Below are 112,497 nucleotides of genomic sequence, written 5' to 3' on the forward strand. Positions count from 1 at the left end.
GTCTCAACACCAACCACTGGTTGGCAACAAAGACACTTGCTGCGAAGATGATCTGCGTCCACTATACGGTTCCCGAAATACGGTCAACCCCCAGCAACACCCACCCCACGAGGGGTGGGAAGTGGCTTGGTGTGTGGTTGGTTGATATTTCTATAGAGTTACGGTGACCATAGCGTCGGGGAAACACCCAGTCTCCATTCCGAACCTGGAAGTTAAGCCTGACAGCGCCGATGGTACTGCGACCGGTAGGTCGTGGGAGAGTAGGACGTCGCCGGACATTCACACTGTTAAGGGCCACCCCGCAAGGGGTGGCCCTTAATGTGTTTACCCCAGAAACATTTTAGTGGCTGAGGCGCCTGGTCAACGCGTCCGCGGCCTGCCGAGTCCGCCGCGCCAACATGAACCGCTCACCGGCCGGGATCGCATCAGTCCGGAAACTGATACTGATCGCTGCCACCGGATGCCCCGCATAATCCACAGCCGCACTTGCCACCGAGGCAACGCCTGGCGTGATGTGCGAGTCCTCGACCGCGTAGCCCTGCCGTTTCTCGTCAGCGAGGATCCGCCGGAGCTGGCTGAGAGTCTGCGGACCGTGATCAGTACGCCGTACGAAGCTCTCCGGAGTGGGAAACAACGCGCGGACCTGGGCCGGCGGCAGCGCTGCCAGCAGGGCACGCCCGGAAGCAGTCAAGGTCGCGGGGAGCCGGACACCGATGTCGGTGACCAGAGTGACCGGCCGTGGCGGCTGTTCCTTCAGCAGATAGACGAGCTCACGCCCATGCAGTACGCCGAGATGCGCGGTCTGGCCGACCTCGGCGACCAGTTGGGCCAGCAACGGCCGGGCCAGCCGCTCGAGCGGATCGTGGCGCAGGTACGCAGAGCCGATCTCGAACGCGGCGACCCCGAGCCCGTACCGCTTCTCCTCCGGCAGGTGCACCACGAAGCCTTCGCTGATCATTGCCTTCAGCAAGTGGTACGTCGACGAGCGCGGCAGTCCGACCGCGGAGGCGATGCGCTCCATCGGTACCGCTCCGGGCTGAGTCGCCAGGAACGTCAGCACTCGCAGCGTCCGGGTCGACGCGGGAACGTTGCCGCTCACAACAGTGAGACTAGCTGCCCTGTCTCAGATTTCGGACGATTGACGACTCCCGGCGCGGCCGCGCCGAATCCAGAGTCGTAGCCCCTCGCCGGCCAGGGCGAGCGCGAACAGGCCGAGCGCCATCCCCCAGTCGAAGGAATCATTGCCTGACATCAGGAAGCCGACGCCCACCGACAAGGCGGCGAAGAACCCCACCGAGAGGAAGAACCGGGTCACAGTTCCTTCTCCGCGGTCCAGGCAGCCGCCGATACCCGGTAGCCGAGCCAATCGTTGACCGCGAGCATCGGTGCGTTGCCTGCGTCGTTCCCGGTGAACGCCTGCTCGAAGCCGGCATCACGACTCCGCGTGAGCGCCGCCGACTTCACCACCTTGGCGAGTCCCCGCCCCCGGTACGCCGGAACGGTCCCGGTCAGGTTGGACCAGATCACCCGCCGCTCCGGATCAGCCGTGGTGGTCACGAACGAGACGACCTGGTCCCCGTCAAGCAGCGCGACACTCAGGTCGAGCCGCATGTCCGGGTGGTCGAAGTCGTGCTTCAGCCAATCGTCGTACGCCGAGATGTGCGACAACCCGCTCGGATCATCCCCGGCCACCGCCACATGGGCCTCCCACAGCCGCCGCGGCTCGATCCCGGTGAAGTCGACCAGTTGCAGATCAGCCGGCACAGCCACAGGCTCCGGTACTGCGCTGAGCTCGGCGCGCGAGTGACTCATCTGCCGCCCGATCTCGAACCCACGCCGCGCGGCGAACCCCTTGAACGCATCCTCGTCCGCGACAACAATCAGCAGACTGTGAGCCCCCGCCTCAACCGCCACCGCGGTAACTCGCTCAGCGAGCGCGCTGCCGATCCCCCGCCCGCGATGCGCAGGCGGCACCTGCACGGTGATCCGCACCCGGGGCTCCACTGCACTCGGCGGCGGCTGATAGATGTTCCCGTAGCCCACGACCGCGTCATCCTCAACGGCGATCAGCACCACCCGGGTAGTGCTCTTCCGAAGCTCCGCCTCAACCCCACGAGCGGTCTTCACCAAATGTGGCATCGCCGCAGCCCACACCGCCGCAATCCCCACCGCATCAGCCGGCGTGGCCACCCGAATCCCGAACCCCATCCCCCAACCCTATTTCCACCCAGGTTCAGCACTGCACTGACCTGCAGATGTCTCGCATCTGAGACGGCTGATGGGTGGCGGTGCTATCGCCGGGACAGGTGGCAGGGTGCAATGGGCGAGTGAACAGCCAAACATCCCAGGCAGTGACAGCCGACGCCGTGATCGTCGGCGTCGGACCGCTCAGTCCGGCGGACGTCGTCGCGGTGGCGCGCTACAACGCGCCGGTGCGGATCGACGACCAGGCGCTCGAGGAGATCGCGAAGTCGCGGGCGGCCATCGAGGCGCTGGCGCATGCGGATACACCGCACTACGGCGTCTCCACCGGATTCGGAGCACTCGCGACACGGCACATCGCGCCGGAGCTCCGAGCCCAGCTGCAGCGCAGCCTGGTCAGGTCACATGCGGCCGGCTCCGGCCCTGAGGTCGAGACCGAGGTTGTCCGCGCGCTCGCCCTGCTCCGACTGTCCACGCTCGCGACCGGCCGGACCGGGGTGAAGGTCGAGACCGCTCAGGCGTACGCCGGGCTGCTGAACGCCCAGCTCACCCCCGTGGTGCACGAGTACGGCAGCCTCGGTTGCTCCGGCGACCTGGCCCCGCTGTCGCACGTCGCGCTGGCCGTGATGGGTGAAGGCAAGGTTCGCGATGCCGACGGCAATCTCCTGGACACCGCCGACGCGCTCGCCCAGCACGGACTCAAGCCGGTCGTCCTGGCCGAGAAGGAAGGTCTGGCGCTGATCAACGGCACCGACGGCATGCTCGGCATGCTGGTGCTCGCGCTGGCCGACCTGGACCGGTTGCTGAAGACCGCCGACATCGCCGCCGCGATGAGCGTCGAGGGCCAGCTCGCCACCGATCGCGTGTTCGCCGCGGACCTGCAGGCCCTCCGCCCGCACCCCGGGCAGGGCGCGGCCGCCGGCAACCTGCGCGCAGTACTGGCTGACAGTGGGATTGTCGCGAGCCATCGCGGGCCGGACTGCAACCGCGTACAGGATGCCTATTCGCTGCGGTGTTCGCCGCAGGTTCATGGAGCCGCGCGCGACACGGTGAGCCATGCCGCCGCTGTCGCCGGCCGGGAACTGGCCGCCGCGATCGACAACCCGGTCGTCCTCCCCGACGGTCGGGTCGAGTCGAACGGCAACTTCCACGGAGCGCCCGTCGGCTACGTGCTGGACTTCCTGGCGATCGCCGTCGCGGACGTCGCCAGCATCAGCGAACGGCGTACCGACCGGTTCCTCGACGTCGCCCGCAACCACGGGCTGAACGCCTTCCTGGCCGACGATCCCGGGGTCGACTCCGGCCACATGATCGCGCAGTACACCCAGGCCGCGATCGTCTCCGAGCTCAAGCGGCTCGCGGTCCCGGCGAGCGTCGACTCGATCCCGAGCAGCGCGATGCAGGAGGACCACGTCTCGATGGGCTGGTCCGCCGCCCGCAAGCTGCGCAAGAGCATCGACGGTCTGCAAAGGGTGCTGGCGGTGGAGATCCTCACCGCCGCGCGAGCACTCGACATGCGTGCGCCGCTGGAGCCCTCGCCCGCCACTGCCGCAGTACGGGGCAAGTTGCGCGAGCACGTGGAAGGGCCGGGCACCGATCGGCACCTCGCCCCAGAGATCGAACACTCCGTCCAGCTCGTTGCTGACGGCACCTACTTGTCCGCTGTCCAGGCCGTCACCGGCCCACTGAACTGAGAGGCTGGATCACACATGTCCGGACCCCGTCCCGTTCGCGCCGCCCGCGGCACCACCCTCACCGCGCAGGGCTGGCCGCAGGAGGCCGCCCTGCGGATGCTGCAGAACAACCTCGACCCGGAGGTGGCCGAGCACCCCGACGAGCTGGTCGTCTACGGCGGCTCCGGGAAGGCCGCACGGAACTGGAACTCGTTCGACGCGATGGTCAGAACGCTGACCACGTTGAAGAACGACGAGACGATGCTGGTGCAGTCGGGTAAGCCGGTCGGCGTGATGCAGACCCACGAGTGGGCGCCGCGGGTGCTGATCGCGAACTCCAACCTGGTCGGCGACTGGGCCAACTGGGAGGAGTTCCGCAAGCTCGAGGCGATGGGCCTGACCATGTACGGCCAGATGACGGCCGGCTCGTGGATCTACATCGGCACCCAGGGCATCCTGCAGGGCACCTACGAGACGTTCGCCGCGGTCGCCGCGAAGAAGTTCGGCGGCACGCTGGCCGGCACCATCACGGTTACTGCCGGGCTCGGCGGGATGGGTGGCGCGCAGCCGCTGGCCGTCACGATGAACGACGGCGTGGCGATCTGCATCGACGTCGACTCCACCCGGATCGACCGGCGGATCGAGCACCGGTACCTCGACGTCCGGGCGACGTCGCTCGACGACGCCCTGCGGCTCGCCGAGGAGGCCAAGGCGGCGCGCCGGCCGCTGTCCATCGGCGTACTGGGCAATGCGGCGCTGATGGTGCCTGAGCTGCTCGCCAAGGGCGCGCCGATCGACATCGTCACCGACCAGACCTCGGCGCACGACCCGCTGATGTACCTGCCGGCGAGTATCGACTTCGAGGACTGGACCACCGCGCGGGAGAAGGACCCGGCCGGGTTCACCAATCTCGCGCAGGAGTCGATGGCCCGGCACGTCGAGGCGATGGTCGGCTTCCAGGACGCCGGCGCCGAGGTGTTCGACTACGGCAACTCGATCCGCGACGAGGCGCGCAAGGCGGGGTACGGCCGGGCGTTCGAGTTCCCGGGCTTCGTACCGGCGTACATCCGGCCGCTGTTCTGCGAGGGCAAGGGCCCGTTCCGGTGGGCCGCGCTGTCCGGCAACCCGCGGGACATCCACCGCACCGACCAGGCGATCCTCGACCTGTTCCCGGACAACGAGCACCTGACCCGCTGGATCAAGATGGCGCAGGAGCGGGTCGCGTTCCAGGGGCTGCCGGCCCGGATCTGCTGGCTCGGCCAGGGCGAGCGGGACAAGGCGGGCCTGCGATTCAACGACATGGTGGCCTCGGGTGAGCTGGACGCGCCGATCGTGATCGGGCGCGACCACCTCGACACCGGCAGCGTCGCCTCGCCGTACCGGGAGACCGAGGGGATGCTGGACGGCTCGGACGCGATCGCGGACTGGCCGCTGCTGAACGCGATGGTGAACGTCTCCAGCGGCGCCTCCTGGGTCTCGATCCACCATGGCGGCGGCGTCGGGATGGGCCGCTCGATCCACGCCGGCCAGGTCTCGGTTGCCGACGGCACCGACCTTGCCCGGCAGAAGCTGGAGCGGGTGCTGACCAACGATCCGGCGATGGGTGTGATTCGGCATGTCGATGCCGGGTACGAACGAGCAGAAGAAGTAGCCACCGAGCGAGGCGTCAGGGTCCCGATGCGGGAGAACTGATTGCTGCACTGTGCGACCGGAGCAATCCATAGCGCTAAGGTGCACTTTCTTAAGGGTCGAGACGCCCGCTAATAGCGTGTTAGCGGGCTCTCGGTCCCCTAGGATCGTTCGGGCGATCTCCGACGAGCGCGAAGGGGCGCCATGATCGAGTTCGAAGATGTCACCAAGCAGTACCCCGACGGCACGGTCGCCGTCGATCAGCTGAGCCTGCGGATCCCGAGCAACGAGATCACCGTGTTCGTCGGACCTTCGGGCTGCGGCAAGACCACCTCGCTGCGGATGATCAACCGGACCATCGAGCGCAGCAGCGGGCGGATCTCGATCGACGGCGAGGACATCAACGACGGCGATCCGGTCACCCTGCGGCGGGGCATCGGCTACGTGATCCAGCACGCCGGGCTGTTCCCGCACAAGACCGTGGTCGACAACGTCGCGACGGTGCCGAAGCTGCTGGGCTGGGACAAGAAGAAGACCCGGGACACGGCGATGGAGCTGCTGGAGCGGGTCGGCCTCGACCTGAAGCTGGCCGAGCGGTATCCGGCCCAGCTGTCCGGCGGCCAGCAGCAACGCGTCGGCGTCGCCCGGGCGCTGGCGGCCGACCCGAAGATCATGCTGATGGACGAGCCGTTCAGCGCGGTCGACCCGATCGTGCGGCACCAGCTCCAGGAGGAGCTGCTCCGGCTGCAACGCGATATCGGTAAGACGATCGTCTTCGTCACGCACGACATCGACGAGGCGATCAAGCTCGGCGACAACGTCGCGGTACTGCGGGTCGGCGGCAAGCTGGCCCAGTTCGCGCCGCCGGCCGAGCTGCTGGCCAACCCGGCCGACGAGTTCGTCGAGAGCTTCATCGGCCAGGACCGTGGCTATCGCAAACTGACCTTCCTGAAGGCAGAGGACCTGCCGCTGGCGCCGCTGCCCGACGATCTTCAGCTGAGCCCCGAGGGCAAGCCGCTCAGCTGGCAGCGCGGTGGCGAGACGCTGCCGATCGGCGCCACCTTCCAGCTCGGCGACTCGCTGCGGGCGGCGCTGGACTCCGTACTGACCTCGACCGCGGGCCAAGGCGTCTGCGTCGACGACGCGGGCAAGGCGGTCGGCGTGATCGACTACACCGCGCTCGCCGGGGTGCTGCGGCCATGACCTGGGTCGGTGACAACACCACGCTGATCTGGGAGCAACTGCGCGAGCACCTGTACCTGGCGCTGGTGCCGATGATTCTCGGGCTGCTGATCGCCATCCCGCTCGGGTACGTCGCAACGCGGTACAGCTGGCTGGCGAACCCGCTGGTCGCCCTGGGTGGCGTGCTGTACTCGCTGCCCTCGATCGCGCTGTTCATCGTGCTGCCGGCGATCCTGGGCACCAAGGTGCTCTCCTCGATCAACATCATCGTGGCGCTGACCATCTACGCGGTCTCGCTGCTGATCCGCAACGTGATCGACGGTCTGCGATCGGTCCCCGAGGACGTGCTGCAGGCCGCAGTGTCGATGGGCTATGGAACCCTGCGAAGGGTGCTGACCATCGACCTGCCGATCGCCGTCCCGGTCATCTTCGCCGGTCTGCGGGTCGTCACGGTCGCGAACATCTCGATGGTCAGTGTCGGCGCCATCATCGGCATCGGCGGCCTGGGCGAGCTGTTCACCTCCGGCTTCCAGCAGGACTTCCTCACCCCGATCGTGGTCGGCGTGGTGCTCTCGCTCGCGCTGGCCCTGGTCGCCGACGTCCTGCTGGTCACGCTCCAACGGGGTCTGACGCCGTGGGCCCGGGTCAACAGCCCGGTGAAGGAGGCCTGACATGTTGCAGGGCATGTTCGACTTCATCAGCGACTCGGCCAACTGGGCCGGCGCCGAAGGCATCGGCAACCGGATTCTGCAGCACCTCGGCTACACCTTCCTGTCGCTGGCGATCGCGACCCTGATCGCGTTGCCGATCGGGTTGCTGATCGGCCACACCCGCAAGGGCGCGTTCATCGCGATCAACACCGGCAACGCCGCCCGCGCGCTGCCGACGCTGGGGCTGCTGACCCTGGTGGTGCTGCTGATCGGGATCGGCAAGGTGCCGGTGATCATCGCCCTGGTCGTGCTCGGCATCCCGCCGATCATGGCCTCCACCTTCGCCGGCGTCTCCGGGGTCGACCGGGCCACCATCGACGCCGCCCGCGGGATGGGCATGACCGGCCGGGAGATCCTCACCAAGGTGGAGATCCCGATCGCGCTGCCGCTGATCATCTCGGGGCTGCGCAGTGCCACTCTGCAGATCGTCTCCACCGCCACCGTCGCGGCGTACGTCGCGCTCGGCGGCCTGGGGCGTTACGTGATCGACGGGCTCAGCCTGCGGGACTTCCCGCAGATGCTGACCGGCGCGGTGCTGGTCGCCGTACTGGCGATCCTGCTCGATCTCTTCTTCGCCGCCCTCGGCCGGTACGCCGTGTCGGCCGGGCTGACCGGCCGGCGGCGGCGCGCCGTCGACACCAAGACATCAACTGCTCCGGCACCGGCCGGAGTGTAGTCAGGACCCTGGAGGACCCGTGTTCAGAAGAACCTTCATCGGCGCCATCGCCGCCACCGCCGTGCTCGCGCTGTCGGCGTGCGGTGGCGGGAACGACGACCCGCTGGGTGGCGGTGGCGACGCGGGCGGCGGTTCGGCGCCCGACAAGGTCGACTCGCTGACGGTCGGTTCGGCCAACTTCCCGGAGAGCCAGCTGCTGGCCGAGATCTACGCCCAGGCGCTGGAGGCCAAGGGCATCAAGGTCAGCAAGAAGCTCAACATCGGCGCGCGTGAGCTCTACATGGCCGCGATCCAGGACAAGTCGGTCGACCTGCTGCCGGAGTACACCGGCGCCACCCTGGTCTACTTCAAGAAGGACGCCACCGAGAACGAGGAAGAGGCCGTCTACAAGGCGATCCCCGGCGTGCTGCCGAAGGGCCTCGAGGTGCTGGACAAGTCCAAGGCCACCGACGAGGACGCCATCGTGGTGACCAAGGAGACGGCCGACAAGTACTCGCTGAAGTCGATCGCCGACCTGAAGGCGGTCAGCAAGACGCTGGTGGCCGGCGGTGGACCCGAGTTCAAGACCCGGACCGCGGGCCTGGCCGGTATGAAGGACAAGTACGGCGTCGAGTTCAAGGAGTTCAAGACCCTCGACCCGGGCGGCCCGCTGAGCCTGAAGGCGCTGAAGGACAACACCATCCAGGTGACCCAGTTCTTCACCACCCAGTCGGCGATCAAGGACAACAACCTGGTCATCCTCGAGGACCCGGAGCACATCCACCTGCCGAACAACATCGTTCCGCTGATCCGGACCGACCACAAGAGCCCCGATGTGGCGTCCACGCTGAACGCGGTGCAGGCGAAGCTGACCACCGAGTCGCTGACCGACATGGTCAAGCGGATCGGCGGCGGCGCGGAGAGCGCTGACGCGGTGGCCAAGGACTGGCTGTCGAAGAACCCGCTGTCCTGATCCAACCCGCTAGGGGTCGCCTGGACACGCTGTCCGGGCGGCCCCTTGCCATGTCGTCATCATGGAGGAGTACGCGTGACCGAGTCGTTCGAGCAACTGTGGGCGGACCTTGCCGCGATCGGGAGGGACCCTTCGTCCGGCGGGTATCACCGGGGTGGCTGGACGCCCAGCGAGCGCGAGGCGACCGCCTGGTTCACCGCCCAGTGCGAGTCCCGGGGCCTGACGCTGGAGTCGGACGCCCTCGGCAACCTGGTCGCCTGGTGGGAACCGGGAGAGGACACACCGGGGACCATCGGTACCGCGCGGGGAGCGCGGCTGCCGGGCGTCGTGACCGGTAGTCATCTCGACTCGGTGATCGACGGTGGTGCCTTCGACGGGCCACTCGGCGTCGTCTCGGCGCTCTCGGCGGTCGATCAGCTGCGGGCCGAGGGGTTCACGCCCTCAGTGCCGATCGGGGTCGGAGCGTTCGTCGAGGAGGAGGGCTCGCGGTTCGGGATGCCCTGTCTCGGATCACGGATCGCCACCGGGGTGCTCACCCCGGAGAAGGCCCTGAAGCTGACGGATCGGACCGGCGTCTCGTTGGCGGACACGCTGAAGGATCACGGGGTCGACCTGGATCGGGTGGGTCCTTCGCCGTTGCTCTCCCGGATGGGGACCTTCGTCGAGTTGCACGTCGAGCAAGGCCGCGCGCTCACCGCACCGGTAGGAGTGGCGAGCTCGATCTGGCCGCACGGACGGTTCCGGTTCACCTTCACCGGCGAGGCGAACCACGCCGGTACGACGCTGATGGAGGACCGGCACGACCCGATGCTGACCTACGCGATGACCGCGCTGGCCGCCAACAAGCAGGCCCGGCTGGCCGGTGCGCGGGCGACCTTCGGCCGGCTCTCGGTCGAGCCGAACGGGACCAACGCCGTACCGTCGCAGGTGACCGCCTGGCTGGACGCCCGGGCCGCCAGCGGCGAGGTGCTCGAATCGTTGCTCGAAGCAATTACCAGGCAGGCGACCGAGCGGGCCGAGCGGGACGGCACGCAGGTGGTGATGGTGCCGGAGTCGGTCTCGCCGATCGTGGACTTCCAACCCGGCTTGAGAGATCGCCTGAGCGCAGTACTGGGTGACGCTCCGGTGCTGCCTACCGGAGCCGGGCATGACGCCGGGGTGTTCTCCGATGCCGGTATCCCGACCGCGATGCTGTTCGTGCGGAACCCGACCGGGATCTCCCACTCACCGGCGGAGAACGCCGAGATGGACGACTGTCTGGCCGGGGTCGAGGCGTTGGCGACGGTGCTGAAGGATCTCGCCCGGTGACCGCGTACTGGTGCGCGCAGGCCTTGCTGCCAACAGGAATCGCGTCATCCGTCCTGATCGAGGTGGTCGACGGTCGGTTCACCGCGATCACCGCCGACGCCGAGCCCGGTACCGCGGTACGGCTCGACGGCTTGGTGATTCCGGGCCTGGCCAACTGCCACAGTCATGCCTTCCACCGCGCGCTGCGTGGCCGCACGCAGACCGAGCGCGGCACCTTCTGGACCTGGCGCGAGCAGATGTACTCCGTGGCGTCGGTGCTCACCCCCGACAGCTATTACCGACTGGCCCGAGCCGTGTACGGCGAGATGGTGCTGGCCGGGATCACGTCGGTCGGCGAGTTCCACTATCTCCATCACGCCCCCGGTGGCCGCCGGTACGACGATCCGAACGCGATGGGCGAGGCCTTGATCGCGGCAGCGCGGGATGTCGGCCTGCGGATCGCCCTGCTCGACACCTGTTATCTGGCAGGCGGAATCGATCAGCCGCTGAACGAAGTACAACAACGCTTCAGTGACGGCGATGCGGTCGCGTGGGGCGCTCGGGTCGGGCAGTTGCGCGGCGCGGAAGACGTGGTGATCGGTGCTGCGGCGCATTCGGTTCGCGGTGTGCCGCAGGAACAGTTGAATGCGGTTGCGTCATTGTTGCCCGAGGCCCCTTTGCATGTGCATTTGTCCGAGCAGGTGGCTGAGAACGAGGCTTGTCTCGCGGCGTACGGGCGGACTCCGTCGCAGGTGCTGGATGAGACGGGATTTCTCGGCCCGCGGACGAGCGCGGTGCACGCGACTCACCTGACCTCGGTGGATGTCGGGCTGCTCGGCAGTTCGGGGACCTACTCGTGTTTCTGCCCGACGACCGAGCGGGATCTTGCCGACGGCATCGGCCCCTCGGTGGCGCTGCGGGACGCGGGATCCCCGCTCACACTGGGATCTGACAGCCATGCGGTGATCGATCTGTTCGAGGAGATGCGGGCTGTCGAGCTGGACGAGCGGCTGGCCTCGCAGGAGCGTGGGCACTGGTCGGCGGCCGAATTACTGACGGCGGCGACGGTGACCGGGCATCGGTCGATCGGGTTCGGTGATGCCGGGGTGATCGAGGTCGGCGCGCGCGCCGATCTGGTCGCGCTGAGGCTGGACTCCGTCCGGACGGCAGGGACCGGCGGGTCGGTGGAGACCGTGGTCTTCGCCGCGTCGGCGGCCGATGTCACCGACGTGGTCGCGAACGGCGTCCAGGTTGTGGCTGAAGGCAATCATGTGAAGCTGGCGGTCGGCGCGGAGCTGACCGCCTCGATCGAAGCGGTGACGCGATGAGCTCCCTCCTGCTGACCGGGATCGGTTCGCTGGTGACCAACGACCCGGCGCACGGCGGCCCACTCGGCGAGGTGCACGACGCGGCGCTGGTGATCGAGGGCGGCAAGATCGCCTGGGTCGGCTCGCGGCGGGCAGCGCCGGCCGCGGACAGCTCGGCCGACTGTGGCGACCGCGCGGTGATTCCCGGCTTCGTCGACTCGCATTCGCACTTGGTGTTCGCGGGGGATCGCGCGGAGGAGTTCGCGGCGCGGATGACTGGTGTGCCCTACAGCGCCGGTGGAATCCGTACGACGGTTGCCGCGACCCGTGCCGCTGCTGACGAGCAACTGACCGCGAACGTTGGTCGCTTGGTCGGGGAGATGCGCCGCCAGGGGACCACGACGGTGGAGATCAAGTCGGGCTACGGGTTGACCGTCGGCGACGAGTCGCGCTCGCTGGCGATCGCCTCGGGCTTCACCGACGAGACGACGTACCTTGGGGCGCATGTGGTTGCCCCGGAGTACGCCGATGATCCGGCGGGCTATGTCGACCTGGTGACCGGGCCGATGCTGACGGCGGCTGCCAAGCACGCGAAGTGGGTGGACGTCTTCGTCGAGCGCGGCGCCTTCGACGCTGACCAGGCGCGGGCGATTCTGCGGGCCGGTCAGGCAGTGGGGTTGTCGGCACGCGTGCATGCGAACCAGCTGGGGGAGGGGCCCGGCGTACAGGTGGCGTGTGAGGTCGGGGCTGCTGCTGCCGACCACTGCACGTTCCTGACGGATGCGGATGTGGATGCGCTGGCATCTGCTGGAGTGGTGGCAGGGCTGCTGCCGGCGATCGAGTTCTCCACGCGTTCGCCGTACCCGGATGCTCGGCGGCTGCTGGATGCCGGTGTGACGGTGGCGCTTGCCACGGACTGCAACCCCGGTAGCGGCTACTCGTCGTCCATGCCGTTCTGTATCGCCTTGGCGGTTCGGGAGATGCGTATGACGCCTGCTGAGGCGTTGTGGTCTGCCACTGCGGGAGGTGCCGCGGCACTTCGGCGTACGGATGTCGGGCGGCTCACGATCGGCGCGCGTGCCGACCTCGCAGTACTGGATGCGCCGTCGTATCTGCACCTTGCCTACCGGCCTGGCGTCCCGCTGGTCACTCAGACCTTCGTGGCGGGCCGTCCAGCCTGAGTGCCCCCAGGACGGGGGCACTCAGGAAGGCAGCTACTTCACCGCACGGATCGTGGCCAGCACCTGGTCCACGGTCCGCAGCGACTTCGCCTGGGCCGCGACCGGCGACGAGCCTTCGATCCCGGCGACGACCTGGCCGTCCGGCTTCACCAGCATCAGGCTGGCCTGGCTGGTGAGGACGTAGCCCGGGTGGTTGAACTCCGGGGCGATCTTGGTCATCAACGCGACCACCTCGTCACCCACCTTCGGGTTCGGCCGCTCCTCGACCACGACCGCCGCGCCGTAGATCTCCTGCAGCAGGGCGAGCTGGACCGTCGGCTGCGCCTTGCCACGGGCGGTGTCGGCGACCTTGATCGTGAAGACCGAGTACTTCGCCGACGTGTCACCCTTGGCCAGCAGCACCCCGGTCTGGACCGTGGTGATCTTGCCGCGGACGGCCAGCTGGGTGCTCTTGGTCAGCGTCTGCAGATCGGCGCCGGCCAGCGGCTCGTCGACGATCGTGTTGGCCAGCGAGCCGTCCTCGTGCGCGTCGGAGTGCTCGTGGTCGGCATGGTTGTGCTCGGCGGCCGCTGCCGCCGGTGGTGGGGCGCTCACGGTCGGCTGGCTACCGCAGCCGGTCAGAGCGATGGTCAGGGCCGCGGCGCTGATGCCGAGGCCGAGGAACTGCCGGCTGAGCCGGCGAGGTGTGCGAGTCATTGCACAATCCCTTCGGGGAAGCCGGGTCAGTAGTTCGCGTTGACGGAGTCTTTGTCGTGCTGGTCGTACGTGGTGACGATCGGCGGAGCGGCGCCCTGCGTCATGCAGGACGAGTTCGTACTCCGGTGGCCGAGACCGGCGGCGTGGCCGAACTCGTGGGTGGCGGTCTTGGTCCACTGGGTCGTGGTGGTGACCGTGCGGCCGTTCAGCTTGATCGACGTACCGGCGCAGCGCGAGCCTGCTGGGTTGAAGCAGGACGTCACGCCGTACCAGCCGTCGGGGTAGCTGGCGGCCGTGGACGACAGGTTCCAGCTGCCGGGACAGCCGACCCCGCTGGCGTTGACGTCGAGGGCGCTGATCCGGCTGATCGCGGTGTACGAGGCGTTCTGGCCTTCGGTCCAGCCGGAGACACAGACCCGCCAGGTAGCGGTGTTGAGGCCGACCGAATAGGCCAGCCTGCCGTGCGAGGTGACGGCGGACGGAGCGGTCACGGCAGCTGGGGCGGCCGAGACTGCGGTGGTTGGGAGGCTGACCGCGGTCAGCAGCGCGGCCGCGGCGATCGCGGCACAGCGCAGGGCGGAATTTTGTCTCATCTGCAAGTCACTCCTGGGCGTTGAAGATGACGGTGCGGTCTGAGCAGGGGACCGTCAGTATTCGCCAGAAATTCGCCCAGGTCCATGGAAAAGCCCGGTACGACGAGCTTTTTTCAGTCGGCGAGTTCCTTGGAGAACATCGCGCTGGTGGTGCCGTTGGGGCGGCGGATCTTGCCGACCTCGACGAAACCGCGCTTGGCGTGGAAGGCCAGCGAGGCCTCGTCGGGCGGGTCGGACTGGACCCGGCAGACCAGCCGGTCGAAGGGCTTGGCGGCGCGTTCGACGGCGCGGTAGACGGAGCTGGCGACGCCGGTCCGGCGGTGCGCCTCGGCGACCACGATCCGGTCGAGCAGCAGGAAGCGGTCGGCGTAGGTGTTCACGAACCACTGGAAGTCGAGGGAGTCATGGGCGGAGCCGGGCGCGAAGGTGAGGACGAAGGCGGCGATCTCGCCCTCGATCTCCACCACGGCGGCATGGGCGGCGATCAGCCGGAGCCAGTCCAGCCGGTCGGGACCCAGCGGGTCCGTCTGCTCGACGGCGGCGGCGTTCAGGGCGAGCACGGCCGGTTCGTCGGCTGACGTCAGGGGGCGGAGTTTCACGAGCACACCATCCCACGCGGGACACCTTCCGCGGCAGGGGTCCGATCAGGGCTTGACCCCGCCTGAACCCTGAAAACCGGGGGCCGGGGTTGGGAATGACCCGGGGGTCGGGCAATGTTGAGCCCAGTGAACTCAAGTCTGCTGATCCGGACCGCGGCCCGATTTGAATCCGGGCCCTCGGAGAGGCAACATTGAGTCTGCATCACTCAACTTCGTGGAGGTAACGCACATGGCCCGCGCGGTCGGTATCGATCTCGGTACGACGAACTCCGTCATCGCCGTACTGGAAGGTGGCGAGCCCACCGTCATCCCCAACGCCGAAGGAGCGCGTACGACGCCCTCGGTCGTGGCCTTCGCCAAGAACGGCGAGGTCCTGGTCGGCGAGGTGGCCAAGCGCCAGGCCACCACGAACGTCGACCGGACGATCCGTTCGGTCAAGCGCCACATGGGCGAGGACTGGAACGTCGCCATCGACGGCAAGAAGTTCACCCCGCAGCAGATCAGCGCCTTCGTGCTGCAGAAGCTGAAGCGGGACGCCGAGGCCTACCTCGGGGAGCAGGTCACGGACGCGGTCATCACCGTGCCGGCCTACTTCTCCGACGCGCAGCGCCAGGCGACCAAGGAGGCCGGCGAGATCGCCGGCCTGAACGTGCACCGGATCGTCAACGAGCCGACCGCGGCCGCGCTGGCGTACGGGCTGGACAAGGGCACCGAGCAGACCATCCTGGTCTTCGACCTCGGTGGCGGCACCTTCGACGTGTCGCTGCTGGAGATCGGTGACGGCGTCTTCGAGGTGAAGGCCACCTCCGGTGACAACCACCTCGGTGGCGACGACTGGGACATGCGGATCGTCGAGTGGCTGGTCAAGCAGTTCAAGAACAAGAACGGCACCGACCTGTCCGGCGACAAGATGGCCATGCAGCGGCTGCAGGAAGCCGCCGAGAAGGCCAAGATCGAGCTGTCCAGCGCGGCCGAGACCTCGATCCACCTGCCGTACCTGAGCCTGACCGACTCCGGCCCGCTGCACCTGGAGGAGAAGCTCTCCCGGGCCGAGTTCCAGAAGCTCACGAACGACCTGCTCGAGCGCGCCCGCGCGCCGTTCAAGGCCGTCATCAAGGACGCCGGCGTGGACGTGTCGAAGGTCGACCACGTCATCCTCGTCGGTGGCTCCACCCGGATGCCCGCGGTGGCCGAGCTGGTCAAGGAGCTGACCGGCGGCAAGGACCCGAACAAGGGCGTCAACCCGGACGAGGTCGTCGCCGTCGGCGCCAGCCTGCAGGCCGGTGTGCTGAAGGGTGAGGTCAAGGACGTCCTGCTGCTCGACGTGACCCCGCTGAGCCTGGGCATCGAGACCAAGGGCGGCGTCTTCACCAAGATCATCGAGCGGAACACGACCATCCCGACCAAGGGCTCGGAGATCTTCACCACCGCCGAGGACAACCAGCCGTCGGTGATGATCCAGGTCTACCAGGGCGAGCGCGAGATGGCCCGCGACAACAAGTCGCTCGGCAACTTCGAGCTGACCGGCCTGCCGCCGGCGCCGCGCAACGTGCCGCAGATCGAGGTCACCTTCGACATCGACGCGAACGGCATCGTGCACGTCAACGCCAAGGACCTGGCCACCGGCAAGGAGCAGCGGATGACGGTCACCGGTGGCTCCGCGCTGCCGAAGACCGACATCGACCAGATGGTCCGCGACGCCGAGCAGTACGCCGAGGAGGACCGGCTGCGCCGCGAGGCGGTCGAGTCCCGCAACCAGTCCGAGGGCCTGGTCTACCAGACCGAGAAGTTCCTGCAGGAGAACGAGGACAAGGTCCCCGACGACGTCAAGACCGAGGTCAGGGACGGCGTCGCGGAGCTGAAGAAGGCGCTCGAGGGCACCGACGACGAGGCGATCAAGTCCGCCTCCGAGAAGCTGTCCCAGTCCAGCCAGAAGATGGGCGCCGCGATGTACGCGAACGCCCAGGCGGCCGGCGGATCGGACGAGAACGCCTCGGCCGACGACACCAACGCGAACAGCAACGACGACGACGGTGTCGTCGACGCGGAGATCGTCGACGAGGAGCGCCCGCAGGACAAGCCGAGTGATTCTTCCAGGCAAGAGGACGACAAGTGACCGATCGCGACCCAGGCAGCGAGTTCGGCGACGGCGAGCCCGTCGTCCGCGACAAGCGCCGGATCGACCCGGAGACCGGGAACCTGCGGGAGCCCGCCGAGCAGTCGGCGGCCCCCGCGGGCGGTCCCGCGGCAGGGATGCCCGGTACGCCGGGCGCCCAGCCGCCGCGGGAGCCCTCGGACCTGACCGGGCCGTCGGCGCAGGAGGCCCTGCTGACCGAGGCGCTGGCCGAGCGTACGGCCGACCTGCAGCGGCTGCAGGCGGAGTACGTGAACTACAAGCGCCGGGTCGACCGGGACCGGGTGGCGAACCGCGAGGTCGTCATCGGGTCGGTGCTGACCGAACTGCTGCAGACGCTGGACGACATCGGCCGGGCCCGCGAGGCGGGTGAGCTCGAGGGTGCCTTCAAGGCGGTCGCCGAGTCGGTCGAGCGGGTCACCGAGAAGCTGGGCCTGACCAAGTACGGCGAGGTCGGCGACACCTTCGATCCGCGCATCCACGAAGCCCTGCTGCACAACTACTCCGACGAGGTCGACGGTCCGACCGCGACGCTGGTGATGCAGCCGGGCTACCGCCTCGGCGAGCGGATCCTGCGGGCGGCCCGGGTCGCGGTCTCGGAGCCGACCGAGCAGCTCCCGGCCCCCGCGGCCGGGGACGGCGAGGCCGAGAAGCCCGCGGAGTAAGGCATTCTTCCCGAGGAGGTGGGGCGTCGATGAGTACGAAAGACTGGTTGGAGAAGGACTTCTACAAGGTTCTCGGCGTCTCCAAGACGGCTGAGCCGGACGAGATCAAGAAGGCCTACCGCAAGCTGGCGCGTAAGTACCACCCGGACTCCAACGCCGGGGACGCGTCGGCCGAGGCCAAGTTCAAAGAGGTCTCCGAGGCGTACGACGTGGTCGGAGACGTCAAGAAGCGCAAGGAGTACGACGAGGCCCGCCGGCTGTTCGGCAGTGGTGGCTTCCGGATGCCGGGCGGTGCCGGCCAGGCAGGTGGACAGGGATTCGGCTTCGATGTCGGCGACCTGTTCAACCGGTCCGGCCAGCCCGGCGGCGCCGGCAGCGGCGGCGGTCTCGGCGACATCCTGGGCGGCATGTTCGGCGGTGGTGGGCGCACGACGGCCACCACCTCGACGGCCCGCCCGCGGCGCGGCGCCGACATCGAGACCGAGGCGACGATCGAGTTCGCCGAGGCCGTCAACGGTGTCACCGTCGCGCTCCGGATGACCAGCGACGAGCCCTGCAAGACGTGCCGCGGCACCGGGGCGAAGTACGGCACGGTGCCGAAGGTGTGTCTCAAGTGCGAAGGCACCGGGATGCAGACGTCGGTCCAGGGTGGCGTCTTCGCGATGACCGAGCCGTGCACCGAGTGCAAGGGGCGTGGCCTGGTCGTCGACCAGCCTTGCGAGACCTGCCACGGCTCCGGCCGCGGTCAGTCGAGCAAGACGATGCAGGTCCGCATTCCCGCGGGCGTGCAGGACGCACAGCGGATCCGGCTCAAGGGCAAGGGCGCGGCAGGCGAGCGGGGTGGACCCTCCGGGGACCTCTACGTGAGCGTGCACGTCAAGCCGCACCGGATCTTCGGCCGGCAGGGCGAGCACCTGACGCTGGCGGTGCCGGTGAGCTTCACCGAGGCAGCGCTCGGCGCCGAGATCAAGGTGCCGACGCTGGACGGGCTCCCGGTCACTGTCCGGATCCCGGCCGGTACTGCGAACGGCAGCAAGCTGCGGGTCCGGGGCAAGGGCTCGGCGCGACGTGACGGGTCGAAGGGTGACCTGTTGCTGACCATCGAGGTCCAGGTGCCGCACGAGCTGACCGACGACCAGCGCGAGAAGCTGCAGGCGTTCAGCACGGCGTCGGCGACCGATGATCTGCGTGCCGGGTTGTTCGGGAGTTCCTGATGGGCATCCCGTTCAGCCAGCTGCCGACCTGGGACGACCGCACCCCGATCTACGTGATCTCGGTGGCGGCCCAGCTGGCCGGCATGCACCCGCAGACCCTGCGGCAGTACGACCGGCTCGGGCTGGTGACGCCGAGCCGGGCGAGCGGACGCGGGCGCCGCTACTCGGCGTACGACGTGGCGCGGCTGCGCTACGTGCAACACCTCTCGCAGGAAGAGGGGGTGAACCTGGCGGGCATCCGGCACATCCTCGAGCTCCAGTCGGAGGTCGAGGTCCTGCGCCACCGGGTGAACCAGCTGGTCGCCGAGGTCCAACGCGGCGTCGGCGTCTCCCGCCAGCAGACCCAGCGCAGCCGGGTCTTCTCGGCCGGCCCCGCCGGCGACGTGATCGCCATGGGCCGGCAGCAGACCACCACCCGCTGGATCCGCACCCAGCCGCTCGAGCTGGACCAACGCTGAGCTGGTGCCCGGGAGCCTCGCGCGCTGAGGCTCCCGGGCACCAGTAACAGCTCAGCTCGGCAGCTGAGTCTGTTGGGCTTGATTTGAACGTTAGAATTGTGGGGTTGCTACCACCAGACTTCCGGAAGCTCCCACCCCCGCGGGGCTTCCGGTTCGGCCGGTGGCTTCTTCCCCCGGAAGCCGCCGGTGCCCGGAGACACTGAATCCCCCCAGGTGTCTCCGGCCCCAGGCCGGAGTTCGTCTCCCCGGACGACTTCGGCCAGAGCCCCCGGACCCTCGTGGTCCGGGGGCTTCCTCGCGTTCACCCGCCGGTCACCCGTGATCGCGTGGGATCCGGGGTGGCGCGGCCTACTCTGGTTGGGTGACGAGCATTGTGCAGACCGACCGGTTGGTGATCCGGGACTGGGAAGAGGACGACGCCGCGGCCGCGCTCGAGATCTACGGGTCGGCCGATGTGGCTCAGTGGTTGTCGCCGGCGATCGAGCGGGTCGTCGACGAGGCGACCATGCGGGTGATCCTGCACGCCTGGATCGAGGCGCAGCCGAACTTCGTCGTACCGGCCGGCCGGTGGGCCGTGGTGCGGAAGGAGGACGGTGTGGTGGTCGGCGGGCTGCTGATCCGCCTGCTGCCGCCGTACGAGGAGGATCTCGAGATCGGCTGGCAGTTGCGGCCGAGTGCCTGGGGCAACGGGTTCGCGAGTGAGGCGAGCCGGGCGTTGATGAAATGGGCGTTCGACGAAGGCTCGACCGACGAGCTGTTCGCGGTCGCCCGGCCGAACAACAAGCGCGCGATCGCGACTGCTGCCCGGCTCGGGATGGAGTGGGTCGGCGAGACCGACAAGTACTACGACCTGAATCTGCAGGTCTACCGCATCCGCGCCTCCGAGTTCAAAGCCTGACCGAGCCGGACCGCGTCGCGCCGATCCTGGAAGGTCCCCGACAGGGCGGCGGTGGCGAGGAACGCCAGGCCCAGTACGACGTACCCGGCGCCGAAGACCTGTTCGGGCCAGGACCAGTCGCGGCCTTCGGGCACCAGCAGCGCGTGCGGCCCGAACAGGAACGGAATAGTTGCCAACAGCATCAACCTGTGCCGGTGGTAGCCGAAGTACAGCGCGGCCGGGACGACCCAGACCCAGTGATGCGACCAGCTCACCGGCGATGCGAGCAGCCCCCAACAGGCGATCGCGAGCAGCGCCAGGACGTCGTCACCGGCAGCGCGCGCCCGACGAGCTGCCACAGCAGCCAGTACTCCGGTCACCGCCACCAGCCCGAGCCATAACAGCGACCGAACCGGCCCATCGACCATCACCCGGCTGAGAAACGCCTGCAGACACTGGTTGTACGAGTAGGTCGCCCCGCCGATCCGGCTGGGATCCAGCAGCACCCCGAACCAGTACTTCGCGGAGTCCCGCGGCGCCAACGCGAAGCCGAGCACCCCCAGCCCGGCGAAGGTCGCGACCGCAACCATCGCCTCGCGGTACTGACGACGGACCAGGAAATACAGCACGAACACAGCAGGCGTGAGCTTGATCGCCGCCGCGAGACCGACCAACACCCCACGAGGCCAGCGAGTCTGGGGCAGCAGACAGTCCAACGCCACCAATGCCATCAGCACGAGGTTGACCTGGCCGAAGCCGATCGTCGACCGGATCGGTTCGAAGGCGAAGGCAGCAACGGTCATCCCCAAGCCGAGCGCCGCAGCCGCCTTGCTCCACCCCTGCAGCAGCCGGGAGGACACCACCAGCAGGGTCGCCGTCAGCGCCGCCGCGCTGCTCACGCAGAGGGCTAGATCGGCCAGTGGCATCGGCAGCAGATGCAGTGGGACGAAGAGCACCGCGGCCAGTGGGGGATAGGTGAAAGGCAACGCGATCCACGGAACGAGCTGCCCGAAACCCTCGGAGTACAGGCTGATGTCGTGCAGCCAGGCGTAGCCGCCGGTCCGGTAGACGTTGAGGTCGACATTGCCGGACCAGCTGAAGTAGAGCAGCGGGGTGAGGGCGACTGCCAGCATCAGGAGCTGCAGGTGCTTGCGTTGCAGCACTTCGTAGATCGTCTTCATCGCAGCGCCCGGTCGGAGCGAGCGGCGGCGGTGATGAAACCCGTTATCAGGAAGGCGATTGCGGCGATCGTGTAGGAGTTGCCGACGAGCGCCTGCGGTAAGTTGTGGTGGAATTCTTGGTCGTGGGCCCAGGGTGCCTTCCAGGGCAGTCCGAGGGCGAAGACCAGAGTCCAGATCCCGGCGAAGACCTGCAGCGCGCGGCTGCGGGTGGCCCAGGACCACACCACGGCGACGGCGGGGAGAGCCCAGACCCAGTGGTTCGACCAGGAGATCGGCGAGACCAGCAGCCCGGTGATCCCGGTGGCCACCACCGCGTCCAGCGGCCGGCCGGCGTCGTACAGGCGGCGGGCGACCAGCAGCCCGCCGCAGCCGACGATCATTGCGGTGAGCAACCAGAGCGGGCCGGTCAGGACCGAGTTCTCGGTGAGCCGGGCGATCGCGCCGCGCAGCGACTGGTTGCTGATGTAGTGCGCCGGGCCGGGGCGGCCGGGATCGAAGATGTACTTCGTCCAGAAGTCGACGGTCGGGCCGGGCATCACCAGCCAGCCCAGCAGCAAGGTACCGGCGGTCGCTGCCGAGGCGACGGCGGCCTCGCGGAAGCGCCGGGTGACCAACAGGAAGACGATGAAGATGCCCGGCGTCAGCTTGATGCCGGTGGCAACGCCGATCAGCACCCCGCGGAACCGTCGCGGCGTGTGTCCGAGCAGGTCGACCAGCAGCAGCGCGAGCAGGACCAGGTTGATCTGGCCCATCCCGAAGGTGGAGCTCACCGGCTCCAGCACCAGCCCGGCCGCGGCGCAGGCCAGCCCAGCACCGAGCGCCCGGTCCCGGGACCACTGCGGCCGGACCGCGCGCATCGTCACCCACCCGACGACCAGCAGCGACACCGCCGACAGCAGCGTGATCAGCAACCGGGCGAACTGCTCGCCGATCGCCAGCGGCGCCATGATCATCGCCGCGAACGGCGGGTAGGTGAAGCCGAGGCCCATCCCCGGGTACTGGTGGTGGATCGTGTAGATGTCCTCGCCGTCGACGAAGCCCTTGGCCGCGGCGAAGTACACCCGCAGGTCGGACATCGTGGAGGTCGGCGGCCACAGCGCCAGGCACACGGCGACGAAAGCGAGCGTGCCCAAGGCGATGGCGGCGACCCTGGATCGGGGCGTCAGGCTCCGGGTCTTCACCGGCCGGAGTACGGGACTTGTGGTCATGTCTTCGAGCCTCGGTTCCGGACCCCGCCAAGCACATCGCCGTCAAGAGCCCTCCGCGGTCACTGCAACGGATGACCGATCGCAATGCGGGATCACTCCAAAGAGTGACGGCCGAGGCCCCTGCGGAGTCGCAGAATGAACAGGTGAGTGGACTCAGCACGGCCAGGCCGGAGGTCTTCGACCGGGCGCTCGGACTGGTCGCGACCACGCTGTGTGTCGCCGACCTGTTCGTGCTCGGCCGGGACGACCCGTGGGGGATCGCCAACCGCTGGGTGCTGGTCGTCATCGGGCTCGCGCCCGCGACCCTCGCAGTACGCCGCCGCTGGCCCTTCCTGCCTGCTCCCGCGCTGGCGCTGGCGAGCACCCTCGCGTACCCCGTCGTCGGCCACTCCTGGGTGCTGATCACCTGCCTGGCGCTTGCACTCTTCCTGCTGGCTGCTTCCGACCTCTACCGGTACGCCGTAGCCGTGGCGGCGGTCGCGCTCGCCCTCCCGGTCGTTGTCAGCCTGGTCAACTGGTACCGGCTGACCACCTTGCTGGCCAAGGCTCCGTGGATCGAGTGGGCAGGCTGGTCGTGGCCGGGCTATCCGGAGTACCGGTTCCCACCCTTCTTCGACCCGCTCGGCTGGTGGTTCTCGCCGTGGCTCTATCCGCTGCTGATCGGCGCCTGGCTGCTCGGCCTCGCGTGGCGGTACCGCGCCGTCGCTCAGCCCGCCTTCCGGGCGATCCAGCGTTTCGTGACCGACCCGGTCAACGGCCGGTGGCTGGACGCAGTGTTGGCCGCCGCCCTGGTCGCGTGCGTCATCTACGACGTCGTCGGCCAGCAGATCGGCCCTGAGTGGTCTGCCACCCGGCAGTGGCTGTTACTGCTCGCCTGCGCGGCGCCAGCCACTCTCACCGTCCGACGGATCTACCCCGAGATCCCGTGCCTGGTGCTTGGGCTGGTGGGGCTGCTGATCTATCCGATGACGGAGACCCACTGGGTGCTGACACCGGCGCTCGCGATCGCGCTCTACTCGCTCGCAGTTTGGCGCCCATGGCAACGGTCATTGGTCGTCGCGGGGCTCGGGCTGCTCGCGTTGCCGCTGCTGAGCCGGCTGGTGACGGGCGAGCCGATCCTGCGCTTCGTCAGCTACGGCGTCGAACCGGTGACCGCGATGCTTCACCGAACCTGGCCGGTCTGGTTGTCGGCGTTGCTGCTGGCCGCCTTCGCGATCGGCCTGCTGGTCCGCCTGGCAAGGGAGAACCGGCTGGCCGCGGTGCGCGAGGCCGAGTTGATCGAGCAGAACCAGCAGCGCGAGCAGGTCCAGGTGCTGCTCGAAGGCCGCTCGCAGATCGCCCGCGACCTGCACGACGTGGTCGCCCATCACGTGAACCTGATCGTGATCCAGGCCGAGACGGGGCCGGACCTCGTCCAGCGCGACGAGAAGGACGTGCTGCAAGGGTTCCAGCGGATTGGCGATGCCGGCCGCAAGGCGCTGGGCGAGCTGGACCGGATGCTGTCGGCGCTGCGCGACGCGCACGGCGTACCCGATCCGTCGTTGTCGCCCCAACCGGGGCTGAAGGATCTGCGGCCGCTGACCGATGGGTTGTCCGACCAGGGCCTGCCTGTCTCGTTGGAGGTTCGTGGTGACACCGAGGAGATCCCGGACGGCGTGCAGCTCACGGCGTACCGGCTGGTGCAGGAGGCGCTCACCAATGTGGTCAAGCATGCACGCGCGAGCGGAGTACGGGTGCTGGTCGAGGTGAGCGCTGCCAGTGTCGGGGTGTGGGTCACCGACGACGGGCAGGGGTTCGACCCGGACAGCCCGCCCGACGGCCGGCACGGCCTGACCGGAATGCGCGAGCGCGTGCGGGTCCACGACGGCGCACTCACCATCAGCTCCCACCCAAGCACCGGTACGACGATCAGCGCCGTCCTCCCGTACTCCGAAGAGCAGGCGAACGTATGACCAGAGTCCGTGGGTTCGTGATGGATCGGTCGTTCGACGTGCTGCTGGCCGTCGTCGGCCTGGCGATCACCCAGGTGCGGATCATCCAGCAGCCGGGTGGCTGGCCCAACGCCCCGATACTGCTCCTGGTGGTCATCGCGATCGCGCCCGCGTTGATCGCCGTACGGCGGGTCGACCCGGTGCTGGCCGCGATCGGCCTGGTGACAGCGGCTTTCTGCTCGCAGTTGGTCGGACAGCAGGACTACGTACTGCTCGCCGGTTGCGCGCTCGCCCTCTGGTCGCTGTCATCGCGGTTCCGGCCTACTGCCGCGCTGGCGCTCACTGTGTTGACCGCCGCCCTGCCGCTGGTGGCCAGGATCAAGTGGACAGACTTCGAGAACGCGATCTATCCCTCGATCTACCAGCACGTCGACCACCCGGAGGGTGGATCGACAACCATCGGCGGCATCCAGTCGGCCGAGTTCGACCGGATCTTGCGATCCCAGTGGCCGTGGTGGGCCTCGGCAGCCCTGTTGTCGGTCGGCCTTCTCGCGATTGCCTACCGATACCGCCGCGGGCCGGAGATTGTCAGCCGGACGGCCGGAGAGCGGATCGATGACCTGCGGACGTTCCTGCTGTCGAACGGCGCACTCGACGCGGTGCTGGCGATGCTGGCTGCCTCGCTCGTCCTCGTCGACCTCTGCCGCTCCGTATCCGAGGGCAACTGGTGGAGCGCGCCTGGCTGGATGCCGTACGGCATCGCCTACTCCGCTCTCACGCTGGTACTTCGGCGTCACCGGCCGGCCCTGCCTGTGGTGGTACTGGCCGTTGGCGCGCTGCTGACCTACTGGCAGATGTCCGGCAGTTGGGCGGTGCTTGGCGCAGTGGCGCTGGCGCTCTACTCGCTGGCGGTCTCCCGGCGGGTGCGATTCTCGTTGCCAATAGCAACTGTCGTGCTGGTGGCGGCGCCGGTGATCGCCGAGCTGATCCGGTACGCGCAGCTGGTGATCATCTTCCCGGCGGTGAAGCCCTGGCTGGAGTTGGACGGTTTCGACGGCCGGTACCACAACCCGGTCTACGAAGGTCTGGTCGACCACCAGTGGCCGGTTTTGCTGTCGTTGACTCTGGCCCTGCCGGTCTGTGGCGGGGTGTTGATGCGGCTCTACCGGCGCAACCGGGTGGCCGCGGCGCGCGAGGCAGAGCTGGAACGACGGTCCGAGGAGCAGGACGCGGCGCAGGTGGTGCTGACCGAGCGGTCGCATATCGCGCGGGATCTGCACGACGTGGTCGCGCATGCGGTCAACCTGATGGTGATCCAGGCGGAGACCGGGCCGGATCTGTTGCAGCGTGGGGATCGCGACGTGCTGGAGGGGTTCCAGCGGATCGGCGACACCGGCCGGCGAGCGCTCGGCGAGTTGGATCGGTTGTTGTCGGCGCTGCGGGATGCTGACGGCGTACCGGATCCGCAGTTGGCGCCGCAGCCGGGGCTGGCGGAGTTGCGGCAGTTGGTGCGGGATGTGTCGCACGACCGGCTCATGGTGGAGTTGGAGCTGGTCGGCGATCCAGGGCTGCCGCCGGTGGGTCACCAGCTCACGGCGTACCGGCTGGTGCAGGAGGCGTTGACGAATGTGGCCAGGCACGCCGAGGCGATGGGGGCGAAGGTGACGGTGCGGGTCGGTGCCGACGGCATTGCGGTCTCGGTGGCGGACGACGGCCGCGGCTTCGATCTCGCCGTGGCGGGCAAGGGCGGCCGCCACGGCCTCGCCGGTATGCGGGAGCGGGTCCGCATCCACCACGGCTCGCTGGAGGTCCGGACGGCGCCCGGCTCGGGGACGGTCGTCGAGGCCTGGATTCCGGTCGGTGGCGCCGCGTCACCCGCCGCGGATCCGCAACGGCTGACGGACGTCGGTACGGCGGCCGCGGAGCCGGTCCGATGAGCGATGGCGCGGCGCCGATCCTGGCCGAGCTGCCGCCGATCAAGGTGATGGTGGTGGACGACCAGGATCTGGTCCGGGACGGGATCGCGATGATTCTGGACGGGCAGCCGGACATCGAGGTGGTGGCCCAGGCGGTTGACGGGGCGGACGCGATCCGGAAGGCCGCCGCGGTGCTGGACCTCGGCGTGGTGCTGATGGATGTCCGGATGCCGGTGATGGACGGGATTGAGGCGACCCGGCGGCTGGCGGCGCAGGTGAACGCGCCGCGGGTGCTGATCCTGACGACGTTCGACCTGGACGAGTACGTGTACGACGCGCTGCGGGCCGGGGCGAGCGGGTTCCTGCTCAAGCGGTCGTCGCGGGACGAGCTGATCAACGCGGTCCGGGTGATCGCGGCCGGTGACGCGCTGCTCGCGCCGCCGGTGACACGGCGGCTGATCGACCGGTTCGCCGACAACCGGCTCGACCCGGCGGTGGCGGCCCGGCTGGACGTGCTGACCGCGCGCGAGCGGGAGGTGCTCGTCCTGGTCGCCAAGGGCAACTCGAATGCCGAGATCGCGGCCGGGCTGCACCTGACCGAGCACACGGTGAAGACCCACGTCAGCCGGATGCTGGCCAAGACCGGCCTGCGGGACCGGGTCCAGGCGGTGATCCTGGCCTACGACTCCGGCCTGGTGACCGCGGGTCAACGCTGAAGCCTGGGGAAATCCCTGAGTTTTTCCCCAGGATTCGACAGAGTTGAGTGGAATGGACTCAAGTTTGGATAGGTTGTCTCTGGTAGGACCTGTATCTGAACTTGAAAGGCTGGAACCAGATGGATGTTCAGCGGTTGACGACGCTGGCCCGGGAAACCCTGTCGGTCGCGATCCGTCAGACGTCTGCGGCAGGCAACCCGACCGTGGAACCGATTCACCTGCTGTCGGCACTGCTCGCGCAGCCGGAGGGGACCACGGTCGGTCTCCTCGAGGCAGCCGGCGGTGACCTCGACGCAGTACGCCGTCGTACGGCGGAGGCGATGAGTCGCCTGCCCAAGGCGAGCGGTGGCAGCGTGCAGGCGCCGAGCCTGTCGCCGAAGACGAGCGACGTGCTCAACCAGGCAGAGCAGCGCGCGCTGGGGCTCGGGGACGAGTTCGTCTCCACCGAGCACCTGCTGATCTCGCTGGCGACCGTCGAGGGCGTCGCGCAGACCGCGTTGGGCGTGACCGCCGACGCGCTGCTACAGGCGTTCGACGGGATGCGCGGCAACCGGCGGATCACCTCGCCGGAGGCCGAGGGCACCACCAAGACCTTGGAGAAGTACGGCGTCGACCTGACCGAGCGGGCTCGCGACGGCAAGCTCGACCCGGTGATCGGGCGCGACTCGGAGATCCGGCGCGTGGTGCAGGTGCTGTCCCGGCGGACCAAGAACAACCCGGTGCTGATCGGTGAGCCCGGTGTCGGCAAGACCGCTGTGGTCGAGGGGCTGGCTCAGCGGATCGTGGCCGGCGACGTGCCGGAGTCCCTGCGCGGCCGGCGGCTGATCAGCCTCGACCTCGGCGCGATGGTGGCCGGCGCGAAGTACCGGGGTGAGTTCGAGGAGCGGCTGAAGGCGGTGCTGACCGAGATCAAGGAGTCGGACGGCCAGGTCATCACGTTCATCGACGAGCTGCACACGGTGGTCGGCGCGGGCGCGTCCGGCGAGGGCGCGATGGACGCCGGCAACATGCTGAAGCCGATGCTGGCCCGCGGCGAGCTGCGGATGATCGGCGCGACGACGCTCGACGAGTACAGGACTCGCATCGAGAAGGACCCGGCGCTGGAGCGGCGGTTCCAGCAGGTGTTCGTGGGCGAGCCCTCGGTCGAGGACTCGATCGCCATCCTGCGCGGGCTGAAGGAGCGCTACGAGGCACACCACAAGGTCGCCATCTCCGACTCCGCGCTGGTCGCGGCAGCGACGCTGTCGAACCGCTACATCAGCGGCCGGCAGCTGCCAGACAAGGCGATCGACCTGGTCGACGAGGCCGCGTCCCGGCTGCGGATGGAGATCGACTCGTCGCCGGTCGAGATCGACTCGCTCCGGCGTACCGTCGACCGGCTGAAGATGGAGGAGCTCGCGCTGTCGCGCGAGGAGGACGCCTCGTCGCAGGACCGGCTGGCCCGGCTGCGCGCCGACCTCGCGGATCGCGAGGAGGAACTGCGCGCGCTCGAGGTGCGCTGGGAGAAGGAGAAGTCCGGCCTGAACCGGGTCGGTGAGATCAAGGAGCGGATCGACGAACTGCGCGGCCAGGCCGAGCGGGCCCAGCGTGACGGTGACTTCGAGACCGCCTCCAGGATCCTGTACGGCGAGCTGCCGCAGCTGGCCAAGGAGCTGGAAGAGGCGTCCGAGCAGCCGGTCGCGGACGGCCCGGACGCGATGGTCAACGAGGAGGTCGGGCCGACCGAGATCGCCGAGGTGATCGCGATGTGGACCGGCATCCCGACCGGGCGGCTGCTCGAGGGCGAGACCGGCAAGCTGCTCCGGATGGAGGACGAGCTGGGTCAGCGGCTGATCGGTCAGCGCGAGGCGGTCAAGGCGGTCAGCGACGCCGTCCGGCGGGCGCGGGCCGGCATCTCCGACCCGGATCGGCCGACCGGTTCGTTCCTGTTCCTCGGGCCGACAGGCGTCGGTAAGACGGAGCTGGCCAAGGCGCTGGCGGACTTCCTGTTCGACGACGAACGCGCGATGGTGCGGATCGACATGTCGGAGTACGGGGAGAAGCACAGCGTGTCGCGGCTGGTCGGCGCGCCTCCCGGCTACGTCGGCTACGAGGAAGGCGGGCAGCTGACCGAGGCGGTGCGGCGTCGGCCGTACTCCGTGATCCTGCTCGACGAGGTGGAGAAGGCGCATCCCGAGGTCTTCGACATCCTGCTGCAGGTGCTCGACGACGGGCGGCTGACCGACGGCCAGGGCCGCACGGTCGACTTCCGCAACGTCATCCTGGTGCTGACCAGCAACCTCGGCTCGGCGTACCTGGCGGACATGTCGGTCGACGACGCGGTCAAGCGCGACCAGGTGATGAACGTGGTGCGGACCGCGTTCAAGCCGGAGTTCATCAACCGGCTGGACGAGATCGTGCTGTTCGACGCGCTCGGCAGCGAGGAGCTGACCAAGATCGTCGGGCTGCAGATCGTCGCGCTGCAGAAGCGGCTGCTGGACCGGCGGATCACGCTGGACGTCGGCGAGGACGCGATGGAGTGGCTCGCGATGACCGGCTACGACCCGGTCTACGGCGCGCGCCCGCTGCGCAGGCTGGTCCAGTCGGCCATCGGCGACGAGTTGGCGCGGGGCCTGTTGTCCGGCGCCATCCGCGACGGCGACACGGTCCACGTGCGGCTGAGCGAGGCGAAGGACGCCCTCGAGGTCACCTCCGCCTGAGCTTGCTCCTGAACCACCCCGTGCCTGCGAGGTACGGGGTGGTTTTGCGTGGGTCTGGGAGGATCGGGGTGGGGGTATCGGGTGGAAGGAACTGTGTAGGAGATGAGCGACCAGTACGGCGACGAGCGGCCGGGGCCCTACCAGGGCGTCTACGGCTCGTCCGGCCAGCAGCCGCCACCCCAGCAGCCGCCGTACGGCGGACAGCCTGGTCCCAACCCGTACTCCTACGCACCCGACCTGACCGCGCCGCCCAAGCAGGTGCGGATCGCCGCCGCCATCTCACTCGGCCTCGGCGCCCTCTGCGTGCTGCTCGGCCTCTTCGCCCTCACCTCGGCCGGCGCCGAGATCGCTAACGTCCTGACCGGCGACCCTGACGCCAAGGGCCTGGTCGTCGGCGTCATCCTGGTCACCAGCCTCGCGTACATCCTCCCGGCGATCTTCCTCCGCAAACGCCGCCGCTGGGCCCGCACGCTGCTGATCGTCGTAGCCGCTCTGGGGATCGGCGGCGGCATCACCGCCCTGCCCGCATCCCTGCTTGGCCTGGCCCTGCACGGCACGCTGCTCTACCTGATGCTCCAAGAACCCACGAAACGCTGGTTCCAGGGCCCGCGCTGACCTTGTCCTGTTGCTGCCACCAGCTGGGACAAATCCACTCTGCCGGGGACAATGACCGATTCGGCAGCTGAGTGGGGAGACCGGCGTGGAGCTTCGGGAGGTCGAGGTGTTCCTGGTCCTGGCCGAGGAGCTGCACTTCGGCCGGACCGCTGAGCGGCTCCACCTCAGCCAGGGACGGGTCAGCCAACTGATCCGGAGCCTGGAACGCGAGGTGGGCGCCGCTCTCTTCACCCGAACCAGCCGAAGTGTCGCCCTGACACCGCTCGGTGCCGACTTCCGAGCGGCGGCGGGAGCCGGGTACGACGCACTGACAGCCGCACTCCGTACTGCGCGCGCAGCGGCCAGGGGTGTGGCGGCCGACCTCCACCTGAGCTACATGCCGGCGATCGGCGCCGACCTGGTGACCCGCGTGGTGGCCGGCTTCGAGCAGGACCAACCGCAGTGCGGGTTGGTGGTCAGTGCGATGGTGAGCCTTCCGCTAGAGGCTCAGGGGATGGTGTTGCCGGGTCCGGCCGACGTCGGCCTGGTCTGGGCGCCGGAAGCCAACCGGGAGTTGGCCGGCCGCCGGTACGGACCGGTACTTCGGCGCGTGCCGCGCGGTGTCGTCGTACCGGTCGATCATCCGTTGGCCGGCCGCGAGCAGGTGCACCTCGACGATCTCGCCGACTACGTGCTGCTGAATCCCAGCGATGCCTGGGCGCCGGAGTACCGGGACTTCTGGGTGCCGCCGCGGACGCCTGACGGACGCGTGATCAGGCGAACCGAGCGGGACGTGCTGAGCCTGTCCGGCAGATCCGAGCTGACCATCCAGGACATCCTCGCGCTGGTCGCCAGGGGGCACGGGATCCACTGCACGGTGGCGTCCGCGCTCGCCGCCCATCCGTTCCCCGGGCTGACGATGGTTCCGCTGGTGGGCCTGCCGCCCATGCTCGTGGTCCCGGTCTGGGCGGCCGGCGCGGAGAACGCCACCATCCGCGCGTTCGTCGAATCGGCGGCCCGGGCTGCCGACTGATCGATTAGCGGCAGTGATCGGGCCATTGGAAGATCGTCGTTGTTCGGTCCGATTCGCTCCCGAAGACTCGAGCCATGACAGAGAAAGCAGACATCATCGAGCGATGCACCCGGTTCGCCTGGCACGTCGATCACCAGGAGTGGCAGGAGTTGCGAGGCCTGTTCACCGAGAAAATCCTGGTCGACTACACCAGCCTCAACGGCGGCGAACCGGCACATGTGGCCGCCGACGACATCGTCGGAGCCTGGGCCGGATTCCTGTCCGGGTTCGACGTGACCCAACACCTGATCACCAATCAGCTGGTCACCGTTTCCGGCGACACCGCAGTCTGTACGGCCGCCTTCCAGGCGACCCATCGGCTGAGCAGTGCCGCGGGTGGATCGTTGTGGACCCTGGGCGGCGACTACCGGTTCGAACTGGTCCGGTCCGATGCCGGATGGCTGATCTCGGCGGTCACCATGACTGCGACCTGGGGCGACGGCAACCAGCACCTGATGACCTTGGCCGGAGGCGCCGGATGAGCGAGCCGGAGCTGGTCACATTTGATGCTGATGGCAACGAGTTGGCCGGGCACCTGTACCGGCCGGACGGCGATGGGCCCTGGCCGGCGGTTGTCGTGTCCGGTTCCTGGCTGACGGTCAAGGAGCAGATGGCAGGACTCCACGCACGCGCGCTGGCGGAGTACGGGTATGTCGCTCTGGCCTTCGACTTCACCGGGACCGGGGCCTCGCAAGGGCAGCCACGCGACACCGAGTCGGCGGCGCTGAAAACTCGTGATCTCCAGCACGCGATCAGCTTCCTCGCGAGACGGTCCGACGTACGGGCTGACCGGATCGGTGCGCTCGGGATCTGCGCGAGCGCCGGGTACGCCGCGGACAGTGCCGCAGCTGACTCCCGGGTTCGCTCGCTGGCTCTCGTCGCGCCGTGGTTGCACGATGCGGAGCTGGTCGAGGTGATCTATGGCGGTAAGGAAGGTGTGGACGAGCGGATGGCTGCCGGTGAAGCGGCGCGGCTGCGGTACGAGGCGACCGACGAGGTGGAGTACGTCCCGGCAGTCAGTCGCACCGATCCGACGGCGGCGATGTACGGCCCGTTCGAGTACTACCTCGACCCGGAGCGGGGCGCCGTACCGCAGTGGCCGAACAAGTTCGCCGTGATGGCCTGGCCGGAGTGGCTGACCTACTCCGCGATCCCGACCGCACCTGCTCTGCGAGTTCCAACTCTGCTGGTCCACAGCGAGGACGGCGCCATCCCCGACGGAGCCCGCCGATTCCACGCCGGCCTGACGGCACCGAGTGAATTCGTCTGGCTCACGGGCGACCAGATGGCCTTCTATGACGACGAGAAGCTCGTCGCCGAGGCTCTTGAGCATGTCGTCCTGCACTTCCGGGCCACGTTATGACAGTGGCTTGCGGAGGGTGACCGCACCGGGTGGGGCCTCGTCCGTGGACAGGTGGTAGCCGGCGCGTTGGTACATCTTCTGGTTGGCCGTACTACGAGCGCCGGTGAACAGGGTGGCGGCGGTGACACCTTCAGGCGCTCGGGTCTCCGCGTGGGCGAGGAGGCGTTGACCGAGGCCTTGGTGGCGCTGGTCGGGGGCGACCATCAAGCGGCCGATCAGCCAGTCGTCGCCCTCGCGCTTGGCTCGGACGGACCCGATCAGGCGACCACCGCTGCGGATCACCCAGGTGGACCAGTCGCTGAGGCCCGCTTCGACGTCGGTCGCGGACTCGTGCAGGGCGGGCAGGTCGAGCATCTGGTTCACGATGGCCTCGTCCACCCAGCAGGCGCGTTGCAGGACGACGAGCTCGGCGACGTCCCGTGGCGTTGCTGGGACGATCTGCCTGTCCTCGCCGCGCAGCGGGCGCATCACCTCGGCGGCGCGGGTGAGTTGCTCGAGGGCTCGCTGGGCGTGGTTCGTACGGCGGTCGGTGTCGATTACCTCGCCGTCGACCAGGTCGTCGGCTAGTCGCAGGTAGACGTCACCGCCGATCGACAGCATCCGGAGCGAGGTCGCCACGCCACGGGCCATCTGGACGCCGCGGGAGCCGGCCGAGGTGTTGCCGTAGCCGACGAACAAGCAGGGCTTCCAGGCCCACTCCCGGCTCAGATAGTCGAAGGCGTTCTTCAACGTCGCGGGCATCGCGAAGTTGTACTCACTGGTGACGAAGACGAGTGCGTCGGCGGCCTCCACCTGACGACTCCAAGCCCGGGTGTGCTCGTGCTGGTAGATCCCGGTCGACGGGTGCTCCGGCTCGTCGAGGAACGGCAGGCCGACCTCGGCAAGGTCAGCCACCTCGATCGTGAGGTCAAGCTCGGCGACGGTCGGCTCGGTCGACCGGCGGAACCAATCCGCGACGGCGGGCCCGACCCGGCCCGGCCGGGTGCTGGCGATGACCAGCAGGATTTTCATTGACATGTCTAAGACTTTAGCGAATTTCTGTGACATGTCAAAGAAGAAGTAGGATGGGCCGGTGACCGGGACCAACTGGCTGACCGCCGACGAGGAACGCGCTTGGCGAGCGGTACGACGGCTGCTCACCGTGCTGCCGTCGCGGCTGGCGCGCGACCTCAACCAGGCCGGGCTCTCCAGTGCCGACTACGAAGTACTGAGCACGCTGTCGGAGAAGCCCGGACGGCGCTGGGGGCTCCGGGACTTCGCGGAGAAGATGCAGTGGTCGCGCAGCCGGCTGTCGCATCACGCGGGCCGGATGGAGGCCCGCGGCTTGATCGAGCGCGAGCCGGATCCCGCCGATGCGCGCGGCTCGATCTACCACCTCACCGAGGCGGGGTTCGCGCTGCTCGAGGAGGTCGCGCCGAGTCATCTCGAGTCGGTGCGCGACCGGTTCGTCGACCATCTGTCGGCCGACGAACTCGTCGTCCTGGAGCGGGTGGCCGACCGGATCGCCGACCTGCCGGACTGAGCCGGGGTCAGAGTTTCGCGAGGCGGGACAGGGCTTCTTCCAGGACTTCGGGCTTTTTGCAGAACGCCCAGCGGACCAGCGGTCGGCCGGCTTCGGTGTTGTCGTAGAAGACCTGGGTGGGAATGGCGACGACACCGGCGCGTTCGGGCAGCAGCCGGCAGAAGTCGATCCCGTCGGTGTGGCCGAGCGGGCGGATGTCGGTGGTGACGAAGTAGGTGCCCTGCGGGCGGTGGACGCCGAAGCCGAGGGACTGCAGGCCGTCACAGAGGTAGTCGCGTTTGGCCTGCAGGGTGGCGCGCAGGGCGTCGAAGTAGTCGTTGCCTAGAGCAAGGGCTCCGGCGACGGCCGGTTGGAAGGGCGCGCCCGAGACATAGGTGAGGAACTGTTTGGCGGTGTTGACCGCGGTGACCACCTCAGGCGTGCCGGTGACCCAGCCGATCTTCCAGCCGGTGACCGAGAAGGTCTTGCCGGCGCTGCCGATCGAGACGGTCCGCTCCGCCATCCCCTCGTACGCCGTCAGTGGGCGGTGCTGCAGCCCGTCGAAGATCAGGTGCTCGTAGACCTCGTCGGTGATCACCACCAGGTCGTGCTCGACCGCGATCGCCGCGATGCCACGCAGCTCGGCGTCGTCGAGCACGGTGCCAGTCGGGTTGTGCGGCGAGTTGATCAGCAGCACCTTGGTGCGCGGCGTCACCGCGGCGCGCATCTCGTCGAGGTCGAGCCGGAAGTCGGGGGCGCGCAGCGTGACCGGTACGCGGCGGCCGCCGGCCATCGCGATGCAGGCGGCGTACGAGTCGTAGTACGGCTCGAGGGCGATCACCTCGTCGCCTGGCTCGACGTACGCGAGGAGCGCGGCGGCGATCGCCTCGGTGGCACCCGTGGTGACGAGCACCTGGGTGTCCGGGTCGTAGCTGAGGCCGTAGAAGCGTTGCTGATGATCGACGATCGCCTGCCGCAGCGCGGGGATGCCGCGGCCCGGCGGGTACTGGTTCGCGCCGGCGCGGATCGCGGCGACGGCGTCCTCGAGCAGGGAGTCCGGGCCGTCGGTGTCGGGAAAGCCCTGACCGAGGTTGACCGAACCGGTTCGGACCGCCAGCGCGGACATCTCCGCGAAGATCGTGGTCCCGAGTCCTTGCAGCCGCTGAGCGTGTTCGCGCATGCCTCCGACCCTAACCCGCCGGCTCAGGCATTGCTGCCTGAGCCGGCGGAGGGGGAGGGGTCAGTTCCAGGGGCTCGGGGGAGCCGGCGGAACCACCGGGGGACGGTCTTCGCAGTGGCCCGGAGCGCCGGCGTCAGCGGTCCAGTTGCCGTCGTTACCAGCGCCGAGCCGTACGTCGAACTCCGGCGTACCGGTGAAGTGGAAGGTGCCGCAGTTGTTGACGAACGGCGCTCCCACGTTGCGGGCGTCGACGTTCTCGAAGGTGGCCCAGCCGCCGACCCGGGCGTTCACCACGTTGGTGCCGGTGCCGTCCACCTTGATGTTGCGGAAGGCAACATTCGTCAGCGCGTACTGGTCCTTGACCGGCCAGTCGACGACGAACATGAACGCGTTGTAGGTCGAGTCCAGGAACGAGCTGTCGGTGACCTCGATCTTGCCGGACATGTTCGACTGCAGGGCGTAGAGCCAGATCGCGCCCAGGCCGAGGTCCCAGTTCAGGTCCCGCGGCCCGCCGCGCACCGTCGTGTTGCGGGCGAACGACAGGGTGCCCTCGAACGGCGTCGAGCCGAACCGCGAGCCGGCGTGCAGCGTGCTGCCCTCGCGGAGCGGGTCGGCCACCAGGTTGTCGGTGACCGCGTTGTCGCGACCGCCGTAGATGGCGATGTTGTTCGCCAGCGTCGGCGTCTGCACGGTGTTGTGGTCGTAGACGTTGTTGTGGTTCACCAGACCTTCGGCGTTGGTCTCCGACCACATCGCCAGCCCGTCGTCACCGGTGTTGCGGATGAAGTTGTTGGTGGCGCGGACGTTCGAGACCCCGAGGTGCAGGTTCATCCCGTCGGCCACCTGGTCGGTGATGACGTTGTTGCGGATCAGCAGCCCGCTCATCGGGCCGTCCAGCCAGATCCCCACCTTGGTGCGGTGCAGGTACAGGTTCTGGATCGTGGACCCGCCGCCGATCGCGCCGCCGATCCCGTTCACCTGGTCGGTGTCGATCCGCTCCCGGACGTCGCTCTCGATCGCGAAGTCGGACAGGTGCACCTTGGTGCTGCCGCCGGCGTCGGCGTACTTGCCGTAGAAGCCCGGCGCGCTGTGCACCGACTTGTCCGGCGCGGGCTGCGCGAGCGGCAGCACCTTGCCCTTGATGATCGTCCACCAGTTGCCGGCGCCCCGGACGGTGACCTTGTCCACGATGATGTGCCGGTTGACCTGGTAGGTGCCGGGCGGGATGAAGACCGACCAGCCGAGCTTCTTGGCGACCGCGATGGTCCGGTCGATCGCCGGCGCCGCGTCCCGCTGACCGGTCGGGTCGGCCCCGAAAAGCCTGACGGACAAGGAGCGAGCGGGTTGCCGGATCGGAGCGGCGACCAGTTCGAAGTCGGCGACGTCCAGCACAGTCCACGCGGCCGGCGCCCCGGCGGGGAGCTGGAAGCGGATCTTCTCCCCGGCCTTCACCGTCTTGCCGAGCAGCAGCCGCTGCTCGTCGTAGAAATGGTTCGGCCGGAACGGCTTGGTGACCGGATCCGGCTCGGGCTTCCACCAACCGGGGTTCGGGTCGACATCGGGGTTGTTGGAGAACGGGTACATCCCGTACAGCCAGGCGTACTCCGAGGTCAGCGTCATGGTCTTGGCGCGCTTGCCGTTCACCAGAACGTCAAGCGGGGACCGCAGTCCACCACCGGTCGCGGAGTCGGGAATGCTGTAGCGCAGGGTCAACGCGTTGGCCGGCTTCGACAGCGTGAACTCCACGTACTGCCCAGCCTGAGTCAGCCGTACTGCGGTACGCCCCGACGCCTCGGCGGGCAGGGTGTAGGCCTCGCGACCGGGCCCGATCTTCTCGCCGGTGGTGGCGGCGTTCTCCGCCTCCTGCTCGACGAACGGGACAGTCGCGCCGCGCCCCTGGACCAGCGCGGGATCAAGTCCGGCGCGAGTCACCACGGGAGCGGCCTGCGGCGGATGGCTGGGACGACCGGTGCCGGTCGTGGAGGTGGCAGCGGCCGACAGACCGGATGCGGCGAGCAGAGCGCCGACCACGGCGCCGATCACCATCGGGCGGCGACGGACAAAGAATTGGGACACGGGCGACATCCCCCTCGAACTCACGGCCGCCCCACAGGCGGTGCCGTACTGAGCCCGGACACTACGCACGCCGACTGTTCTCCGCAAGATTTCGACAGATGGAAGTAATTTCCGCGCAACCCTCGCTCTCGGTAGTGTGCGAGGAGTGCCAGAAGAGTCTCGATGAACGGCCAAGCACTCACCCTCGTCCTGGTCGCCGCGGTCCTGCACGCGGCCTGGAACTTCGCGGCGAAGCGGGTCCGCCACGGCGGCGCGACCTTCGTCTGGGCCTATTACTCGGCCGCCGCAGTCTTCCTGCTGCCCGCGCTAGTCATCACGCTGCTCGTCACGGACGCGAGACCGCACTGGAACTGGTTGCTGGCCGCCGTCATCACCGCAGTACTGCACATCGGCTACGGCCTCGTCCTGCAACGCGGGTACGACGTCGGCGACCTCTCCGTGGTCTATCCGGTGGCGCGGGGGACTGGACCATTGCTGTCAGTACTGCTGGCCGTTGTCCTGCTCCACGAACGCCCGGGCCCGATCGGCTTGGCCGGCGCCGCGCTCATCGTCACCGGCGTACTCACCATCAGCGGTGGTGGCATGCGACGCCCCAGACAGCCTGGAGTCCGGGCCGGAGTCACGTACGGCGTAGCGACGGGTGCCCTGATCGCCGCCTACACACTCTGGGACGCGTACTCCGTCACGACGCTGGCCGTGCCGCCGATCATCTACTTCGCCACCGGCTCCCTGCTGCAGAGCGCCTTCCTGGCGCCCAAGGTGCTCCGCGACCGCGAGCCGCTTCGCCTGCTGTGGAAGGAGAACAAACGCGAGGTGCTGATCGTCGGGTTGCTGTCGCCGATCGCCTATCTGCTGGTCCTGTTCGCGATGCGCCTGGCGCCGGTGAGTCTGGTGGCGCCTGCGCGAGAGGTGAGCATCGTCCTGAGTGGTCTCGCCGCCTGGCTCGTCCTCGGTGAGGCCGGCGCGCGACGGCGCTTGCTCGGCAGTGCCGTAGTACTGGCCGGCATTGTCGCGATCGCCTTCGCCTGACCTCAGCGACCGACGAACACGTAGTCGCTGGTTGCCCCGAACACCTCGGCCGCATCAGCGAACCGCGCCCGGTACTGCGTATCCACCCGCGGCCGCAACGTCAGCACGACGATCCCCTCGCCGTCACTGGTCGCGCTTCCCGCCGGCGCGAACGGTGCATTGTCGTCCGCCGGAGCCTTCCTGGACTCGATCGTGGCGGTCGCTCCCGCCCACGGCACCATCGCCGACGCCTTCGGGTCGTAGCGGTTGACCTGGAAGGTGACCTCGGTCCCCGAGCTCGCCTGCCGCGCCGCGGCCACGGTCACCGTCGACCCGGCCCGGACCTCGGTCACCGGCGCGTTGTAGTCGGCCCCGGACCGATCGGTCCTGGTCACCGTCCAGGTCCACTGCCCGAACGGATCATTGGAGAACACCTGCGCGACCGCGCTGTCGGTACGCCGGAACCGCAGCTCACTCGTCTCGGTCGACCCGACCGCCGCCGTCCAGGTGACGTCGCTCGGCCCTCGACCGGTGCAGACCTTGGTGGCGGTGAACTCCAGCTCGGCCTGGTCGACGGCGATCCGGGCGGGTGCGTTCAGCGTGCAGGCGGCGTCCTCGGTCGAGCCGGGGATCAAGAGCGAGACACCGACCACGATCAGCACGATCGCGCCCGCGGTCAGCCAGCGAACCGATCGGCGTCCCGCGGTGAGAGAGGGCACTCCACCATCATCACGGCGCCGAGTTGCCCCAGCAATGCCTCAGTCTTCGCCGAGAGCTACCTGCGGCACCGGGCGCAGCGCGCGCAGCCAGAGCTCGGTCTGGGCGATGTGGGCGGAGGCGGCGGTGGCGGCGGCGGCCGGGTCGCGGTGGGCGATCGCGGCGAGGATCGCGCGGTGGCCGCGGTCGCTGGTCTGCTTGATCGCGTCGAAATCAGCGCCTGGTTCGAAGATCCGGTAGTGCCCGCCGCGACCCCGGATCACGCCGGTCAGCGCGGTGACGGTCGGATTGCCACCCGCAGTACAGATGGTGCCGTGGAACTCCGCGTCCAGGGCCTGGATCTCCGCCGCGTCGGTGGTCGCCTCCAGCCGGTCGAGGATGTCGCCCAACTGTTTCTCCAGCTCAGGATCCTGCCGGGCCGCGGCCGCGGCGGTCGCGTGCGCCTCGAGTACCCGGCGTACTTCGAGCAGTTGCAGCACCCCTTCGAGCGGAATCAGGTCGACCGAGAGCGAGAACCGGCTGATGATCTCGGCCGGGTCCAGCGCCGAGACGTAGGTGCCCGAGCCGTGCCGCGACTCGATCACACCCAGCGCGGCGAGCGAGCGGGCCGCCTCGCGCAACGAGCTGCGGGATACCCCGAGGTGGTCGCAGAGCTCCGGCTCCGGCGGGAACTTCGCCCCCGGCCCCAGCTCGCCGGACGCGATCATCTGCCGCAGCCCGGCCAGCGCCTTGTCCGTCGCTGCCATCAGCACCTCCCCTTCGAAGACCTACTCAGAGAGTAAGTCCTCAGACCACTTGCGGTCACGTGATCGTCTAGACCTTGTCGTCAGAGCGCAGTTCTGCGTAATCTGCTGGGATCGCACTAACGATTCATCAGATGTCAGAGCAAAGTTTCTTTCCCCCTGGCCCACATCCCCTGAGGAGAAGTGCCAATGCGCTACCGACAGATGTTCGCACCTCTCGCCGTCGTGGTCGCCCTGGTCGCCGCGGCCACCGCGTGCGGCCCCGGCCCGGCCGAGAAGGCCCAGGGCGGTGAGGTCAAGCTGCAGATGGTCGAGAGTCTGACCAACCCGACCAGAACCACGCTGCTGAAGAAGCTGATCGCCGACTTCGAGGCGAAGAACTCCGGCGTCAAGGTCCAGCTGATCTCGCCGCCGACCAACACCGCCGACCAGAAGATCCAGCAGATGCTCCAGTCCGGCAAGGGCGTCGACGTGCTGGAGGTCCGCGACACCACCGTCGGGCCGTTCTCCACCAACAAGTGGATCTACGACATGGCCCCCGACCTCAAGGGCTGGGACGGGCTCGGCGCGCTGACCGAGAACGCGCTCAAGGTGACCCAGCAGGGCGGCAAGTCGTACATGGTGCCGTACGGCTTCTACGGCCTGTCGCTGTTCTACCGCAAGGACCTGGTCCAGCAGGCCGGTTTCAGCGGCCCGCCGAAGAGCTGGGCCGAGCTGGTCGAGCAGGCCAAGAAGATCAACGACCCGTCGAAGAACCGCTACGGCTACTCGTTCCGCGGCGGCCTCGGCGCGGCCGGCAACGCGATCGCGGTGATCTCCGGCTACGTGATCGACGACATCAACAAGGACAACGCGTTCAAGCTGACCAGCGGCAAGACGATCTTCTCGTCCCCGAAGGCCGTCGACGCGCTGAACCTGTACGTCGACCTGTTCAAGAACGCGTCGCCGCCGTCCTCGGTGAGCTGGGGCTACCCCGAGATGGTGCAGGGCTTCACCTCCGGCACCACCGGCTTCCTGCTCCAGGACCCCGAGGTGATCGCGACGGTCAAGGAGTCGAAGACCATCAAGGAGGACCAGTGGGGCACGGCGCCGCTCCCGGTCGGCCCGACCGGCAAGGCGGCCCAGCCGCTGGCCAACGCCGGCTGGGGTGTCGCCGAGGGCAGCACCCACAAGAAGGAGGCGGTGGAGCTGGTCAAGTTCCTCACCTCGGGTGACTCCGCGATGACGTTCTCCAAGGAGAACAGCCTGGTCCCGATCCTGAAGAGCGCCGCCGAGGACCCGTACTTCAAGGACGGCCCGTGGGCCTCCTACGTCGCGATGAACTCCTCGCCGGACACCTACGTGGTGGTGACCCAGCCGCGGGGCGTGCCGTGGTCGACCGAGTGGGGCAACAAGGCCGACGCCGACGTCCAGAAACTCATCACCGGTAAGGCCCAGCCGGCCGAGATCGCGAAGAGCTGGGACGAGTACTGGACCAAGAAGTGGGCAGGGAACTGACCCGCCGCCGCCAGTTCACCGGGCGGACCGCGCTGACCCTGTTCCTCTTCATGGCGCCGGCGATCGTCTTCGTCGGGATGTTCACCTACTACCCGCTGGCCAACGGCATCAGCATGGCGTTCCGCAACTACAACCTGAACGACCTGTCCGACACCTCGTGGGTCGGGCTGAAGAACTTCAGCACGCTGCTGCACGACGAGATGTTCCGCGGCACGGTGAAGAACTCGGTCGTCTGGGTGGTCGGCTCGCTGGTGCCGCAGTTCCTGATCGGCTTCACGATGGCGCTGTGGTTGCGGCGCAGGTTCCGCTTCCGCGGGACCTATCAGGCACTGGTGTTCTACCCGTGGGCGGTGTCGGGGTTCCTGATCGGCATCCTGTTCCGCTGGATGTTCAACGGCGAGTTCGGGGTGATCAACGACCTGCTGATGAAGACGCACCTGATCAGCACGCCGGTGCCGTGGCTGGCGGACGCGAAGTACGCGATGGTCGCGGTGATCATCGCGAACGTCTGGTACGGCGTGACGTTCTTCGCGATCATGATCCTGGCCGCGTTGCAGTCGGTGCCGGAGGAGCTCTACGAGGCCTCGGCGATCGACGGCGCCGGCAAGGTCCGGACGTTGTTCAGCATCACCATCCCGGCGATCCGGACCACGCTGGCGCTGACCGTGCTGCTGCGGGTGATCTGGATCTTCAACTCACCCGAGCTGATCTTCGGGATGACCGGGGGCGGCCCGGCCAACGAGACGCACATCGTCACGTCGTACATGATCCAGGTGACCCAGGAGGGTGACTACGGACGGGCCTCGGCGATGGGCGTGATGGTGGTCTTCGTGCTGATGCTGTTCGCGATCTTCTACCTGCTGTCGATCCGGCCGAAGAAGGCGATGCGATGATCCGCGACTACAGCACCGGCGGCCGGATCGCGCGGTTCATCGGGCTCGGCCTGTGCCTGCTGGCCACCATCTTCCCGCTGTACTGGATCCTGGTCACGTCGTTCAAGGAACCGGGCACGATCTTCGCCTATCCCTTGAAGTACTGGCCTTCGGACTGGTCGCTGGCCAACTACCAGGGCCTGTTCGAGCAGTCGAACTTCGGCGTGTACGTCGTCAACAGCCTGATCGTGTCGCTCGTCGCGGCCGCGTTCGCGACGGTGATCTCGCTGCTCGCGGCGTACGTGCTGGCCCGGTTCGAGTTCGTCTCCAAGGGCGCGGTGATGGGGGCCTTCCTGGTCACCCAGATGATTCCCGGCTTCATCGCGCTCGGCTCGCTCTACATCCTGATGACGAAGCTCTACCTGGTCGACAACCGGTGGGGCCTGGTGCTGGTCTACGTCGCGGTCTCGATCCCGCTCTGCACGGTGATGCTGCGCGGCTTCTTCGAGAACGTGCCGGCCTCGCTGGAGGAGGCGGCGATGGTGGACGGCTGCTCGCGGCTGTCGGCGCTGTTCCGGGTCCTGGTGCCGGTGATGACCCCGGGGATCGCGGCGTCGTTCATCTTCAACTTCGTGAACTGCTGGAACGAGCTGTTCCTGTCGGTCACGTTGATGAACAGCGACAGCAACAAGACGATCCCGGCCGCGCTGAACGGGTTCATCAGCAGCTACAACATCGACTGGGGGTCGATGTCGGCCGCCGCGGTGCTGTCGATCCTGCCGACGATGGTGCTGTTCGCCTTCGCCAGCCGCTACATCGTCGAGGGTCTGACCGCGGGCGCGGTCAAGGAGTGAAGGAAAGCCGGTAGGTCCCACACCCGCCACCGCCGCGGTGCGATCACCTCGTACTGCGCGGTGCCGGGTGTGGCGTCGCCGCCGACCATAACGGTCGCCATGCCCAGCTCCTCCGGCACAGTCAGGTTGACTGCCAGATCGTCGAAGAACGCGGCCCGGGTGGGGTCGATGGCGAACCGGTCGAATGAACCGCTGGTAGCTCTCGGGGTACGGCTTCGGCGTCAGTCCGGCGGCCAGGATGTCGAAGTACCCGTCGAACTGGTCGCTGAGGCCGAGCCGGGGGAGCGCCTGTTCCACGTGGTACGCCGATCCGTTGGTGAAGACGAACTTGCGGCCGTGTAGGGCCGCGAGTGCCTCGGCCAGGCGCGGGTCGGGGCGTAGTACGGAGTAGTCGAGGTGTCGCTCGAAGGCCAGGTAGTCGGCCGGATCCACGCCGTGCAGGTTGATCAGGCCGTGCAGGGTGGTGCCGTGGGCCGCGATCAGCTCAGCCTGTTTGCGGCGGGCACCGGCCTCGTCCACCCCGAAGAACGCGGTCAGGTAGTCGCGGATGCCGACCCCGATCTGGCCGTACAGCCCGGTGCTCGGCGGATAGAGCGTGTCGTCCAGATCCAGCACCCAGGTGTCGACATCAGCGAACATCTGCCCAGAGTAGTGACAGACTGGACCGGTCATCGACGGGAGGAACGAAGCTGTGGCGACCGCGCTCATCACTGGACCTACTGCCGGGATCGGCCGGGCCTTCGCTGACAAGCTGGCGATCGAGGGCTACGACCTGGTGCTGGTGGCGCGCGACGAGGCGCGCCTGAAGGAAGTCGCGACCGAGATCACCGCGCTGCACGGGGTCGCCTGCGAAGTACTGCCGGCCGATCTGACCGAGCCGGACCAGCTCGCCGTGGTCGAGCAGCGGTTCCGCTCCGGGCCGATCGAGGTACTGGTCAACAACGCCGGCTTCGGGCAGAAGAAACCCTTCTGGGCCAACCCGATCGAGGTCGAGGAGAAGCAGTTCGACCTGCTCACCCGCGTCGTCCTGCGGCTCACGCACGCCGCCGTGCTGCCGATGATCGAGCGCGGCTCCGGTGCGGTCGTGAACGTGTCGTCGGTCGCGGGCTTCCTGCAGCGCGGCAGCTACAGCGCGCACAAGTCCTGGGTGACCAACTTCTCCGCCGGTCTCGCGATCGAGCTGCACTCCCGCGGCGTCGCGGTGATGGCGCTGTGCCCGGGTTTCGTGCACACCGAGTTCCACGCCCGGATGGAGATGGACAAGACCATCATCCCGTCGTTCATGTGGCTGGATGCGACCGAACTGGTCGACGCGGCCTGGGCCGACCTGATGCTGGGCAAGTCGATCTCGATCCCGTCCTGGCGCTACAAGCTGATCGTGGCCGGCGCTCGCTACATCCCGCGGACCCTGATCGCGCGGCTGTCCACCGTCGGCCTGGACGGCCGGCGCCGCGCCTGAACCGGTAGGGGAGTGTTGATGTCCGCACGGGTTTCGACGCTGGTGGCCGGGGTGGCCATGGTGGGCTTGGTATTGGTGGCCTGCGGCAACGATACGAAGCCGGCCGGGAACGGCGCGCCCTCTGCCGGGACGTCGAGCCTCCCTGCCAAGCCCGCGCCGACGCGCACCGGCCAGCCGGTCAATACGCCGCCGAAGCCCTCAACCGGGCCCACTGGCCCGCAGACTCCCGGCGCGCCGACGACCTCGCCCACCAAGCCGCCCAAGCTCACCACCGCCCTGCTGCTCACCGGCCCCGAGCTGTCCAAGGCCGACCCGAACCGCGGCTGGGCCGCCACCGGCGGCACCGCCAGCACCCCGATCTGCGGCCGCGCCTCCACCCGCGGCGACAACCCGCTCGGCAGCCTGAACCGCAACTTCGTCAGCGACCTCGACGCCTCCGGCGGCCAATGGATCACCCGGTACGCCGATGCGAAGGCCGCGCGGGCGGCGTACGACCAGATCCTCAAAACCATCAAGTCCTGCCGATCGGCCCTCCCCGCCCCCACCCACGCCCGCAAACTCACCGAGAACCGCGGCCTCCCCCTGGGCAACGCGACCCAACTCCTCCGCTGGTACGACTATCCACTCCCATCCGACCCAGGCAGCGAGGACGGCGGCTTCCCCTACGCCGTCACGGTCAAGGACAAGATCGTCAGCGTCCTCGCCTTCGGCGAAATGGGCAAAGGCATCAAGCCCGCCAACTTCGAACGCATCACCCGAGCCGCCGCAGCCCACCTGAACTGATCCTCTAGCCTGACTCCATGCGGATCCCAGGATCCATCGCCCCACCCGCAGGCGTCGCCCAGCTGCTGAAACAGTTCCGCCTGCGCTCAGGGCTGACCCAGGAGGCTTTGGCCGAGCGCTCCAGCTTGAGCGTCGAAGCCATCCGCGCCCTCGAAGGCGGCCGGCGCCGTTCGCCGCGATCGACGACCATCGATCAGCTCGGGGTGGCGCTCGACCTGTCCCCGACCGAACGGCAGCAGCTGACGGACGCGGCAATCCGTCCACGCCCGGACTCAGCGGTGCCACAACAGTTGCCGCCGGCACCAGCCGACTTCACCGGGCGGGTTCGGGAGCTGGACGAGCTGGTGCGTGTCCTGCGCGGCGACGACGACAGCCTGGCCGTGATCATCTCCGCTGTGGGTGGGATGGGAGGGGTTGGCAAGTCCGCGCTGGCGCTCAAGGCCGGCCATCTGCTGACCGACACCTACCCGGACGGTCAGCTCTACCTCAACCTCGGTGGCGGTGACCAAAGTCCGCTCAGTACGGCCGATGCGCTGGCCGTAGTACTGCGAAGTCTCGGCATCCCGCCCGGTGACGATCCCGGCGATGTCCGCCAGGCCGCCTCCCGCTACAGGACCGCCCTCGCGCACCGCCGGGTCCTGCTGCTGCTGGACGACGCGGACAATCTCGAGCAGGTGCTGCCGTTGCTCCCGGGCACCCGTGGCTCGGCTGTCATCATCACGAGCCGCCGGCAACTGACGGCGTTACCTGGAGTGCGCTATCTGGGGTTGCAGGTGCTGGCGGAGGACGAGGCAGTGAGTCTGCTCGGCGAGATCGCGGGTCAGGATCGCGTGGCGGCCGAGCCGGAAGCCGCGCTGCAACTGGTACGGCGTTGCGGGTTGCTGCCGCTGGCGATCCGGATCGCCGGTGCTCATCCCTCCGGCGGGGAGGTTGGCGGGCTGGCCTTGCTGGCGGACCTGCTGGCCGATGGGGACAGTCGGCTCGACGCGTTGAGCGACGGTGTCGAGGGCGGTGTACGGGCGACCATCATGCTGTCGCTGCGAGCCCTGGCTGCGGCTGACCGCGCAGGCGACTCGCGCTGTGCCGAGGCGTTCCCGTTGCTGGCCCTGTTCGAGGGCGATCACTTCCCGCTGAGAGCTGCAGCCCAGGTGCTGCAACTGCCGCTGGACGACGCCGAGGACCTGCTCGAACGGCTGGTGGACGTCCATCTGCTGGAGACGCCGGCTCCGCACCAGTACCGGATGCATGACCTGGTACGAGACGTCGGCCGCGCGCTGGCGAGCGACGGTCTGATCGCCGAGGCGCGGACAGATGTATGGCGTCGCGAGCTCGGTTGCTACCTGGCGGTGTTGTGGCGGCTCAGCGAGCTGGCCGAGCTTCCGCCCTTGAAGGACTCGGCGGACTGGTCGGCCGGCGCGGAGGATCTCAGCGGCGTGGGCGACACGGCCGACTGGGTGGAGTCGGAGCTCGAGAACCTCCTCCGGCTGATCCGCAAGGCGGCCGTCGGCGGGCGCGAGGATCGGTTGACCGCGGCGCGGATGGCGTTGGGGATGTTCCACTTCTCGATGGTGGTGATGCGGTTCGCGGTGGCGCGCGATGCCTTGGCGGCCGTTGTCGGCGTACTGGACGAAGCCGACAACGATCTCGATGACCAGCTCTGGCTCGCGCTGGGGCAGGTGAGCTCGGCTCTCGAGCAGCCGCGACGGGCGGTCGACTGCATCCGGACCGCGTTGCCCCTGGCGCGGGCGCGAAACGACGTCACGCAGGTCGTGACCTGCCTGATCGAGCTGGCCTATGCGCTGGTGCGGATCGGGGAGCCGGCCGAAGCGCTGGAGATGGTCGACGAGCTCGGGGTGCTGGTGCCCTCGGAGCGGAAGGTGCATCTCGAAGCCGCCACTCAGCTGGTCGCAGGCATCGCGGCCGGCGCGCTGGGTGACCTGGCAGGACAGCGGGAAGCCTTCGATCGCGCCACTACGGTCCACCACGAGCGAGGCAGTGGCCGAGTCCCCATGATCCACCAGTCCCAGATGGGGATGTCGTTGGTGGAGAGCGGTCAGTTCGACCTGGGGTGGCAACTGCTGACGGAAGCCCTTGAACGCGCCCGGGCGGCTGACAGGACGTTGATCGAGTTCGACCTGCTGTCCGATCTCGGGAAGGGCTGGACACTGCGCGGTGATCACCACCGGGCCCAGGAGCAGTTCGAGCAGGCTTTGCAGATCGCGCTCCGCATTCCGTCGGAGAACCAGGAGGGCCGGGCGCGAGATCGCCTCGGCCGGACCATGCTGGCGCTCGGCAAACCGGACGAGGCTCGCGCGCATTTGCGGCGAGCGATCGTCCTGTACCAGCAGGTCGCCGACCCGGCGGCCGACGAGGTCCAGGAACTCCTCGACGGCCTCGCAGTACAGGACTGACTAGCTGAGCAGCTTGGTGATGGTCGTCGTGATCGGCGTGGTGGGGCGGCCGATCAGGCGGGCGAGGTCGCCGGGGGTTGAGGCGAGGGCGCCCGCGTTGACCTGGGTGTCGACGTCGACCAGGACCGCCGAGAAGCCTTCGGGGATGCCTGCGGCGACGTAGCCGGCCAGCAGGTCGTCGGTGGAGACGGTCTGGTGGGCAACAGGCTTGCCGCTCTGGCGGGTGACCTCTGCGGCGAACTCCGGGTAGCTCCAAGCCTGGTCGCCACCCAGGTTGTACGCCTGGTTGAGATGCCCGTCAGCAGTCAGTACTGCGGCAGCCGCGGCGGCGTAGTCCTCGCGAGTGGCCGTGGCGAGCCGGGCGTCCGGAGTGGCGGCGTTGACGATCGCGCCGCTCTCGACGACCGCGGTCAGGTCGCGGACCGCCATTTCGGAGTACCAGTTGTTGCGCAGGAACGTGTGCGGGAGACCGGAGTCGAGGATGAGCTGCTCGGTCGCGCGGTGGTCGGCGCCGAGCTGCATCGCGTTCTCGGGGCCGCCGAAGATGCCGGTGTAGGCGAGTTGCGCGACGCCGGCCGCCTTGGCCGCGTCGATCACCACGGAGTGCTGGGGGATCCGTCGGCCGGGCTCGCTGCCGGAGATCAGCAGGACCCGGTCGCCGGCGCTGAACACGTCGGCGAAGCTGGCCGGCTCGTCGTAGTCCGCGACGGCGATCTTGACGCCCCGCCCCGCCAGGTCGGCAGCCTTTTCTTTGCTCCGGGCAACGGCTGTGATGCCGTCGGCCGGCACTCCCGCGGCCAGCAGTTCGGCAATGACAAGCCGGCCGAGCTGCCCGGTGGCCCCTGTGATGACGATGTTCGTATTCATGGCACTAACTCTACAGTGGGTACTATCTTCAAAGTAGTACCCACTTTGAAGTAAGGTACTGATCTTCAAGTAAGCAAAGGGAGCACCATGAGCCAGACCTTCGCGCCCGATGTGAACCGGGCGAACTGCCCCTCCCGGCAGATCCTCGAACACGTCACCAGCCGCTGGGGCGTCCTCGTCCTCGCCGCCCTCCTGGACCGCTCCTACCGCTTCAGCGAGCTCCGCCGGCACGTCGGCGGCGTCAGCGAGAAGATGCTCGCCCAAACCCTCCAGGCGCTGGAACGCGACGGTTTCGTCCACCGCGACGCCCAGCCTGTCATCCCGCCCCGCGTCGACTACTCGCTCACCCCACTGGGGCAGGATGTGGCTGTCCAGGTCCACGCACTGGCCCACTGGGTCGAGTCCAAGGTCCCCGACGTGCAACAGGCCAACACGACGTACGACGCCCGGACCTAAGCTCGGGCTACCCCCGCTGCCCCAACGCCTGGAGCCAAGCCGCCCATGTCCGCTCCACCCTCCGACGTGGCCCAGCTACTGCGTGACTTCCGGACCCGCTCCGGCCTCACCCAGGAAGCGCTGGCCGAAGCGGCGGGTCTCAGCGCGCAGGCGATCTCGGCGCTGGAGAACGGCCGCCGCCGGTATCCGCGGCCGGTGACCATCGACCTTCTGGTGGACGCCCTCGACCTCTCCGTCGCCGATACCGAGCAACTGGCGTCCGCTGCCAGTCGCCGCTCGGAGGCATTGACCAGCACGCAGCTGCCGCCGCCCATCACGGACTTCACCGGGCGATCGCGCCAGCTGGCCGAGTTGGTGGCGCTGCTGCGTTCGCAGTACGACGTGGCGCCGGGGGTCGTCATCTCGGCGATCGGTGGCATGGGTGGCGTCGGGAAGACGACGCTCGCAGTACAGGCCGCGCAGCTGGTGGCCGACGAGTTCCCCGACGGTCAGCTCTATCTGAATCTGCGCGGTGGTGGCGACGAGCCGCTCAGTACCGTCGATGCGCTCGGCCGGTTGCTGCACGCGCTTGGAGTGCCGTCGAGTCGGGCAGCGGACGACGAAGATGTGATGGCTGCGCGCTACCGGTCGGCGCTGGCGGGAAGACGGCTGCTGCTGTTGCTGGACGATGCGGTCAGCGTTGCTCAAGTTCGCTCTCTGATGCCCGGTACGCCGGGAACGGCAGTCGTGATCACCAGCCGGCAGCATCTGTCCGCGCTGGCCGGCGTACGGCGTCTCGATCTGGACGTCCTGACAGAGGCCGAGGCGCTGCAGTTGCTCGGCGAGCTGCTCGGACCCGACCGAGTCGCCGCCGAACCCGACGCATCAGGCGAAGTGGTACGCCGGTGTGGGTTCCTGCCGCTGGCGATCCGGATTGCCGCGGAGGCCGGCCGTACCGCGAGAACCCTCGAAGGTCTGGCCGCTGAGCTGGCCGAGGAGACCGGCCGCCGCGACCTGTTGACCGGCCCGGGATCCGGTGTCGGTCGAAGCATCCTGGTCTCGCTCCATCAGTTGGAGCGTGACGGCCTGGTTGGCGACGCCGAGGTGTTTCCGGTCCTGGCCCAGTTCGACGGCGACCACTTCCCTCTTCGCGCCGCAGCCAAGGTGCTGGGTCGATCGCTCGACGAGGTGGAGATGTTGCTGGAGCGCCTGGTCGACATCCATCTGCTGGAGACACCGGCCCCGCAGCTCTACCGGATGCACGACCTGGTCCGCGATGTCGGCCGGCTCCTCGGTCGGGACCGTTTCGACGATGCTGCCCGGGTCGAGTTCCGGACCCGGGAGCTGGCTTGTTACCGCGCGATGTTGTGGCGCCTGGACGAGACCGCCCGCCGGTTCGACATCTTCGGCGCCGACGAGGGCGAGCCCTGGTCGGCCGGCGCGGAGGACGTGCTCGATCAAGCGGAGCTCATCGGCTGGCTCCGCGACGAGCTGCCGAACCTGGTCCGGCTCGTCCGTACGGCGGCCGCCGGAGTGGAGTCGGAGCGACTGACCGCCGTACGGATGGCGCTCGGAATGCACCGCTTGGCAGGGATCCTGATGCGTTTCGGCGAAGCCCATCAGGCCATCACCGCGATCGTCCGGACTCAGGTCGACCTGGATCCCCGCCTCGAGGTCGGCCGGCTCTACTACATGGGTTTCATGGACCAGACGCTCGGCCTGTACGAGGCGTCCGTCCCCTGGAGCCGAGCCGCCGTGACGCTGGCGCGGAACCTCCCGGACCCGCTCCTCCTGGTCGCCTGCCTGATCGACCTGGCGTACGGCCTCGGCCGAATCGGCCAGCCCGCCGACGGCCTGCCCTTCGCCGAGGAAGCTGTTGTCCTGGTCGAACGCCATCAGCTGCACAGCCAGGAAATCAACGCCAACATCGTCGTCGGCGCCGTAGCCGGCTGGCTCGGCGACCTCGAGCGCCAACGAGCAGCCTTCGACCGCGCCCTCACCCTGATGCCGTCTCGAACCACCGTCGGCCCATCCACTCTGCATCGCTCCTTGATGGGCCGAGCCCTCCAGGAAACCGGCCAGTACCAGGCCGCGCTGGAGGTCCTGACCAACGCTCTGACCGACGCCCGGGAAGCAAAGCTGGAGGTGGTCGAGTCCGACCTCCTCCGCGAACTCGGCAGCACTTGGCTGGCACTCGGCGAACCCACGAAGGCCGAGGAGGTCCTCACCGCCAGCCTGGAGATCGCCTTACGCTTCCCGGCTGACCACCGAGAACCGGCCATTCGCCACCATCTCGGCCAGGCGCTGGCCGGCCTCAGCAGGCCCGAGGATGCGCGCCTGCAGTGGGAACAGGCGCTTACGCAGTACCGGCAGGCGGCTGATCCCCGGGCTGAGGAAGTTGTTGCATTGCTGGCGGGGTCGGATGACTGCCCGCGCTCGTGAGCCAGGACCGCAGACGGCGGATGTGGCTGGGCTGCTTAGGCGGTTTCGGCTTGGTTCTGGGCTTACCCAGGAAGCTTTGGCGGAGAGGGCGGAGCTCAGTGTCGGGGCGGTTCGGTTGTTGGAGACCGGGCGGCGTCGTTATCCCAGGTCGGAGACGATCAAGCAGCTTGCTGCTGCGTTGCGGTTGGCGGAGGAGGACAGGGAGCGGTTGGTGGTTGCCGCGAGGCGGCCTGCTGCGGGGGTGGTTGGTCAGGATGGGGTGCCGCGGCAGTTGCCGGTGGATGTTGTTGATTTCACTGGGCGCGGGGCGGAGCTTGAGCGGGTGTGTGGGGACCTTCGGCCGCGAGGCGACGGTGGGGCGGGTGTTGCGGTTGCGGTGATTTCGGGGATGGGTGGGGTGGGGAAGACCACCTTGGCGGTGCACGCGGGGCATGCTGTGGCTGCGGAGTTTCCGGATGGACAGCTTTATGTGAATCTGCGCGGAGGCGGTACTGAGCCTCGGAGTACTGCGGATGCGTTGCAGATCTTGCTGCAGTCGCTGGGGGTTCCACCGGCCGGTACTGCGGACGTGGATGCGCTCGCGGGGCGGTATCGGACGGCTATCGCGGGCCGGCGGATGCTGCTGGTTCTTGATGATGCGGCCGGGGTCGGGCAGGTGCTTCCGTTGATTCCGGGGAGCTCGAGTGCGGCGGTGGTGATCACCAGTCGGCAGCGGCTGACTGAGCTACCGGGGGCTCGGCGGATCGATCTTGATGTGTTGGGTGAGCGCGAGGCATTGCAGTTGTTGGGTGAGGTGGTTGGTGCGCCGCTGGTTGACGCTGACCGGGAGGCGGCGCGGCAGGTTGTCCAGCGCTGCGGGTTGTTGCCGTTGGCCATCCGGATTGCTGGGGGTCAGTGCTCGGGATCCCTTCAGGAGTTGGCGTTGCGGCTGGCTGATGATGATGGGCGACTGGATGCGCTGACTGGTCCTGGTGGTGTTGTGAACAAGACCATCGGGATCTCTTTGGCGGCGTTGAGGGCGGGCAAGGCGCTCGATGTGGCGGCCGTTGAGGCGTTTCCGATGGTGGCGCTCTTCGATGGGGACTGGTTTCCGTTGCGGGCAGCGGCGAAGGTGCTGGAGAGATCGCTGGACGAGACCGAGGAGTTGCTGGAGCGGCTGGTTGATCTGCATATCGTGGATACGCCGGCGCTTCATCGGTATCGGCTGCATGATCTGGTGCGGGACGTCGGGCGGGATCTGGCGCGGACGACGCGGAGCGACGGGGAGCTTGTTGAAGCCTTCCGGCGTGAGCTGGACTGTTATCGGGGGATGCTGTGGCGGTACATCGAGCTGCTCGACTACGTGGTGGACCTGTACGGCGCCTGGACCGAACCCTCCTGGTCGGCGGACGCCAACGACCTGTCTGATCGGCAGCGAGTCCTCGACTGGCTCGACGTGGAGCTCCCGAACATCGTCCGGCTGGTCCGTACTGCGGCCGACGGTGACGCCTGCGATCGGGTGACTGCCGTGCAGATCGCCTTGGGGATGACGCATCTCGGCCGCGGGGTGATGCGGTTCGCCGAGGTCCATGAGGTGACGTTGACCGTGATCGATCTGCCGGTCGAGCTCGACCCCAGACTCGATCACGGCCGGATGGCTCAGATGGCCTTCACCTGGGGCTGGTTCGGCTTTTACGCCGAAGCGCTGCGATGGTGCAATCTCGAATTGCCGTTGGCTCGCGCGCTCGCAGAGCCGACCCAGCTGTCGGCGTCCTTGCTCAACCTCGCCAACAATCTTGCCTCTCTGAACCGACCGGTCGAGGGACTGCCGGTTGCCGAAGAGGCCCTCAGCGTCATTCACGAAAGCGGTGCGCGGACCTACGAGTCCGCCGTCAACATCGCGATGGGCACGCTGGCCGGGCAGTTGGGAGATTTTGCTCGCCAGCGGCAGACTTTCGAGCGAGCTCTCCAGATCCTGCCGAACCCCAGGCCGACAACAGCTGCGCTGGCCAGGACCTTGATGGGCACGTCATTGCGGACCAGCGGGCAGTGCGAGGCGGCGCTGGCGGTGCTCGATCAGGCTCTCGAGCTGTCCCAGGGGCCGAAGGCCGAGGCACTCGAAGTGATGGTTCTGACCGAGATCGGGATGACCTGGCTGGCGTTGGGTGATCATGCCAAAGCCTGCGAGGTGTTGACCGACGGACTGGCTATCGCCGTGCGGTATCCGAAGGAACACAAGGAAGCCGAGCTGCGACACCAACTCGGGCATGCGCTGAAAGGGCTGGGGATGTTGGCCGAGGCGCGGGCCGAGTGGGAGGAGGCAGTCGTGCTGCACGACCGGATGGCCGATCCCCGCGCCGATGAGGTCCGGGAGCTGTTGCGCCGCAGTCTGTAGAGCCGATTGGGTCCGACTATCTTGATCGGGGAGGGTGTCCCCGAAGCCTGGAGTTATGCCGATCATGTCCGCCACATCGTCCGACGTAGCTCAGCTGCTGCGTCATTTTCGAAGCCGCGCCGCTCTTACTCAGGAAGCGCTGGCTGAGAAGGCTGAGCTCAGTGTGGGGGCGATCCGGTTGCTGGAGACCGGGCGGCGTCGTCATCCCAGGCCTGAAACGGTCAGCCAGCTCGCTGCGGCGCTGCAGTTGCCGGAGGCGGACAGCCGGCGGTTGGTGGCCGCCGCAAAACGGGTGGTTCCGACCGCGATGGGTGATCGGAATGTTCCGCAACTGCTGCCATTGCCCATCGCCGACTTCACCGGCCGCCGGGACGAACTCGCTCGGCTGGTTCGGGACGTTCGTCCGCGGAGTGGGCCCGCGGCGGGAGTTGCCGTTGCTGTGATTTCGGGGATGGGTGGGGTTGGGAAGACCACTTTGGCTGTGCGGGCCGGGCACGCTGTCGCCGATGAGTTTCGGGATGGGCAGCTCTATGTGAATCTGCGAGGTGGCGGCGCGGAGCCTCGGAGTACTGCGGGTGCTCTGGAGGTGTTGCTGAAGTCGTTGGGGGTGCCGCCGGTCGGCACCTCGGACGTGGAGGTCCTCTCCGCGCGGTATCGGACGGCCATCGCAGGGCGGCGGGTATTGCTGGTGCTCGATGATGCGGCCAGTGTTGCCCAGGTTCTGCCGTTGATTCCGGGGACTTCGAGTGCGGCGGTCTTGATCACCAGTCGGCAGCGGCTGTCCGAGTTGCCGGGGGCTCGGCGGGTCGACCTCGATGTTCTGGAGGAGCGTGATGCTCTTCAGTTGCTCAGTGAGGTGGTGGGGCCGGGGCTGGTCAGCCGGAACCCGGAGGCTGCGCTGCAGGTTGCTCAGCGGTGTGGGCTGCTTCCGTTGGCCATCCGGATCGCTGGTGGTCAGTGTGGTCGGGGCGCGCGGTCTCTCGAGGTGTTGGCGGGGCAGTTGGCGGATGAGGATGGTCGGCTGGACGTACTGACCGGGGCGGATGGTGTGGTGAACAAGACCATCGCTGTCTCTCTGGAGGCTTTGGCTGCGGGGTCAGCGCTGGACAAGGGGGCTGTCGAGGCGTTTCCGGTGCTCGCGTTGTTCGATGGGGACTGGTTTCCGTTGCGGGCCGCAGCCAGGGTGCTGGGGAGGTCTCTGGGAGAGACCGAGGAGTTGCTGGAGCGGTTGGTTGATCTGCATCTGGTCGAGACGCCGGCGCTGCGTCGTTATCGGTTGCATGATCTGGTGCGGGACGTCGGGCGGGATCTGGCGCGGACGACGCGGAGCGACGGGGAGCTTGTGGAGGCCTTCCGGCGTGAGTTGGAGTGTTATCGGGGGATGTTGTGGCGGTACGTGTCGCTGTTCGACGCTGTGGTCGACCACTACGGTGCATGGGAGGAGCCCCGCTGGTTCGCGGATGCCGAGGACCTGTCCGATCGGCAGGGGATTCTCGAATGGCTCGAAGGTGAACTACCGAACCTTGTCCGGTTGGTCCGGGCCGCGTCCGAAGGTGACTCCGGCGATCAGTTGACCGCGGTGCAGCTTGCGTTGGGGATGCCGTACCTCGGCCGTGGGTTGATGCGGTTCGCAGAGTTCCAGCAGGCGATGTCGATGGTGATCGATCTTCCGATCGAGCTGGACCCCAGACTCGAGCATGGCCGGATAGCCCAGATGAGCTTCGCCTTGGGCTGTGTGGGGATGTTCGACGAGGCCCTGCGATGGAGCGACCTCGAGCTGCCGTCGGCTCGTGCGATCGGGGATCCGACCCAGCTGTCGGTCTGTCTGGTCAATCGCGCTTCGGGTCTTTTCCGGTTGAAGCGGCCGGCCGAAGGGCTGTCGGATGCCGAAGAGGCCCTCAGGATCATTGTCGAGACCGGCGCCGGGACCTACGAGTCAGCTGCCAATCTGAGCGTCGGCACGCTGGCCGGGCAGTTGGGCGATCTTGCCCGGCAGCGGGAGACGTTCGATCGGGCGCTTCAGGTGCTACCCAACGCGACACTGCCGACCGCCGCCTTGGCCAGGGCGCTGATGGGCGAATCGTTTCGTGTCACTGGGCAGTACGAGGCCGCTATCGCCATCTTGGGAGAGGCGCTGGAACAGGCCCGGAAGGCGAGGGCCGAGGTGCTGGAGTTGGTGACTTTGGCGGAGATCGGGATGACCTGGCTGGCGATGGGGGACCATGCCAGAGCCTGCGAGGTACTGACCGATGGACTGGCCATTGCGATCCGGTACCCGGGGGAGCACCGGGAAGCAGAACTGCGGCGCCAACTCGGCCTGGCGCTAGCAGGCTTGGGGATGATCGCCGAGGCGCGGGCCGAGTGGGAGGAAGCGGTCGTGCTGCACGATCGCATGGCTGACCCGCGGGCCGACGAGGTTCGCGAGTTGCTACGGGCTCAGCGGTAGCGCGGCTGCAGTCTTTCGCAGGGCCTCGATGGTTGCTTTGAGCAAGGGGTTTTCGGCTTGGCCGGGGCGGAGGGCGGCGTAGACGCGGCGGGTGGGGGTTGGTGGGGCGAGGGGGCGGAGTACTGCGGTGCCGGGGTTGGGGAGGGCCAACTGGGGGACCAGTGAGACTCCGGCGCCGGCGGCTACCAGGGCGGCTACTGCGGTGTAGTCGTCGGAGTGGTGGGCGATGCGGGGGGCGAAGCCGGCCTGTTCGCAGGCTAGGAGTACTACGTCGCGGATCGGGTTGCCGGTCGACGTCATGATCCAGTTGTCGGCGGCGAGCGAGGTGAGGTCGATCTGGGGTCGAGCGGCCGCGGGGTGGTCGGAGGGGAGGAGGGCGGCGAAAGGCTCGGCGTACAAGGGGATTCGGGTCAGGCGTTGGTCGTCGGGGGAAGGGGCGCCGCGGTGTTCTACGGCGATCGCTAGTTCGACTTCGCCGTCCAGGAGTTGGGTGATGGCTTGGTGGCCCTCGGCGTCCCGTACTGCGAGGTGCAGGCCCGGCGTTGTGGTTCGCAGGGTGGCGAGTGATGGGGCGACCAGCAGGCTGATCGCGGTGGCGAAGGCGGCGACGCGGAGCTCGCCGGTTGCGCCGGAGGCGTGTTGACGGAGGGCTTCTTCGGCGCGTTCGACCTCGGTCAGGATGGTGTCGGCGTGGGTGAGCAGCAGGCGGCCGGCCGAGGTGATGGCTACTCGGCGGCCGCGGCGTTCGAGGAGTTCCTGGCCGACCTCGGACTCGAGGGCGGCGAGTTGCTGGGAGACGGCCGACGGGGTCAAGTGCAGGACCTCGGCGGCCGCGGTCACGGTGCCGTGGTCGGCAAGGGCTCGCAGCACTCGCAACCGGCGTACTTCGATCACGAGGTCAGCTTCGCACACGTCAGCCGAAGGTATCGGGGTCCCCGCCGGTGCGGACGCCGGTCTCCAGGTCGGCGATCGCGGCCATGTCGTCGTTGTCCAGGGCGAAGTCGAACACGTCGATGTTCTCCGCGATCCGGCTCGGCGTCTTCGACTTCGGCAGGACCACGTTGCCGAGCTGCAGATGCCAGCGGATCGCCACCTGCGCGGGAGTCTTGCCGTACTTCGCGCCGATGGTCTTCAGCGACGCGTTGTCGATCAGGCCACCCGACGCGAGCGGGCTCCACGCCTGGGTGACGATGTCGTTCTCCGCGTTGAACGCGCGCAGTTCGTCCTGCGGCAGCTCCGGGTGCAGCTCGATCTGGTTCACCGCGGGGCGCAGTTCGGTCTCGGCGAAAAGCCGTTGCAGGGCAGGGATGTGGAAGTTCGAGACCCCGATCGCGCGGACCCGCTTGTCGGCGTACAGCTGCTCGAACGCCTTCCAGGTCTCGACGTACTTGTCCTTCTTCAGCGCCTGCCAGTGGATCAGGTAGAGGTCGACGTGGTCGAGGCCGAGCCGGTCCAGGCTGGCGTCGAAGGCGGTCAGGGTGGAGTCGTAGCCCTGCTCGCTGTTCCAGAGCTTGGTGGTCACGAAGAGCTCGTCGCGGGGCAGTCCGGAGGCGGCGATGGCCCGGCCGACACCGGCCTCGTTGCCGTAGATGGCGGCCGTGTCGAGGTGCCGGTAGCCGGCCTCGAAGGCTGCTTCGACGACGCCGGTGACGATCTCGTCCTCGACCTGCCAGACCCCCAGGCCCAGCTGCGGGATCTCGACGCCGTTGTCCAGGGTGATCATGGGGACTGTGCTCATTCGTCCATTCCACTGGCAGCAGGGCCTCCAGCCCAGTCATCCGACGTGTGACAACAACCTCATCAACTGCCCGTAACCACCTCGAAGGTCTTGGCATCAGGCTCCAGGAAGCGCAACAGGGCGGTCCCTTCACGCTCAAGCTCGACCGTCGTCTTCTTCAGCAGCCGCCCGAATGGGGTCAGCGTGAGAGTGGCCACACCCCGCTTCTTCTCGGCCGTCCACAGCCCGGCGACCAACCCGTCGACCAGGTACGTCGACTTCACCCGCAGGTTCTTCGTAAACACGGCTGGACGGTGCTCATCGGCAATGATTCGTTGGCGTTTCGCGTGTGCGAGCAGCAGATTGTCGAACTCAGGCAGGAATCTGACCGGTGCGACGGTCTCCGGGTCAGGCCGCGGCGCAGCCGGTACGTCGTACAGCGGCTTGCCGCGCTCGTCGGTGAAGACCTCGAGCTCCAGCGTGTCGAACAGCTGCTTCGCCTTCGGCAGCCCCGACCAGGTCTGGAAGTCCGCCGGGGTGGCCGGCCCGAACGCCTCCAGATAGCGCAACGCCAGCTCGTCCGGTACTGCGGACCGCCGCAGCTTCTTGCCGATCCACTGCTCGGCCGGCGTGAACCGCGCGTTGGCCGTCCAGCCCCAGCGGGTCTCGGCCGGCGCGATGACCAGCGGGACCAGCATCCGCGCGCAGAAGCCGAGCGCCCGGTCGTTCACCTGCGGGAACTGCTTCTGCAGGCCATCGCGTACTTCGGTGAACGTCAACGGCTCTGCCGCCAGCAGGCTGCGCGCCGCGACGGCCACCTTGTCGGGCTCCAGACCGGCGGCCCGGTCGCCGAGCAGCTTCAGCCCGGCCTCGAGTACCGGGTTGAGGGTGGTGCGGAAGCGCAGGTAGTCGTCGGCGGTGACGAGGTGCAGGGTGCCCCGTAAGAGAGTCGCCCGCACCACCTCACGCGCCTCGGCCGCCGAGGTCAGGTCGGTGTCGGCAAAATCAGACAGCCGGGACCACAGCCCGACGTACGGATGCTTCGGCTCCTGACCCTGCATCCCCGCGAGTTGCCCGACTGCCGCCACCACGCCGAGGTCGGACCGCTCCAGCAGCAACTGCCTGGCCAGCGTCGCGCGGTTGATCGCCTGCGGGCTGAGCATCGTCATTTCGAGGTCACCCGGGTCTGCGAAGCGCGCTCGGGGTAGGTACGGCGGTTGCGCACGATCGCGGCTGCCTGCAACCCGAGGGCCAGATAGGACCCAGCCGCCAGTACTGCGCCCCGCCGGGTGTTGTCTGCCCGGAACTCCCACACAGCCTGGTGCCCGAGCTCCCACGGCACAGCTGTCTTGAGCAGTGATCGGACCAGTGCCTGCGGGTACGAGGGCGACCCGGCGCTCGTTTCATCACGCAGGGTGAGACCCAGGGCACGTTTACCGGGCGATCCACCGGCTGCTTCGGTCACCGCCAGGGCGGCGCTCAAGGGCATCGTCAGGCCTACCGCGACCAGCACCCGGACCTTGGCCGGGGACACGTCGGGGAGGGCTGAGCCCGGCCGTCGGCGCTGCCGCAGCAAAGCGCCGGCGGCCAGCAGACCAAGGGGAACGGCCAGCAGGCTGTAATCGATTGCCGTGGCCAGGCCGCGGCGCGCAGTCAACATGCGCAGAGATTACGCCACGGTTCGATCGAAGGTCGTCAATTACTGGACCAGTACAGCCGCCACGCGGTGGAGTGGACAAATTCGATTGTTCGTGTGCTTTAACTATCCAATGATCACTTGAAATGCATATTTAATGTCGACTAAAACAGTTGACTTAGAACCGATATAGCCCGGTTTCTCCTTACCTGGTTGACGATCTCCTGACAAAGATGAGCAGAACAGGAGAAGTTCTCGCCGCGGTGGAATTTAGCTGTTAGCCTCAGGCCCGGCTGGGGAGCCTGAATTCACCGGAGTTCATTCGCCGGGTTCTGTCTGTTCATGAAACAGAGGAGAAAGGCAGGTTTCTCGTGCCCACCGAGACTGCTCAGTCGCGCCCGACCGGCGCCGTCGCGGCCGCCGCCACCGTGCAGGTGAGCGGCGTGCGGAAGGCGTTCGGCCAGGTCGAAGCGCTGCGTGGCGTCAGCCTGGAAGTGCTTCCTGGACAGGTCTACGGACTCCTCGGCCCGAACGGCGCCGGCAAGACCACCTTGTTGCGGATCCTGCTCGGCCTGGTCCGTCCCGACGACGGCTCGGTGACCGTGCTCGGCCGCCGCCCCGGTACGCCGGAGGCGCTGCGCCAGGTCGGCGCGCTGATCGAGGCCCCAGCCTTCGTCCCGCACCTGTCGGGCCGGGTGAACCTGCAGGTTCTGGCCCGAGCCAAAGGGCTGCCCGACGCTGAGGTGGACCGGGTCCTCGAAGTCGTCGAGCTCAAGCATCGTGGCAACGACCGGTTCTCTGGCTATTCACTCGGCATGGGTCAGCGGCTCGGCGTTGCGGCCGCGTTGCTGGGCAGCCCGGCACTGCTGATCCTGGATGAACCGACCAATGGTCTGGACCCCGAAGGCGTCGCCTCGATGCGGTCCCTGGTGCGGAGACTTGGCGCCGGTGGGACCACGGTGCTGTTCTCGTCGCACCAGCTCGGCGAGGTCCAGCAGATCTGCGACCGGGTAGTGGTGATCGACCGCGGTCTGGTCATTGCCGACGACACCGTCGACGCGATCAGGGACCAGCCGGGCAGCGTCACCCTGGATGTCTGGGCCACCCCGGCCGACCAGGCGACGCGCATCCTCGCGGAGTACACCGGGCAGTCGCCGGTCGAGGCGGGAGACGCCTCGGATCCGCATCTGCATCTCGCGGCCGCGCCGGACGACGTACCGGGGCTGGTTCGCGCATTGGTTGCCGCAGGCATCGATGTGCACGAGATCCGGCGCGAACGGCAGACCCTGGAAGGCGTCTTCTTCGCGCTGACCAAGCACGACGAGCAGCCGACGGAGGAGTCATGATCAACGCTGTCGCCGCCGAGGGCCTGCTGCTGCGCAAGCGGATGGCGCCGGTGGTCATCGGGATCGCCTGGATCCTGATGGTGGTCGGCTTCGCCTTCGTCGTGCCGTACATCATCTACAGCGTTCTCGACCCGTCCGACACCAGCCGGGGTGAGCTGCTCGACATCCTGCTGCCGAACGCGGTCGCGGCCACCTCGCTGAGCAGCTATCCCTTGTTCGGTGGCGCGATCATGCTGATTCTCGGCGTGCTGGTGACCGGCTCGGAGTACCGGTGGGGCACTTGGACCGCTCGGCTGAGTCAAGGTCCCGGCCGAGTGCAGGTACTGCTGGCCAAGGTCGCCGTCGGTGCGATCGCGACCACAGTGATCGCAGCGGCCGCCGCTGTCGCCGCAGTGATCTCGTCCGCCGTCATCGGCGCGGTCGAAGGTCGCTCGGCCGACTGGCCCTCGATCGGGGCGATGGCCGGTTCGCTCGGCTCCGCAGCGTTGATCTCGGCCGCCTGGATGAGTGTCGGCGCCGCGCTCGGCGTGATCTTCCGCGGTACGACGGTCGCCCTCGCCGCCGGCCTGCTGTGGACCCTCGCCCTGGAGAACGCGCTGTCCGGACTGGCGGGCATCCTGCCCGGCCTCGAACCCGTCCGCTACGTCCTGCTCAGCTCGGCCAGCGGCTCGCTGGTCGGCGGGATGGGCGCACCGACGCAAGGCAATGGCGGCACTCCCGGTGTCGTCGACTACCTGAGCACTCCCGCGGCCTGCTTCGTCCTGGTCGCCTACATCGTCCTGAGCACCACCGTCGCCGCGATCCTGATCCGCCGGCGCGACATCAGCTGACTCCCAGCATCCCCTGCACGCCTTCCTTCCGCCCGAGGAGTGACCGTGACCAACCCGCCCGATGAACTAGTCCGCCCCCGGATGCGCCAGGACGTCGCCTTCCTGGAGACTCTCGACGGTGTCTACGTCCGGGGAGCCGACGGCGCCTTCGTCATCCGCGGCGCCGGCGCCTACCGCTATCTGTCGGCTCTGCTGCCGCATCTGGACGGCAGCAACTCGCTGACGGAAATCGTTGCCGGACTCCCCGAAGCGCACGCCGGCGCGGTGCGGTCGTTGCTCGGCACCCTCGCTTCGCGCGGCGTCGTACTGGACGGTGCCCGGGCCGAGGTGGCCGAGGAGGTACGCGCCAACTTCCCGAGTCAGATCGCCCTGCTCGAGCACAACGGTGACGACGGCAGCGGGTTCGCCCGGGTGGCCGCTGCCCGGGTGCTGGTGATCGGCGAGGACGACGAGGCCACCGCCACGCTCGCAGCCGCGTTGACCGCAAATGGCGTCGGCTCGGCCGACGGCGGCTTTGTGCGGGTTTCTTCAAGCCAGGCAGGAGAAGAGGCCGACCTGATCTGCCTGCTGGCCCTGGATGGGCCGTCGCAGCAACTGTTCTCGCTCGCCGAGCAAGCACGCCAAGCCGGTACTGCGTTCCTTCCGCTGCTGCGGGTCGGGGACCAACTCATGGCCGGTCCCTGGCAGGGCACAGTCTCGATCCAGTCAGCACTTCTGCGGATGAGCGACAACAACCTCTCCGGTACTACGGAACTCTGGCAAGCCGCCGTCGCCGGTCCATCGGCCGCGCAGGCCAAACCGGCCCTCCCCGGAGTCGCCGCCACGATGCTGCTCAACGTGGTGGGCTTCGAGATCTTCAAGCAGCTCGCCGGCAGCATGCCGTCCGACCTGGAAGAGACTGTGATCCTGGTCGACCCGGATCGCCTCACCGTCTACACCGAGCACGTGATCGCTCACCCCGCTGTCCAGCCCGCTGCGAGCGCCACCAGCCAGAACGAGCCGGCTGACAGTGTCGAGACCGCGTACCGGCGTTTCGACACGGTGGTCGCCGACACGGTCGGGTTGCTGCGGCGGTTCGATGACGACGCAGTACCGCAGATCCCGGTGAAGACGGCCGTCCTGCTGGCTCCGGCCGCCGATGCCGCGCCGCTGGTGACCTTCGGGGTCGAGACGGTGCTGGAGGCCCGGTTGGCCGCGCTGGAAGCGGCGTCGGTCCGCTATGCGCTCAACCTGCATCGGCGCTGTCAGTTGCTGGCCGATCCGGCGCCGGACGCCGAGCAGGTCGCGGCAGAGCAGTTGGCGACGTGGCTGGGTGTGGGACCGACCAACACACAGCAAACGGCAGCGGTGGAGGTCGGGACGAGTGCGCCGCTCGCAGTCGACCGGGCCGCCGTGCTGGCCGGGCCGTTGGACTGGAGTTCGGCGACGTTCGAGCCTGATCTCGGTGGTCTGGCCGCCGCGCCGACCAAGGCCGAAGCGGTCTCACGGGCTCTGGTGACAGCAGCGGGGTCTGCCGCCGTCGCCGCTGTCGCCCGCGGCGAGCTGCCGGTCACGGCTGCTTCCGACGAGCTGATCGCGCAGGCGCTCGACCCGCAGCAGCACCGTCGGCTGATGATCCTGGTCAACGAGCTGACCGCCGCCGGAGACCGCGTCTCCTTCCAGTTGGGCCGGGGCGCCGTCCCGGTCGCTGTAGTTGCTATCAGCAACGGATCGGGGACGGTCCGGCTGGCCCGGGCCGCGAGCTCGTGGGTGGCGGCGGCCGAGTCGGCGCTGCTCACCGCGGTCGGCGAACGCCAGCTCACCGGTACGCCGTTCGCCCGTCTCGACCACCGCCTGGGACTGGAGGCCGACCTCAGCGGTCTCCGCTCCGCGGGTCCGGTGGCCGAGCCGGCCGAGCTCACCGCCGGCTTCACCGACGACCAGATCCTGTCCACCCTCGCCGCCGTTGGCCACCGGGCCGCCGTCGTCGACCTGACCCCACCCGATCTCGCCGGTGTCACCGCGGTCGCCCGCGTGCTGCTCTTCGGCGAGCCCGTCACGAAGGAGTCGTGATGACCGACCTGACCGCTGAGCTGCTGTCGCTGGAGACCGTCACCTTCGAGGTGGAGGAGATCGCCGACGTCGGCATGGAGGCCGCCAGCTGGTGCAGCTCCAGCACCAGCACCAGCAGCTGTTCGTCCTGCAGCACGTCCAGCTGCTGCGGATGCTCCAGCTGCAGTTGCAGCAGTACCAGCTGAGCCAGGTACTGCCTCCCCAGGTTCCGCCGCCCGGCCGGGCGGCGACCCACCCCGCCCAGGAAGGAGGTGAATCACCATGGCACTCCGCGAAGAGCTGCTTGTCCTCGAGACGGCGACGTTCGAGATCGAGGACATCATCGACCTCGGTCAGGATGCGGCCGGCTGGTGCAGTTCGAGCTGCTCCTGCTCGAGCTGCTCGTCCTGCAGCACGTCCAGCTGCTGCTCCACCAGCACCAGCACCGGGTGCGGCGGCGGCTGACAGCCGCCCGCTCGTCCGAGTACTACGGCGACAGCTGCCCCATGTTGTCGACGGCTTGGTACTACCTGCTCCACCCAGACGCGGCTGACCAGCCGCGCAGGACAAGGAAAGGAAGACCGCTATGAGCACTCAGTCGCTCGGCCTCGAACTGCTCGACCTCGAGGCCGTCACCTTCGAGGTCGACGAGATCACTGATCCGTCGCTCGACCTCGCAGCCACCAGCTCGTCCTGCAGCACCTCCAGCTGCTGCTCGTGTTCCACCTCGAGCTGCTGCTCGACGAGTACCAGCACCTCCAGCTGCGGCTGACCAAGTGTGCTTGTGAGCTGAGTGCTGCGGGCCAAGGGCCCTGGTCCGCAGCATGTTCACCCCTCCCGCGACACCCCGCCCCGGACCACGAAGGAGCAGCATCCAGTGACAACAGTGGAAGAGACAACTACGGCTCCTCCGATGGTCAGCACCGTCGGTACGTCGATCGCCGCGCTGCTGCCACCCGGTCCGGTACTGACACTGGACGTCGCCGTCCTGGGCCTGCCCGGCCAGGAGGAGCGGACCATGATCGGCCCGCCGGAGACCACCGCCACGGTGAGCATCCGGAGCTACGCGGGCACCCTGGTGGTCGCCGCGACCCCTGGTGGCGCCGGCCCCTGCCCGACCTGTTTCGACCGGCGCTGGGTGGTCTGCCGCCCGAGCATCGAACGCCGGATCATGGATCATCCGCACGGCATCCTGACCACCGAGTCGATCGTGCCGGCCCACCACGCGCTCGCCGTCGCCGCCACCTTGAGCCGGGTCGCGGCCGAGGCGAGCCCCGACGGACCGGCGTACCCGGTGTGGGAGATCGACACCCGGACGGCGCGCGTCGAGCGCTACGGGCTGATCCGCGACTCCTCCTGCGTCTGCGCCGAGCCTGAACCCGACACTGCGGAGGGCGCGCAGATCCATCTGGTGTCCACCCCGGCGTCGAGTCCTGGCAGCGGGCGCTCGCGTAAGCCGGAGGACCTCAACCTGCCGATGGAGGCGCTCGCGAACCCGGTCTGCGGCATGCTCGGCGGCCCGGCGATCCGTGCGTACCACGCCACCGCCACCGCACCGGCGAGCGGGCACTTCGAGGTTCGCAGCAAGTACGGACTGCACGAGATGTGGTGGAGCGGCCATGCCGAGAGCTACCAGCGCAGTGAGCTGCTGGGCGCGCTCGAAGGCCTGGAACGCGATGCCGGTCAGCTCCCGCGTCGGCTCGACGTCGCGCTGCGGGCCACGCCTGCCGAGCTGACCGTCCCCTACGTGGAGATGGAGCAGTGCGGGCTCTACACGCCGGAGTTCTACGTCGACCACGCCGACAAGTACGTGCCCTGGGCAACGAACCCGAAGGTGCCGTGGGTCTGGGGCTGGTCGGTCCGGGACCAGCGCGGGCTGCTGGTGCCCGAGCAGATCGTCTACTACCTGGATCATCGTGAGGACCACCGCAACACCGTGCAGGAGTGCTCGAACGGCTGCGCCTCCGGCAGTTCGGTGACCGAGGCGGTGCTGCACGGGCAGCTCGAGCTGATCGAGCGGGACGCCTTCCTGATCAGCTGGTACAGCGGCCTGACGCCGGTCGAGATCGATCTGGACACCGTCGACAACGCGCTGGTTCGGCAGATGCGGGCGCACGTCGACCTGCTCGGCTACGACCTGCGCTGCTTCGACATCCGGGTCGACCTCCCGGTGCCCGCGGTCGGCGCTGTCGCCGTACGGCGTGATGGCGGGCCGGGCACGCTCTGCTTCGCGGGCGGCGCCTCGCTGGACCCGGCGGACGCAGTACGGGCTGCTGTTTGTGAGGTGGCGTCCTACGTCACCGGGTTCGAGGACCGGGTGACCGAGAGTCTGGCCGAGGTGCGGCCGATGGTGACCGACTACCGCAATGTCGGCGAGCTGGCCCACCACGCGTTGCTGTTCGGGATGCCGGAGATGGCCGAGCACGCCCAGCACTGGTTGCGGCAGACCGAGGTGACCTCGCTCGACGACGTGTTCGCCGACTGGACCACCGGGCGGGCGCCGGCCACCGATCTGCGGGAGCCGGTGGAGGAGATCGTCGCGCTGTTCGCCGAGCGCGGGATGGACACCGTCGTGGTCGACCAGACCACGCCCGAGCAGCTCGCGATGGGTCTGCGCACGGTCGCCACGATCGTGCCCGGCCTGATCCCGATCGACTTCGGCTGGCAGCGCCAGCGGGTGCTGACGATGCCGCGCACGTTGTGGGCGCCGTACGCCGGTGGGCGGACCGCGCAGCCGCTGACCCCTGAGCAACTGCACCGCGTCCCGCACCCCTTCCCCTGACCGACCCAGCCCAGTCCCAGTCCCGCCGTCTTCCGTAGGAGTTGAGCGCAGGTGACCAGCCAGATCGATGCCACTGCCGGGCCGAGCCGCGCGGAAGTCGCGATGGACTACGCGCGCCGGATGTTCGAGCGGCAGCGGGTACCCCTGCCGCCGCTCGGCTTCCAGGTGGACTGGAGCGACCAGCCGTCGCGGCACAAGCTGTACCTCGACGCGCCCAAGCTCCCGCTGCCGGTGCCCTTCGCGAACCTGCCCTCGATCGGCGTGGAGGCCGCTGCGGCTCGTGCTGCCGGTCCGGTGGACGCGGAGCTGCCGTCCCTCGACGTACTGGCGTCTGTGCTCGGCTGTTACGGACTGATCGACCGCCGCACCCAGCTGAACTGGAACGAGGACAGCACCGCCAAGCTGCGCCCGGCCGCTCCTGTCTGGGCACGGCCGACTGCGTCCGGCGGAGGCATGTATCCAGCCGAGAGTTACCTGGTGGCCGGCAGCCAAGCGCCGCTGCGCACCGGCGTCTACCACTACGACACGGCTCACCACAGTCTCGACCGGCTGTCCTCGGCGAACCGCTGCGAGGAGCTGGCCGCCGCGACCGGGGTCGAGGCCGGGCTGTATCTCGTGTCCACGTTGAAGTTCTGGAAGAACGCGTTCAAGTACAACTCGTTCAGCTATCACGTGGTGACCCAGGACGTGGGTGCGCTGCTGGCCTCCTGGCGGCTCGTGTTCGCGGCCGCCGGCCACACGGTCGAGCCGGTGCTGTGGTTCGACGAAGCACCGGTCAGTACTGCGCTCGCGGTGGACGGCCGCACCGAAGCTCCCTTTGTAGTCGTCCCGCTCGGGCCCACCCGTCCTGCAGCCACCCAGGCTGAGCCAGGCACACCGTCGCCGCTGCGGGTCTGGGAGAAGTCCGAGCGGGTCCGCGACTTCGAGTTGGTCGAGCGCGTCCACGCGGCCGCCCTCGTCGGCAACCAGGCGAGGACGCCGCGGACAACCTCGGTGACGCTGGCGCCGCTCGACCGGTCCGGTGGCGACGTGCACCTACCCGCACTGGACGAGTCGGCCAAGGACCTCTCAACCAGCTTGCGCACCAGGCGATCCAGCTTCGGCCTGTTCTCCGCCCGGCCGCAGCTCGCCGCCGCCGACCTCGGCTCAGTACTGGCTACCACTGCCCAGATGACTCGTGCTGGAACGGATGTCGAGCCCATCCCTCGGCAGGACCCGTGGACTCGCCTGTGGGTGCTGCCTAACGCCGTCGAAGGCCTGGAGAAGCGCGCGTACTCCTACGACCCGGCTACACACCAGTTGATCCGTGCAGGTGAGTTCGACTACGGCGAGGTCCAGCGGCACTACGCGCTGACCAACTACAACATCAGCGAGGTAGCCGCCGTACTGGTCATCACTGGACGGCTGCAGGCGCTGGTGGAGGCGTACGGCGCCCGCGGCTATCGCATGTTGAGTGTCGAGGTCGGCCAGCTCGCCCAGACCAGCTACCTCGCCGCAACCTCTCGGGGACTGGGCATCGGAGCAGTACTCGGTATCGACAACCTCGCCGTTGACGAGTTCCTCGGCATCGAGCAGACCGACGAGCGCAGCATGCTCTTCCTGCTGCTCGGCCACGAACGCGTTGGCCGCGCCGGCTACGACCACGGCCTGCATCACCGTCCGGCTCAAGGAGACCCACGATGACCGACGTCCTCTCGAACCCCTACAGCCCGGACACCGGTACTGCGTCCGGCTGGCGGCTCGGCTCCGGCTTCCTGCTCCGCGTCGCCGGTCAGCCCGCCGAAGCAGTCGCCGTACTGCGTACTCCGGCCGCCATCTCCTGGACCGAGCAGGTGCTCGCGGCCGAGGCCGTCCGGGATGCGGTGGCCAACCAGGTCCGCGAGGCGCTGGAAGCCGACTTGGCGGCTCGTGACCCGGAGGACCCCGAGCGGGTGGCGCTGATCAACCTCCGCCGGGATGCCTTCAACGGACGCCGCCCCCGGCCCGCCACAGTGTCCAAGGCCGAGCCGCTGCTGCCGGAGCAGACCCAGGTCCTCACACGTCAGTGGGTCGCGACGATCGACCGGGTTCGCGACCTGTTGGACCAGGGCGTCGCAGTACTGGGTGATGACCTTGCCGCGGCTCGTGCCCGGGCTCGGGAGCTCCTGGCCGACGACAAGCTCCGCAGCGCCGTCCTGCTCCAGTCGGAGGTGCTGGAGAAGAACATGGACCGGTACCTCGACCCGACGCGGAAGGTCGACAAGCACGGCCGCCAGGTCGAGCGGACCCTGCTGGAGCTGCTCTACCGGGCCGCGTTGAAGACGAGCCCGTTCAGCACGCTCACGTCGGTCGGCCTCGGACGCTTCAGCGACACCGCGACCCGGCCGCGACCGGAGCCGACGTCACTGGAGCAGCGCTCGACGGTCCGCCTGAACATCGCCGTCCTGGCGCGGCTGTCCGCCGTCGTACTGGCCGACTCCACCCTGCGGTCCGGCCTCCGGGTCGCGCTTGCGCCGGGAGCCAGCTCGGACGGCGAGACCATGCGGTACGTCCGCCGCCGGACCGCCTCCGGCAGCGATCCCGACGCAGTGGTTGCCATTGACAACGTTCATGAGGACCTGTTCTTCCTGCCCGGCGGACCGGCGCTCGACGACGTGGTGACGCTGACCCGCGAGGACCGGCCGACGGTGACCGAGCTGAGCCGGCAGATCGCCGCCAAGGCCGAGGGCCGGTCGCCGGAGGAGTCCGACCAGCTGATCGGGCACCTGCTCCGGCTGGGCTTCCTGCTCGCTCCTGATCTGCAGATCGACCTACGGTCCAGCGATCCCACCAAGGTCCTGATCGTCGCGCTGCTGGCGCAGGACCACCCGACGCTGCAGCAGTTGGCGGCTTCGCTGCAGGCTGCGGTAGATCTGATCGACGCCTACCCCGGTACGCCGGCCCGCGGCCGCGCGGCGGTGCTCCGCGACGTGCGCGATCACGTCCGGGCCTGCTTCGAGCTGCTCGGCGCGTCCGACCAACTTGTACCGCGAACGGTGATCTACGAGGACACCACGATCACCGGCGACGGGATGGACGTGGACCGCGGGCTGTGGGAGCGCACGCTGCTGCCGGATCTGGCCGACCTGGCGGATCTGCTGCCGGCCTTCGATCTGAATGTGTCCAGACGGCTTACGGCCAAGGGATTCTTCAAGGCTCGCTACGGGATCGGCGGTGACTGCGCGGACGTCGTGCGGTTCTGCCACGAGTTCCAGCGGGACTTCTTCGATCCCTACACCCGCCGGTCGATGCGGCGTCGGCAGTTCGACGACGACAACGCGTTCGTGCCGCAGGAGAACTGGTTCAAGCTGCAGGACATCGTCGCGGTCGACAAGGCGCGCGAGGCGGCGTCGCTGCATCTGCGTGACCTGCGGACGGCCGATCCCAGCGAGGTGGAGGAGATCCGGCTCGGGCCGGACTTCGTCGACGCAGTACGGCGTGAGCTGCCGCCGGGTGAGCAACTCGCCCAGCCTTGGTCGTTCTTCGTCCAGCTGGCATCCGGCGACCAGGAGCCGGGTCGGTTGATTCTCAACCAGGCCTATGCCGGGCTGACGCTGATGTTCTCCCGGTTCGCGCACAGCCTCGACACCGAGGGCACCCGGGCGCGCGACCTGATCAGCGAGGTACTGCGCGACTACTCGCCGGACGGCGCCGTACTGGCCGAGCTGCGGGGCGGCTACGAGACGACCAACCTGAACGTGCACCCGGCAGTTACGCAGTACGAGATCGTTTGTCCCGGCGATGCCAGCACCCGGCCGAAGGACGAGCAGATCGCGCTGGAGGACCTCTTCCTGGTGCACGATGCCGTGGCCGACCGGGTCCGGCTGATGTCGACCCGGCTCGGCCGCGAGGTGGTGCCGGTCTACCTGGGCTTCCTGATGCCCATGGCGCTGCCGGAGATCCAGCAGATCCTGCTCTGCTTCTCACCCAGCGGGATGGCCCAGATCGACCTGTGGGCCGGGACCGGCGACCCGATCCCGGTCGACGGTATCCAGTCGTACCCGCGGCTGGTGCTCGGCGACCTGGTGCTGCAGCGGCGGATGTGGAAGCTGAACACCTCGGTCTTCCCGTTCCGCGATCCGCGGCACTCCGACGCCGAGCACCTGCTCAAGGTGCGGCGCTGGCGGCTCGATCACGGGTTGCCCTCCCGGTTGTTCGCCCAGATCGACAACGCGGCGGCCAAGTCCGCGGTCGACGACGGCGCGGCGCCCGATACGCCGGACGCCCCGGAGACGCCTGGCGCCGAACGCAAGGCCGGGCGCAAGCCGCTGCCGGTCGACTTCGACAGCTGGATGTCCCTGCAACTGCTGGAACAACTGGCCCTGGGCGCGTCGGCCCGGATCGTGCTGACCGAGGCGAACCCGGACACCGACGAACTCTGGCTGACCGACGAACACGGCCGGCCGCACGTCTGCGAACTGTTGCTGGAGCTTTACGACACCGGGAGGGACTCCGATGACGAATGACTGGGTGGCCTTGCACGTCTTCTACGCCAGTGACGCGAACCCGATCCTGGTCGAGGCGGTCCGGCCGCTGGTCGCGGAGCTGCGCCGCGACGAGCTGATCGAGCACTGGTTCTTCATCAAGTACTGGATGGAGGGACCGCACCTGCGGGTCCGGTTCAAGCCGGCCCGGCCCGAGCTGCTCGAGGAGGTGGAGAAGCGCGCCACCGCCGCGATCGAGGCGTTCCTGGCCCGGCGGCCGGCCCTCTACGACACCGACATCGACGGCCTGGCGGACATCTACAAGAAGATGTACGTCGCCGAGTACGGCGAGGAGCGGTTCGTCGAGGAGTACGGCGTCGACGGCGTGATGCCGTTCCGGCCGAACAACACCGTCGCCTCGCTGCCCTACGAGCAGGAGTTCGACCGGTACGGCGGACCCGTCGGCATGGCGCTCGGCGAATGGCACTTCGAGGCGTCCAGCGACCTGGTCGCGAAGCTGCTCGCCACCTCGAACACGCACGTCCGGCCGGTACTGCTCGGCCTGGCGACCCAGCTGTCGCTGCTGACGGCGTACTCGTTCCTGGAGACCGACGAGGCGGTCCGGCGGTTCTTCCAGCGGTACCGGGGGTTCTGGGAGACGTCGTACCAGGAGCCGTCGGACGACTATCACGAGTCGTTCGACAAGAGCTACGAGCTGACCCGGGCATCGCTGACCGAGCGGGTCGACCGGATCCGGACCATCAGCGCGGGTGACTCCGATCAGCAGTTGTCGGGGATCGAGCGGGCCTGGCTGACGCACTGCCGGGAACTTCGCGCTCGGGTGGATGCCGATGCCGAGCAACTGCTGTTCCCGAGTCGCACGGGTGGCACCGAGCGGGAGCCGATCGCCGACCCCGAAGCGCGCGCTGCCGTGTTGCTGAGCTCCTACATCCACATGACCAACAACCGGCTCGGCGTGGCCATCCTGGACGAGATCTACCTGTCCTACTTGATCGAGAGGGCCCTGGAACCTGCGGCGGCTCCGGTATGACCACCGTCAGCGATCCCGCTGCGGCGGGCTGGTTGGCAGAGGCGAGGCCTGCGCTGCGGGACGCCGTCCGGATCGGGCCCGGGTTGCAGAAGGGCACGGCGGTCGTCCATGTGATTGGTGACCGGGACACGCACGCGTTCCTGCGGGTGGGTCCGCGGGAGGCGTTCCTGATGTCGCAGCTCGACGGGCAGCGGACCTTGGCGGACATCGGTGTCCAGTACGCGGGGCAGTTCGGCAAGCGGTTGGGTGAGGCGCATTGGCAGCAGCTGTTGGGGTTGCTGCACTCACATGCGCTGATCGACCCGGCCGCGCCCGAGCAGCTGGACGCAGTACGGGAGAAGACTGAGGTTGCCCGGCGTGCTGCGGGTAAGTCGCCGTTGCTGTGGCGTCGGCCGCTGCCGGGGGCTGCTGAGCTCGTCGTACCGCTGGCCCGGCGGATTGGGTGGCTGCTGCACCCGCTGGCCGCAGTACCGCTGGCATTGCTTGGTACTGCGATCGCTGTGTTCGTGCTGCTCGATTGGGGCACGCTCTGGTCGGCAGTGTCGGATTCGCCGTCTCGCTGGACTGCTGCCCTGGTTGGCTTCATCGTGGGCTGGCTGGTGATCGCGGGGCACGAGTTCTTCCACGGCATCGCCTGTGTCCGGTACGGCGGGCGGCCGACCGAGATCGGGGTGATGTGGCGGTTCCCGATGATCGCGCCGTACTGCAAGGTCGACGACGTCGTCACCTTCCCGCGGCCGGGGCAACGCGTCGTCACGTCGTTCGCGGGGATCTACGTCAACCTGATCGCGCTGATCCCGTTCGCGGCCCTCTGGTTGTGGGGACCGCAGTCGGGTTGGTGGCACGGGCTGGCGGCCGCGCTGCTGCTGTTCGGCGTCACCGCCGCAGTGGCGAACCTGGTGCCGGTGCTGAAGCTGGACGGCTATCACATGCTCGAACACGCTACCTCGACGTCGAACCTGCAGGGGGAGTCGTTCCGCTTCGCCGGAGCCTTCCTGCGACGGGGGCCGGCAGGAGTCGCCGGGTATCCGCGTCGGGCCAAGGTGATCTACACCGGGTACGCCGTACTGGCTACTGCGATCCTCGGGCCGGCCATCGTGTTCCTGGTCCGCAGCTGGTACTTCAGCCTGGCCCACTGGTGGAACCCGGGCATTGCGGTCGCAGTACTGGCTGTCGAGGCCGTGGCCGTCTGCGGATTGCTGCGCTGGGCCGTAGTGTGGAAACGGAGAGCGACGGAGGCCGCCTGATGGACCTACTGCAGACACTGATCGGTGTCTTCTTCGTGATCGCTCTGAGCTGCGGCGGCTGGATCGTCTGGGGCATCACCCAGAGCCGCCAGCGCAAGCACGAGCTGGAGATGGCGCGGGAGCGCGAGCTGACCAAGCGGGAGCAACTGCGGATCGAGTCGCAGGAGCGGATCCAGGATCGCGCCGACCGGATCTACCTGGACGCCGTCCGCAAGCACACCGGCGTCGACGACCTCGACGGTCCGCCCCCGATCGAGGGCGGACAACCGCCGAGGTCCTAGGCCGCGAGGTCCAGGTCGATGCCTAGGCCAGCGCGGCGCGGGCCTCGATGAAGGCAGCGACCACGCGCTCGATGTCCTCGGTGGAGTGCGCCGAGGAGAGCTGGGTGCGGATCCGCGCCTTGCCGTGCGGGACGACCGGGTACGAGAAGGCGATCACGTAGACGCCCAGCTCGAGCAGCTTCTCGGCCAGCCGGCCGGCCTCGGCGGCGTCGCCGATCATCACCGGCGAGATCGGGTGGTCGCCGGGGAGGATGTCGAAGCCCGCTTCGGTCATCTTGGTGCGGAACAGCTTCGTGTTCGCGGTCAGCTGGTCGCGCAGCTCGGTCGAGTCGGCGATCAACTGCAGCGCCTTCAGCGACGCGGCGGTGACGGACGGGGCCAGCGAGTTGGAGAACAGGTACGGCCGGGAGCGCTGACGAAGCAGCTCGACGATCTCGCGCCGGGCCGAGACGTAACCGCCCGATGCGCCGCCGAGCGCCTTGCCCAGCGTGCCGGTCAGGATGTCGATCCGGTCCTGGACGCCGAACAGCGACGGCGTACCGGCGCCGTCCGGGCCGACGAAGCCGACCGCGTGCGAGTCGTCGACCATCACCAGCGCGTCGTAGCGCTCGGCCAGGTCGCAGATCTCGTCCAGCGGGGCGACGTACCCGTCCATCGAGAACACGCCGTCGGTGGCGATCAGCCGGTACCGCGCGCCGGCGGCGTCCTTCAGCTGGGCCTCCAGGTCGGCCATGTCGCGGTTCTTGTACCGGTACCGCTTGGCCTTGGACAGCCGGATGCCGTCGATGATGCTGGCGTGGTTCAGCTCGTCGGAGATGACCGCGTCCTCGGCGCTGAGCAGAGTCTCGAACAGCCCGCCGTTGGCGTCGAAGCAGGAGCTGTAGAGGATCGTGTCCTGCTGGCCGAGGAAGTTGCTCAGGGCATCTTCCAGGTCCTTATGGATCTGCTGGGTGCCGCAGATGAAGCGCACCGAGGCCATCCCGAAACCCCACCGGTCCAGGGCGTCCCGGGCGGCCGCGATCACCTCGGGGTGATCGGCCAGACCGAGGTAGTTGTTGGCGCAGAAGTTCAGCACCTCGTTGCCAGCGGCAACTGAGATGGAGGCGTTCTGGGGGGAGCTGATCACCCGCTCGGATTTGTACAGCCCGGCGTCGCGGATCTCGCCGATCGTCGTGGTCAGGTCGTCGCGCATCCGGCCGAACATCAGTGCTTCTCCTCCAGGTTGGTCCAGTCCAGGATCACTTTGCCGCAGTCGCCGTTGCGGGCGACGTCGAAGGCCTGCTCGAAGTCGGTGCAGTCGAACCGGTGGGTGATCACCGGGGCCAGGTCGAGGCCGCGCTCCAGCATCACCGACATCGAGTACCAGGTCTCGAACATCTCCCGGCCGTAGATGCCCTTGATGGTCAGCATGTTCAGCACCACCGTGCCCCAGTCGATCGCGATCTCGTCGGCGGGCAGGCCGAGCATCGCGATCTTGCCGCCGTGGTTCATGTTCGCCAGCATGTCGCGCAGCGCGGCCGGCTGACCGGACATCTCCATCCCGACGTCGAAGCCCTCGCGCATGCCGAGATCGCGCTGGGCGTCGGCGATGCTCTGCTCGCGGACGTTCACCGCGTGCGTGACGCCGATCTTGCGGGCCAGGTCGAGCCGGTAGTCGGACAGGTCGGTGATCACCACGTTGCGCGCGCCGGCGTGCAGCGCGACGGCCGCGGCCATGATGCCGATCGGGCCGGCGCCGGTGATCAGCACGTCCTCGCCGACGACGGGAAACGACAGCGCGGTGTGCACGGCGTTGCCGAACGGGTCGAAGATCGCGGCCACGTCCAGGTCGACCGGGTCACGGTGCACCCAGACGTTGGTCGCGGGCAGCTTCACGTACTCCGCGAACGCGCCGGCCACGTGTACGCCGAGGCCACGCGTCTTGATGCAGAGGTGACGGCGGCCGGCCCGGCAGTTGCGGCACCGGCCGCAGACCAGGTGCCCCTCGCCGCTGACCAGGTCGCCGACCGCGATGTCGCGGACGCCGGCGCCGATCTCGACCACCGTGCCGCAGAACTCGTGCCCGGTCACCATCGGCACCGGCACGTTCTTCTGCGCCCAGGGGTCCCAGGACTGGATGTGCAGATCGGTCCCGCACAGACCGGTGCGCAGTACCTTGATCAGTACCTCGTCGGCCTCGATCTGCGGCTCAGGGACATCCTGCAACCACAGTCCGGGCTTGCTCTCGGCCTTCACCAGCGCCTTCACGGCTACCTCCTCGACGGATGCTCAGCACATCGTCGTCCCGGGCAACCATCGGCGTCCATCGACACGAGGTACATAGCCTTTGCAGTTGATCTGCATACTTGTCCGCATGGGTCGGCGAGTTGTACGAGGTCTGGGAGTCGTCCTGCTGGTGGCGGGGCTCGGGTTGCTCGGCTGGGTGGGCTGGCAGTACTTCGGCACCGGGATCACCTCGAACCACGCGATGGACGACCTCAAGCGCGACCTGCACGACGACTGGCAGCCCTCCACTGGCAAACCTGCTGCCAAGGCAGCGGCCGGGAAACCGATCGTGCTGCTGCGGATCCCCAAGTTCGGCAAGGACTGGGAGAAGCCGGTGGTCGAGGGGGTCGACAAGGACGACCTGACCCGGGGGATCGGGCACTATCCGCAGACCCAACTGCCCGGGGAGCCGGGCAATTTCGCCGTCGCCGGGCACCGGGTCACGCACGGTTCGCCGTTCCGGAAGCTGCTGGAGCTCAGTAAGGGCGACCAGGTGATCGTGGAGACCGCGACCGCGATCTACACCTACGAGCTGGACGGCTCGCCTCGCGACCTGACCGTGAAACCGGCCGACAACTGGGTCCTCGAGCCGGTCCCGGGCAAGCCTGCCGTGACGCCAACCAGCTCGATCATCACGCTGACCACCTGCCAGGACCTGTTCCACTCGCCGGACCGCTCGGTCGCGTTCGGCCACCTGGTGAAGGCCGACAAGAAGCCCTGACCGGCGCGTCACCTAGGCTGAGGCCTCATGAGCTTTGATCGCGCTGCGCTGCTGGACCAGGTCAAGACCAAGGCCGTCGTACACGGGAAGGTGACGCTGGCCTCGGGCAAGGAAGCCGACTACTACGTCGACCTGCGCCGGATCACGCTGGACGCCGAGGCGGCGCCGCTGATCGGGCCCGCGCTGCTGGAGCTGACCGCGGATCTCGAGTACGACGCCGTCGGCGGCCTGACGCTCGGGGCCGACCCGGTGGCGCTGTCGATGCTGTACGCCGCGGCCGCGCAAGGCCGGAAGCTGGACGCGTTCGTCGTCCGCAAGGCGGGCAAGGCGCACGGGCTGCAGCGCCAGATCGAGGGTCCGGACGTGAAGGGCCGCCGGGTGCTCGCGGTCGAGGACACGTCGACCACCGGCGGATCGGTGCTCCAGGCCGTCGAGGCGCTGCGGGCTGCCGGTGCCGAGGTAGTTGCTGTCGCGGTGATCGTGGACCGGGCGACCGGTGCGCAGGAGAAGGTCGAGGCCGAGGGGCTGGAATACCGCTCGGTCTACGGCCTGGAGGAGCTCGGCCTCGGCTCATGAACGTCGCTCTGATCATCGTCGTCGTTGTCGTAGCCGGCTTCGCGCTGTTCTACGTCGGCTACATCAAGGCGAAGAAGCGCCGTGAGGCGTTCGCCGCCTTCGCCGCCCAGCAGGGCTTCAGTTACCAGCCGGTGAACGCTGCCCTGACGGGCCAATGGGCCGGTACGCCGTTCCAGACCGGCGATCACCGGCGCGCGCTCAACGTGCTCACCGGCGCCTTCCAGGGCCGGCAGATCGTTGCCTTCGACTACAGCTACCAGACCCACACGACCAACGGGAAAGGTCAGCGGCAGACCCAGACCCACAAGTTCGGCGTCGTCGTGATGCAGCTGCCCGGCGTACTGCCGCGGCTCGAGGTCACCCACGAGGGCATCTTCGGCGGCGCGGTGGCGAACGCCCTGGGCTTCGCCGACATCCGGTTCGAGAGCGAGCAGTTCAACCGGGCGTTCCGGGTGAAGGCCGACGACGAGCGCTTCGGGCACGCCGTGATCCACCCGCAGATGATGGAGCTGCTGCTCGCCCGCGGTGAGATCGGCTGGCGGATCGAGGGCAACTCGCTGATCGGCTGGGACCGCGGACCGCACGAGCCGGTCGAGGTGATGAACCGCCTCCAGCTGCTTCAGCTCGTCGCCGACAACGTCCCGCCGTACGTCTGGCGCGACTACGCCGGGATCGACCCCAGGTGACGCAGCGCTGATTCCCGGCGGGATCCGTGTCGTGCGTGAGTGCGTCTGACCCGGGCGGCGTTAGAGTCGCATCGAGCCGTACCCAACACTCGGGAGCAGGGAAATGACCCTCGTCATCGTCATCATCGTCGCGATCGTCGTGATCTTGGCCATCGCGCTGATGGTCTCGTACAACCGGTTCGTGAAGCAGCGGAACCTGATCCAGGAGTCCTGGCGGCAGATCGACGTCGAGCTGCACCGCCGCTACGACCTGATCCCGAACCTGGTCGAGACCGTCCGGGCGTTCGCCGCGCACGAGCGGCACGTCTTCGAGGAGGTCGCCCGGCTGCGCACCCAGGCGGTCAACGTGCAGGGCGCCTCGCCGGAGCAGCGGGCCGCCGCCGAGGGCGAGCTGTCCGGCGCGCTGCGGCAGATGATGATCTCGGTCGAGGCCTACCCGCAGATCCAGTCGAACCAGAACTTCCTCAACCTGCAGCGCGAGCTGACCGACACCGAGGACCGGATCGCGGCCGGCCGGCGCTTCTACAACGCCAACGTCGGCGACTACAACACCCGGGTCGAGTCGTTCCCGTCGAACGTGATCGCGGGCCGGTTCAAGTTCGAGAAGGCCGGCTACTTCGAGGTCAAGGACGAGCAGGTCCGCGCGGTCCCGCAGGTCTCGTTCGGCACCATCGGCTCGGTCGAGGGCGAGCAGGCGCAGCCGCAGATGCAGCCGGGCAGCCACTCGTCGGGCCAGATCCAGCCGCAGATGCCGGGTCAGCAGCAGGGCGGGTACCAGCAGGATGGTTACCAGCAGGTTCCGCAGCAGCCGCAGTACCAGCCTCAGCAGCAGCAGTTCCCGCCGGCCGGCGGCCAGCCCCCAGTCGGCGGACCGCCTGCGGGAGCCCCCTCGCCGCAGGACGGTCAGCCGCCCTTCACCGGCGGTCAGTAACACCAGCCAGTGGTCGATAGGGCACTGAGCGTCCCCCCGGCCAGTGCCCCCACGGCCAGCGCTCAATGCCCTAAAGTTCGGAAAAATTCAGGCCCGGTGGTGACGACGGTCAGTTCGTCACCCCCGGGCCTGCCCTCCCCCCGGTACCTCCGGTAACTATGGCGGGCTGAGATACATCGCGCGTACATCGCGACGTACATCGCAGTCGCCGAACCTTCCCGGCGGGGCGGGCGGGATGACACCATGGGACTGGCCAACAGTTGAGAGGGCGAGCAAGTGGACAGTCTGAGGTACGAGATCCTCGGACCTCTGCGTCTCGCACGCGTCCAGGGTCAGCCGCTGCGCGCCAGCAAGCCGCGCCAGCTGCTCGCGACGCTGCTCCTGCACCCGAACCGGTTCGTCTCCACCGACCTGATCGCCGACGCCCTCTGGGAGGGCAGTCCGCCGCGCTCGGCGACGGCCAACATCCGCACCTACGTCCGGTCCCTGCGCGGTGTCCTGCAGGAGGCCGGCCTGGTCGCGCCGATCGACACCTCCGCGGCCGGCTACAGCATCGGGGTCGGCGTCGACGAGCTCGACTCCAGCCTGTTCGAGTCGCTGCTCGCCGAGGGCGGTCACCTGCGCGACGCGGGGGACAAGCGCGAGGCCATGCAGGTCCTGTCCCGCGCCTACTCACTGTGGCGCGGTCACCCGCTCGAGGACCTGACCATCCCGTCCGCCTGGGAGGGCTCGATCGCCCGGCTCGACGCGCAGTACCGGGGGCTGGTCGACACTCTGCTCGACCTGCGACTTGAGTACGGCGACGCCAGCGGTGCCGCAGTACTGCTGAGTGGGCGCCTCACCGAAGACCCGTACGACGAGCAGCTGTGGCGGCGACTCGTGGATGCACTGCTGGCCGCCGGGCGGACCGGCGAGGCCAGAGCGGCGTACCAGAAGGCTGTGCAGACCCTGGCCGAGGAGCTGGACGTCAAGCCCGGCCCGGAGCTGCAGGCAGCCGGCGCCCGCGCCGAGAACGGCCGATCAGCCAACTGGCCGGACCCGGGCATCCCAGCAGCAGCCCGTACTCCGAAGCAGGCGGAGCCTGAGCTGGCTGCCGGGCCGATGGCGTCCCCCGTGCTTCTCGAGCCACATCGGCCGCCGAGTCAGTTGCCGCTCGACCTGGCCGACTTCAGTGGCCGTGAGCGACACCTGGAAGAGCTGCGTGACCTGGTCTGCGGCCGCGACCCGGTTCGCCCGCCGATCGCGGTGATCTCGGGTGCTCCCGGTACCGGCAAGACTTCGCTCGCAGTACGGCTTGGTCATCTGGTGCGCGAGTCGTTCCCCGACGGGCAGATCTACCTGGACATGCGTGGCGCGACTGATCCGCGCGATCCCGCCGCTGCCCTGACCGATCTGCTGCTGAGTCTCAACATGTCGGATTCCGCAGTACCGGCTGACCCTGATCGACGGTCGGCCGCGCTGCGCTCGGAGCTGGCCAGCCGGCGGGTGCTGATCATCCTCGACGATGTCGCCTCCGCACGCCAGATCGCGCCGCTGATGCCGGGCACCGGGGCATCGGCCGTCGTCATCACCAGCCGCAACCGCCTGATGGACCTGGCCGGCGCGGACAGTACGCCGCTCGACACCTTCGACGACGGCGAGGCGGCCGAGTTGCTGCGCCGGGTGGCCGGCGCGGGCCGGGTCGAGACGAACTCCGTCGCAGCCAACGAGATCCTCGCCGCCTGCGGGAACCTGCCGCTGGCGATCCGGATCGTCGCCAGCCGGCTGGCGCAGCGGCCCGACCTCAGCCCGACCGAGCTGGCCCGCAGGCTGCGCGACGAGACCCACCGGCTGGACGAGCTGAGCATCGGCGAGCTGGCCGTCCGGACCAGCGCCGATCTGAGCTACGACGCGTTGAGTGCCGAGGAGGCGCGGCTCTACCGGTTGATCGGGCACTTCGCCGTCGGCGAGTTCTCCGCCCGCATCCTGGAGACGATCGCGACGCCGGCCTCGGTCCGCCGCAGCATGGACCGGCTGATCGAGGTCAACCTGGTGCAGATCAGCACGGTCGACGCGAACGGCACCGCGCGGTACCGGGTGCACGACCTGCTCCGGTTGCACGCCATCGCGGTCGGCGACGCGGAGCAGAAGGCGGAGGCGATCAGGGATCTGCGCACGGTCTTCGATTCCCTGCTGCAGAAGGTGCGCCGGGCCACCGCGGCACTGCCGTTCGGGTACTTCGGGGTCGTCGAGCACACCGGCCCGCTGCTCACCCCGGACCCGCAGCCGTTCACCTCGTCCGACGCGATCGCGTGGTTCGACGCCGAGCGCTCCACCTTCGCCCCGGCGATCCGGGCCGCCGCGCAGAACGGGCTGCACGACTACGCCTGGCGGATCGCGGCCGCCTGGGGCCCGTACCTCGACATGCGCGCGTACTTCGACGACTGGAACGAGTCGCACCAGCCCGGCCTGATCAGCGCGATCGCGTGCGAGGACCAGCGCGGCCAGGCGATCATGCACCGCAACCTGGCCCAGCTCGCGCTCTACAAGGACGACTGGGACGTGGCCTGGGAGCACCTGAACACCGCGTTCGCGATCTTCGACCACATCGGGCACCAGCAGGGCGTCGGCATCGTCTCCGTCGGGCTGGGCACCTGGCTGCGCGAACGCGGCCGGCCGGACGAGGCCCTGGCGCACTACGAGCGTGCGGTCGAGGCGCTGGTCGAGGTCGGCGACAAGAACGGCGAGGTGGTGGCCCGGAGCGCGGCCGCCTCGATCTGGCTGACCCGCGACGACACGGTCACCGCCGGGCGCTATCTGGCCGAGGCCTTCCTGCTCGGAGTCCGGCTCGGCGACTCGCACCGGGAGGCGAAGGTCCGGCGCCGGATCGCCACCCTCCGGTTGCAGCAGGGCCGCAACGACCAGGCGGTTCGCCAGTTGCAGGCGTCGCTGGCGATCTTCACCACGCTGGGCGACGACCACTGCGCGGCGTACGGGCGGGCTGATCTCGGGCGCGCGCTGATCGCGGTCGGCGAGGACGCGGCGGCCCGGCGGATGCTGCTGGACGCGATCGAGATCGGTCACCGGCTGGGCGATCGCAGCGTCGAGGGGCAGGCGGCGTACGACCTGGGGCAGCTCTACGCGAGCACCGGGAACGTGGACTTCGCCCGCCGCTACCTGGATCGCGCGGCGCGGGTGCGGCAGCTGGTTGCCAACGACGACAAGGTCGCCGAGGCCCGATCGGCGCTGGCCGCGCTGACCGCCGATCTCGCGGTGGGCTGATTTCCCCTTGTACGCAACGCTTTCGTAGCGCTGTGTAGTTGATCCCCGCAATGTACGGCGGCTGTATGCGGCCGAGCGAAGCTGGTGGCACCACGGCAGGGGCCGGAGGATGGGGGAGCACGGCCAATGGGGGAGATTGTTGTGGAGCGCCGGAGCGTTTCGTGGGGTGCAAATCCACGGGACACCGAAGCTGCTCTGAGCTGGCAGTTGGAACGGGTGGGGTCAACGGCCTGGCAGGACTGGACGTTGAAGTTCCAGCGGATGGCCTTCGGGTTCGCTCAGGACAGTGGCTGGCACGATCCGGCTGACGCGTTGCAATGGCTCGATCACCACGCCCTGCTCCGTGAGGGGGCGGCGCCACGGGGGGCGCTGGTCTGGTACCAGGCGGCAGACCTGATCCGGGTGGCTTGTTCACTCGGTTCGGGCCAGGTGGTCGGGCCGTTGCCGTGCGGCCAGGTCGGTACGACGGACCTGGCCGGGCTCAGCACCGACTACGTCTGGTCAGAGCCGCATTTCCCCTTCGGGCACTGACCGTCTCAGTGCTTGCGGCGGTGGCTGGTGGTTTCCTCGATCTGGGCCTCGACGCCCTCGACGACCTTGCCGTGACCGCGGCGGCGGGCCAGGAAGTACTCGACCGCCATCGGGATCAGCGAGACCAGCACCAGCAGGATCAGCGCCGACTCGAGGTGCTCGTGGATGAACTTGACCCGGCCGAGCGCGTGGCCCAGCAAGGTGATGCCGGTGGCCCACAGGACCGCGCCGACCCCGGTCCAGACGAAGAACTTCTTCGGGTCCATCTTGCCGGCCCCGGCGACGACGGTGATGAAGGTCCGCACGATCGGCACGAACCGGGCCATCACCAGCGCGCGCGGTCCGTAGCGCTCGAAGAACTCGTGCGTCTGCTCGATGTACTTCGGCTTCAGGAACCGCGCGTTCGGGTTCTTGAACAACGTCGTCCCGAGCACCCGGCCGATGTAGTAGCCGGACACGTTGCCGAGGAACGCGGCGATGGTGAGCAGTAGGCAGGCCAGCCAGAGCGGCACGTCGATGGTGCCGTGCGCGATGAACAGGCCGACCGCGAACAGCAGCGAGTCACCGGGCAGGATCGGGAACAGCAGTCCGCACTCGATGAAGACGACCAGCAGCGTGCCCCACAGGGCCCAGTCACCCAGCCAGGTCAGCAGGTATTCCGGGTCCATCCAGTTGGGCATCAGCATCGCCATCTGTAAGAGCACGCGGACAGGGTAGCGTCCCGACCCATGCAGGAACCCAATCGTGACGGTCAGCTCACCCCGGCCGCGGACCTGGTCGGAGCCGATCTGGTCGGCCCGGCGGAGGTCGGCGTCGGCCCGTGGCAGGGCGAGCTGCCCACCGGTTCGCAGTACGACCCGGAGCTGCTCGCTGCCGGTGACCGCCGCAACGTGGTGGACAAGTACCGGTACTGGCGGCTGGAGGCGATCGTCGCCGACCTGGACACCCAGCGGAACCCGTTCCACATCGCGATCGAGAACTGGCAGCACGACCTGAACATCGGATCGGTCGTCCGGACTGCGAACGCCTTCCTGGCCCGCGAGGTGCACATCGTCGGCAACCGGAAGTGGAACCGCCGCGGCGCGATGGTGACCGATCGCTACCAGCACGTCCGCCACCACCCGCAACTCGCGGACCTCGCGGCGTACGCCGAAGAGCACTCGTTGGCGGTCATCGGTATCGACAACCTGCCGGGTTCGGTGCCGCTGGAGACCTACGAACTCCCGGCCGACTGCCTGCTGCTCTTCGGGCAGGAGGGCCCGGGGCTGACCGACGAGGCGCACAAGATCTGTACCGACGTGCTGTCGATCGCCCAGTTCGGCTCGACCCGGTCGATCAACGCCAGCGCGGCGGCGGCCATCGCGATGCACGCCTGGATCCGCCGCCACACCTTCGCCCAGCAGCCCTAGGGCCTAGCGGGCCGGCGTCGGAGTGACCCGAATCTGCTCGGGCGGACCGGAAGGCTGAGTGATCAGCCGGGGGACGAACAGACCCTCGGCGCCGTCGACGAAGGCCTGGTCCAGCTTCAGCTGCCAGTGCGGATTGGTGGCGATGGCCTTCAGTTGCGCGAGGCTGACCGGCGGCCGCGTCGGTGAGGTGTTGGGGTTGTCATGCTGGTAGTTCACCGCGAGCAGATTGAGGTTGAGGCCGTCCGGGCGGGCCAGATTGACCTCGAGATGGCGGTACCCGCCCGGTTTGTTGTCCATGCGATCGGTCAGGTCGATCAACCGGAGCTTGGAGCCGTCCGGGAGGGTGGTGAGGCTGCATTCGGTCCCGGAGCACAACAGCGGATAGCCCGTGGTGACGACCTCCACCCTGACGATGCCCGTGCTGCCGCCGGAGGTGTAGTCGACCAGCGCGTTCACCCCGGTCGGCTTGTTGCTGGCATCAGGCCCCGTGGTGGTGCCGTCGTAGCCACCGCGGTAGTTGGTGGCGGGCTCACGGGGGAGCGTCTCCAGCATGATCTTGAGCGCTGCCTGCGGGGTGATGGCCGTGGTCTTCCTGACCACCTTGTTCTGCACGCTGTTCTCCGCGGCGGGTGCGACCCCTCGGCCGGGGGCGTCGCCGACGGATCCGGCGTACGCGAAGGCGCCGCCCAGGACGGCGATCGTCGCGGCGCCGGCGAGGATCCGGGTCAGCCGCCGGCGGCGTACCAGCTTGTTGCCGTGGGCAACACCGCCGGCCAGCAGCGGGCCGAGGTCGACCGGGAGCTCGTCGACGCCGGCGTGCAGGTGGTCGCGGAGTTCGGTTTCGAAGGTCATCAGGGGTCCTTCCGGTTCCGGGCTCATCGCCCGCTCAGTTCACTGATGTCGGTGCCGAGCTGGGCGCGCAGCTTGAGCAGCGCGCGCTGGCTGCGGGTCCGGACCGTGCCGGAGCTGACGCCGAGGATGGTGGCGGTGTCCTCGACGCTGTGGTCCTCCCAATAGCGCAGTACGACGATCGCCCGGTCGCGCGCCGACAACTCGGCCAGCGCCATGAACAGGGTCAGCCGCAACGCGGTGTCCTCGCCGTACCGGCCACTGTCCGGTACTTCGGACGTCGGGCGCTCCAGCCGGGTTTTGCGCTGGGAGGTGACGTAGGTGCGGACCATCACGGTCCGGCTGTAGGCGACCGGGTTGTCGGCCCGGCTGACCTTGGACCAGGCGGCGTAGAGCTTGCCGAGGGTGGTCTGGGTCAGGTCCTCGGCCGCGTGCCGGTCACCGGCCAGCAGGTACGCCATCCGGAACAGTTGCGCGCCGCGGGCGGCGGCGAATTCGCTGAACTCCTCGAGATCGGCACTCACGATCACCCTTTCGTCGCCGAACAGCTGTCGAAGAGGTATGAGCCCCTCGGTGCCGATTCTGTTGCAGCCGGGGTCCAGAAAGTTGTCGGGTCAGGGGCGTAACCCCGCGGTGGGCCGGTGCGTTGGTGGAAGAGTCAGTCCCAACTCGGGCGGGGAACGGCGCTTGCTTCGGCATGCGCTGGTTCGGGTTCAGCGATGGCGATTTTGGGGGAAACACCATGAGTTCGAATCTGCATGTCCGGCGTGCGATGTGGGCCGAGCTGATCCACGAGGTGCAGACCGTGCAAGCGATCTCCACCGCGGCGGTCGAGGCGAAGAGCGACGAGTCGCGGACCGCGTTGCTCAAGCTGCTGGAGGCCGAGACGGCCGAGGTGGTCGCCCTGGTCCACGAAGTAGGTCGGGACTACTCCAGCCCGGCGAGCGCCGCGAGCTGAAGCAGGGCAACTAGTGTGGGGCCATCGACTCTGAGGAGGGCTGATGGTGCCTTGGGCCGATCACGCGATCTGGTGGCAGGTCTACCCGCTGGGATTCGTCGGCGCTGAGGACGCCGCGCTTCCTACCGGCTTTCGCACGTCCCGGCTCGGCAGGCTGGAGAACTGGCTCGACTACGCGGTCGAGCTGGGCTGCAACGGGCTGCTGCTCGGACCGGTCTTCGAGTCCGAGACGCACGGCTACGACACGGTCGACCACTTCCGGATCGATGCCCGGCTGGGCGACTACCAGGAGTTCGACTCGTTGGTTGCCGCGGCCAAGCAACGTGGGCTGCGGATCCTGCTGGACGGGGTGTTCAACCACGTGGCCCGGAGCTTCGCCGCGCCGCCGGAGTGGTTCAAGCACCGGCCGGACGGATCCCTGGACACCTTCGAGGGGCACGAGCACCTGGTCGTGCTCAACCACGAGGAGCCGGCGGTCCGTGAGTACGTCATCGAGGTGATGTGCCACTGGCTCGACCGGGGCGTGGACGGCTGGCGGCTCGACGCGGCGTACGCGGTGGCGCCGGAGTTCTGGCGTGGGGTGTTGTCGGAGGTCCGCGAGCGGTTCCCGGAGGCGTGGTTCGTCGGCGAGCTGATCCATGGGGACTACGCCGGCTACGCGGCGACCAGCACGCTTGACTCCATTACGCAGTACGAGCTGTGGAAGGCGATCTGGAGTTCGCTGAACGACCGGAACTTCTTCGAGCTGGCCTATGCGCTCGAGCGACACCAGCAGTTGGTCGACCCGTTGGTGCCGCAGACGTTCGTCGGCAACCACGACGTGACCCGGATCGCCAGCAAGTTGGACGATCCGCGGCACTTGGGTCACGCGTTGGCGGTGCTGTTCGCGGTGGCCGGTATCCCGAGTATCTGGGGCGGTGACGAGCAGGCGATGAAGGGGATCAAGGAGGACCGGGTCGGTGGCGACGACGCGATCCGGCCGGAGTTCCCGGACAAGCCCAGTGACCTGGTCGATCCCGACTGGGCGACGTACCGGCTGCACCAGCAACTCATCGGCGTACGGCGTCGCAATGCGTGGTTGACGCGGTCACGGACCAAGGTCGCCCACCTCACCAACGAGGCGCTGGCACTGCGCTCAGGTGACACTGCCGGCCAGTTGCTGCTCCTGCTGAACGTAGGAGACGAGGCCTACCGCTTCCCGGTGGAAGTAGCAGGCCTCGTCATCGCGGCCCAGTCGGACCCGAATCAGCAGCTACCGACCGACCCGTTGCTGGTGCCGCCGCACAGCTGGCTGGTGCTCGCTACCGGTTGAGCAGCGCCTGGAACGCGTCTCCCAAAGCGCTAGTGGGATCAGCAGGCAACTCGTGCGAGCGGTAGGCGACATGAGCGTCCGGGCGAACCAGTAGACAGCCACTGTCGGTGATCTCGCGCAGCCGCGCCCAGTCGCCGTACAGGTCGTCCAGCTCCCGACCAGGGCCGACTACGAAGGCCTCTACCTCGACACCTGTCTGCTCTGCGATCGACCGGGCAGCCTTGACCCAGGCCTCGCCACCGATGCCGGTGAGCAGGGTGAAACGGCCCTTGCCGACTACGTCCAGGGTGCTGACCGTTTCGGCACCTCGGGTCAACCAGCAGTGTGGGATGCGCGCCCCCGGCCAGGTGGTCGGGTGGTAATAGAGCTCCGGATCCCGCTGGTACTCCGGTTCGTCGGTACCGTCCGGCACTACTGCTGCTGACTTGTACCGCTGCCCCAGCTCGACACCGTGCGCGTTGAACTCGTAGTCCTTGAGCTCGATCGCCTTGCGCAGTTCCTCGCGCTGCGCGGCGCCCGCCGGGCTGTCGTCCTTGCGCGACTCGATCGTGCGGCCTTCCGGCGCATCAGGAGTCATCCCGAGCGCGTGGAAGATCTGACCGAACTGGGTGCGGCTCTTGTTGGCCCGCTCCACGATCTGCTGGGCGATCGGGAGGCGCTCCTCGTCGTACGTGTCGAGCAGCTTGGGCGTTGCCTGACCCTTGAGGACCAAGGCGAGCTTCCAGGCCAGGTTGTACGCGTCCTGGATCGACGTGTTCGAGCCGAGGCCGTTGCTCGGCGGGTGCCGGTGGATCGCGTCGCCCATGCAGAACACCCGGCCGACCGACGCCTGCTCGGCGTACATGTGGTTGACGCTCCACACCGAGGTGCCCTTGAGCTTCACGTCGATCGTGTCGTCACCCACCAGGTTGTGCACGATCTCGGTCGCCATCGCCTCGTCGACGACAGGTGCGGGCTGGTTGATGTCGTAGCCCCACACGATCAGCCACTCGTTCCACGGCCGCACCATCCGGATCAGGCCGGCCCCGATCCCGCCGATCTGAGCGCCGGGTTGCAGCACCCAGTACAGGACGCTCGGCCGGTGCGCGACGTACTTCGACAGGTCGGCCTCGAAGACGATGTTCATCGAGCCCTCGACGTCCATCTGGCCGGCCATCGGCAGCCCGATGTCCTGGGCCACCTTGCTGCGGCCGCCGTCGGCGCCGATCAGGTACTTCGCCCGGATCTGGTAGGTCTCGCCCGACAGCCGGTCCCGGACCGTCGCGGTGACGCCGTCGTCGTCCTGCTCGAGCGACACGTACTCCGTGTCGAAGCGCAGGCGGGCGCCGCGGCTGGCCGCAGTACTGACCAGGATGGGTTCGAACAGCGTCTGCGGCAGGTCGCAGGGCAGCGTAGGGCTGGCCTCGGTGTAGTCGGCGAGGCGCTGCGGATGCGTGCCCCAGGTGCGGATCCGGCCGATCTCCTCGCCGGCCAGGCTGGTGCAGAAGGCGGTCTGGCCCATCAGCGCGTGCTCGGTGCCGAGGCCGGTGATCTTGTCCTCGATGCCCATGTCGCGCATCAGCTCGATCGTGCGCTGGTTGGTGATGTGCGCGCGAGGCGTGTTGGCGGTCCAGCCGTAGCGGGTCAGGACCACGTTGTCGATGCCGTAGCTGGACAGGAAGAGGGAGGCTGCGCCGCCGGCCGGGCCGGTGCCGACGATCAGCACATCGGTTTCCATCACAATGATCGGGTCTCCTCGGTGGTGGCGAGCACCAAGTCGTACTGGACGGTCGAATAGGGCTGGTCGAGCACCCGGCCGTCGGGCGCCGTACCGGGCTCGTGGTCGGTGAAGTCGGCGATCAGCGAGTCCTTCACGCCGAAGACGGCATCGTCGTGCAGGTGGTCGTCACCGGCGGCGAAGACGTGGGTGATCAGCCGGGAGAAGCCGGGCGCGGTCACCATGAAGTGGATGTGGGCCGGGCGCATCGGGCCGCGGCCGGCGGCTCTGAGCAGCTCGCCGACCGGGCCGTCGTCGGGGATCGGGTAGGCGACCGGCCGGACCGCCCAGAACGAGTAGTTGCCGTCGGCATCTGTTGTCAGGTGGCCGCGGTTCTGTGGGCCGTCGGCATCTTTCTGTACGTCGTAGAAGCCGTCCTCGTCGGCCTGCCAGGTCTCCACCAGAGCACCCGCGATCGGGTTGGCTCGGAGGTCCAGGACTCGCCCACTCACCAGGCAGGGCTGTCCGGGCGCGCCGTTGGACAGGTCGTCGCCGAGCTTGATCTCCGGCGACCCTTCGACGAAGAACGGGCCGAAGACCGTCGACTCGGTCGCGCCGTCCGGCTTCTGGTTGCCGAGGCCAACGGTCAGCATCGACAGCCCGAGCACGTCGGACAGCAGCACGAACTCCTGCCGGGTACCGGTCGAGGTGTGGCCGGTCCGGGTGAGGAAGTCGATCCCGGCGAACCACTCCTCCTCGGTCAGCTCGACCTCGCGGGCGAACTCGTGCAGATGCCGGACCAGCGCGCTCAGCACGGTTCTGGTGCGCGCGTCAGGGCTGCCGTCGAAGCTCGCCACGACGGCGTCGGTCAGCTCGTCTCCTGCCAGGTCCATCAGTACTCCTCAAGCTCGGGGTGACTTCGCTCAGACTGCTTCGATGACCATGGCGAGCCCCTGGCCGACGCCGATGCACAGGGTGGCCAGGCCGTATCCGCCACCACGGCGGCGCAGCTCGTGCGCGAGCGTGGTCAGAATCCGGGTGCCGGAGCTGCCGAGCGGATGCCCGAGCGCGATCGCTCCGCCGTTCACGTTCACCTTGGCCCGGTCCAGCTCGGGCCATTCGCCCAAGCAGGCCAGGCTTTGCGCCGCATAGGCCTCGTTGAGCTCGACCAGCGTCAGGTCGTCCCAGTCGATGCCGGCCTTCTGCAGCGCCTTCCGGGAGGCCTCGACGGGGCCGATTCCGAAGTACTGCGGGTCGACGCCGTGCACCGCCCGGCTGACGATCCGGGCGAGCGGCGTGATGCCGAACTGCTGCGCGGTTGCCTCGTCGGAGATCAGTACTGCGGACGCGCCGTCGTTCAGGGTCGAGGCGTTGCCCGCGGTGACCGTGCCGTCTGCGCGGAAGACCGGCTTGAGCTTCGCCATCGTGTCCGGGGTGCCGCCGTCGCGGATCGACTCGTCGCGGGTGAGCGGCTCGGTCTTCTTGGGGAGGATCGGCGCCAGGTGTTCCCAGAGCACGAGCTCGTCGTCGAACCTTCCTTCCGCCCAGGCTTTGCCCGCCTTCTCGTGGCTCTGCAGCGCGAAGAGGTCCTGTGCGTCGCGATCCACGTGGTACTTGGCAGCGAGCTGCTCGGTCGCTTCGCCGAGTGAGACGGTCCACTCTTCTGGCATCCCTGGGTTAATCAGGCGCCAGCCGAGGGAGGTGGACTCGGCGGTCATGCTGCCGTGGGGGAAGGCTCTGTCGGGCTTCGGTAGGACCCAGGGAGCTCGGCTCATGGACTCCACGCCGCCTGCGACGATCAGCGAGGCGTCGCCGGTCTCGATCGCCCGGGCTGCCTGGATGGCGGCTTCAAGGCCGGAGCCGCAGAGGCGGTTGACCGTAGTACCGGGGACGCTGGTGGGGTAGCCGGCCAGCAGCGCGGCCATCCTGGCGACGTCGCGGTTCTCTTCGCCGGCGCCGTTCGCGTTGCCGAGGATGACGTCTTCGATCTGTGCTGGGTCGAGGTCCGGGTGCCTGGTAAGCAGCTCTCGGAGTGTGACGGCGGCGAGGTCATCGGGCCGGCCGCCGGACAATGCGCCGCCTAGTTTGCCCACTGGAGTGCGCACGGCGTCTAGCAGATAGGCCGATCTCACGGTGCTGTTCCTTCCCAGGCGCGGTGCAGGATTTCGCTGACGTCGATGGTGGTTTTGGCGTGGACGCGCTGCGCTGCTTCGGCTGCTTGTTGTTCGGTCAGGCCGAGCTCGCGCAGGCTGGTCGGGACTTCGGCTTGGGTGAACAGCTCGAACAGTCCGGTTGCTAAGTCGTCCGTCTCCAGTGCGGCTTCGAGTCTTGCCTTTGCGCGTGTGACCTCGGGTGCTTTGACTCGGGTGACCTGGGGCAGGACCGCCGCGTGGGTTTCTGCGTGGGGGAGGTTGTAGGTGCCGCCGAGGAGGTGGCAGAGCTTGTGGTGGATTCCGGTGCCTGCTGACGCGAGAGCTGAGCCAGCTAGTGAGGCGCCGTACAGGAGGTTGCTTCGGGCCTCTAAATCGGTGGGGGATTGCAGGGTTTGGAGGAGGCCTTCGCGGAGTGCGCGGGCGGCTTCCACGGCGGTGACCTCGGTGATGGGGTCGGCTTTATCGGTCCAGGTGGCTTCGACGCAGTGCGCGAGTGCGTTGGCGACGCTCGCGGCGGTGATCTTGAGTGGCAGGTCGCGGGTGAGGATGGGATCGTAGATGACTGTCCTCGGGAGGACTTTGAGGTCGGTGCCGGTGGTTTTCTCGCCGTCGTCGGTCTGGCCCCAGACTGGGGTCATCTCCGAGCCGGAGTAGGTCGTCGGCACTGCGATGATCGGCAATCCTGTGGTGGGCGCGATCGCTTTGGCGAGGCCTATGGCCGAGCCGCCGCCAATCGCCACGATGCCGGTCGCACCGACCTCCGCGGCCTTGGCGCGGGCTGCGTCGGCCTTCTCCTTCGGGACGTGCTGGCGGACCTCGTCGATCCGCCCGGCGAAACGGTCGCCGAGCGACCGCTGCACCAGATCCGCCCAGTCACGCGCCGACCTCGTTGCTATCAGCAACACTCGGTCAACGCCGAGCAGGTCGACCTCAGCGGCTACCTCATCGAGTGATCCGGCGCCGAGGACCACTCGACTTGCCAGTCCGACATGGGTGAAGGGTTCAGGCATCAGCCGTCTCCCGGTTCCTCAGTCGGCGCAGCGCATCGAGCTCCAGCTCGGTCGGTGCGGGAACGTATTGGATGCTGTCGGCAACCTTCAACGGCCAGCCGGTCGCCGCGATCGCCTGCTCCACAGTGACGCCGGGGTGCAAACGGGTGAGGGTCAGCTCATTGGTGACCGGGTCCGGCTGGAGTACCCCGTGGTCCGTGATCACCAGCGTCGGTCCCGCGCCAGGCGCCTGCCGCTCGCGGCCGGTCGGTCCATAACCGACGGACGAGACGAAGTCGACGCGCTCGACAAACGTCCGCGGCGACTGCTTGACGATCACGATCACCCGCCCTGCCGCCGCAGCGATCTCCGGCGCGCCACCGGCACCGGGCAGCCGGACCTTGGGATCCGCGTGATCGCCGATCACCGTCGTGTTGATGTTGCCGAACCGGTCGATCTGCGCCGCGCCCAGGAAACCGACATCGATCCGCCCGGCCCCGACCCAGAAGTTGAACATCTCCGGCACCGACACCACCGAGACCGCCGTCGCGGCCAGGTCGTCGTCGCCGATCGACAGCGGCAGCTTCTTCGGCTTCGCGTCGATCGCCCCCGATTCGTAGACCAGCCGGCAGTTCGGCGCGTGCGTCCGGCGGGCCAGGTTGGCGGCCAGGTTGGGCGGGCCGACGCCGACCAGGCAGACGTCGCCGTCGAGCAGTTCGCGGGCGGCGGCGACGTTCATCATGTCCGCGCTGGTCCACTCAGACATTGCTGTTCTCCTTGAGGTCGTTCTCCGCGGCCCAGGCGAGGAAGGACTCGCGGTCCCGCGAGATGGCGTCCCACTGCTGGTAGAAGTCGTTGTCGCGCACGGAGTACCCGGCGGCGTACGACGGCCAGGCGCCGTTCGGCACCACGCTCACTGCGGACAGCACCCAGTTCGGCAGGATCACCGCGCCGGTGCGCTGCGGGAACTCGTCGACCACCTCTTCCACGGTGACGATGGCCCGTTTGGCGGCGAGCACTGCCTCCCGCTGCACCCCGGTGATGCCCCACAGCATCACGTTGCCGTCGCGGTCGGCGAGCTGCGCGTGGATGATCGACACATCCGGGTTGACCGCCTTGACCGCAGCCAGCTCCTCGCCGGTGAAGGGGCAGGTGACCCGGCTGATGATGTCCTGCTGCTCCTCGAGATCGGTGCCGCGGTAGCCACGCAGTACTGCGAACGGCAGCCGCGCTGCGCCGGCCGAGTACGCGTTGGCGAGCCCAGCATGGCTGTGCTCCTGTACGACCAGCCGGTGCGGCCAGTGGTTCTCCACTGCGTCCCGCAGCCGGTGCAGCGAGCCCACACCCGGGTTGCCGCCGTACGAGAAGACGATCTCGTCGGCGCAGCCCAGGCCGATCAGCTGGTCGTAGACGAGGTCAGGCGTCATCCGCACCAGGGTCAGGTGGCGACGGCCCTGCCGGGCGATCTCGTGCGCGGCCGCGAAGGGGATCAGGTGGGTGAATCCCTCCAGCGCGACCGTGTCCCCGTCGTGCACGTGCTCGGCGATCGCATCGGACAACGGCACTGGACTTGTCATCGGCTACCCCTGGTCAGGATGTCTGCTAGGATTTCGCTCAGCGAAAGATTCTTCTTTCAACGAAAAGGCTAGCTCATGGTTGGTGATGCGTCTACAAGCGCGACCGGCGGGACCTTCCTGCAAGGGCTCGAGCGCGGGCTCGCGGTGATCCGCGCATTCAACGCGGAGATGCCGTCGCTGACCCTGAGCGAGGTGTCACGGGAGGTCGGCATCACGCCGGCGACCGCACGGCGGATCCTGCTCACGCTGGAGGAGCTCGGTTACGTGCGCAGCGACGGGCGGCGCTTCTCGCTGACACCTCGCGTGCTGGCGCTCGGCTGGGCGTACCTGTCCTCGCTGGACCTGGGCGACATCGCCGGGCCGTTCATGGAGGAGCTGAGCCTCAAGACCCAGGAGTCGTGCTCGATCGCGACGCTGGACCTGCCCGACATCGTGTACGTCGCCCGCGTGCCCACCCGCCGGATCATGACGGTCGCGCTGGGCGTCGGCGCGCGTCTCCCGGCGTACGTGACGTCCATGGGGCGAGTGCTGCTGGCGGATGCTCCGGCGCACGAGGTCTCGACGTACCTGTCGGCGCTGGAGCCGGAGGAGCTGACCGACCACACGGTGACGTCGGTGGACGAACTGCGGGGGCTGATCACGCAGGCGGGCGCCGACGGCTATGCGCTGGTCGACCAGGAGCTGGAGCTTGGGCTGCGGTCGATCGCAGTACCGATCAGGGACTCGCGGGGCCGAGCCGTTGCCGCCCTCAACGTCTCGGCCCACGCGTCTCGCTCCACCCGCGCCTCGCTGCGCGCCGAGGTACTGGACCCGCTGCGGGAGTGCGCCGACCAGATCGGTACCGCGCTCAGCCGGCGCGGGCGGATCTAGCCGCGGTGCCGCTCAGCAGCCGGCGCGGGCGGATCTAGCGGCTTCGCTCTAGCCTTTAGCCGAGGCCGATCTGGGCGTAGAAGGACTGGTTGTCCCAGAACAGGTACTCCTCGTCCATCGTGTTGCGCTTGTTCCAGATGCCGACCGTCGCCATCGGGAGCACGAACTTCTTGCCCGTCGGCTGGATGAAGCCGCCCTTGCCGTCGGGCATCGGCTTGCTGAAGGTGCCCTTCATCACCCCGGTGACGGCGGTCAGCTGGTCGTTGGCCAGCCGGAACTGGTGCTCCAGGATCCGGGTGTCCGGCGCCCAGACGAACATCGCGGCCAGGTCGGCGATGTGCTTGTCGATGCCGTCGGTGAAATGCCCGTCCGGCCAGTGCACCCGGATGTTGCGGGCGTGGCTCTCGTTCAGCCGGTCCCACTTCTGACCGGTGAAGACCTCGAAGTCCAGCTCGTCGAAGATCTTCAGGTGCTTGCGCTCGGCGGGCGTGAGGTTCTTCGGAAATCCGTTGCCGCCGCCGTGCTGAGCGCCGGTCGTGGTGCTGTCGGTGGCGCCGTAGGCCAGTTCGGTGTTGGTGCTCACCGCGGCCAGCGCGAGGGCGCCGAAACCTGCCGCGCTGCTGCTCCGGATCAGGGAACGTCGATCGATCATCGGGGTCGCATCCTTCGGGTCGGTGCTGCTGTAGTTTCTGCTGGATACTGCTTACCAGTAGATACTACAAACTTCAAGTAACTGGTTCCCGGTCGGAGTACGCTGGAGACATGGACAGTGACCTGGGTGAAGGCGTGGAGTACGACGTCTTCGGCGCCGCCTGTCCGTCCCGGCCGGTGCTCGAGGACGTGACCGGGCGCTGGGGATCACTCGCGCTGAGCGCGCTCGCCAACGGGCCGCTGCGGTTCAACGAGCTGCGGCGGCGGGTCGAAGGTGTCAGCCAGAAGATGCTGGCGCAGTCCCTGCAGGCGCTCGAACGCGACGGCCTGGTGAACCGGGAGGTCCAGTCGACCTTCCCGCTGAAGGTGGAGTACAGCCTGACGCCGACCGGCGAGGTGCTGGCCGCCAAACTGCTCGACCTGATCGGCTACCTGACCGGCAGCATGCCCGGCATCCTCGACGCCCAGCAGACCTACGACCAGGCCCACGCCGAGGCCTGAACAACAAAAACTGCCTTCACCCACAGTGGGTGAAGGCAGTTTTTTTGTTCGGTGTCAGTCGGTCTGGGTGACCTTGCGGAGGCCGCGGGGGGCGTCGGGGTCGAGGCCGAGTTTGCGGGCCAGCGCCTCGATCGCGCGCTGGGCCGGGATGACGAGGGCCAGCGGGGCGAGCGTCTCCGGCAGGTCGGGGCCGGGCAGGTTGACATCGCAGAGGGCGGCGAAGCGGGCGTCGCCGCCGATGCCGAGGATCTTGCTGCCCTTCTCGCGGACGATCGAGGCCAGCTCGGTCATCCCGGGCAGCGCGGGACCCTCGCCCGCGGCGACCAGGATGGTGACCAGGTCGGAGTCGACGACCGCGATCGGGCCGTGCTTGAGGTCGGCGTACGAGAGACCGCGGACCGGCTGCAGGCAGGTCTCCTCCAGCTTGAGGGCGACCTCCAGCGTGGTGCCGAAGGTCAGACCGCGACCGCTGGACAGTACGTCGTGCGCCCCGGCGAGCAGCTCGGCGGCGGCGTCGACGGAGCCTTCCAGCATCTTGGCGGCGGCCTCCGGGACGCGGGCGATGTCGGCGTCGAGGGTGCCCGGCTTCTGCGCCAGCGCGTCGACCGCAACGGTGATCGCGGCCAGCTGGGTGGTGTAGGTCTTGGTCGCCGGGACGGCCAGTTCCTTACCTGCCTGGGTGATCAGCGCGACGTCGGCGACCGAGGCCAGCGGGCTGTCGCCGTCGTTGGTGATGCCGACGATCGCGGCGCCGTTGCGCTTGGCCCACTCGGCGGTGTCGACGATCTCCTGGGTGGCGCCGGACTGGCTGACCGCGACCACCAGCGAGTTCGACAGGTCGAGGTTGGCGCCGTACAGGGTGGCCACCGACGGCGCGGCCAGCGAGGCCTGCCGGCCGGCGTGGATCTCGGTCAGGTAGCGGCCGTAGACGCCGGCGTTGTCCGAGGACCCCCGGGCGACGAAGATCACGTGCCGGCGGCCGGCGGCCAGCCGGGTGATCTCGTGCCGCAGCGGCAGCACGTGCTCGAACGTCGCGGCGAGCGCCGCGGGCTGTTCGGCGATCTCGCGGGCCATCTGGGTGGCGGGAGCGGGGACGGGCGTTGACACCACGACGATCACTGGTCCTATCTGGTCTTAACAGGTATGCTGCGCACGATAGCAGTGAGCGGCGAACCGGGGCACCCCCCGCGTTTCCGCCCAGGTCTGGAGGATCGAGTTTCGATGGTGGCGACCAAGCGGGCGCAGGTCCGCGCTGTACTGGAACGGCTGATCGACGTCGAGCTGCACCCCGGGGATCCGATCCCGTCCGAGCGCGCCCTGGTGGACAAGCTGAACGTGTCCCGGGTGACCGTGCGGCAGGCGATCAGCGACCTGGTCGAGTCCGGCGCGCTGGAACGCGTGCACGGCAAGGGGACCTTCGTCACCGGCCCGCAGGTCGACTCCCAGCTGCACTTGACCTCCTTCTCCCGGGAGATGCGCGCCCGTGGGCTGGAGCCCGGCACGGTCGTCCTGTCGGCGACCGAGATCGAGGCGTCCGACGAGACCGCGAAGGGCCTACGGGTGCCCAAGGGCACCAAGGTGATCCGGGTCGAGCGACTCAGGACCGCCGACGCCTCCCCGATGGCCTACGAGGTCGGCTACTACCCTTCCGCCCTGTTCCCCGGCCTGCTCGGCCGCGAGCTGGGCACCCTGTACGACGTCTTCGCCAGCGAGTACGACGTGGTCGTCACCTCCGGTGAGCAGACCGTCCGGGCGGACAACGCCGACGGTCATGTCGCCCGGGTGCTCGGCGTGGCCCGGCGGGCACCCCTGCTGGTCCTCGAGCGCACCACCTTCGCCGGCCGCAAGGTCGTCGAGCTGTCCTGGTCGGCCTACCGGGCCGACCGTTACCGGCTGCACATGGCCCTGACTCCGCGAGGGCCGCGCTCCGGGTCGGCTTGAACCAGCCGGCCCAACTCAGCCGCTTGACCGGCAGGTAGCACTGTCTGTCCGGCGGTCGTCCAGGAAACAAACTGGATCGGTCCTGTTCATCAACTGGTCTGTTCTTCTGCTGTTCGCTCCCCGGTTACCTGACCGGCTCAGCAGACGGGCCGCCGCACACGACGAGGTGCGCGACGGCGATACTGGAGCTCAACCCACATGGAACTTTGCTGTGAGGAGTACCGCGAGACATGCCTATTGCCACCCCTGAGGTCTACGCCGAGATGCTGGACAAGGCGAAGCAGAACGCCTTTGCCTACCCGGCCATCAACGTCAGCTCGTCGCAGACGCTGACCGCCGCGATCCGTGGTTTCGCCGAGGCGGGCTCGGACGGCATCGTCCAGGTCTCCACCGGCGGCGCGGAGTACCTGTCCGGCTCGACCGTCAAGGACATGGTCACCGGTTCGGTCGCGCTGGCGGCGTACGCGCACGAGGTCGCGAAGAACTACAACGTGAACATCGCGCTGCACACCGACCACTGCCCCAAGGACAAGCTGGACGGCTTCGTCCGGCCGCTGCTGGAGATCTCCGCGCAGCGCGTCGCCCGCGGTGAGAACCCGCTGTTCCAGTCGCACATGTGGGACGGCTCCGCGGTGCCGCTGGACGAGAACCTCGAGATCGCCAAGGAGCTGCTGGCCAAGGCCGCGGCCGCCAAGATCGTGCTGGAGATCGAGGTGGGGGTCGTCGGCGGTGAGGAGGACGGCGTCGCCAACGAGATCAACGACAAGCTGTACACCACCGTCGAGGACGGCCTGGCCACGGTCGAGGCGCTCGGCACCGGCGAGCACGGCCGCTACCTGACCGCGCTCACCTTCGGCAACGTGCACGGCGTCTACAAGCCGGGCTCGGTCAAGCTGCGCCCGGAGATCCTGAAGGACATCCAGGACGCGGTCGGCGCCAAGGTCGGCAAGGAGCGCCCGTTCGACCTGGTCTTCCACGGCGGCTCGGGCTCCACGCTCGAGGAGATCCGCGCCGCGGTCGACCACGGTGTGATCAAGATGAACGTCGACACCGACACGCAGTACGCGTTCACCCGTCCGGTCGCCGGTCACATGCTCGCCAACTACGAGGGTGTGCTGAAGATCGACGGCGAGGTCGGCAACAAGAAGGTCTACGACCCGCGCGCCTGGGGCAAGGCGGCCGAGGCCGGGATGGCGCAGCGCGTCGCCGAGGCGTGCGAGAACCTGCGCTCCACGGGGACCTCGCTGCTCGCCTGATTCTTTTGCTGGTTGGTCTGCTGCACGCTGGTTGTTCGTTTTACCGAAAGGGCTCGCCGTCAGGCGGGTCCTTTCGGTTTTTGTGGGCGGGCCGGGTGGACCCAGGGGGATTTGAGGGGTTTGGCGGTCTGGGTGGCGAGGGCGAGGAAGCGGCTGGCGAGCGGGGAGAGGGTGCCTTGCCAGAGCAGGTAGATCTGGCGCGGCGGAAGCCCTGGGGTGAGCGGGTGGAGGGTGAAGCCGGAGCCGGAGCCGGAGCCGGAGCCGGAGCTCGGGCTGGGGCCGGAGCTGGAGCCGGGGCTGGGGTCGGAGCTGGAGCTGGCTGAAAGGGCGGCGACTGGGCCGGTGGAGCTGGTGGGGGTGGCGCCGGAGGTTGGGTTGGTGGGGTTGGGGGTTGGGGTGGGGCCGATGGCCAGGGCGGGGAGGATGGCGCAGCCCAGGCCGGCTCGGACCATGGAGACGACTGCTTGGTTGTCGGCTGTTCGGAAGATCACTTGGGGCGAGATTCCTTGGCTGGCAAGGGATTCTTCGACCATGCCTTGGTCGCAGATCGGGGGGAGCGCGACGATCGGAAGGTTGTCGAGTGCGGTGAGGGGCACCGGGCCGGGTGGGAAGCGGCCGGGTGGGGCGAGCAGGACGTGGTCGTCCTCGATGATGAGTCGGCCGTCGACGCCTGGTGGGGGAGCAGCGTCGAAGTAGACGAGGTCGAGGTCGTCCAGCCGGGGTGTCGGGGTCTCGTCTTCGAAGAGCCGGACGTCGCAGTCCGGGTGCTCCTCGCGAAGTCGCCGGACCAGTGGTGGCAGCAGCACATTGGTGACCGTCTGGAACGTGCCGATGTCGACCCGTCCGTCCCCACCGTGGAACCGCTCGATGGCCAGGCTCGCCGACTCCGCGCGCTGGTTGAGGTCGCGGGCGTGCTGGAGCACCAACCGCCCGAGCGGCGTGAGCGACACCCGCCGTGGACCGCGAGGACGATCGAAAACGCGACCGCCCACCGAACTCTCCAACGCGGCGATCTGCTGGCTGAGCGTGGACTGGGTGTAGTCGAGTCGCGCCGCGGCCGCAGCGAAGGTCCCCTCGTCGACCACCGCCTCCAAGGCCCGTAGCAACCGCAGCTCCATCATGTTGAACATCGTAAAGCTCGATCACCATCATCACGAATGATCGCTTTTCATGACCCATGGAGCCTCTCTACCGTCGAAGACATGAAACCGCTGAAGACCGCCGTGTGGATCCCGTTGTTCGACGAACTGGCTGACCCGCGCCTGGTCGCCCAGTTGGCCGCGAGTGCCGAGGAGGCCGGCTGGGACGGACTGTTCGTGTGGGACCACGTGCGCTGGCGCCCGCCGGTCCGCGCGGTCGCCGACCCGTGGGTCGCCCTCACCGCCGCCGCGATGGCGACCGAGACGCTGCGACTCGGCCCGATGGTGACGCCGCTGGCCCGGCGCCGGCCGGCCGTCGTCGCCCGCCAGACCGCGTCGCTTGACCTGCTGAGCAATGGCCGGCTGACCCTCGGGGTCGGGATCGGCAGTGATCGCTTCGGTGAGGAGTTCAGCCGGTTCGGCGACGAGGTCGACGACCGCAAGCGTGCCGAGCTCACCGACGAATCCCTCACCATCCTGCGAGCCGCCTGGTCGGGCGAAGCCGTCCGGCACCGCACCGCCAACTACACCGTCGACGACGTTGAGTTCCTCCCTCGTCCGGCCCAGCAGGACGGCATCCCGATCTGGGTCGCCGGCTTCCCTGGCAACGTCCGCCCGCGTCGCCGCGCGGCGCGGTACGACGGGTTCTTCCCGGTCAACCTGAGCCATCCCGACCAGCTCGCCGAGGCGGTCGAGGGCGTCAACGAGTTCCGCGAGGACCCCACTGCGCCGTACGACGTGGCGGTCGCGCTCGAGCCCGGGACCGACCCGGCCCCGTACGTCGCCGCCGGCGCGACCTGGTCCCTCACCGACTTCGACGCGGAATCCATCACCCGCGCCGAGGTCGAGGCAGTAGTTGCCCAAGGCCCCTTCCGTTGACTGCCGCCGTCGGCTCAGGCTCCGGCGCTCCCCCCGGCTCCTGCGCCGGCGCCGTCGACCGTCGCCCCGCGGCGCGGTTCTTATGGCGGACAGGTTCAGCTGGGTTGGTCCGGAGTACCGGACAAGCCGTAGGTAACGGCCAGGATCAGCCGGGTTGATCGGGGACGGCGGAGAAGCGGGAGACCGGGCCATGGTTGGTCGCGGATTTTCGCCGTGCGCGAGCGGGATCGAACGCCCGCACCCCAGTACGCCGGGAAGCGCGGCCGAACGTGGAGCGGAGTTGGTCGACGACCGTGGCGGGCTCGGCCAGGTCTTGCCAGGCGACGAAGCAGTACTCCAGCGGCTCGGGTGGTTCGGGGCCGTCGGCCGGTACGACGCCGAAAGCGCGGTCGGCCGCTTCGGGGTCGTAGTCGTCGAATTCCTCGCTCCAGAAGGGGAATCGGGGCTCGAACTCGACGACGGTGCGTTCGTCGGGGAACCAGAGAGCGCTGGCGAGATCCATGGCGTGCTCCTCGCAGAGGGGTGGGGGAAAGGGGGATGGCGCGGGGAGGTCCGCTTCGGTGAGGATCAGGCGGAGCCGCGACTCGGCCACTGAGGCAGATTCGCTGCAGGCCAAGGAGAAAGCTCGTTGTGCCCGGGCAGCAAGGGCTGCACGATCGGTCTGTTGGTCGTCGGCACAAGTCGACGAGAGCTCGGCGAGATCGCCCGGTCCAGGATGCTGGCCAGCCCTTCGCGCTGGGGCCTGGCCCGCAGGCAGTAGGTGGGTAGCGGCTCGTTTCAAGGTGGCCTGGGTGACCAGACCGGCGTACAAGGCGGCTTCGGTCAGGGCGACCGCCGGGGCCAGAGGGCAGGTGGCAGCGACCTCGACCACTGCCCGGGCCGGGGTGACCAGACGGAGGTTGTTCCAGAGAGTGACGCCTGGTCCGAGTGGGTCTCGGACGTGACGCTGGACTCCGTCGAGAGGAGAGCCGGGTTGTCGGGAAGTGACCTGGACAGTGCTGAGGTCGAGACCCCAGAGGGGCAAGGCATGCAGGGCTGCCGCCGATTGGTGGCTCGCGATCAGGCCGGGCTCGCCACGGCGTAGTACCTGGAAGAGCAGGCGGAGATGGAGCACCTGGTCGTCGACCAGGGTGAGGGTCTGGTGTGGGGCATAGGTCCCCGGCCGGATCCGGCGCCAGCCGCCGGTGTCCAGCAGGGAGTCGATGTCAGGGTCGGGGTAGCCGCACGCGCGGGCGTCGGCCCGCGTGAAGACGCCCCCGCGGATCTGGCTCATCACGCTGAGTTGTGGGTTCACACCAGAGAAGATGCACCGGCCGGAGCCCGGTCCGGCCGGCTACTTCAAAGCTGTGGAAAGAAGGCATAAAAATAGCCCGTCATACATGTATGACGAGCTCGGCGCGGGTTGGAACCCAGGGTTGCCACAGGAGCGGCATGTTGGCCTCGGACGGGGTCCGATTGCCTTTGCGCTCATTGCAGGAGGCATGAGCGGCGACCGCGTTCAGCCACTCCGTGCGGCCGCCTCTGGATCTCGGTTGGACGTGATCCATCGTGTCGGCGTTGGCCAGTCCGCAGTACGCGCAGTGGAACTTGTCCCGCCGCAGTACGCCGTGCTTGCTGTACTTCATCCGGCCGGCCGCGTACCGCCAGTGCGTGACCACGTAGCGGACCAGGCGGAGCACCCTTGGCACCGGAAAGGGACCGATGGTCCGTTCGCCATGCGCCTCCTCGACCACCGCCACCTCGCGGACCAGCATCCGGATGGCGTGCTGGATCGACACGGTGTGCAGCGGCTCGTATGACGCGTTCAGGACGATCACGCTCATCCGGTGCCTCCTTCCGGCCGTAGCTGGAAACCACGGCGGTCTCGACGCAAGGTCTCAAGCATCCGTGGCCGTCCGGTGAACGGTCAACGGATTTCGCCAGACGGTCACGTGCCGGTACGGGTTCGTGATCGGCGAAGATGGGGCTTATGGAATTGAACAATCTGCTGTCAGGTCCACCCGAGACACTACTCCCCGTCGACCCCGCCGCAGCGGAACTCGCCGCCGGGGCCGCCGCGGTCGACGTCGCGGCCAAGTTCCCGACCTCTTCACTGGCCTGGTCCTCGCTCGCCGAGGCCGCGCTCGCGGACGGGAACACCATCGAGGCCTACGCCTACGCCCGGACCGGCTACCACCGCGGTCTGGACGCACTGCGCCGCAACGGCTGGAAGGGCCACGGGCCGGTCCCGTGGGAGCACGAGCCGAACCGCGGCTTCCTGCGCTGCCTGGCCGTCCTCGGCAAGGCGGCCGCCATCATCGACGAGAAGGACGAAGCCGAGCGCTGCACGACGTTCCTGCGCGACTCGTCGGCCACGGCGGCCGACGTACTGGCCTGAGCGAGCCAACTAGGTTGTAGGGGTCGGCGCCGACGGGAAATGATCCGTCGGTGACCAGCCCCTATGCACAGTCCGGATTCCGCGTCGGCTTCGACTGGGGGCCGGTCGGCGCTACTGCCGTTCCCGGCAGCCTCGTGGCGGTGGTGGACGTCTTGTCCTTCACCACCGCCGTCACGGTCGCTGTCGACCTCGGCATCGACGTGTACCCGTATCGCTGGCGTGACGAGACCGCAGCCGCGTACGCCGAACAGCTCGACGCGGTCCTCGCCGTCGGCCGGTCCGAGCCGGGAGTCACGCTCTCGCCGGGCTCGATCCGCCGAGCGGCAGGCATCGAGCGGCTGGTGCTTCCCTCGCCCAACGGCTCCACGATCTCCCAGCTGCTCAGTGACAGTGGCTCGATGGTGATGGCGGTCTCACTGCGCAACAGGTCGGCCGCCGCCGACTGGGCGGCTCAGAGGCTGGCCGACGATCCATCACTGACAGTGGTGGCTGTTGCAGCCGGTGAGAGGTGGACCGACGGATCACTGCGTCCGGCGGTCGAGGACCTGTGGGGTGCAGGTGGGTTCCTGGCTGCACTGGTCGACCGCGGGGTCGGGCCACTCTCACCGGAGGCCCGCGCCGCCGTTGCGGCGTACAGGGAGGTTGCTGGTGAACTTCCGGAGCTGCTGTACGAATGCGCCGGCGGGCGGGAGCTTGCGGAGTACGGGTTCGCGGGGGATGTGGCAGTTGCGGGCGAGCTGGACATAAGTGGGCTCGTGCCGGTGTTGCAAGGAGGTAGAATCACTGAGTCATCGAAACCCCCGAGGTTCTGCCCGGTGACATAGCCGGCAGGCGGCGTGCGTCCCCGCTTCCTGCCGAACTTGGACGGTTGTAGGCGGCAACGACGGACCGGCGTAGCAGGACGCCCGCGGTCAGGTCACCGCCCCACCGGGCAGCGGAAGGTACCACCGTGCCGGCACTCACCGGACGGATCCGTACGCCCCAAACCGCTCCAGTCGAGAGTGGCTACCGCGTCGCCCTGCGCACGCCGGGAGCGTTGAAGTTCTACCTGGCCGCCGCGCCCGCGCGGATCGGCATCGCCATGACTGGTCTGGGCATCGTCTGGCTGGTCCACGGCTCAACAGGCTCGTACGCCGTCGCAGGCGCGGTGACCGGCGGTTTCGCCGTCGCCGAAGCTGTCGGTGGACCACAGGTCGCCCGGCTGATCGATCGCTTCGGGCAACCCCGGATGCTGCCGATCACCTTGCTTTTGCACGCGACCTCCATAGCTCTGCTGATCGCACTGACTCTGTCGGCCGCCCCGCTGTGGATGCTGGTGCTCGCCGGAGTACTGGCAGGCGGTTCGCTCCCACAGATCGGCGCCCAGACAGCAGCCCGCTGGTCACATGCCTTGCGCGGAGATCCCGTACTGTCATCCGCCTTCGCGTTGGAGTCATTAGGCACCGGCCTGGCCTACCTGGTCGGCCCTGCGCTCGTCGGGACCGTCAGCGCGTTGGTGTCGCCGGTAGCGGGCTCGTTGCTGGCGACAACCTTGGTGCTGGCAGGCGGCTTCACGCTGGCCGCACAACGCAGTACTGCGCCGCCTCCTACCTCCGGCGTCCGCGCCGAGGGCTCAGAACGCCTTCTACGTAAAGGGTTTCTGGCGTTGGTTGGCACGAACATTGCCGTCGGACTGTTCTTCGGCACCATGCAGGTGTCAGTGACAGCCTTCGCGGTCGGCCGAGGGTCGGAGTCACTCGCCGGGCCGCTCTACAGCATTACCAGCTTGATCAGCCTGGTCGCCGGAATCGCCTACGGAGCAAGGCGCTGGCGTACGCCGATCACCAAGCAGTTCGTGGTCGCCATGGCGGTGCTGTTCCTCAGCAGCCTGCCGCTGCTCGTGGCGGACAGCCCGCTGACTCTCGCCTTGTCACTGGCCCTCCCGGGCCTCGCCCTGGCCCCGATCCAGGTGCTGTCGTCCGTACTGGCCGAGTCGGAGGTCGAGCCCGCAGTGCTGACGCAAGCCTTCACTTGGCTGAACTCAGGGAGCGCTGCCGGTATCGCGATGGGCGCTGCCGTGGCTGGACGGGCAGTGGACGCACAAGGTCCGCACCTGGGCTTCGCCTTGGCTGTTGGCGCGACGCTGGCGGCCACAGCGATGGCTTTCGTGGTTCGTCAGCGGTAGGTGACTTGGGCCTCGGCTGCGGCGCGGGCGGCGTACTCAGCCGGGGTCAGGCCGATCTGCTCTTTGAACTCGTGGGAGAAGTGGGCCTGGTCGAAGTAGCCGAGGGCGGTGGAGAGGTCGGCCAGTTCGGTGGCCTCGCCGCGGGCCAGCAGGTCGGCGCCGTCGTGGAGGCGGTAGCGGCGGAGGACCCACTTCGGGCCGACGCCGACGTAGCGGCGGAAGAGGCGCTGGAGTTTGCGGATCGGGAGGTCGAAGGCGTCGGTGACCTGGTCGACCCGGGTCAGGGTGCGGTCCTCGCTCATCGCGGCGATGACGCTGCGGACCAGGTCGTACTGCGGGTCCGGGGCGACCAGGCGGTCGGTCATGAACGCCTCGAAGACGGCTCGGCGGCGGAGGTCGTCGGGCTCGGCGAAGATCAGGTCGGCCAGCCGGTCGGCGTCGTCGAAGACCTCGCGCAGGGGCAGCACCTCGTCGCGGAAGGAGCCGACGTCGAGGCCGGTGACCGCACCGAAGCCGCCGGCCCAGAACTTCACCCCGAAGACGCGGCCGCGGCCGGTCAGTTCGCGCTCGAACTTGCGTGTGCAGACCCCGTTGACGAACGCGCCGCCCGGTTGCTCGAAGGTCACGTTCACGCTCGGGTAGGGCAGCACCTCGGCGACGTACGGCGCGGGCAGGTCCCACTCGACGATCCAGTACCACTCCACGAACCGGTCGATCCCCGGGTCGGGCGTGAGCCGGCTCAGGCTGCGGTGCCGGGCCTGCTCCCGCGGATGCAGGATGCCTCTCTCGCTCTCGAAGGGTTGCCTGGACACCCTCCAAACCTACGGCAGCGCACCGACAGAACGCTGTCGCGTTCTTACAAGACCCGACCCACCCGGTTCGCGAAGACTGTTCGGTATGACGACGAACAAGGTGAACCCCATTCCGCCCGGCTACCACTCGCTCACCCCCTACCTGGCGGTCTCCGACGGGCCGAAGGCGATTGAGTTCTACATCGAGGTGTTCGGGGCCGAGGTGATCAGCCGGCAGGACCTGCCCGACGGGCGGCTCGGGCAGGCCGAGCTGAAGTTCGGCGACTCGATGCTGCAGCTGAGCAACGAGATGCCGCAGATCGGGCTGCAGGCGCCGAACGGCGACTGGGTGCACTCGTCGCTGGTGCACTACGTGCCGGACGTGGACGCGACCTTCGCGAAGGCGCTCGAGGCCGGCGCGCGGCAGGTGGAGGCGGTCCAGACGTTCATGACCGGGGACCGGTTCGGCACCGTGATCGATCCGTTCGGGCACCGCTGGGCGATCCTGACCAAGGTCGAGGACGTCTCGCCGGAGGAGGCCGACCGGCGGGTCAAGGAGTGGCTGGCGTCGAACCCCGAAGGCCTGGACGCGAACTGATTCGTCGCCGCGGGCAACCAGCGGCGAGGCGGTGGACGGGGCACCGGGCAACGAGCTTGAGTGTTTGTGAAACGGCGTGAAAACCCTTGTGGGCATGAAGAAAGCGGCCCGCCGGAACCGTCCCCTGCGGCAGTTTCGGCGGGCCGCTGACTAAGAGTGTGCACGCGATCACGGAAAATGGCAACCCGTCGTGATGAATTGCGCGCTCGGTGTCACGTGTTGACTCCCCGGAGCGGGAAGTACGTGGTAATGCGCAGTTCCGGTAAGCTTTGGTCGCAAGAGCCTGGACGCGGCGCCGAGACGAACTTCTGGTGACGTTGCCCGGGCTTCACCGTTTCTAGCGACCGGCCACCGACGGCGACGAAGCCGTTCGGGCCGACGCGTGAAGAGGAGGGCTGAGATGCCCGCAATCGTGCTCGTCGGCGCCCAGTGGGGCGATGAGGGCAAAGGCAAGGCGACCGATCTGCTCGGCAACACCGGGGCGACGATCGACTACGTGGTGAAGTTCAACGGCGGGAACAACGCCGGCCACACGGTCGTGATCGGGAACGAGAAGTACGCCCTGCACCTGCTTCCGAGTGGAATCCTGACCCCGGGCGTGACCCCGGTGATCGGCAACGGGGTGGTGGTCGACCTCAGCGTGCTGTTCGAGGAGCTCGACGCGCTGCAGGTCCGCGGGGTCGACACCTCTCGGCTGGTGATCAGCGCCAACGCGCACCTGATCCCGCCGTACAACCGGACCCTGGACAAGGTGGCCGAGCGGTTCCTCGGCAGCCGCAAGATCGGCACCACCGGGCGCGGCATCGGCCCGACGTACGCGGACAAGATGAACCGGATCGGGATCCGGGTCCAGGACCTGTACGACGAGAAGATCCTCGAGCAGAAGGTCACCGGCGCGCTGGAGCAGAAGAACCAGCTGCTGGTGAAGGTCTACAACCGCCGCGCGGTCGAGATCGCCGAGGTGATGGAGGAGCTGCTGGCGTACGCCGAGCGCCTGCGCCCGATGGTCGCGGACACGCCACTGCTCCTCGGCCGGGCTCTGGACGAGGGCAAGACGGTGCTGATGGAGGCCGGCCAAGCGACCCTGCTGGACGTCGACCACGGCACCTACCCGTTCGTCACCTCGTCGAACGCGATCTCGGCCGGCGCCTGCACCGGCTCCGGTATCCCGCCGACCCGGATCGACCGCGTGATGGCGGTCGTGAAGGCGTACACCACCCGGGTCGGCGAGGGGCCGTTCCCGACCGAGCTGCTCGACGCCGACGGTGAGTGGCTGCGCCAGCAGGGCTTCGAGTTCGGTACGACGACCGGCCGGCCGCGCCGCTGCGGCTGGTACGACGCCGTGATCGCCCGGTACGCCGCGCGCGTCAACGGCGTCACCGACTTCGTGCTGACCAAGCTGGACACGCTGACCGGCCGGGAGAAGATCCCGGTCTGCGTCGCCTACGACGTGAACGGCGTGCGGCACGACGAGATGCCGATGACGCAGACCGACTTCCACCACGCGACGCCGGTCTACGAGGAGTTCGACGGCTGGAACGACGACATCACCGGCTGCCGGAGCTTCGAGGACCTGCCGAAGAACGCGCAGACCTACGTGAAGGCGGTCGAGGCGCTCAGCGGCGCCCCGATCTCCGCGGTCGGCGTCGGCCCGGAGCGGTCCCAGATGGTCATCCTGGACAACCGCTTCTGACCCTGCTCGCCCGTGACCCCGGCCAGTCGGTGTTCGACCGATCGGCTGGGGTTTGGTGTTTGTCGGGCAGGTCTGGCGCGACGGCGGCCCGGTTCGGCAGCTGGGTCAGTTGCCGATCAGCGGCAGGTCGCTGATGATCGGCCAGTCCCGGATGTCGCTGAGACCCGGCCGCTGCGGTAGCTCCGGCTTGCTGATCGGCTCGCGGGCCCAGGCGGCGCCGTTCCCAGCGGCCGCGCTCTGGAAGGTGAGTGCTGCCACGCCGAGCAGTACGGCGGCGATCAGCACGCTCAGCCAGGCGGGCCGGAACGCCTGGCGCAGGGTGATCTTGGTGCCACGGCGCAGCGACGTACCGCCGGGGCCCCACCAGGCGGTGAACAGGCCGGCGATGCCGCCGATACCGAAGCCGACGGCGGACAGGGGAGTCCAGTCGAGGCCGTGGGTGTTGGCGGCGCCGGCGGTGACGCTGCCGCCGACGATGAACCCCACGATGACCGGGAGGATCAAGCAGAACAGCGTGATCAGGGTGGCGGCGATCAGGTGCACCGGGCTGGCAGCGGCGGCGACCAGGCCGTCGGACTTCCCGCGACCGCCGCGAACCTGCCGACGCCGCATGAGCGCCGTGCTGCCGCGGTCGACCGTGCGGGCGAGGATCATCAGCAGCGCGGCGACCAGGACGCCGAAGCCGGGGGTGTAGGCGATCAGGGCGCCGACAGCGAGCATGAGGGCGGCGACCAGCACTGACCGCGCTACCTGCTGGTCGGCCGACGGGGGAGCGTCGGCGCGAGCTACTGGCTCGTGACTCTGCCGCCTGGCGATCTCATTGCCGTGCTGGGGTTGTGGCTGCGGGTGGTGGTACTGCGGCTGTGGCTGAGGTTGGTACTGCGGTTGTGGCTGGTACTGCGGGGCAACCGGCTGCTGGTACTGCGGTTGGTAGGTCTGCTGCGGCTGATACGGCTGGTAGTTCACCGGCATGCCAGCTGGCGCTGCAGCCGTAGGCGTCGGGCTGTAGGTGGCCGGGTGGACGCCCGCCAGGCCGCTCGGCGCACCAGCGGCGAGGCCGCCACCGGCGTAGCCGGCTGCGCCACCCGCGCCCGCGCCACCCGCGCCTGCGGCGCCTGCCGCCGCGCCACCCGTGCCTGCGCCCACGGCGCCTGCTGCCGCGGCAGCGGCGGCCTTCTTAGCCTTCTGTTGAGCGGCGACGTCGCGGAGCTTGTCGCGCATCGGGCTGAACGCCGAGAGCGGTGGGATCACCGACGGGACAAGCTGCGCCACGTTGGCCGGATCGTGCGCGGTGTTCCCAGCGGCAGCGGCGGCGTCCTCGGGCATGACCCGGGTCATCACCGCGGTAGGCGGGTTGAGGAGGGCTGTCTCCGGGTGCTCGTCGGGGGAGCCGTACGGGTCCGGGATCAGCGCCTCGCGGCCTTCGGCGTACCGGTTGAGGCCGGCCATGATCTCGAGCTGGGTGGGGCGGTCGCCCTTCTTTGGAGAGAGCGCAGCGGCGAGCAGCGGCTTCAGGCGCGGGTCGAGGCCTTCCAGGTCGGCTTGGCCGCTGTGCACGCGGTGCAGGACGACCTCGAAGGGGCCCTTGCCGAACGGGCGGCGGCCGGTGGCAGCGAAGGCCACCGTGGCGGCCCAGCCCCACCAGTCGGCCGACTCGGAGACCATTTCGCCTTCGATCAGCTCCGGCGCGAGGTAGCCCGGCGTACCGATCACCAGGCCGGTCTGGGTCAGGCGAAGATCATCAGCCGCCTGGGCGATACCGAAGTCGATCATCACCGGCTTGCCGTTGAGCATCATCACGTTGCCGGGCTTCAGGTCGCGGTGCACGACCCCTGCTCGGTGGATCGCCTGCAGTGACTCCGCGAGACAGCCGGCCAGCGGCAGCCAGCGTTGCGGCGTCAATGGCCCGCGATCGTCCACCTGCTCGTCGAGTGGTCGGCCTGGTACGAACCGGGTAACCAGATACGGCCGGTCGCTGTGCAGGTCGTGGTCGAGGATCCCCGCCACACCAGGGTGGTTCACCATCTGCAACGTGGTCGCTTCGCGCTGCAACCGGGCTCGCGCGGTCGGATCATGGGCGACGTGCGACCGCAGGACCTTGAGTGCTACCTCTTTGTGTTCGGGCCCCTCCGCCAAGTACACGACACCCATGCCGCCCTGGCCGAGCCGCCGGATCAACCGGTACGGCCCGACGCGTTCCTCCAACACCTCGGTCGGTGTCGTCGGGCGTTCCCCCGTTGCTGACATGGCATCCACCGTACGTCGGGATCAGCCCATCCGCTGGGCCTGGCCGGAGAGCTTTCTCCATGACCTCTGACGTAATCGTCCTTTCGCGCGTTCCGTTCCACGCTCGTCTCCTACCAACGAACGAGGAGCCGAGCATGACGCACTACGCGATCGCCAACCTGCGCAACGTCCAGCTGAACGACGCAATCGTCGAGTACCTGCGGCGCATCGACGCCACCCTGGCCCCCTTCGACGGCCACTTCATCGTGCACGGCGGGGAACCCGAGCTGATCGAGGGGCGCTGGGACGGCACCTTGATCGTGATCGAGTTCCCCGGCTACGAGCAGGCCCGCGGCTGGTACGACTCCGCGGCGTACCGCGAGATCCTGCCGCTGCGGACCGGCAACTCCGACGGGGTCGCGATGTTGCTGGCAGGCGTCGACCGGGACCACCTGGCCACCGACGTCCTCAACTGAGGTAGCGCAGCAGCACCGGTGCGAGCGCCTCGGCGGCGACGTCGTGGGTCTGACCGGGCAGTACTTCGAGAGTCGCGTTGGGCAGCACCTTCGCGATCGCCTGGTCGCCGTCGATGATGGAGGCGTCGGTCTGGTCGCCGTAGATCACCAGGGTCTCGGTGGCGACCTCGGCGAACCGGTCCAGCGCGGTGACGTCGCCCGACATCGTCCGGCCCATCACGGCGCCGTCGCTGGCGATGGTGTGCGCGACGTCGAGCATCGTCGGCCAGAACGGGCTCTGCTCCATCCCTCCCAGGTACTCCTCGGGCAGGCCGACCGCCTTGGTCATGAAGATCTTCACCGCGTCGCCGCGACGGTCCTCGGCGACCGCGGTCTCCAACTGCTCGACGTAGTCGTCCGGCAGCGGCGGCCGATCGCCGTTGACGATGAACGGCGGCTCGTAGAGGGCGAGCTTTGTGACCGGCAGACCGGCCCGGGCGCCTTCCAGCGCGAGGACGCTGCCGGAGGAGAAGCCGCACAGCGCGGCCGAGCCGCCGGCCACCTCGATCATCGCGCCGAGGTCGGCGAGCTCGTCGTCGAACCGGCTGGTCGAGGCGTCGTTCCAGCCGCTCTCGCCGCGCCCCCGGCGGTCGTAGGTGTAGACGGTGAACGAGCCGGCCAGCAGACCGGCGAGCTGGCTGCCGGTCTGGTTGAAGGCGCGGAAGCCGGTGGCGCCGTCGACCAGGATCACGGCCGGGCCGGAGCCGACCTTGCTGTAGCCGATCTCGGTGCCGTCGGACGAACGGGTGCTGGTCATCTCAGATCTCCTCACGAATGGGTACTGAACGGTACCGTACTCAAAACAGTACGGTACTGTCTAGTACTGCGAAGGGAGAATTCCATGCCAGAACTCACCGCCCGGGCGGCCCTCAAGCGCGAACAGATCCTGGACGCCGCGCTGCAGGCGTTCCTGGACAACGGCTACGTCGGCGCGAACATGGACCAGGTCGCGGCCGGCGCCTCGGTCTCGAAGCAGACTGTCTACAAACAGTTCGCGGACAAGGAACACCTGTTCCGGGCGTTGATCGTGGCGATCAGCGACCGGGTCGAGGACCCGTTCGCGGAGATCGGCCGCGAGGTGGCCGAGGCCGACGACGTCGACACGGCCGTCCGCCGGCTCGCGGACGCCTTCGTCGGCGGGATCATGACGCCTTCGGTGCAGCAGATGCGCCGGCTCGTGATCGCCGAGGCGGCCCGGTTCCCCGACCTGGGCGAGGACTACTGGAACCGCGGCTTCGG

General features: G+C 68.4%; 104 protein-coding genes, 1 rRNA gene and 1 pseudogene (1 of these 106 only partly in view). 66 read left to right on the forward strand and 40 right to left on the reverse strand.

The window, feature by feature from the left end; genetic code table 11:
• Positions 1 to 159 precede the first annotated feature (159 nt).
• Positions 160 to 277, forward strand: a 5S ribosomal RNA gene (gene rrf / locus AB0P21_RS13710).
• Between the two features lie 63 nt (positions 278 to 340).
• Here rrf and AB0P21_RS13715 read toward each other — a convergent pair.
• From AB0P21_RS13715 to AB0P21_RS13725, 3 genes are read right to left on the reverse strand one after another with little or no spacing between them, the layout of a single operon-like run.
• The gene (locus tag AB0P21_RS13715) at positions 341 to 1,099 is read right to left on the reverse strand and encodes an IclR family transcriptional regulator (RefSeq protein ID WP_363696514.1); all 759 of its coding nucleotides are present in this window, start codon (positions 1,097 to 1,099) and stop codon (positions 341 to 343) included.
• 24 nt (positions 1,100 to 1,123) lie between these two features.
• Positions 1,124 to 1,315: a hypothetical protein gene (locus AB0P21_RS13720; RefSeq protein ID WP_363696516.1), complete on the reverse strand. Its 192-nt coding sequence runs from the start codon at positions 1,313 to 1,315 to the stop codon at positions 1,124 to 1,126.
• Positions 1,312 to 2,208: a GNAT family N-acetyltransferase gene (locus tag AB0P21_RS13725; RefSeq protein ID WP_363696518.1), complete on the reverse strand. Its 897-nt coding sequence runs from the start codon at positions 2,206 to 2,208 to the stop codon at positions 1,312 to 1,314. The genes AB0P21_RS13720 and AB0P21_RS13725 overlap by 4 nt, the downstream gene beginning before the upstream one ends.
• A 143-nt stretch (positions 2,209 to 2,351) precedes the next feature.
• Here AB0P21_RS13725 and hutH point away from each other — a divergent pair, with 143 nt between their 5' ends.
• From hutH to hutI, 9 genes are all read left to right on the forward strand, one after another.
• A complete protein-coding gene (hutH, locus tag AB0P21_RS13730; RefSeq protein ID WP_363696519.1) occupies positions 2,352 to 3,896 on the forward strand; it encodes a histidine ammonia-lyase in 1,545 nt (514 codons plus the stop codon).
• A 15-nt stretch (positions 3,897 to 3,911) separates the two neighbouring features.
• A complete protein-coding gene (hutU, locus tag AB0P21_RS13735; RefSeq protein WP_363696520.1) occupies positions 3,912 to 5,567 on the forward strand; it encodes a urocanate hydratase in 1,656 nt (551 codons plus the stop codon).
• 141 nt (positions 5,568 to 5,708) lie between these two features.
• Positions 5,709 to 6,707: an ABC transporter ATP-binding protein gene (locus tag AB0P21_RS13740; protein ID WP_363696521.1), complete on the forward strand. Its 999-nt coding sequence runs from the start codon at positions 5,709 to 5,711 to the stop codon at positions 6,705 to 6,707.
• Positions 6,704 to 7,357 (forward strand): ABC transporter permease subunit, encoded by a 654-nt coding sequence (locus tag AB0P21_RS13745; RefSeq protein WP_363696522.1) that lies wholly within the window; start codon positions 6,704 to 6,706, stop codon positions 7,355 to 7,357. Before AB0P21_RS13740 ends, AB0P21_RS13745 begins: the two co-directional genes overlap by 4 nt.
• Position 7,358: 1 nt before the next feature.
• On the forward strand, positions 7,359 to 8,072 hold the full coding sequence (locus AB0P21_RS13750; protein WP_363696523.1) for an ABC transporter permease: 714 nt from the start codon (positions 7,359 to 7,361) through the stop codon (positions 8,070 to 8,072).
• Positions 8,073 to 8,091: 19 nt separating this feature from the next.
• Positions 8,092 to 9,024 carry an ABC transporter substrate-binding protein gene (locus AB0P21_RS13755; RefSeq protein ID WP_363696525.1) on the forward strand — a complete coding sequence of 311 codons (933 nt, stop codon included), beginning with the start codon at positions 8,092 to 8,094 and terminating at the stop codon, positions 9,022 to 9,024.
• Positions 9,025 to 9,099: 75 nt separating this feature from the next.
• The gene (locus AB0P21_RS13760; protein WP_363696526.1) at positions 9,100 to 10,332 is read left to right on the forward strand and encodes an allantoate amidohydrolase; all 1,233 of its coding nucleotides are present in this window, start codon (positions 9,100 to 9,102) and stop codon (positions 10,330 to 10,332) included.
• On the forward strand, positions 10,329 to 11,639 hold the full coding sequence (locus AB0P21_RS13765) for a formimidoylglutamate deiminase (protein ID WP_363696527.1): 1,311 nt from the start codon (positions 10,329 to 10,331) through the stop codon (positions 11,637 to 11,639). The genes AB0P21_RS13760 and AB0P21_RS13765 overlap by 4 nt, the downstream gene beginning before the upstream one ends.
• Positions 11,636 to 12,799 (forward strand): imidazolonepropionase, encoded by a 1,164-nt coding sequence (gene hutI / locus AB0P21_RS13770; RefSeq protein ID WP_363696529.1) that lies wholly within the window; start codon positions 11,636 to 11,638, stop codon positions 12,797 to 12,799. Before AB0P21_RS13765 ends, hutI begins: the two co-directional genes overlap by 4 nt.
• A 33-nt stretch (positions 12,800 to 12,832) precedes the next feature.
• Here hutI and AB0P21_RS13775 read toward each other — a convergent pair whose 3' ends face one another.
• The 3 genes from AB0P21_RS13775 to AB0P21_RS13785 all read right to left on the reverse strand — a co-directional run bounded on the left by AB0P21_RS13775 (position 12,833) and on the right by AB0P21_RS13785 (position 14,687).
• On the reverse strand, positions 12,833 to 13,495 hold the full coding sequence (locus AB0P21_RS13775) for a hypothetical protein (RefSeq protein ID WP_363696531.1): 663 nt from the start codon (positions 13,493 to 13,495) through the stop codon (positions 12,833 to 12,835).
• A gap of 26 nt (positions 13,496 to 13,521) precedes the next feature.
• Complete coding sequence (locus AB0P21_RS13780) at positions 13,522 to 14,088, reverse strand: matrixin family metalloprotease (protein WP_363696533.1); 567 nt, start codon at positions 14,086 to 14,088, stop codon at positions 13,522 to 13,524.
• A 113-nt stretch (positions 14,089 to 14,201) separates the two neighbouring features.
• Positions 14,202 to 14,687: a GNAT family N-acetyltransferase gene (locus AB0P21_RS13785; protein ID WP_363696535.1), complete on the reverse strand. Its 486-nt coding sequence runs from the start codon at positions 14,685 to 14,687 to the stop codon at positions 14,202 to 14,204.
• A gap of 229 nt (positions 14,688 to 14,916) precedes the next feature.
• Between AB0P21_RS13785 and dnaK the strand changes: the two genes are divergently transcribed.
• The 5 genes from dnaK to AB0P21_RS13810 all read left to right on the forward strand — a co-directional run bounded on the left by dnaK (position 14,917) and on the right by AB0P21_RS13810 (position 20,056).
• Positions 14,917 to 16,803, forward strand: coding sequence for a molecular chaperone DnaK (dnaK, locus tag AB0P21_RS13790; RefSeq protein WP_363698414.1), 1,887 nt, complete (start codon positions 14,917 to 14,919; stop codon positions 16,801 to 16,803).
• Complete coding sequence (gene grpE / locus AB0P21_RS13795) at positions 16,800 to 17,486, forward strand: nucleotide exchange factor GrpE (RefSeq protein WP_363696537.1); 687 nt, start codon at positions 16,800 to 16,802, stop codon at positions 17,484 to 17,486. The genes dnaK and grpE overlap by 4 nt, the downstream gene beginning before the upstream one ends.
• Before the next feature lie 29 nt (positions 17,487 to 17,515).
• Entirely contained in the window at positions 17,516 to 18,700 is a 1,185-nt protein-coding gene (gene dnaJ, locus AB0P21_RS13800) for a molecular chaperone DnaJ (RefSeq protein ID WP_363696539.1), read from the forward strand.
• Entirely contained in the window at positions 18,700 to 19,158 is a 459-nt protein-coding gene (locus tag AB0P21_RS13805; RefSeq protein WP_363696541.1) for a helix-turn-helix transcriptional regulator, read from the forward strand. Before dnaJ ends, AB0P21_RS13805 begins: the two co-directional genes overlap by 1 nt.
• 361 nt (positions 19,159 to 19,519) lie before the next feature.
• Entirely contained in the window at positions 19,520 to 20,056 is a 537-nt protein-coding gene (locus AB0P21_RS13810; protein WP_363696543.1) for a GNAT family N-acetyltransferase, read from the forward strand.
• On the opposite strand, the gene AB0P21_RS13815 is transcribed toward AB0P21_RS13810, so the two are convergent.
• Complete coding sequence (locus tag AB0P21_RS13815; RefSeq protein WP_363696545.1) at positions 20,023 to 21,216, reverse strand: glycosyltransferase 87 family protein; 1,194 nt, start codon at positions 21,214 to 21,216, stop codon at positions 20,023 to 20,025. The two genes, AB0P21_RS13810 and AB0P21_RS13815, sit on opposite strands and share 34 nt — an antisense overlap.
• Positions 21,213 to 22,424 (reverse strand): glycosyltransferase 87 family protein, encoded by a 1,212-nt coding sequence (locus AB0P21_RS13820; protein ID WP_363696547.1) that lies wholly within the window; start codon positions 22,422 to 22,424, stop codon positions 21,213 to 21,215. Before AB0P21_RS13820 ends, AB0P21_RS13815 begins: the two co-directional genes overlap by 4 nt.
• Before the next feature lie 143 nt (positions 22,425 to 22,567).
• Here AB0P21_RS13820 and AB0P21_RS13825 point away from each other — a divergent pair, with 143 nt between their 5' ends.
• The 8 genes from AB0P21_RS13825 (at position 22,568) to AB0P21_RS13860 (ending at position 32,715) form a co-directional block, all read left to right on the forward strand.
• On the forward strand, positions 22,568 to 24,376 hold the full coding sequence (locus AB0P21_RS13825; RefSeq protein ID WP_363696549.1) for a sensor histidine kinase: 1,809 nt from the start codon (positions 22,568 to 22,570) through the stop codon (positions 24,374 to 24,376).
• Positions 24,373 to 26,292: an ATP-binding protein gene (locus AB0P21_RS13830; RefSeq protein WP_363696550.1), complete on the forward strand. Its 1,920-nt coding sequence runs from the start codon at positions 24,373 to 24,375 to the stop codon at positions 26,290 to 26,292. Before AB0P21_RS13825 ends, AB0P21_RS13830 begins: the two co-directional genes overlap by 4 nt.
• Complete coding sequence (locus tag AB0P21_RS13835; protein WP_363696552.1) at positions 26,289 to 26,987, forward strand: response regulator transcription factor; 699 nt, start codon at positions 26,289 to 26,291, stop codon at positions 26,985 to 26,987. The genes AB0P21_RS13830 and AB0P21_RS13835 overlap by 4 nt, the downstream gene beginning before the upstream one ends.
• Before the next feature lie 119 nt (positions 26,988 to 27,106).
• On the forward strand, positions 27,107 to 29,686 hold the full coding sequence (clpB, locus tag AB0P21_RS13840; RefSeq protein ID WP_363696554.1) for an ATP-dependent chaperone ClpB: 2,580 nt from the start codon (positions 27,107 to 27,109) through the stop codon (positions 29,684 to 29,686).
• A 102-nt stretch (positions 29,687 to 29,788) separates the two neighbouring features.
• Complete coding sequence (locus AB0P21_RS13845) at positions 29,789 to 30,301, forward strand: hypothetical protein (RefSeq protein ID WP_363696556.1); 513 nt, start codon at positions 29,789 to 29,791, stop codon at positions 30,299 to 30,301.
• An 85-nt stretch (positions 30,302 to 30,386) separates the two neighbouring features.
• Positions 30,387 to 31,313 (forward strand): LysR family transcriptional regulator, encoded by a 927-nt coding sequence (locus AB0P21_RS13850; RefSeq protein WP_363696558.1) that lies wholly within the window; start codon positions 30,387 to 30,389, stop codon positions 31,311 to 31,313.
• 74 nt (positions 31,314 to 31,387) lie between these two features.
• Complete coding sequence (locus AB0P21_RS13855) at positions 31,388 to 31,834, forward strand: nuclear transport factor 2 family protein (protein ID WP_363696560.1); 447 nt, start codon at positions 31,388 to 31,390, stop codon at positions 31,832 to 31,834.
• The gene (locus AB0P21_RS13860; protein ID WP_363696562.1) at positions 31,831 to 32,715 is read left to right on the forward strand and encodes a CocE/NonD family hydrolase; all 885 of its coding nucleotides are present in this window, start codon (positions 31,831 to 31,833) and stop codon (positions 32,713 to 32,715) included. The genes AB0P21_RS13855 and AB0P21_RS13860 overlap by 4 nt, the downstream gene beginning before the upstream one ends.
• Here AB0P21_RS13860 and AB0P21_RS13865 read toward each other — a convergent pair.
• Complete coding sequence (locus AB0P21_RS13865; protein WP_363696565.1) at positions 32,710 to 33,732, reverse strand: bifunctional NAD(P)H-dependent oxidoreductase/GNAT family N-acetyltransferase; 1,023 nt, start codon at positions 33,730 to 33,732, stop codon at positions 32,710 to 32,712. The genes AB0P21_RS13860 and AB0P21_RS13865 overlap by 6 nt on opposite strands.
• A gap of 55 nt (positions 33,733 to 33,787) precedes the next feature.
• Here AB0P21_RS13865 and AB0P21_RS13870 point away from each other — a divergent pair, with 55 nt between their 5' ends.
• The gene (locus AB0P21_RS13870) at positions 33,788 to 34,237 is read left to right on the forward strand and encodes a MarR family transcriptional regulator (protein ID WP_363696567.1); all 450 of its coding nucleotides are present in this window, start codon (positions 33,788 to 33,790) and stop codon (positions 34,235 to 34,237) included.
• Between the two features lie 7 nt (positions 34,238 to 34,244).
• Here the strand turns inward: AB0P21_RS13870 and AB0P21_RS13875 are convergent, their stop codons facing one another.
• Positions 34,245 to 35,396 (reverse strand): pyridoxal phosphate-dependent aminotransferase, encoded by a 1,152-nt coding sequence (locus AB0P21_RS13875; RefSeq protein ID WP_363696569.1) that lies wholly within the window; start codon positions 35,394 to 35,396, stop codon positions 34,245 to 34,247.
• Between the two features lie 60 nt (positions 35,397 to 35,456).
• Positions 35,457 to 37,481, reverse strand: a complete 2,025-nt coding sequence (locus AB0P21_RS13880) for a glycosyl hydrolase family 28-related protein (protein WP_363698416.1) — start codon at positions 37,479 to 37,481, stop codon at positions 35,457 to 35,459.
• 153 nt (positions 37,482 to 37,634) lie between these two features.
• Between AB0P21_RS13880 and AB0P21_RS13885 the strand changes: the two genes are divergently transcribed.
• Positions 37,635 to 38,501 (forward strand): DMT family transporter, encoded by an 867-nt coding sequence (locus AB0P21_RS13885; protein WP_363696571.1) that lies wholly within the window; start codon positions 37,635 to 37,637, stop codon positions 38,499 to 38,501.
• A 2-nt stretch (positions 38,502 to 38,503) separates the two neighbouring features.
• Here the strand turns inward: AB0P21_RS13885 and AB0P21_RS13890 are convergent, their stop codons facing one another.
• Positions 38,504 to 39,199, reverse strand: coding sequence for a hypothetical protein (locus tag AB0P21_RS13890; protein ID WP_363696573.1), 696 nt, complete (start codon positions 39,197 to 39,199; stop codon positions 38,504 to 38,506).
• 39 nt (positions 39,200 to 39,238) lie between these two features.
• Positions 39,239 to 39,943: an FCD domain-containing protein gene (locus AB0P21_RS13895; RefSeq protein WP_363696575.1), complete on the reverse strand. Its 705-nt coding sequence runs from the start codon at positions 39,941 to 39,943 to the stop codon at positions 39,239 to 39,241.
• A gap of 186 nt (positions 39,944 to 40,129) precedes the next feature.
• Here AB0P21_RS13895 and AB0P21_RS13900 point away from each other — a divergent pair, with 186 nt between their 5' ends.
• From AB0P21_RS13900 to AB0P21_RS13910, 3 genes are read left to right on the forward strand one after another with little or no spacing between them, the layout of a single operon-like run.
• Complete coding sequence (locus AB0P21_RS13900; protein ID WP_363696577.1) at positions 40,130 to 41,437, forward strand: sugar ABC transporter substrate-binding protein; 1,308 nt, start codon at positions 40,130 to 40,132, stop codon at positions 41,435 to 41,437.
• On the forward strand, positions 41,422 to 42,330 hold the full coding sequence (locus tag AB0P21_RS13905; protein WP_363696579.1) for a sugar ABC transporter permease: 909 nt from the start codon (positions 41,422 to 41,424) through the stop codon (positions 42,328 to 42,330). The genes AB0P21_RS13900 and AB0P21_RS13905 overlap by 16 nt, the downstream gene beginning before the upstream one ends.
• Positions 42,327 to 43,163, forward strand: a complete 837-nt coding sequence (locus tag AB0P21_RS13910) for a carbohydrate ABC transporter permease (RefSeq protein ID WP_363696581.1) — start codon at positions 42,327 to 42,329, stop codon at positions 43,161 to 43,163. Before AB0P21_RS13905 ends, AB0P21_RS13910 begins: the two co-directional genes overlap by 4 nt.
• A gap of 234 nt (positions 43,164 to 43,397) precedes the next feature.
• On the opposite strand, the pseudogene AB0P21_RS13915 reads toward AB0P21_RS13910, so the two are convergent.
• Positions 43,398 to 43,871 (reverse strand): annotated as a pseudogene (locus AB0P21_RS13915) (hypothetical protein); the annotation flags it as partial.
• Between AB0P21_RS13915 and AB0P21_RS13920 the strand changes: the two are divergent.
• From AB0P21_RS13920 to AB0P21_RS13930, 3 genes are read left to right on the forward strand one after another with little or no spacing between them, the layout of a single operon-like run.
• Positions 43,855 to 44,622, forward strand: a complete 768-nt coding sequence (locus AB0P21_RS13920; protein WP_363696583.1) for an SDR family oxidoreductase — start codon at positions 43,855 to 43,857, stop codon at positions 44,620 to 44,622. The pseudogene AB0P21_RS13915 and the gene AB0P21_RS13920 overlap by 17 nt on opposite strands.
• A gap of 18 nt (positions 44,623 to 44,640) precedes the next feature.
• On the forward strand, positions 44,641 to 45,405 hold the full coding sequence (locus tag AB0P21_RS13925; RefSeq protein ID WP_363696585.1) for a hypothetical protein: 765 nt from the start codon (positions 44,641 to 44,643) through the stop codon (positions 45,403 to 45,405).
• 17 nt (positions 45,406 to 45,422) lie between these two features.
• A complete protein-coding gene (locus AB0P21_RS13930; protein ID WP_363696587.1) occupies positions 45,423 to 47,816 on the forward strand; it encodes a tetratricopeptide repeat protein in 2,394 nt (797 codons plus the stop codon).
• Here the strand turns inward: AB0P21_RS13930 and AB0P21_RS13935 are convergent, their stop codons facing one another.
• On the reverse strand, positions 47,817 to 48,683 hold the full coding sequence (locus AB0P21_RS13935; RefSeq protein ID WP_363696589.1) for an SDR family oxidoreductase: 867 nt from the start codon (positions 48,681 to 48,683) through the stop codon (positions 47,817 to 47,819).
• Between the two features lie 87 nt (positions 48,684 to 48,770).
• Here AB0P21_RS13935 and AB0P21_RS13940 point away from each other — a divergent pair, with 87 nt between their 5' ends.
• The 4 genes from AB0P21_RS13940 (at position 48,771) to AB0P21_RS13955 (ending at position 56,380) form a co-directional block, all read left to right on the forward strand.
• Entirely contained in the window at positions 48,771 to 49,139 is a 369-nt protein-coding gene (locus AB0P21_RS13940) for a helix-turn-helix domain-containing protein (RefSeq protein ID WP_363696591.1), read from the forward strand.
• A 45-nt stretch (positions 49,140 to 49,184) separates the two neighbouring features.
• Entirely contained in the window at positions 49,185 to 51,560 is a 2,376-nt protein-coding gene (locus tag AB0P21_RS13945) for a helix-turn-helix domain-containing protein (RefSeq protein ID WP_363696593.1), read from the forward strand.
• A complete protein-coding gene (locus AB0P21_RS13950) occupies positions 51,541 to 53,934 on the forward strand; it encodes an NB-ARC domain-containing protein (protein WP_363696595.1) in 2,394 nt (797 codons plus the stop codon). Before AB0P21_RS13945 ends, AB0P21_RS13950 begins: the two co-directional genes overlap by 20 nt.
• A gap of 64 nt (positions 53,935 to 53,998) precedes the next feature.
• A complete protein-coding gene (locus AB0P21_RS13955) occupies positions 53,999 to 56,380 on the forward strand; it encodes an NB-ARC domain-containing protein (RefSeq protein WP_363696596.1) in 2,382 nt (793 codons plus the stop codon).
• Here AB0P21_RS13955 and AB0P21_RS13960 read toward each other — a convergent pair.
• The 4 genes from AB0P21_RS13960 to AB0P21_RS13975 all read right to left on the reverse strand — a co-directional run bounded on the left by AB0P21_RS13960 (position 56,363) and on the right by AB0P21_RS13975 (position 59,757).
• Positions 56,363 to 57,292: a LysR family transcriptional regulator gene (locus AB0P21_RS13960; RefSeq protein ID WP_363696598.1), complete on the reverse strand. Its 930-nt coding sequence runs from the start codon at positions 57,290 to 57,292 to the stop codon at positions 56,363 to 56,365. The genes AB0P21_RS13955 and AB0P21_RS13960 overlap by 18 nt on opposite strands.
• A gap of 1 nt (position 57,293) precedes the next feature.
• The gene (locus AB0P21_RS13965; protein ID WP_363696600.1) at positions 57,294 to 58,118 is read right to left on the reverse strand and encodes an aldo/keto reductase; all 825 of its coding nucleotides are present in this window, start codon (positions 58,116 to 58,118) and stop codon (positions 57,294 to 57,296) included.
• Positions 58,119 to 58,180: 62 nt separating this feature from the next.
• The gene (locus AB0P21_RS13970; protein ID WP_363696602.1) at positions 58,181 to 59,266 is read right to left on the reverse strand and encodes a winged helix DNA-binding domain-containing protein; all 1,086 of its coding nucleotides are present in this window, start codon (positions 59,264 to 59,266) and stop codon (positions 58,181 to 58,183) included.
• Positions 59,263 to 59,757 carry an RDD family protein gene (locus AB0P21_RS13975; RefSeq protein WP_363696604.1) on the reverse strand — a complete coding sequence of 165 codons (495 nt, stop codon included), beginning with the start codon at positions 59,755 to 59,757 and terminating at the stop codon, positions 59,263 to 59,265. Before AB0P21_RS13975 ends, AB0P21_RS13970 begins: the two co-directional genes overlap by 4 nt.
• Positions 59,758 to 60,104: 347 nt before the next feature.
• Here AB0P21_RS13975 and AB0P21_RS13980 point away from each other — a divergent pair, with 347 nt between their 5' ends.
• From AB0P21_RS13980 to AB0P21_RS13990, 3 genes are read left to right on the forward strand one after another with little or no spacing between them, the layout of a single operon-like run.
• Entirely contained in the window at positions 60,105 to 61,079 is a 975-nt protein-coding gene (locus AB0P21_RS13980; RefSeq protein WP_363696606.1) for an ABC transporter ATP-binding protein, read from the forward strand.
• Positions 61,076 to 61,909, forward strand: a complete 834-nt coding sequence (locus AB0P21_RS13985; protein ID WP_363696609.1) for an ABC transporter permease subunit — start codon at positions 61,076 to 61,078, stop codon at positions 61,907 to 61,909. Before AB0P21_RS13980 ends, AB0P21_RS13985 begins: the two co-directional genes overlap by 4 nt.
• Before the next feature lie 45 nt (positions 61,910 to 61,954).
• On the forward strand, positions 61,955 to 63,961 hold the full coding sequence (locus AB0P21_RS13990) for a hypothetical protein (RefSeq protein ID WP_363696611.1): 2,007 nt from the start codon (positions 61,955 to 61,957) through the stop codon (positions 63,959 to 63,961).
• Here the strand turns inward: AB0P21_RS13990 and AB0P21_RS13995 are convergent.
• On the reverse strand, positions 63,945 to 64,196 hold the full coding sequence (locus AB0P21_RS13995; RefSeq protein ID WP_363696613.1) for a hypothetical protein: 252 nt from the start codon (positions 64,194 to 64,196) through the stop codon (positions 63,945 to 63,947). The two genes, AB0P21_RS13990 and AB0P21_RS13995, sit on opposite strands and share 17 nt — an antisense overlap.
• A gap of 97 nt (positions 64,197 to 64,293) precedes the next feature.
• Entirely contained in the window at positions 64,294 to 64,479 is a 186-nt protein-coding gene (locus tag AB0P21_RS14000) for a hypothetical protein (protein WP_363696616.1), read from the reverse strand.
• Between the two features lie 47 nt (positions 64,480 to 64,526).
• Here AB0P21_RS14000 and AB0P21_RS14005 point away from each other — a divergent pair, with 47 nt between their 5' ends.
• From AB0P21_RS14005 to AB0P21_RS14035, 7 genes are all read left to right on the forward strand, one after another.
• Positions 64,527 to 64,712 carry a hypothetical protein gene (locus AB0P21_RS14005; protein WP_363696618.1) on the forward strand — a complete coding sequence of 62 codons (186 nt, stop codon included), beginning with the start codon at positions 64,527 to 64,529 and terminating at the stop codon, positions 64,710 to 64,712.
• Positions 64,713 to 64,817: 105 nt separating this feature from the next.
• Positions 64,818 to 66,722: a TOMM precursor leader peptide-binding protein gene (locus AB0P21_RS14010; RefSeq protein WP_363696620.1), complete on the forward strand. Its 1,905-nt coding sequence runs from the start codon at positions 64,818 to 64,820 to the stop codon at positions 66,720 to 66,722.
• A 51-nt stretch (positions 66,723 to 66,773) separates the two neighbouring features.
• On the forward strand, positions 66,774 to 68,405 hold the full coding sequence (locus tag AB0P21_RS14015; protein WP_363696622.1) for a SagB family peptide dehydrogenase: 1,632 nt from the start codon (positions 66,774 to 66,776) through the stop codon (positions 68,403 to 68,405).
• Entirely contained in the window at positions 68,402 to 71,206 is a 2,805-nt protein-coding gene (locus AB0P21_RS14020; RefSeq protein ID WP_363696624.1) for a lantibiotic dehydratase, read from the forward strand. Before AB0P21_RS14015 ends, AB0P21_RS14020 begins: the two co-directional genes overlap by 4 nt.
• Positions 71,196 to 72,215 carry a thiopeptide-type bacteriocin biosynthesis protein gene (locus AB0P21_RS14025; RefSeq protein ID WP_363696625.1) on the forward strand — a complete coding sequence of 340 codons (1,020 nt, stop codon included), beginning with the start codon at positions 71,196 to 71,198 and terminating at the stop codon, positions 72,213 to 72,215. Before AB0P21_RS14020 ends, AB0P21_RS14025 begins: the two co-directional genes overlap by 11 nt.
• Entirely contained in the window at positions 72,212 to 73,462 is a 1,251-nt protein-coding gene (locus AB0P21_RS14030) for a M50 family metallopeptidase (protein ID WP_363696628.1), read from the forward strand. The genes AB0P21_RS14025 and AB0P21_RS14030 overlap by 4 nt, the downstream gene beginning before the upstream one ends.
• The gene (locus AB0P21_RS14035; RefSeq protein WP_363696630.1) at positions 73,462 to 73,743 is read left to right on the forward strand and encodes a hypothetical protein; all 282 of its coding nucleotides are present in this window, start codon (positions 73,462 to 73,464) and stop codon (positions 73,741 to 73,743) included. Before AB0P21_RS14030 ends, AB0P21_RS14035 begins: the two co-directional genes overlap by 1 nt.
• Positions 73,744 to 73,765: 22 nt before the next feature.
• Here AB0P21_RS14035 and AB0P21_RS14040 read toward each other — a convergent pair whose 3' ends face one another.
• Positions 73,766 to 74,947, reverse strand: a complete 1,182-nt coding sequence (locus AB0P21_RS14040) for a glycine C-acetyltransferase (protein WP_363696632.1) — start codon at positions 74,945 to 74,947, stop codon at positions 73,766 to 73,768.
• Positions 74,947 to 75,990, reverse strand: coding sequence for an L-threonine 3-dehydrogenase (gene tdh, locus AB0P21_RS14045; RefSeq protein WP_363696633.1), 1,044 nt, complete (start codon positions 75,988 to 75,990; stop codon positions 74,947 to 74,949). Before tdh ends, AB0P21_RS14040 begins: the two co-directional genes overlap by 1 nt.
• A gap of 106 nt (positions 75,991 to 76,096) precedes the next feature.
• Between tdh and AB0P21_RS14050 the strand changes: the two genes are divergently transcribed.
• The 6 genes from AB0P21_RS14050 to AB0P21_RS14075 all read left to right on the forward strand — a co-directional run bounded on the left by AB0P21_RS14050 (position 76,097) and on the right by AB0P21_RS14075 (position 82,714).
• A complete protein-coding gene (locus AB0P21_RS14050; RefSeq protein ID WP_363696634.1) occupies positions 76,097 to 76,729 on the forward strand; it encodes a class E sortase in 633 nt (210 codons plus the stop codon).
• Between the two features lie 27 nt (positions 76,730 to 76,756).
• The gene (gene pyrE, locus AB0P21_RS14055) at positions 76,757 to 77,305 is read left to right on the forward strand and encodes an orotate phosphoribosyltransferase (protein ID WP_363696636.1); all 549 of its coding nucleotides are present in this window, start codon (positions 76,757 to 76,759) and stop codon (positions 77,303 to 77,305) included.
• Positions 77,302 to 77,991, forward strand: coding sequence for a hypothetical protein (locus AB0P21_RS14060; RefSeq protein WP_363696638.1), 690 nt, complete (start codon positions 77,302 to 77,304; stop codon positions 77,989 to 77,991). The genes pyrE and AB0P21_RS14060 overlap by 4 nt, the downstream gene beginning before the upstream one ends.
• 103 nt (positions 77,992 to 78,094) lie before the next feature.
• Complete coding sequence (locus AB0P21_RS14065; RefSeq protein WP_363696640.1) at positions 78,095 to 78,922, forward strand: LemA family protein; 828 nt, start codon at positions 78,095 to 78,097, stop codon at positions 78,920 to 78,922.
• 276 nt (positions 78,923 to 79,198) lie between these two features.
• Complete coding sequence (locus AB0P21_RS14070) at positions 79,199 to 82,183, forward strand: BTAD domain-containing putative transcriptional regulator (RefSeq protein ID WP_363696641.1); 2,985 nt, start codon at positions 79,199 to 79,201, stop codon at positions 82,181 to 82,183.
• A gap of 216 nt (positions 82,184 to 82,399) precedes the next feature.
• A complete protein-coding gene (locus AB0P21_RS14075) occupies positions 82,400 to 82,714 on the forward strand; it encodes a hypothetical protein (protein WP_363696644.1) in 315 nt (104 codons plus the stop codon).
• 5 nt (positions 82,715 to 82,719) lie between these two features.
• Here the strand turns inward: AB0P21_RS14075 and AB0P21_RS14080 are convergent, their stop codons facing one another.
• A complete protein-coding gene (locus tag AB0P21_RS14080) occupies positions 82,720 to 83,418 on the reverse strand; it encodes a DedA family protein (RefSeq protein WP_363696646.1) in 699 nt (232 codons plus the stop codon).
• Positions 83,419 to 83,442: 24 nt separating this feature from the next.
• Here AB0P21_RS14080 and AB0P21_RS14085 point away from each other — a divergent pair, with 24 nt between their 5' ends.
• The gene (locus AB0P21_RS14085; RefSeq protein ID WP_363696647.1) at positions 83,443 to 84,123 is read left to right on the forward strand and encodes an RNA methyltransferase; all 681 of its coding nucleotides are present in this window, start codon (positions 83,443 to 83,445) and stop codon (positions 84,121 to 84,123) included.
• 3 nt (positions 84,124 to 84,126) lie between these two features.
• On the opposite strand, the gene AB0P21_RS14090 is transcribed toward AB0P21_RS14085, so the two are convergent.
• Positions 84,127 to 84,975, reverse strand: coding sequence for a hypothetical protein (locus AB0P21_RS14090; RefSeq protein ID WP_363696648.1), 849 nt, complete (start codon positions 84,973 to 84,975; stop codon positions 84,127 to 84,129).
• A 23-nt stretch (positions 84,976 to 84,998) separates the two neighbouring features.
• The gene (locus AB0P21_RS14095) at positions 84,999 to 85,496 is read right to left on the reverse strand and encodes a SigE family RNA polymerase sigma factor (protein WP_363696649.1); all 498 of its coding nucleotides are present in this window, start codon (positions 85,494 to 85,496) and stop codon (positions 84,999 to 85,001) included.
• Positions 85,497 to 85,714: 218 nt separating this feature from the next.
• On the opposite strand from AB0P21_RS14095, the gene AB0P21_RS14100 reads away from it, so the two are divergent.
• Complete coding sequence (locus AB0P21_RS14100; protein ID WP_363696650.1) at positions 85,715 to 85,930, forward strand: hypothetical protein; 216 nt, start codon at positions 85,715 to 85,717, stop codon at positions 85,928 to 85,930.
• A gap of 43 nt (positions 85,931 to 85,973) precedes the next feature.
• A complete protein-coding gene (locus AB0P21_RS14105) occupies positions 85,974 to 87,242 on the forward strand; it encodes an alpha-amylase family protein (RefSeq protein ID WP_363696652.1) in 1,269 nt (422 codons plus the stop codon).
• Here AB0P21_RS14105 and AB0P21_RS14110 read toward each other — a convergent pair.
• The 6 genes from AB0P21_RS14110 to AB0P21_RS14135 are packed head-to-tail and all read right to left on the reverse strand — an operon-like array spanning position 87,232 to position 93,657.
• Positions 87,232 to 88,959, reverse strand: a complete 1,728-nt coding sequence (locus tag AB0P21_RS14110; RefSeq protein WP_363698418.1) for an FAD-dependent monooxygenase — start codon at positions 88,957 to 88,959, stop codon at positions 87,232 to 87,234. The two genes, AB0P21_RS14105 and AB0P21_RS14110, sit on opposite strands and share 11 nt — an antisense overlap.
• Positions 88,959 to 89,831 (reverse strand): intradiol ring-cleavage dioxygenase, encoded by an 873-nt coding sequence (locus tag AB0P21_RS14115; protein WP_363696654.1) that lies wholly within the window; start codon positions 89,829 to 89,831, stop codon positions 88,959 to 88,961. Before AB0P21_RS14115 ends, AB0P21_RS14110 begins: the two co-directional genes overlap by 1 nt.
• 30 nt (positions 89,832 to 89,861) lie before the next feature.
• A complete protein-coding gene (locus tag AB0P21_RS14120; RefSeq protein ID WP_363696655.1) occupies positions 89,862 to 91,070 on the reverse strand; it encodes a thiolase family protein in 1,209 nt (402 codons plus the stop codon).
• Positions 91,067 to 92,101, reverse strand: a complete 1,035-nt coding sequence (locus tag AB0P21_RS14125; RefSeq protein WP_363696656.1) for a maleylacetate reductase — start codon at positions 92,099 to 92,101, stop codon at positions 91,067 to 91,069. The genes AB0P21_RS14120 and AB0P21_RS14125 overlap by 4 nt, the downstream gene beginning before the upstream one ends.
• Positions 92,094 to 92,846 carry a CoA-transferase gene (locus tag AB0P21_RS14130; protein WP_363696657.1) on the reverse strand — a complete coding sequence of 251 codons (753 nt, stop codon included), beginning with the start codon at positions 92,844 to 92,846 and terminating at the stop codon, positions 92,094 to 92,096. The genes AB0P21_RS14125 and AB0P21_RS14130 overlap by 8 nt, the downstream gene beginning before the upstream one ends.
• Positions 92,839 to 93,657 (reverse strand): CoA-transferase, encoded by an 819-nt coding sequence (locus tag AB0P21_RS14135; protein ID WP_363696659.1) that lies wholly within the window; start codon positions 93,655 to 93,657, stop codon positions 92,839 to 92,841. Before AB0P21_RS14135 ends, AB0P21_RS14130 begins: the two co-directional genes overlap by 8 nt.
• A 75-nt stretch (positions 93,658 to 93,732) precedes the next feature.
• Here AB0P21_RS14135 and AB0P21_RS14140 point away from each other — a divergent pair, with 75 nt between their 5' ends.
• Positions 93,733 to 94,527 carry an IclR family transcriptional regulator C-terminal domain-containing protein gene (locus tag AB0P21_RS14140; protein WP_363696660.1) on the forward strand — a complete coding sequence of 265 codons (795 nt, stop codon included), beginning with the start codon at positions 93,733 to 93,735 and terminating at the stop codon, positions 94,525 to 94,527.
• 55 nt (positions 94,528 to 94,582) lie between these two features.
• On the opposite strand, the gene AB0P21_RS14145 is transcribed toward AB0P21_RS14140, so the two are convergent.
• A complete protein-coding gene (locus AB0P21_RS14145) occupies positions 94,583 to 95,179 on the reverse strand; it encodes an ester cyclase (protein ID WP_363696662.1) in 597 nt (198 codons plus the stop codon).
• Between the two features lie 110 nt (positions 95,180 to 95,289).
• Here AB0P21_RS14145 and AB0P21_RS14150 point away from each other — a divergent pair, with 110 nt between their 5' ends.
• Complete coding sequence (locus AB0P21_RS14150) at positions 95,290 to 95,679, forward strand: helix-turn-helix domain-containing protein (RefSeq protein ID WP_363696663.1); 390 nt, start codon at positions 95,290 to 95,292, stop codon at positions 95,677 to 95,679.
• Between the two features lie 54 nt (positions 95,680 to 95,733).
• Here the strand turns inward: AB0P21_RS14150 and AB0P21_RS14155 are convergent, their stop codons facing one another.
• Entirely contained in the window at positions 95,734 to 96,789 is a 1,056-nt protein-coding gene (locus tag AB0P21_RS14155) for an SIS domain-containing protein (RefSeq protein WP_363696665.1), read from the reverse strand.
• 111 nt (positions 96,790 to 96,900) lie between these two features.
• Between AB0P21_RS14155 and AB0P21_RS14160 the strand changes: the two genes are divergently transcribed.
• Positions 96,901 to 97,620, forward strand: a complete 720-nt coding sequence (locus AB0P21_RS14160) for a GntR family transcriptional regulator (RefSeq protein ID WP_363696667.1) — start codon at positions 96,901 to 96,903, stop codon at positions 97,618 to 97,620.
• Between the two features lie 230 nt (positions 97,621 to 97,850).
• A complete protein-coding gene (fbaA, locus tag AB0P21_RS14165) occupies positions 97,851 to 98,876 on the forward strand; it encodes a class II fructose-bisphosphate aldolase (protein ID WP_363696669.1) in 1,026 nt (341 codons plus the stop codon).
• A gap of 59 nt (positions 98,877 to 98,935) precedes the next feature.
• Here the strand turns inward: fbaA and AB0P21_RS14170 are convergent, their stop codons facing one another.
• Positions 98,936 to 99,997, reverse strand: a complete 1,062-nt coding sequence (locus AB0P21_RS14170) for a LysR family transcriptional regulator (RefSeq protein WP_363696670.1) — start codon at positions 99,995 to 99,997, stop codon at positions 98,936 to 98,938.
• 81 nt (positions 99,998 to 100,078) lie between these two features.
• Between AB0P21_RS14170 and AB0P21_RS14175 the strand changes: the two genes are divergently transcribed.
• Complete coding sequence (locus tag AB0P21_RS14175) at positions 100,079 to 100,894, forward strand: LLM class flavin-dependent oxidoreductase (protein ID WP_363696671.1); 816 nt, start codon at positions 100,079 to 100,081, stop codon at positions 100,892 to 100,894.
• Between the two features lie 145 nt (positions 100,895 to 101,039).
• On the opposite strand, the gene AB0P21_RS14180 is transcribed toward AB0P21_RS14175, so the two are convergent.
• Together AB0P21_RS14180 and AB0P21_RS14185 are read right to left on the reverse strand one after the other, a co-directional pair.
• Positions 101,040 to 102,188: a type IV toxin-antitoxin system AbiEi family antitoxin domain-containing protein gene (locus AB0P21_RS14180; protein ID WP_363696673.1), complete on the reverse strand. Its 1,149-nt coding sequence runs from the start codon at positions 102,186 to 102,188 to the stop codon at positions 101,040 to 101,042.
• A 79-nt stretch (positions 102,189 to 102,267) separates the two neighbouring features.
• Positions 102,268 to 102,717: an HNH endonuclease gene (locus AB0P21_RS14185; RefSeq protein WP_363696675.1), complete on the reverse strand. Its 450-nt coding sequence runs from the start codon at positions 102,715 to 102,717 to the stop codon at positions 102,268 to 102,270.
• 146 nt (positions 102,718 to 102,863) lie between these two features.
• Between AB0P21_RS14185 and AB0P21_RS14190 the strand changes: the two genes are divergently transcribed.
• The 3 genes from AB0P21_RS14190 (at position 102,864) to AB0P21_RS14200 (ending at position 105,435) form a co-directional block, all read left to right on the forward strand.
• Positions 102,864 to 103,271 carry a DUF3151 domain-containing protein gene (locus tag AB0P21_RS14190; RefSeq protein ID WP_363696677.1) on the forward strand — a complete coding sequence of 136 codons (408 nt, stop codon included), beginning with the start codon at positions 102,864 to 102,866 and terminating at the stop codon, positions 103,269 to 103,271.
• A gap of 50 nt (positions 103,272 to 103,321) precedes the next feature.
• Complete coding sequence (locus AB0P21_RS14195) at positions 103,322 to 104,095, forward strand: 2-phosphosulfolactate phosphatase (protein ID WP_363696678.1); 774 nt, start codon at positions 103,322 to 103,324, stop codon at positions 104,093 to 104,095.
• A gap of 125 nt (positions 104,096 to 104,220) precedes the next feature.
• The gene (locus AB0P21_RS14200; RefSeq protein ID WP_363696679.1) at positions 104,221 to 105,435 is read left to right on the forward strand and encodes an MFS transporter; all 1,215 of its coding nucleotides are present in this window, start codon (positions 104,221 to 104,223) and stop codon (positions 105,433 to 105,435) included.
• Here the strand turns inward: AB0P21_RS14200 and AB0P21_RS14205 are convergent.
• The gene (locus tag AB0P21_RS14205; protein ID WP_363696680.1) at positions 105,426 to 106,247 is read right to left on the reverse strand and encodes a helix-turn-helix domain-containing protein; all 822 of its coding nucleotides are present in this window, start codon (positions 106,245 to 106,247) and stop codon (positions 105,426 to 105,428) included. The genes AB0P21_RS14200 and AB0P21_RS14205 overlap by 10 nt on opposite strands.
• A gap of 85 nt (positions 106,248 to 106,332) precedes the next feature.
• On the opposite strand from AB0P21_RS14205, the gene AB0P21_RS14210 reads away from it, so the two are divergent.
• Together AB0P21_RS14210 and AB0P21_RS14215 are read left to right on the forward strand one after the other, a co-directional pair.
• A complete protein-coding gene (locus AB0P21_RS14210) occupies positions 106,333 to 106,824 on the forward strand; it encodes a VOC family protein (RefSeq protein WP_363696682.1) in 492 nt (163 codons plus the stop codon).
• Between the two features lie 400 nt (positions 106,825 to 107,224).
• Entirely contained in the window at positions 107,225 to 108,517 is a 1,293-nt protein-coding gene (locus tag AB0P21_RS14215; RefSeq protein WP_363696684.1) for an adenylosuccinate synthase, read from the forward strand.
• Positions 108,518 to 108,622: 105 nt separating this feature from the next.
• On the opposite strand, the gene AB0P21_RS14220 is transcribed toward AB0P21_RS14215, so the two are convergent.
• On the reverse strand, positions 108,623 to 110,764 hold the full coding sequence (locus AB0P21_RS14220; protein ID WP_363696686.1) for a serine/threonine-protein kinase: 2,142 nt from the start codon (positions 110,762 to 110,764) through the stop codon (positions 108,623 to 108,625).
• Between the two features lie 134 nt (positions 110,765 to 110,898).
• Here AB0P21_RS14220 and AB0P21_RS14225 point away from each other — a divergent pair, with 134 nt between their 5' ends.
• Positions 110,899 to 111,219 (forward strand): DUF1330 domain-containing protein, encoded by a 321-nt coding sequence (locus AB0P21_RS14225; protein WP_363696688.1) that lies wholly within the window; start codon positions 110,899 to 110,901, stop codon positions 111,217 to 111,219.
• Here the strand turns inward: AB0P21_RS14225 and AB0P21_RS14230 are convergent.
• Positions 111,212 to 112,015 carry an alpha/beta hydrolase gene (locus AB0P21_RS14230; protein ID WP_363696690.1) on the reverse strand — a complete coding sequence of 268 codons (804 nt, stop codon included), beginning with the start codon at positions 112,013 to 112,015 and terminating at the stop codon, positions 111,212 to 111,214. The two genes, AB0P21_RS14225 and AB0P21_RS14230, sit on opposite strands and share 8 nt — an antisense overlap.
• Positions 112,016 to 112,099: 84 nt before the next feature.
• Between AB0P21_RS14230 and AB0P21_RS14235 the strand changes: the two genes are divergently transcribed.
• Positions 112,100 to 112,497, forward strand: partial view of a TetR/AcrR family transcriptional regulator gene (locus AB0P21_RS14235; RefSeq protein WP_363696692.1) — the 5' portion only. 229 nt of this gene lie beyond the right edge of the window; the window shows 398 of its 627 coding nt (coding positions 1–398); the start codon lies at positions 112,100 to 112,102; its stop codon lies beyond the right edge, outside the window.

The organism is Kribbella sp. NPDC056861 (assembly GCF_040687575.1).
Classification (GTDB): domain Bacteria; phylum Actinomycetota; class Actinomycetes; order Propionibacteriales; family Kribbellaceae; genus Kribbella.

Excerpts from the sequence above, each read along its gene's own strand:
- AB0P21_RS14160 (WP_363696667.1), top strand. The coding sequence starts at position 96,901 with ATGGTGGCGACCAAGCGGGCGCAGGTCCGCGCTGTACTGGAACGGCTG.
- AB0P21_RS14060 (WP_363696638.1), top strand. The coding sequence starts at position 77,302 with ATGAACGTCGCTCTGATCATCGTCGTCGTTGTCGTAGCCGGCTTCGCG.
- AB0P21_RS14145 (WP_363696662.1), bottom strand. The coding sequence starts at position 95,179 with ATGATCGATCGACGTTCCCTGATCCGGAGCAGCAGCGCGGCAGGTTTC.
- AB0P21_RS14130 (WP_363696657.1), bottom strand. The coding sequence starts at position 92,846 with ATGTCTGAGTGGACCAGCGCGGACATGATGAACGTCGCCGCCGCCCGC.
- AB0P21_RS13845 (WP_363696556.1), top strand. The coding sequence starts at position 29,789 with ATGAGCGACCAGTACGGCGACGAGCGGCCGGGGCCCTACCAGGGCGTC.
- AB0P21_RS13775 (WP_363696531.1), bottom strand. The coding sequence starts at position 13,495 with ATGACTCGCACACCTCGCCGGCTCAGCCGGCAGTTCCTCGGCCTCGGC.
- AB0P21_RS13970 (WP_363696602.1), bottom strand. The coding sequence starts at position 59,266 with ATGACGATGCTCAGCCCGCAGGCGATCAACCGCGCGACGCTGGCCAGG.
- clpB (WP_363696554.1), top strand. The coding sequence starts at position 27,107 with ATGGATGTTCAGCGGTTGACGACGCTGGCCCGGGAAACCCTGTCGGTC.
- AB0P21_RS14225 (WP_363696688.1), top strand. The coding sequence starts at position 110,899 with ATGACGCACTACGCGATCGCCAACCTGCGCAACGTCCAGCTGAACGAC.
- AB0P21_RS14185 (WP_363696675.1), bottom strand. The coding sequence starts at position 102,717 with ATGAGCGTGATCGTCCTGAACGCGTCATACGAGCCGCTGCACACCGTG.
- AB0P21_RS14030 (WP_363696628.1), top strand. The coding sequence starts at position 72,212 with ATGACCACCGTCAGCGATCCCGCTGCGGCGGGCTGGTTGGCAGAGGCG.
- AB0P21_RS14090 (WP_363696648.1), bottom strand. The coding sequence starts at position 84,975 with ATGACCTTCGAAACCGAACTCCGCGACCACCTGCACGCCGGCGTCGAC.
- AB0P21_RS13830 (WP_363696550.1), top strand. The coding sequence starts at position 24,373 with ATGACCAGAGTCCGTGGGTTCGTGATGGATCGGTCGTTCGACGTGCTG.
- AB0P21_RS13835 (WP_363696552.1), top strand. The coding sequence starts at position 26,289 with ATGAGCGATGGCGCGGCGCCGATCCTGGCCGAGCTGCCGCCGATCAAG.
- AB0P21_RS13745 (WP_363696522.1), top strand. The coding sequence starts at position 6,704 with ATGACCTGGGTCGGTGACAACACCACGCTGATCTGGGAGCAACTGCGC.
- AB0P21_RS14175 (WP_363696671.1), top strand. The coding sequence starts at position 100,079 with ATGAAACCGCTGAAGACCGCCGTGTGGATCCCGTTGTTCGACGAACTG.
- AB0P21_RS14220 (WP_363696686.1), bottom strand. The coding sequence starts at position 110,764 with ATGTCAGCAACGGGGGAACGCCCGACGACACCGACCGAGGTGTTGGAG.
- AB0P21_RS14105 (WP_363696652.1), top strand. The coding sequence starts at position 85,974 with ATGGTGCCTTGGGCCGATCACGCGATCTGGTGGCAGGTCTACCCGCTG.
- AB0P21_RS13925 (WP_363696585.1), top strand. The coding sequence starts at position 44,641 with ATGTCCGCACGGGTTTCGACGCTGGTGGCCGGGGTGGCCATGGTGGGC.
- pyrE (WP_363696636.1), top strand. The coding sequence starts at position 76,757 with ATGAGCTTTGATCGCGCTGCGCTGCTGGACCAGGTCAAGACCAAGGCC.
- AB0P21_RS13930 (WP_363696587.1), top strand. The coding sequence starts at position 45,423 with ATGCGGATCCCAGGATCCATCGCCCCACCCGCAGGCGTCGCCCAGCTG.
- hutI (WP_363696529.1), top strand. The coding sequence starts at position 11,636 with ATGAGCTCCCTCCTGCTGACCGGGATCGGTTCGCTGGTGACCAACGAC.
- AB0P21_RS13815 (WP_363696545.1), bottom strand. The coding sequence starts at position 21,216 with ATGAAGACGATCTACGAAGTGCTGCAACGCAAGCACCTGCAGCTCCTG.
- AB0P21_RS13780 (WP_363696533.1), bottom strand. The coding sequence starts at position 14,088 with ATGAGACAAAATTCCGCCCTGCGCTGTGCCGCGATCGCCGCGGCCGCG.
- AB0P21_RS14020 (WP_363696624.1), top strand. The coding sequence starts at position 68,402 with ATGACCGACGTCCTCTCGAACCCCTACAGCCCGGACACCGGTACTGCG.
- dnaJ (WP_363696539.1), top strand. The coding sequence starts at position 17,516 with ATGAGTACGAAAGACTGGTTGGAGAAGGACTTCTACAAGGTTCTCGGC.
- AB0P21_RS14050 (WP_363696634.1), top strand. The coding sequence starts at position 76,097 with ATGGGTCGGCGAGTTGTACGAGGTCTGGGAGTCGTCCTGCTGGTGGCG.
- AB0P21_RS13855 (WP_363696560.1), top strand. The coding sequence starts at position 31,388 with ATGACAGAGAAAGCAGACATCATCGAGCGATGCACCCGGTTCGCCTGG.
- AB0P21_RS13895 (WP_363696575.1), bottom strand. The coding sequence starts at position 39,943 with ATGGCAGCGACGGACAAGGCGCTGGCCGGGCTGCGGCAGATGATCGCG.
- AB0P21_RS13875 (WP_363696569.1), bottom strand. The coding sequence starts at position 35,396 with ATGCGCGAACACGCTCAGCGGCTGCAAGGACTCGGGACCACGATCTTC.
- AB0P21_RS13975 (WP_363696604.1), bottom strand. The coding sequence starts at position 59,757 with ATGTTGACTGCGCGCCGCGGCCTGGCCACGGCAATCGATTACAGCCTG.
- AB0P21_RS13860 (WP_363696562.1), top strand. The coding sequence starts at position 31,831 with ATGAGCGAGCCGGAGCTGGTCACATTTGATGCTGATGGCAACGAGTTG.
- AB0P21_RS14150 (WP_363696663.1), top strand. The coding sequence starts at position 95,290 with ATGGACAGTGACCTGGGTGAAGGCGTGGAGTACGACGTCTTCGGCGCC.
- AB0P21_RS14170 (WP_363696670.1), bottom strand. The coding sequence starts at position 99,997 with ATGATGGAGCTGCGGTTGCTACGGGCCTTGGAGGCGGTGGTCGACGAG.
- fbaA (WP_363696669.1), top strand. The coding sequence starts at position 97,851 with ATGCCTATTGCCACCCCTGAGGTCTACGCCGAGATGCTGGACAAGGCG.
- AB0P21_RS14135 (WP_363696659.1), bottom strand. The coding sequence starts at position 93,657 with ATGACAAGTCCAGTGCCGTTGTCCGATGCGATCGCCGAGCACGTGCAC.
- AB0P21_RS13820 (WP_363696547.1), bottom strand. The coding sequence starts at position 22,424 with ATGACCACAAGTCCCGTACTCCGGCCGGTGAAGACCCGGAGCCTGACG.
- AB0P21_RS14125 (WP_363696656.1), bottom strand. The coding sequence starts at position 92,101 with ATGCCTGAACCCTTCACCCATGTCGGACTGGCAAGTCGAGTGGTCCTC.
- AB0P21_RS13965 (WP_363696600.1), bottom strand. The coding sequence starts at position 58,118 with ATGAGCACAGTCCCCATGATCACCCTGGACAACGGCGTCGAGATCCCG.
- AB0P21_RS14005 (WP_363696618.1), top strand. The coding sequence starts at position 64,527 with ATGAGCACTCAGTCGCTCGGCCTCGAACTGCTCGACCTCGAGGCCGTC.
- AB0P21_RS13865 (WP_363696565.1), bottom strand. The coding sequence starts at position 33,732 with ATGTCAATGAAAATCCTGCTGGTCATCGCCAGCACCCGGCCGGGCCGG.
- AB0P21_RS13740 (WP_363696521.1), top strand. The coding sequence starts at position 5,709 with ATGATCGAGTTCGAAGATGTCACCAAGCAGTACCCCGACGGCACGGTC.
- AB0P21_RS13935 (WP_363696589.1), bottom strand. The coding sequence starts at position 48,683 with ATGAATACGAACATCGTCATCACAGGGGCCACCGGGCAGCTCGGCCGG.
- AB0P21_RS13750 (WP_363696523.1), top strand. The coding sequence starts at position 7,359 with ATGTTGCAGGGCATGTTCGACTTCATCAGCGACTCGGCCAACTGGGCC.
- AB0P21_RS13900 (WP_363696577.1), top strand. The coding sequence starts at position 40,130 with ATGCGCTACCGACAGATGTTCGCACCTCTCGCCGTCGTGGTCGCCCTG.
- AB0P21_RS14190 (WP_363696677.1), top strand. The coding sequence starts at position 102,864 with ATGGAATTGAACAATCTGCTGTCAGGTCCACCCGAGACACTACTCCCC.
- AB0P21_RS13950 (WP_363696595.1), top strand. The coding sequence starts at position 51,541 with ATGACTGCCCGCGCTCGTGAGCCAGGACCGCAGACGGCGGATGTGGCT.
- AB0P21_RS14040 (WP_363696632.1), bottom strand. The coding sequence starts at position 74,947 with ATGTTCGGCCGGATGCGCGACGACCTGACCACGACGATCGGCGAGATC.
- AB0P21_RS13805 (WP_363696541.1), top strand. The coding sequence starts at position 18,700 with ATGGGCATCCCGTTCAGCCAGCTGCCGACCTGGGACGACCGCACCCCG.
- AB0P21_RS14085 (WP_363696647.1), top strand. The coding sequence starts at position 83,443 with ATGCAGGAACCCAATCGTGACGGTCAGCTCACCCCGGCCGCGGACCTG.
- AB0P21_RS13910 (WP_363696581.1), top strand. The coding sequence starts at position 42,327 with ATGATCCGCGACTACAGCACCGGCGGCCGGATCGCGCGGTTCATCGGG.
- dnaK (WP_363698414.1), top strand. The coding sequence starts at position 14,917 with ATGGCCCGCGCGGTCGGTATCGATCTCGGTACGACGAACTCCGTCATC.
- AB0P21_RS14215 (WP_363696684.1), top strand. The coding sequence starts at position 107,225 with ATGCCCGCAATCGTGCTCGTCGGCGCCCAGTGGGGCGATGAGGGCAAA.
- AB0P21_RS14110 (WP_363698418.1), bottom strand. The coding sequence starts at position 88,959 with ATGGAAACCGATGTGCTGATCGTCGGCACCGGCCCGGCCGGCGGCGCA.
- hutU (WP_363696520.1), top strand. The coding sequence starts at position 3,912 with ATGTCCGGACCCCGTCCCGTTCGCGCCGCCCGCGGCACCACCCTCACC.
- AB0P21_RS14025 (WP_363696625.1), top strand. The coding sequence starts at position 71,196 with ATGACGAATGACTGGGTGGCCTTGCACGTCTTCTACGCCAGTGACGCG.
- AB0P21_RS14100 (WP_363696650.1), top strand. The coding sequence starts at position 85,715 with ATGAGTTCGAATCTGCATGTCCGGCGTGCGATGTGGGCCGAGCTGATC.
- AB0P21_RS13945 (WP_363696593.1), top strand. The coding sequence starts at position 49,185 with ATGTCCGCTCCACCCTCCGACGTGGCCCAGCTACTGCGTGACTTCCGG.
- AB0P21_RS14230 (WP_363696690.1), bottom strand. The coding sequence starts at position 112,015 with ATGACCAGCACCCGTTCGTCCGACGGCACCGAGATCGGCTACAGCAAG.
- AB0P21_RS13985 (WP_363696609.1), top strand. The coding sequence starts at position 61,076 with ATGATCAACGCTGTCGCCGCCGAGGGCCTGCTGCTGCGCAAGCGGATG.
- AB0P21_RS14210 (WP_363696682.1), top strand. The coding sequence starts at position 106,333 with ATGACGACGAACAAGGTGAACCCCATTCCGCCCGGCTACCACTCGCTC.
- AB0P21_RS13940 (WP_363696591.1), top strand. The coding sequence starts at position 48,771 with ATGAGCCAGACCTTCGCGCCCGATGTGAACCGGGCGAACTGCCCCTCC.
- AB0P21_RS14035 (WP_363696630.1), top strand. The coding sequence starts at position 73,462 with ATGGACCTACTGCAGACACTGATCGGTGTCTTCTTCGTGATCGCTCTG.
- AB0P21_RS14115 (WP_363696654.1), bottom strand. The coding sequence starts at position 89,831 with ATGGACCTGGCAGGAGACGAGCTGACCGACGCCGTCGTGGCGAGCTTC.
- AB0P21_RS14065 (WP_363696640.1), top strand. The coding sequence starts at position 78,095 with ATGACCCTCGTCATCGTCATCATCGTCGCGATCGTCGTGATCTTGGCC.
- AB0P21_RS13725 (WP_363696518.1), bottom strand. The coding sequence starts at position 2,208 with ATGGGGTTCGGGATTCGGGTGGCCACGCCGGCTGATGCGGTGGGGATT.
- AB0P21_RS13885 (WP_363696571.1), top strand. The coding sequence starts at position 37,635 with ATGAACGGCCAAGCACTCACCCTCGTCCTGGTCGCCGCGGTCCTGCAC.
- AB0P21_RS14140 (WP_363696660.1), top strand. The coding sequence starts at position 93,733 with ATGGTTGGTGATGCGTCTACAAGCGCGACCGGCGGGACCTTCCTGCAA.
- AB0P21_RS13955 (WP_363696596.1), top strand. The coding sequence starts at position 53,999 with ATGTCCGCCACATCGTCCGACGTAGCTCAGCTGCTGCGTCATTTTCGA.
- AB0P21_RS13880 (WP_363698416.1), bottom strand. The coding sequence starts at position 37,481 with ATGTCGCCCGTGTCCCAATTCTTTGTCCGTCGCCGCCCGATGGTGATC.